At 70.0% G+C, this 110,075-nt stretch carries 111 protein-coding genes and 2 pseudogenes (2 of these 113 cut by a window edge); 52 read left to right on the forward strand and 61 right to left on the reverse strand.

Going from position 1 to position 110,075, the window contains the following annotated elements; all coding sequences use genetic code 11:
* The 5 genes from NKG98_RS05280 to NKG98_RS05300 all read left to right on the forward strand — a co-directional run.
* On the forward strand, nt 1-374 hold the 3' portion of the coding sequence (locus NKG98_RS05280) for an electron transfer flavoprotein subunit beta/FixA family protein (RefSeq protein ID WP_254768615.1). 418 nt of this gene lie to the left of the window's left edge; only the last 374 of its 792 coding nucleotides appear in the window; its start codon lies beyond the left edge, outside the window; its stop codon occupies nt 372-374.
* Entirely contained in the window at nt 371-1,387 is a 1,017-nt protein-coding gene (locus NKG98_RS05285) for an electron transfer flavoprotein subunit alpha/FixB family protein (RefSeq protein WP_254768616.1), read from the forward strand. The genes NKG98_RS05280 and NKG98_RS05285 overlap by 4 nt, the downstream gene beginning before the upstream one ends.
* Nucleotides 1,384-2,751, forward strand: a complete 1,368-nt coding sequence (locus tag NKG98_RS05290; protein ID WP_254768617.1) for an FAD-dependent oxidoreductase — start codon at nt 1,384-1,386, stop codon at nt 2,749-2,751. Before NKG98_RS05285 ends, NKG98_RS05290 begins: the two co-directional genes overlap by 4 nt.
* Before the next feature lie 2 nt (nt 2,752-2,753).
* Nucleotides 2,754-3,068, forward strand: coding sequence for a ferredoxin family protein (locus NKG98_RS05295; RefSeq protein ID WP_254768618.1), 315 nt, complete (start codon nt 2,754-2,756; stop codon nt 3,066-3,068).
* A gap of 122 nt (nt 3,069-3,190) precedes the next feature.
* Nucleotides 3,191-3,793, forward strand: coding sequence for a universal stress protein (locus tag NKG98_RS05300; protein ID WP_254768619.1), 603 nt, complete (start codon nt 3,191-3,193; stop codon nt 3,791-3,793).
* 78 nt (nt 3,794-3,871) lie between these two features.
* Here the strand turns inward: NKG98_RS05300 and NKG98_RS05305 are convergent, their stop codons facing one another.
* Nucleotides 3,872-6,976 carry a hypothetical protein gene (locus NKG98_RS05305; RefSeq protein ID WP_254768620.1) on the reverse strand — a complete coding sequence of 1,035 codons (3,105 nt, stop codon included), beginning with the start codon at nt 6,974-6,976 and terminating at the stop codon, nt 3,872-3,874.
* Nucleotides 6,977-7,209: 233 nt separating this feature from the next.
* Between NKG98_RS05305 and acnA the strand changes: the two genes are divergently transcribed.
* Genes acnA through NKG98_RS05320 form a run of 3 tightly spaced genes read left to right on the forward strand, consistent with a single transcriptional unit; the run spans nt 7,210 to nt 10,689 of the window.
* On the forward strand, nt 7,210-9,942 hold the full coding sequence (acnA, locus tag NKG98_RS05310) for an aconitate hydratase AcnA (protein WP_254768621.1): 2,733 nt from the start codon (nt 7,210-7,212) through the stop codon (nt 9,940-9,942).
* A gap of 49 nt (nt 9,943-9,991) precedes the next feature.
* The gene (locus NKG98_RS05315) at nt 9,992-10,441 is read left to right on the forward strand and encodes a DUF5796 family protein (protein ID WP_254768622.1); all 450 of its coding nucleotides are present in this window, start codon (nt 9,992-9,994) and stop codon (nt 10,439-10,441) included.
* Nucleotides 10,441-10,689, forward strand: coding sequence for a DUF7508 domain-containing protein (locus tag NKG98_RS05320; protein ID WP_254768623.1), 249 nt, complete (start codon nt 10,441-10,443; stop codon nt 10,687-10,689). Before NKG98_RS05315 ends, NKG98_RS05320 begins: the two co-directional genes overlap by 1 nt.
* Nucleotide 10,690: 1 nt before the next feature.
* Here NKG98_RS05320 and NKG98_RS19080 read toward each other — a convergent pair whose 3' ends face one another.
* The 3 genes and pseudogenes from NKG98_RS19080 to NKG98_RS05325 all read right to left on the reverse strand — a co-directional run bounded on the left by NKG98_RS19080 (nt 10,691) and on the right by NKG98_RS05325 (nt 11,982).
* Nucleotides 10,691-10,783, reverse strand: coding sequence for a DUF7128 family protein (locus tag NKG98_RS19080; RefSeq protein WP_425504389.1), 93 nt, complete (start codon nt 10,781-10,783; stop codon nt 10,691-10,693).
* Nucleotides 10,754-10,824: pseudogene (locus NKG98_RS19085) on the reverse strand (DUF7128 family protein); the annotation flags it as partial. The pseudogene NKG98_RS19085 and the gene NKG98_RS19080, both read right to left, overlap by 30 nt.
* A 45-nt stretch (nt 10,825-10,869) precedes the next feature.
* Entirely contained in the window at nt 10,870-11,982 is a 1,113-nt protein-coding gene (locus tag NKG98_RS05325) for a peptidase (protein ID WP_254768624.1), read from the reverse strand.
* Nucleotides 11,983-12,112: 130 nt separating this feature from the next.
* Here NKG98_RS05325 and NKG98_RS05330 point away from each other — a divergent pair, with 130 nt between their 5' ends.
* Both NKG98_RS05330 and NKG98_RS05335 read left to right on the forward strand, forming a co-directional pair.
* Nucleotides 12,113-14,290 carry a CDC48 family AAA ATPase gene (locus tag NKG98_RS05330; protein WP_254768625.1) on the forward strand — a complete coding sequence of 726 codons (2,178 nt, stop codon included), beginning with the start codon at nt 12,113-12,115 and terminating at the stop codon, nt 14,288-14,290.
* A 49-nt stretch (nt 14,291-14,339) separates the two neighbouring features.
* A complete protein-coding gene (locus NKG98_RS05335) occupies nt 14,340-14,951 on the forward strand; it encodes an SOUL family heme-binding protein (RefSeq protein ID WP_254768626.1) in 612 nt (203 codons plus the stop codon).
* 81 nt (nt 14,952-15,032) lie between these two features.
* Here NKG98_RS05335 and NKG98_RS05340 read toward each other — a convergent pair whose 3' ends face one another.
* From NKG98_RS05340 to NKG98_RS05355, 4 genes are all read right to left on the reverse strand, one after another.
* Nucleotides 15,033-16,043 carry a hypothetical protein gene (locus tag NKG98_RS05340; RefSeq protein WP_254768627.1) on the reverse strand — a complete coding sequence of 337 codons (1,011 nt, stop codon included), beginning with the start codon at nt 16,041-16,043 and terminating at the stop codon, nt 15,033-15,035.
* Nucleotides 16,044-16,093: 50 nt separating this feature from the next.
* Entirely contained in the window at nt 16,094-16,756 is a 663-nt protein-coding gene (locus NKG98_RS05345) for a protein sorting system archaetidylserine decarboxylase (protein WP_254768628.1), read from the reverse strand.
* A gap of 80 nt (nt 16,757-16,836) precedes the next feature.
* Nucleotides 16,837-19,662: a DEAD/DEAH box helicase gene (locus NKG98_RS05350; protein WP_254768629.1), complete on the reverse strand. Its 2,826-nt coding sequence runs from the start codon at nt 19,660-19,662 to the stop codon at nt 16,837-16,839.
* Between the two features lie 46 nt (nt 19,663-19,708).
* Entirely contained in the window at nt 19,709-20,014 is a 306-nt protein-coding gene (locus tag NKG98_RS05355; RefSeq protein WP_254768630.1) for a hypothetical protein, read from the reverse strand.
* 109 nt (nt 20,015-20,123) lie between these two features.
* On the opposite strand from NKG98_RS05355, the gene NKG98_RS05360 reads away from it, so the two are divergent.
* Nucleotides 20,124-20,393 carry a hypothetical protein gene (locus NKG98_RS05360; RefSeq protein ID WP_254768631.1) on the forward strand — a complete coding sequence of 90 codons (270 nt, stop codon included), beginning with the start codon at nt 20,124-20,126 and terminating at the stop codon, nt 20,391-20,393.
* Here NKG98_RS05360 and NKG98_RS05365 read toward each other — a convergent pair whose 3' ends face one another.
* From NKG98_RS05365 to NKG98_RS05375, 3 genes are read right to left on the reverse strand one after another with little or no spacing between them, the layout of a single operon-like run.
* The gene (locus tag NKG98_RS05365; RefSeq protein WP_254768632.1) at nt 20,394-21,167 is read right to left on the reverse strand and encodes a metallophosphoesterase; all 774 of its coding nucleotides are present in this window, start codon (nt 21,165-21,167) and stop codon (nt 20,394-20,396) included.
* Between the two features lie 4 nt (nt 21,168-21,171).
* Entirely contained in the window at nt 21,172-22,713 is a 1,542-nt protein-coding gene (locus NKG98_RS05370; RefSeq protein ID WP_254768633.1) for an RPA family protein, read from the reverse strand.
* On the reverse strand, nt 22,710-23,984 hold the full coding sequence (locus NKG98_RS05375; RefSeq protein ID WP_254768634.1) for a Single-stranded DNA binding protein: 1,275 nt from the start codon (nt 23,982-23,984) through the stop codon (nt 22,710-22,712). Before NKG98_RS05375 ends, NKG98_RS05370 begins: the two co-directional genes overlap by 4 nt.
* Nucleotides 23,985-24,085: 101 nt before the next feature.
* On the opposite strand from NKG98_RS05375, the gene NKG98_RS05380 reads away from it, so the two are divergent.
* Nucleotides 24,086-24,748, forward strand: coding sequence for a 2,5-diamino-6-(ribosylamino)-4(3H)-pyrimidinone 5'-phosphate reductase (locus NKG98_RS05380; RefSeq protein ID WP_254768635.1), 663 nt, complete (start codon nt 24,086-24,088; stop codon nt 24,746-24,748).
* Between the two features lie 32 nt (nt 24,749-24,780).
* Here NKG98_RS05380 and NKG98_RS05385 read toward each other — a convergent pair whose 3' ends face one another.
* Nucleotides 24,781-25,680 carry a DNA polymerase beta superfamily protein gene (locus tag NKG98_RS05385; protein WP_254768636.1) on the reverse strand — a complete coding sequence of 300 codons (900 nt, stop codon included), beginning with the start codon at nt 25,678-25,680 and terminating at the stop codon, nt 24,781-24,783.
* Nucleotides 25,681-25,781: 101 nt separating this feature from the next.
* On the opposite strand from NKG98_RS05385, the gene NKG98_RS05390 reads away from it, so the two are divergent.
* Nucleotides 25,782-26,414 (forward strand): HD domain-containing protein, encoded by a 633-nt coding sequence (locus tag NKG98_RS05390; RefSeq protein ID WP_254768637.1) that lies wholly within the window; start codon nt 25,782-25,784, stop codon nt 26,412-26,414.
* Between the two features lie 134 nt (nt 26,415-26,548).
* On the opposite strand, the gene NKG98_RS05395 is transcribed toward NKG98_RS05390, so the two are convergent.
* A complete protein-coding gene (locus tag NKG98_RS05395) occupies nt 26,549-26,839 on the reverse strand; it encodes a PadR family transcriptional regulator (RefSeq protein ID WP_254768638.1) in 291 nt (96 codons plus the stop codon).
* Between the two features lie 124 nt (nt 26,840-26,963).
* Between NKG98_RS05395 and NKG98_RS05400 the strand changes: the two genes are divergently transcribed.
* Genes NKG98_RS05400 through msrA form a run of 3 tightly spaced genes read left to right on the forward strand, consistent with a single transcriptional unit; the run spans nt 26,964 to nt 28,588 of the window.
* Nucleotides 26,964-27,623: a cyclase family protein gene (locus tag NKG98_RS05400; protein WP_254768639.1), complete on the forward strand. Its 660-nt coding sequence runs from the start codon at nt 26,964-26,966 to the stop codon at nt 27,621-27,623.
* Nucleotides 27,624-27,663: 40 nt separating this feature from the next.
* On the forward strand, nt 27,664-28,002 hold the full coding sequence (locus NKG98_RS05405; protein WP_254768640.1) for a hypothetical protein: 339 nt from the start codon (nt 27,664-27,666) through the stop codon (nt 28,000-28,002).
* Nucleotides 28,003-28,051: 49 nt separating this feature from the next.
* On the forward strand, nt 28,052-28,588 hold the full coding sequence (gene msrA, locus NKG98_RS05410) for a peptide-methionine (S)-S-oxide reductase MsrA (protein ID WP_254768641.1): 537 nt from the start codon (nt 28,052-28,054) through the stop codon (nt 28,586-28,588).
* Between the two features lies 1 nt (nt 28,589).
* On the opposite strand, the gene NKG98_RS05415 is transcribed toward msrA, so the two are convergent.
* Entirely contained in the window at nt 28,590-28,871 is a 282-nt protein-coding gene (locus NKG98_RS05415; protein ID WP_254768642.1) for a HalOD1 output domain-containing protein, read from the reverse strand.
* Between the two features lie 158 nt (nt 28,872-29,029).
* On the opposite strand from NKG98_RS05415, the gene NKG98_RS05420 reads away from it, so the two are divergent.
* Nucleotides 29,030-30,742, forward strand: a complete 1,713-nt coding sequence (locus NKG98_RS05420) for a formate--tetrahydrofolate ligase (RefSeq protein WP_254768643.1) — start codon at nt 29,030-29,032, stop codon at nt 30,740-30,742.
* A gap of 9 nt (nt 30,743-30,751) precedes the next feature.
* Here the strand turns inward: NKG98_RS05420 and NKG98_RS05425 are convergent, their stop codons facing one another.
* Nucleotides 30,752-31,378 (reverse strand): universal stress protein, encoded by a 627-nt coding sequence (locus NKG98_RS05425; RefSeq protein WP_254768644.1) that lies wholly within the window; start codon nt 31,376-31,378, stop codon nt 30,752-30,754.
* A 111-nt stretch (nt 31,379-31,489) separates the two neighbouring features.
* Between NKG98_RS05425 and NKG98_RS05430 the strand changes: the two genes are divergently transcribed.
* Genes NKG98_RS05430 through NKG98_RS05450 form a run of 5 tightly spaced genes read left to right on the forward strand, consistent with a single transcriptional unit; the run spans nt 31,490 to nt 36,526 of the window.
* Complete coding sequence (locus tag NKG98_RS05430) at nt 31,490-31,897, forward strand: universal stress protein (protein ID WP_254768645.1); 408 nt, start codon at nt 31,490-31,492, stop codon at nt 31,895-31,897.
* A 47-nt stretch (nt 31,898-31,944) separates the two neighbouring features.
* Nucleotides 31,945-32,667, forward strand: coding sequence for a cob(I)yrinic acid a,c-diamide adenosyltransferase (locus NKG98_RS05435; protein ID WP_254768646.1), 723 nt, complete (start codon nt 31,945-31,947; stop codon nt 32,665-32,667).
* 52 nt (nt 32,668-32,719) lie between these two features.
* On the forward strand, nt 32,720-33,499 hold the full coding sequence (locus tag NKG98_RS05440) for an ABC transporter ATP-binding protein (RefSeq protein ID WP_254768647.1): 780 nt from the start codon (nt 32,720-32,722) through the stop codon (nt 33,497-33,499).
* Entirely contained in the window at nt 33,496-34,926 is a 1,431-nt protein-coding gene (locus tag NKG98_RS05445; protein WP_254768648.1) for a hypothetical protein, read from the forward strand. The genes NKG98_RS05440 and NKG98_RS05445 overlap by 4 nt, the downstream gene beginning before the upstream one ends.
* Nucleotides 34,927-34,984: 58 nt before the next feature.
* A complete protein-coding gene (locus tag NKG98_RS05450) occupies nt 34,985-36,526 on the forward strand; it encodes a cobyric acid synthase (protein WP_254768649.1) in 1,542 nt (513 codons plus the stop codon).
* Between the two features lies 1 nt (nt 36,527).
* Here the strand turns inward: NKG98_RS05450 and NKG98_RS05455 are convergent, their stop codons facing one another.
* Entirely contained in the window at nt 36,528-38,075 is a 1,548-nt protein-coding gene (locus NKG98_RS05455) for a TrkH family potassium uptake protein (protein ID WP_254768650.1), read from the reverse strand.
* A 138-nt stretch (nt 38,076-38,213) separates the two neighbouring features.
* Here NKG98_RS05455 and NKG98_RS05460 point away from each other — a divergent pair, with 138 nt between their 5' ends.
* Entirely contained in the window at nt 38,214-38,438 is a 225-nt protein-coding gene (locus tag NKG98_RS05460) for a hypothetical protein (RefSeq protein WP_254768651.1), read from the forward strand.
* 9 nt (nt 38,439-38,447) lie between these two features.
* Here NKG98_RS05460 and NKG98_RS05465 read toward each other — a convergent pair whose 3' ends face one another.
* Nucleotides 38,448-38,846 (reverse strand): ribbon-helix-helix domain-containing protein, encoded by a 399-nt coding sequence (locus tag NKG98_RS05465; protein ID WP_254768652.1) that lies wholly within the window; start codon nt 38,844-38,846, stop codon nt 38,448-38,450.
* Between the two features lie 141 nt (nt 38,847-38,987).
* Here NKG98_RS05465 and NKG98_RS05470 point away from each other — a divergent pair, with 141 nt between their 5' ends.
* Nucleotides 38,988-39,239, forward strand: a complete 252-nt coding sequence (locus tag NKG98_RS05470) for an MTH865 family protein (RefSeq protein WP_254768653.1) — start codon at nt 38,988-38,990, stop codon at nt 39,237-39,239.
* 3 nt (nt 39,240-39,242) lie between these two features.
* Here the strand turns inward: NKG98_RS05470 and NKG98_RS05475 are convergent, their stop codons facing one another.
* Nucleotides 39,243-40,925 carry an acyl-CoA mutase large subunit family protein gene (locus NKG98_RS05475; RefSeq protein WP_254768654.1) on the reverse strand — a complete coding sequence of 561 codons (1,683 nt, stop codon included), beginning with the start codon at nt 40,923-40,925 and terminating at the stop codon, nt 39,243-39,245.
* A gap of 72 nt (nt 40,926-40,997) precedes the next feature.
* On the reverse strand, nt 40,998-41,315 hold the full coding sequence (locus NKG98_RS05480; RefSeq protein WP_254768655.1) for a DUF7967 family protein: 318 nt from the start codon (nt 41,313-41,315) through the stop codon (nt 40,998-41,000).
* Nucleotides 41,316-41,371: 56 nt separating this feature from the next.
* Between NKG98_RS05480 and NKG98_RS05485 the strand changes: the two genes are divergently transcribed.
* Entirely contained in the window at nt 41,372-41,638 is a 267-nt protein-coding gene (locus tag NKG98_RS05485; protein ID WP_254768656.1) for a DUF8142 family protein, read from the forward strand.
* Between the two features lie 15 nt (nt 41,639-41,653).
* On the opposite strand, the gene NKG98_RS05490 is transcribed toward NKG98_RS05485, so the two are convergent.
* Entirely contained in the window at nt 41,654-42,238 is a 585-nt protein-coding gene (locus NKG98_RS05490; RefSeq protein WP_254768657.1) for a GNAT family N-acetyltransferase, read from the reverse strand.
* Between the two features lie 119 nt (nt 42,239-42,357).
* Here NKG98_RS05490 and NKG98_RS05495 point away from each other — a divergent pair, with 119 nt between their 5' ends.
* Both NKG98_RS05495 and NKG98_RS05500 read left to right on the forward strand, forming a co-directional pair.
* Nucleotides 42,358-44,367: an AMP-binding protein gene (locus tag NKG98_RS05495; protein ID WP_254768658.1), complete on the forward strand. Its 2,010-nt coding sequence runs from the start codon at nt 42,358-42,360 to the stop codon at nt 44,365-44,367.
* 80 nt (nt 44,368-44,447) lie between these two features.
* A complete protein-coding gene (locus NKG98_RS05500) occupies nt 44,448-46,112 on the forward strand; it encodes an aldehyde ferredoxin oxidoreductase C-terminal domain-containing protein (protein ID WP_254768659.1) in 1,665 nt (554 codons plus the stop codon).
* A 36-nt stretch (nt 46,113-46,148) separates the two neighbouring features.
* Here NKG98_RS05500 and NKG98_RS05505 read toward each other — a convergent pair whose 3' ends face one another.
* Together NKG98_RS05505 and NKG98_RS05510 are read right to left on the reverse strand one after the other, a co-directional pair.
* The gene (locus NKG98_RS05505; RefSeq protein ID WP_254768660.1) at nt 46,149-47,078 is read right to left on the reverse strand and encodes a DUF7983 family protein; all 930 of its coding nucleotides are present in this window, start codon (nt 47,076-47,078) and stop codon (nt 46,149-46,151) included.
* Between the two features lie 87 nt (nt 47,079-47,165).
* Nucleotides 47,166-47,465, reverse strand: a complete 300-nt coding sequence (locus NKG98_RS05510) for a ubiquitin-like small modifier protein 1 (protein ID WP_254768661.1) — start codon at nt 47,463-47,465, stop codon at nt 47,166-47,168.
* A 216-nt stretch (nt 47,466-47,681) separates the two neighbouring features.
* On the opposite strand from NKG98_RS05510, the gene NKG98_RS05515 reads away from it, so the two are divergent.
* A complete protein-coding gene (locus tag NKG98_RS05515) occupies nt 47,682-47,993 on the forward strand; it encodes a cupin domain-containing protein (protein WP_254768662.1) in 312 nt (103 codons plus the stop codon).
* 6 nt (nt 47,994-47,999) lie between these two features.
* On the opposite strand, the gene NKG98_RS05520 is transcribed toward NKG98_RS05515, so the two are convergent.
* From NKG98_RS05520 to NKG98_RS05550, 7 genes are all read right to left on the reverse strand, one after another.
* Complete coding sequence (locus NKG98_RS05520) at nt 48,000-48,509, reverse strand: YciE/YciF ferroxidase family protein (protein ID WP_254768663.1); 510 nt, start codon at nt 48,507-48,509, stop codon at nt 48,000-48,002.
* A 67-nt stretch (nt 48,510-48,576) separates the two neighbouring features.
* Nucleotides 48,577-49,320: a hypothetical protein gene (locus NKG98_RS05525; RefSeq protein ID WP_254768664.1), complete on the reverse strand. Its 744-nt coding sequence runs from the start codon at nt 49,318-49,320 to the stop codon at nt 48,577-48,579.
* 46 nt (nt 49,321-49,366) lie between these two features.
* On the reverse strand, nt 49,367-49,957 hold the full coding sequence (locus NKG98_RS05530) for a DJ-1/PfpI family protein (RefSeq protein WP_256558472.1): 591 nt from the start codon (nt 49,955-49,957) through the stop codon (nt 49,367-49,369).
* A gap of 72 nt (nt 49,958-50,029) precedes the next feature.
* Nucleotides 50,030-51,199 carry a molecular chaperone DnaJ gene (dnaJ, locus tag NKG98_RS05535; protein ID WP_254768665.1) on the reverse strand — a complete coding sequence of 390 codons (1,170 nt, stop codon included), beginning with the start codon at nt 51,197-51,199 and terminating at the stop codon, nt 50,030-50,032.
* A 95-nt stretch (nt 51,200-51,294) separates the two neighbouring features.
* A complete protein-coding gene (gene dnaK, locus NKG98_RS05540) occupies nt 51,295-53,226 on the reverse strand; it encodes a molecular chaperone DnaK (protein ID WP_254768666.1) in 1,932 nt (643 codons plus the stop codon).
* Between the two features lie 185 nt (nt 53,227-53,411).
* The gene (locus NKG98_RS05545; protein ID WP_254768667.1) at nt 53,412-54,317 is read right to left on the reverse strand and encodes a nucleotide exchange factor GrpE; all 906 of its coding nucleotides are present in this window, start codon (nt 54,315-54,317) and stop codon (nt 53,412-53,414) included.
* A 99-nt stretch (nt 54,318-54,416) separates the two neighbouring features.
* Nucleotides 54,417-56,099, reverse strand: coding sequence for an aldehyde ferredoxin oxidoreductase family protein (locus tag NKG98_RS05550; protein ID WP_254768668.1), 1,683 nt, complete (start codon nt 56,097-56,099; stop codon nt 54,417-54,419).
* A gap of 70 nt (nt 56,100-56,169) precedes the next feature.
* Here NKG98_RS05550 and NKG98_RS05555 point away from each other — a divergent pair, with 70 nt between their 5' ends.
* The gene (locus NKG98_RS05555) at nt 56,170-57,606 is read left to right on the forward strand and encodes a DEAD/DEAH box helicase family protein (protein WP_254768669.1); all 1,437 of its coding nucleotides are present in this window, start codon (nt 56,170-56,172) and stop codon (nt 57,604-57,606) included.
* A 169-nt stretch (nt 57,607-57,775) separates the two neighbouring features.
* Nucleotides 57,776-59,323: a DUF790 family protein gene (locus NKG98_RS05560; protein ID WP_254768670.1), complete on the forward strand. Its 1,548-nt coding sequence runs from the start codon at nt 57,776-57,778 to the stop codon at nt 59,321-59,323.
* A gap of 12 nt (nt 59,324-59,335) precedes the next feature.
* On the opposite strand, the gene tuf is transcribed toward NKG98_RS05560, so the two are convergent.
* Nucleotides 59,336-60,601 carry a translation elongation factor EF-1 subunit alpha gene (gene tuf / locus NKG98_RS05565; RefSeq protein WP_254768671.1) on the reverse strand — a complete coding sequence of 422 codons (1,266 nt, stop codon included), beginning with the start codon at nt 60,599-60,601 and terminating at the stop codon, nt 59,336-59,338.
* Between the two features lie 179 nt (nt 60,602-60,780).
* Here tuf and NKG98_RS05570 point away from each other — a divergent pair, with 179 nt between their 5' ends.
* Together NKG98_RS05570 and NKG98_RS05575 are read left to right on the forward strand one after the other, a co-directional pair.
* On the forward strand, nt 60,781-62,028 hold the full coding sequence (locus tag NKG98_RS05570; RefSeq protein WP_254768672.1) for an ABC transporter substrate-binding protein: 1,248 nt from the start codon (nt 60,781-60,783) through the stop codon (nt 62,026-62,028).
* Nucleotides 62,021-62,323 (forward strand): hypothetical protein, encoded by a 303-nt coding sequence (locus NKG98_RS05575; RefSeq protein WP_254768673.1) that lies wholly within the window; start codon nt 62,021-62,023, stop codon nt 62,321-62,323. Before NKG98_RS05570 ends, NKG98_RS05575 begins: the two co-directional genes overlap by 8 nt.
* A 24-nt stretch (nt 62,324-62,347) precedes the next feature.
* Here NKG98_RS05575 and NKG98_RS05580 read toward each other — a convergent pair whose 3' ends face one another.
* From NKG98_RS05580 to NKG98_RS05620, 9 genes are all read right to left on the reverse strand, one after another.
* On the reverse strand, nt 62,348-63,298 hold the full coding sequence (locus tag NKG98_RS05580; protein WP_254768674.1) for a carbohydrate ABC transporter permease: 951 nt from the start codon (nt 63,296-63,298) through the stop codon (nt 62,348-62,350).
* A gap of 2 nt (nt 63,299-63,300) precedes the next feature.
* On the reverse strand, nt 63,301-64,260 hold the full coding sequence (locus NKG98_RS05585; RefSeq protein ID WP_254768675.1) for a carbohydrate ABC transporter permease: 960 nt from the start codon (nt 64,258-64,260) through the stop codon (nt 63,301-63,303).
* 8 nt (nt 64,261-64,268) lie between these two features.
* Nucleotides 64,269-65,393 carry an ABC transporter ATP-binding protein gene (locus NKG98_RS05590; protein ID WP_254769429.1) on the reverse strand — a complete coding sequence of 375 codons (1,125 nt, stop codon included), beginning with the start codon at nt 65,391-65,393 and terminating at the stop codon, nt 64,269-64,271.
* A 140-nt stretch (nt 65,394-65,533) separates the two neighbouring features.
* Nucleotides 65,534-66,139 (reverse strand): DUF7122 family protein, encoded by a 606-nt coding sequence (locus tag NKG98_RS05595; protein ID WP_254768676.1) that lies wholly within the window; start codon nt 66,137-66,139, stop codon nt 65,534-65,536.
* A complete protein-coding gene (locus tag NKG98_RS05600; RefSeq protein ID WP_254768677.1) occupies nt 66,136-67,047 on the reverse strand; it encodes an RsmB/NOP family class I SAM-dependent RNA methyltransferase in 912 nt (303 codons plus the stop codon). The genes NKG98_RS05595 and NKG98_RS05600 overlap by 4 nt, the downstream gene beginning before the upstream one ends.
* Nucleotides 67,048-67,094: 47 nt before the next feature.
* On the reverse strand, nt 67,095-68,159 hold the full coding sequence (locus NKG98_RS05605) for an ABC transporter ATP-binding protein (protein WP_254768678.1): 1,065 nt from the start codon (nt 68,157-68,159) through the stop codon (nt 67,095-67,097).
* Nucleotides 68,156-68,974, reverse strand: a complete 819-nt coding sequence (locus NKG98_RS05610; RefSeq protein ID WP_254768679.1) for an ABC transporter permease — start codon at nt 68,972-68,974, stop codon at nt 68,156-68,158. The genes NKG98_RS05605 and NKG98_RS05610 overlap by 4 nt, the downstream gene beginning before the upstream one ends.
* A 3-nt stretch (nt 68,975-68,977) precedes the next feature.
* Nucleotides 68,978-69,916, reverse strand: a complete 939-nt coding sequence (locus tag NKG98_RS05615) for an extracellular solute-binding protein (protein ID WP_254768680.1) — start codon at nt 69,914-69,916, stop codon at nt 68,978-68,980.
* 118 nt (nt 69,917-70,034) lie between these two features.
* Nucleotides 70,035-70,274, reverse strand: coding sequence for a CDGSH iron-sulfur domain-containing protein (locus NKG98_RS05620; protein ID WP_254768681.1), 240 nt, complete (start codon nt 70,272-70,274; stop codon nt 70,035-70,037).
* Between the two features lie 80 nt (nt 70,275-70,354).
* Here NKG98_RS05620 and NKG98_RS05625 point away from each other — a divergent pair, with 80 nt between their 5' ends.
* The 7 genes from NKG98_RS05625 (at nt 70,355) to NKG98_RS05655 (ending at nt 75,773) form a co-directional block, all read left to right on the forward strand.
* On the forward strand, nt 70,355-71,095 hold the full coding sequence (locus NKG98_RS05625; RefSeq protein ID WP_254768682.1) for a proteasome assembly chaperone family protein: 741 nt from the start codon (nt 70,355-70,357) through the stop codon (nt 71,093-71,095).
* 114 nt (nt 71,096-71,209) lie between these two features.
* A complete protein-coding gene (locus tag NKG98_RS05630; RefSeq protein ID WP_254768683.1) occupies nt 71,210-72,583 on the forward strand; it encodes a geranylgeranyl reductase family protein in 1,374 nt (457 codons plus the stop codon).
* 58 nt (nt 72,584-72,641) lie between these two features.
* The gene (locus NKG98_RS05635) at nt 72,642-73,211 is read left to right on the forward strand and encodes a DUF8173 domain-containing protein (protein ID WP_254768684.1); all 570 of its coding nucleotides are present in this window, start codon (nt 72,642-72,644) and stop codon (nt 73,209-73,211) included.
* Between the two features lie 65 nt (nt 73,212-73,276).
* A complete protein-coding gene (locus NKG98_RS05640) occupies nt 73,277-74,113 on the forward strand; it encodes an aldo/keto reductase (protein WP_254768685.1) in 837 nt (278 codons plus the stop codon).
* Between the two features lie 86 nt (nt 74,114-74,199).
* Nucleotides 74,200-74,970, forward strand: a complete 771-nt coding sequence (locus tag NKG98_RS05645) for a hypothetical protein (protein ID WP_254768686.1) — start codon at nt 74,200-74,202, stop codon at nt 74,968-74,970.
* 63 nt (nt 74,971-75,033) lie between these two features.
* The gene (locus tag NKG98_RS05650) at nt 75,034-75,231 is read left to right on the forward strand and encodes a DUF7333 family protein (protein ID WP_254768687.1); all 198 of its coding nucleotides are present in this window, start codon (nt 75,034-75,036) and stop codon (nt 75,229-75,231) included.
* A 98-nt stretch (nt 75,232-75,329) separates the two neighbouring features.
* The gene (locus NKG98_RS05655) at nt 75,330-75,773 is read left to right on the forward strand and encodes a pyridoxamine 5'-phosphate oxidase family protein (protein ID WP_254768688.1); all 444 of its coding nucleotides are present in this window, start codon (nt 75,330-75,332) and stop codon (nt 75,771-75,773) included.
* Here the strand turns inward: NKG98_RS05655 and NKG98_RS05660 are convergent, their stop codons facing one another.
* The gene (locus tag NKG98_RS05660) at nt 75,774-76,745 is read right to left on the reverse strand and encodes a phosphoadenosine phosphosulfate reductase family protein (RefSeq protein ID WP_254768689.1); all 972 of its coding nucleotides are present in this window, start codon (nt 76,743-76,745) and stop codon (nt 75,774-75,776) included.
* An 83-nt stretch (nt 76,746-76,828) separates the two neighbouring features.
* Nucleotides 76,829-77,059, reverse strand: coding sequence for a DUF7860 family protein (locus tag NKG98_RS05665; protein ID WP_254768690.1), 231 nt, complete (start codon nt 77,057-77,059; stop codon nt 76,829-76,831).
* A 130-nt stretch (nt 77,060-77,189) separates the two neighbouring features.
* On the opposite strand from NKG98_RS05665, the gene NKG98_RS05670 reads away from it, so the two are divergent.
* Both NKG98_RS05670 and NKG98_RS05675 read left to right on the forward strand, forming a co-directional pair.
* Complete coding sequence (locus tag NKG98_RS05670) at nt 77,190-77,510, forward strand: hypothetical protein (protein ID WP_254768691.1); 321 nt, start codon at nt 77,190-77,192, stop codon at nt 77,508-77,510.
* Between the two features lie 232 nt (nt 77,511-77,742).
* The gene (locus tag NKG98_RS05675) at nt 77,743-78,663 is read left to right on the forward strand and encodes a hypothetical protein (protein WP_254768692.1); all 921 of its coding nucleotides are present in this window, start codon (nt 77,743-77,745) and stop codon (nt 78,661-78,663) included.
* A gap of 586 nt (nt 78,664-79,249) precedes the next feature.
* On the opposite strand, the gene NKG98_RS05680 is transcribed toward NKG98_RS05675, so the two are convergent.
* The 7 genes and pseudogenes from NKG98_RS05680 to NKG98_RS19090 form a co-directional block, all read right to left on the reverse strand.
* Nucleotides 79,250-80,869, reverse strand: a complete 1,620-nt coding sequence (locus NKG98_RS05680) for an oleate hydratase (protein ID WP_425504406.1) — start codon at nt 80,867-80,869, stop codon at nt 79,250-79,252.
* A 170-nt stretch (nt 80,870-81,039) separates the two neighbouring features.
* Nucleotides 81,040-81,684, reverse strand: a complete 645-nt coding sequence (locus NKG98_RS05685; RefSeq protein ID WP_254768694.1) for a helix-turn-helix domain-containing protein — start codon at nt 81,682-81,684, stop codon at nt 81,040-81,042.
* 352 nt (nt 81,685-82,036) lie between these two features.
* On the reverse strand, nt 82,037-82,879 hold the full coding sequence (locus NKG98_RS05690) for a sporulation protein (RefSeq protein WP_254768695.1): 843 nt from the start codon (nt 82,877-82,879) through the stop codon (nt 82,037-82,039).
* Between the two features lie 410 nt (nt 82,880-83,289).
* Complete coding sequence (locus NKG98_RS05695; protein WP_254768696.1) at nt 83,290-84,279, reverse strand: hypothetical protein; 990 nt, start codon at nt 84,277-84,279, stop codon at nt 83,290-83,292.
* Nucleotides 84,280-84,582: 303 nt separating this feature from the next.
* Nucleotides 84,583-85,320, reverse strand: coding sequence for a DUF7345 domain-containing protein (locus tag NKG98_RS05700; protein ID WP_254768697.1), 738 nt, complete (start codon nt 85,318-85,320; stop codon nt 84,583-84,585).
* Nucleotides 85,321-85,371: 51 nt separating this feature from the next.
* Nucleotides 85,372-86,394, reverse strand: coding sequence for a coiled-coil domain-containing protein (locus NKG98_RS05705; RefSeq protein WP_254768698.1), 1,023 nt, complete (start codon nt 86,392-86,394; stop codon nt 85,372-85,374).
* 103 nt (nt 86,395-86,497) lie between these two features.
* Nucleotides 86,498-86,647 (reverse strand): annotated as a pseudogene (locus NKG98_RS19090) (DUF7343 domain-containing protein); the annotation flags it as partial.
* 323 nt (nt 86,648-86,970) lie between these two features.
* On the opposite strand from NKG98_RS19090, the gene NKG98_RS05710 reads away from it, so the two are divergent.
* Nucleotides 86,971-87,651, forward strand: coding sequence for a ribonuclease H-like domain-containing protein (locus NKG98_RS05710; protein ID WP_254768699.1), 681 nt, complete (start codon nt 86,971-86,973; stop codon nt 87,649-87,651).
* Between the two features lie 86 nt (nt 87,652-87,737).
* On the opposite strand, the gene NKG98_RS05715 is transcribed toward NKG98_RS05710, so the two are convergent.
* From NKG98_RS05715 to NKG98_RS05740, 6 genes are all read right to left on the reverse strand, one after another.
* A complete protein-coding gene (locus NKG98_RS05715; RefSeq protein WP_254768700.1) occupies nt 87,738-87,902 on the reverse strand; it encodes a hypothetical protein in 165 nt (54 codons plus the stop codon).
* Nucleotides 87,903-87,945: 43 nt separating this feature from the next.
* The gene (locus tag NKG98_RS05720) at nt 87,946-88,527 is read right to left on the reverse strand and encodes a DUF7110 family protein (RefSeq protein WP_254768701.1); all 582 of its coding nucleotides are present in this window, start codon (nt 88,525-88,527) and stop codon (nt 87,946-87,948) included.
* 115 nt (nt 88,528-88,642) lie between these two features.
* The gene (locus tag NKG98_RS05725; protein WP_254768702.1) at nt 88,643-88,990 is read right to left on the reverse strand and encodes a glutaredoxin family protein; all 348 of its coding nucleotides are present in this window, start codon (nt 88,988-88,990) and stop codon (nt 88,643-88,645) included.
* A 50-nt stretch (nt 88,991-89,040) separates the two neighbouring features.
* Nucleotides 89,041-90,297 (reverse strand): PQQ-dependent sugar dehydrogenase, encoded by a 1,257-nt coding sequence (locus NKG98_RS05730; RefSeq protein WP_254768703.1) that lies wholly within the window; start codon nt 90,295-90,297, stop codon nt 89,041-89,043.
* Nucleotides 90,298-90,375: 78 nt separating this feature from the next.
* Nucleotides 90,376-91,014, reverse strand: coding sequence for a transcriptional regulator GfcR (gfcR, locus tag NKG98_RS05735; RefSeq protein WP_254768704.1), 639 nt, complete (start codon nt 91,012-91,014; stop codon nt 90,376-90,378).
* The gene (locus NKG98_RS05740) at nt 91,011-92,078 is read right to left on the reverse strand and encodes a glucose 1-dehydrogenase (RefSeq protein WP_254768705.1); all 1,068 of its coding nucleotides are present in this window, start codon (nt 92,076-92,078) and stop codon (nt 91,011-91,013) included. Before NKG98_RS05740 ends, gfcR begins: the two co-directional genes overlap by 4 nt.
* A gap of 234 nt (nt 92,079-92,312) precedes the next feature.
* Between NKG98_RS05740 and NKG98_RS05745 the strand changes: the two genes are divergently transcribed.
* The 5 genes from NKG98_RS05745 to NKG98_RS05765 all read left to right on the forward strand — a co-directional run bounded on the left by NKG98_RS05745 (nt 92,313) and on the right by NKG98_RS05765 (nt 97,245).
* Nucleotides 92,313-93,563 carry an HAD family hydrolase gene (locus NKG98_RS05745; protein ID WP_254768706.1) on the forward strand — a complete coding sequence of 417 codons (1,251 nt, stop codon included), beginning with the start codon at nt 92,313-92,315 and terminating at the stop codon, nt 93,561-93,563.
* A gap of 264 nt (nt 93,564-93,827) precedes the next feature.
* The gene (locus tag NKG98_RS05750; protein ID WP_254768707.1) at nt 93,828-94,508 is read left to right on the forward strand and encodes a helix-turn-helix domain-containing protein; all 681 of its coding nucleotides are present in this window, start codon (nt 93,828-93,830) and stop codon (nt 94,506-94,508) included.
* 57 nt (nt 94,509-94,565) lie between these two features.
* On the forward strand, nt 94,566-95,477 hold the full coding sequence (locus NKG98_RS05755) for a dihydrodipicolinate synthase family protein (protein WP_254768708.1): 912 nt from the start codon (nt 94,566-94,568) through the stop codon (nt 95,475-95,477).
* 55 nt (nt 95,478-95,532) lie between these two features.
* The gene (locus NKG98_RS05760; protein ID WP_254768709.1) at nt 95,533-96,657 is read left to right on the forward strand and encodes an acyl-CoA dehydrogenase family protein; all 1,125 of its coding nucleotides are present in this window, start codon (nt 95,533-95,535) and stop codon (nt 96,655-96,657) included.
* Between the two features lie 48 nt (nt 96,658-96,705).
* Nucleotides 96,706-97,245, forward strand: coding sequence for an HAD family hydrolase (locus NKG98_RS05765; RefSeq protein ID WP_254768710.1), 540 nt, complete (start codon nt 96,706-96,708; stop codon nt 97,243-97,245).
* Here NKG98_RS05765 and NKG98_RS05770 read toward each other — a convergent pair.
* Nucleotides 97,239-97,475, reverse strand: coding sequence for a DUF5822 domain-containing protein (locus NKG98_RS05770; RefSeq protein WP_254768711.1), 237 nt, complete (start codon nt 97,473-97,475; stop codon nt 97,239-97,241). The genes NKG98_RS05765 and NKG98_RS05770 overlap by 7 nt on opposite strands.
* Nucleotides 97,476-97,563: 88 nt before the next feature.
* On the opposite strand from NKG98_RS05770, the gene panB reads away from it, so the two are divergent.
* Nucleotides 97,564-98,376: a 3-methyl-2-oxobutanoate hydroxymethyltransferase gene (gene panB / locus NKG98_RS05775; protein ID WP_254768712.1), complete on the forward strand. Its 813-nt coding sequence runs from the start codon at nt 97,564-97,566 to the stop codon at nt 98,374-98,376.
* A gap of 131 nt (nt 98,377-98,507) precedes the next feature.
* Nucleotides 98,508-100,691 carry a hypothetical protein gene (locus NKG98_RS05780; RefSeq protein ID WP_254768713.1) on the forward strand — a complete coding sequence of 728 codons (2,184 nt, stop codon included), beginning with the start codon at nt 98,508-98,510 and terminating at the stop codon, nt 100,689-100,691.
* On the opposite strand, the gene NKG98_RS05785 is transcribed toward NKG98_RS05780, so the two are convergent.
* Nucleotides 100,651-101,424: an alpha/beta fold hydrolase gene (locus NKG98_RS05785; protein ID WP_254768714.1), complete on the reverse strand. Its 774-nt coding sequence runs from the start codon at nt 101,422-101,424 to the stop codon at nt 100,651-100,653. The two genes, NKG98_RS05780 and NKG98_RS05785, sit on opposite strands and share 41 nt — an antisense overlap.
* Nucleotides 101,425-101,607: 183 nt before the next feature.
* Between NKG98_RS05785 and NKG98_RS05790 the strand changes: the two genes are divergently transcribed.
* The 3 genes from NKG98_RS05790 to NKG98_RS05800 all read left to right on the forward strand — a co-directional run bounded on the left by NKG98_RS05790 (nt 101,608) and on the right by NKG98_RS05800 (nt 105,165).
* Complete coding sequence (locus NKG98_RS05790) at nt 101,608-101,856, forward strand: DUF7127 family protein (RefSeq protein ID WP_254768715.1); 249 nt, start codon at nt 101,608-101,610, stop codon at nt 101,854-101,856.
* Nucleotides 101,853-104,114 (forward strand): CDC48 family AAA ATPase, encoded by a 2,262-nt coding sequence (locus NKG98_RS05795; RefSeq protein WP_254768716.1) that lies wholly within the window; start codon nt 101,853-101,855, stop codon nt 104,112-104,114. The genes NKG98_RS05790 and NKG98_RS05795 overlap by 4 nt, the downstream gene beginning before the upstream one ends.
* 361 nt (nt 104,115-104,475) lie before the next feature.
* Entirely contained in the window at nt 104,476-105,165 is a 690-nt protein-coding gene (locus tag NKG98_RS05800; protein ID WP_254768717.1) for a LiaF transmembrane domain-containing protein, read from the forward strand.
* Between the two features lie 100 nt (nt 105,166-105,265).
* Here the strand turns inward: NKG98_RS05800 and bcp are convergent, their stop codons facing one another.
* The 5 genes from bcp to NKG98_RS05825 form a co-directional block, all read right to left on the reverse strand.
* The gene (bcp, locus tag NKG98_RS05805) at nt 105,266-105,760 is read right to left on the reverse strand and encodes a thioredoxin-dependent thiol peroxidase (protein WP_254768718.1); all 495 of its coding nucleotides are present in this window, start codon (nt 105,758-105,760) and stop codon (nt 105,266-105,268) included.
* Nucleotides 105,761-105,812: 52 nt separating this feature from the next.
* Nucleotides 105,813-106,697, reverse strand: coding sequence for a hypothetical protein (locus NKG98_RS05810; RefSeq protein WP_254768719.1), 885 nt, complete (start codon nt 106,695-106,697; stop codon nt 105,813-105,815).
* Nucleotides 106,694-107,869 carry a DNA primase small subunit PriS gene (gene priS / locus NKG98_RS05815; RefSeq protein WP_254768720.1) on the reverse strand — a complete coding sequence of 392 codons (1,176 nt, stop codon included), beginning with the start codon at nt 107,867-107,869 and terminating at the stop codon, nt 106,694-106,696. Before priS ends, NKG98_RS05810 begins: the two co-directional genes overlap by 4 nt.
* Nucleotides 107,870-107,998: 129 nt before the next feature.
* Complete coding sequence (locus NKG98_RS05820; RefSeq protein ID WP_254768721.1) at nt 107,999-108,655, reverse strand: FmdE family protein; 657 nt, start codon at nt 108,653-108,655, stop codon at nt 107,999-108,001.
* A gap of 7 nt (nt 108,656-108,662) precedes the next feature.
* On the reverse strand, nt 108,663-110,075 hold the 3' portion of the coding sequence (locus tag NKG98_RS05825; RefSeq protein WP_254768722.1) for a heavy metal translocating P-type ATPase. It continues 495 nt past the right edge of the window; only the last 1,413 of its 1,908 coding nucleotides appear in the window; its start codon lies beyond the right edge, outside the window; it ends in the stop codon at nt 108,663-108,665.

A 110,075-nucleotide genomic window follows, 5' to 3' on the forward strand; every position in this document is an offset into this window, starting at 1 on the left:
GCTGGGCGCAACTCACCTACGTCGAGGAACTGGAGCCGCGACCCGAGGAGGGACGGCTGGTCGCCCGCCGCGACGTCGAGGGCGGCCACGAGGTCGTCGCGGCCGACCTCCCGGCGGTCGCGGCGATCGCCTACGGCGAGAACGAGCCGCGACCCGCCGGCCTCCACCGGAAGATCTACGCGGAAAACGAGTTCGAACCGGAGATGGCGACCGCCGAGGACCTCGGGCTGGACCCCGACGAGGTCGGCATCGACGCCTCGCCGACGCAGGTCGGCGGGATGGAGACGGTCGCGCCGGCCGACAGGGACGGCGAGATCGTCGACGACGCGGCCGCGTTGCTCGACGCGATGCGGTCCGAGGAGGTGGTACCGTGACGGAGATCGACGTCGACGAGTACGCGGACGTCTGGGTGTTCGTCGAGGAGCACGACGGCGAGGTCGCCCCCGTCTCGTGGGAACTGCTCGGGGAGGCCCGTCGGCTCGCCGACGAGTCCGGCGAGGACCTCGTCGCGCTGGTGATCGGCGAGGACGTCGACGACGCCGCCGAGGAGGCGGTCGCCCGCGGCGCCGACCGGGTGCTCGTCGCCGACGACCCCGTGTTCGAGCCCTACCGGGCCGACCCCTACGGGGCGCAGTTCCGCCACCTCGTCGAGGAGCGACAGCCGTCGATCGTCCTGATCGGCGGGACCACCACCGGTCGCGACTTCGCCGGCCGCGTCGCCGTCCCGGCACACGCCGGACTGACCGCCGACTGTACCGAACTCGACGTCGGCGAGGACGGCCTGCTCGAGGCCCGCCGGCCCGCGTTCGGCGGGAACGTCCTCGCGACGATCCTCTGTGAGGACCACCGCCCGCAGATGGCGACGATCCGCCCGGGCGTCTTCGAGGCGGCCGACCGCGACCCCGATCGCGACGGCGAGATCGAGTCCGTCGAGGTCGTCGTAACCGAAGACGAGACGATCTCGGAGGTCCTCGAACGCGAGGTCGGCGACACCGTCGACATCACCGACGCCGACCGCATCGTCGCCGTCGGTGGCGGCTGCGACGGCGACCTCGAACCGGTACTGGAACTCGCGGAGGCACTCGACGCCGAACTCGCGGCGAGTCGCGAGGCCGTCGACGAGGGCTGGGTCGAGAACTCGCGGCAGGTCGGCCAGACCGGCAAGACCGTCCGGCCCGACCTCTACGTCGCCGTCGGCATCTCGGGGGCGATCCAGCACATCGAGGGGATGCAAAAGAGTGGCACGGTCGTCGCGATCAACAACGACCCGAACGCGCCGATCTTCGAGCACGCGGATTACGGCGTCGTCGGCGACCTCTTCGAGGTCTGTCCCGAACTGGCCGACCTCGCCCGTGAGGCCGACGACCCCAAGGAGGTGATCCAATGAGCGACGACGAACCCACCGAGGAGGAGCGACGCACCGTCGACGATCCGAACTACGACGGCGCGTTCGACGCGATCGTCGTCGGCGCCGGTCTCGCCGGCAGCGCCGCCGCGCTCACGATGGCCCGCGAGGGGCTCGACGTCGTGATGATCGAGCGCGGGAGCTACCCCGGCGCGAAGAACGTCTTCGGCGGCGTGCTCTACACGCCGCGGCTGCGCGAACTGGTCGACCTCGACGAGGCGCCGCTCGAACGCTACGTCGCCGAGAAGCGCTTCAGCGTGCTGACCGAGGACGACGAAGTGGCGGTGTCGATCCGCCCGGACGCGTGGAACGACCCGCCGCACAACGACTCGTACACGGTGTTGCGCGGGGAGTTCGACCGCTGGCTCGCCGAGCAGGCGGTCGCGGCCGGCGCGACGCTCGTCACGGAGACGACCGTCACCGGCCTCGTCCGCGAGGGCGACCGGATCGTGGGCGTCGAGACCGACCGCCCCGACGGGACCCTGCGCGCGCCCTACGTCGTCCTCGCGGAGGGCGGCAACTCGCTGGTCAGCGAGCGGGCGGGGCTCAAGTCGAGCGAGTCCCGCGAGAACGTCGCCGTCGCCGTCAAGGAGGTCCTCGAATTCCCCGAGAACGACGACGCGATACAGGACCGGTTCCGCGCCGTCGACGACGCCGGCGCGGCCTACCACTACTTCGGCGACGGCGCGGTCGGCGACTCCTTCGGCGGCGGCTTCGTCTACACCAACGAGGACACGGTGAGCATCGGCGTCGCCTACCGCATCTCCGACGCGGTGACGGGCCAGCCCAAACCCGAGCGGACGCTCAACGAGTTCAAGGACCACCCCGCGGTGGCGCCGCTGGTGCGCGACGCCCGGACGGTCGAGTACACCGCGAAGACCATCCCCGAGGGCGGCATCGGCTCGGTGCCCGAACTCGTCCACGACGGGGCCGTCCTCGTCGGCGACGCCGCCGGCCTGGTGCTCAACAGCGGCATCCACCTCGAAGGGACGAACATGGCCGTCGAGAGCGGCTACCACGCCGGGGAGACGATCGCTCACGCGGCCGAGAAAAGGGCGACGAGCGCCGCCGCGTTGCGGGCGTACTCCGAGGCGCTGGCGGACTCGTACGTCGTCAAGAACCTGCGTCGGTACGACTGGCTGACCCGGACCGTCGAGGAGGACCGCGACCTCGTCTTCGAACGGCTGCCCCGGGCGCTGGTCGACGCCGGCGAGGACTACTTCGCAGTCGACAACGAGCCCAAGGAATCGCACGCACAGCGCGCGAAGCGGCGGCTGCTGTCGGCCGTCGGCGGCTGGACCGGGGCCGCGAAACTGGCGTTCCGGTACCGCAAGACCATCACCTGACCATGAGCGTCCAGCCATCCGTCCCGACCGTCGAGAACGACTCGCTCGAGGACCGCCTCTACACCGTCAAGTACGACGACCCCGGCGACTCCCACCTCGACGTGAAGGTGCCCAACATCTGCGAGGAGAAGTGTACGACCGACGACTGCATCCAGGTCTGCCCGGCGAACGTCTGGCGCGAGGGCGAGGACGGCGTCCCCTCGATCGCCTACGAGAACTGCCTCGAGTGTGGCAGTTGCCGCTGGGCCTGCCCCTACGACAACGTCAGCTGGGAGTACCCGACCCGCGGGGCGGGGGTCACCTACAAGCACGGCTGACACGCCCCGTCTCGTCGGCGCGGATCGTCCGGACGGCGGACGTGGTGACACGTTATCACGTGGCGGGAATCGCTACTGCGTACTTTTCTCCCGGCCTCGTACTCGGGACCGAGGTGTGACCCGTGTATCAGGACGTACTCGTTCCGACGGACGGCAGTGACGGCACCGCGCGGGCGATCGACCACGGCGTGAATCTCGCGCGGGCGTTCGACGCGACGATCCACGCGCTCTCGGTCGTCGAGGACGACGCGGACGCCTCGACGACCGGACGGGCGGCGACCCGGGCGGTCGAGCGGGTCGCCGACGAGGCGACCGCGGCCGGCGTCGACGTCGTCACGGCGACCAGACCGGGCACCCCCCACGAGGAGATTCTGGCGTACGCCGACGAGAACGACGTCGACCTGACCGTCATGGGGACCCACGGGCGGACCGGCGTCGACCGCCTCGTGATCGGCAGCGTCACCGAACGCGTCGTCAGGAACGCCGAGATCCCCGTCCTCACGATCCGGATGCGCGAGGAGCTTCGGGTCCGCGACGCCGAGGCGGCCGAGGAGATCGCGACCGGGGCGATCGAGGACGCCGGCTACGGGCCGGTCGAGTCGCTCTCGGAGCCGTACCGGACGAGCGCCTCGTGGATCGTCCCGGCCGAGACCGACGCCGGGGCGGTCCACGTCCACGTCGACGCCGTCGACGGCGACGCCCGCGTCGCGAGGCTCGACCGCTGAGCGCCCGGCCACGCCGAACACTCGACGGACTGGGGTGGGGCCGCACGCGGCGGACGCGGCCGGCGAGACGCCGGGCCGTCAGCCCCGGAGCCCGAACGCGGCGCTCGCGTTGTCGTCCGCGTCGTCCGATCCCGTCGCCGCCGCGGATTCGTCGGCCGTGGACTCCGCCGTCGCGTCGTCGCTTCCCGATCCCGTCCCACCGTCCGTCTCCGTCCCCTCGTCGGCCGACTCCGCGTCGGAGCCGTCGGTACCGCCGCCGTCCGCGGCGTCGTCTCCGTCTTCGCCGTCGACCGACTCGTCTTCCTGCGCCGTCGTCTCGTCTCTGGCGTCGGCCTCGTCTCCACCTTCGTCGGCCGGGTGCTCGTCCTCGGTCCCGTCGCCCCGCCCGAGCACCTCGACGGTCCGCTCGTCGGCGTCGTCCCCGGTCCGGACGGTCACGGGGAACCGGACCCGCGTCCGGACGGGGTAGGTCTCGTAGCCGAGCGCGACGGCCAGCGTCTCGCCGCCGCCGACGGTGACCGTCTCCGCATCCACCACCTCGCCGTCGACGACCAGTTCGACGTTCCGGGTCGTCGCCGCGGCCTCCGCATTTTCGAGGTCGGCCACGACTTCGAGAGACTCTCCGCCGACGACCGGGTCGTTCGCCTCGACGATCGAGACGGTCAGGTCGCCCCCGTCGAGGTAGTCGCCCGCGGGGGCGGTCGCGGCGCGGAGCGTCTCGTCGTGGCCGAACCGCGCGAGGTCGACGACCCACGCCAGTCGCTCGTCGGCGTGCTCGGGCGTCCACTCGACGGCGAACTCGTGGGTCCCCGGTTCGAGTTCGCCCGGCGGGTCGTCGTCGGTCCCCCCCTCGAACTCTCCCGGCGCGAACAGCGACGCGTCGTTGGGATTCTCGTAGGCGAAGGTCACCGCGAGCGATCCCGATCCGGTCGGGGCCACGTCGGTGACGGCGACCTCGGGCCGGTCCGGCCGGATCGCGTCCTCGCAGTCGTGGGGGTTGGGGTGGTTGTAGTCGCGGCCCACCCCGGCGTCCGGGGTGCGGATGCCGACGATAGCGGTCCCGAACCGGCCGTAGTCGCCGACGGTGACGGTCGCGCCGTGGGGCGCTTCCGAGACGCCGCGCTCGTTGCCGACCTCGAAGACGACCGTCCCACGCAGCGGCGCGGAGACGTGATCGCCGACCGTGAGCAGGTCCTCGCGGATGGTGTCGCCGAAGCCGCCGCTGTCGTAGAAGCCCGTACTCGCCGAGACGGTCTCGCCGTCCTCGAACGTCCCCGTGACCGCCGCGCGCTCGCAACTCTCGAACTCGACGTCCGGTTCGCGGTCGCCGTCGTCGGCGAACACCTCGACGGTCCGCTCGTCGGCGGCGTCCCCGGTCCGGACGGTCACGGGGAACTCGACGTCGCGCTCGACGGGGTACGTTTCGTACCCCAACTCGACCGTCTCGGTTCCGCCGGCCTCGACGTCGACCGTCTCGGCGTCGGCCACCTGATCGCCGGTCAGCAGGCTGACCTCGCGGGTGACGTCCTCCTCGCCCGCGTTCTCGAGGGCGGCGACGACCGCGAGGAACTCGCCGGCGAAGACCGGCGCGTTCGTCTCGCGGATCGACACGCTCACCGGCGGCACCTCGTCGGCGTAGACGCGGACGGTCCGCCGGTCGGCGTCGCCGTCGACCTCCGCGCGGAGGGGGAACTCGACGTCCGTCCGGACGGGGTAGGTCTCGTAGCCCAGTTCGACCGTCCGCGTCTCGCCGGGTTCGAGCGTGACCGTCTCGCCGTCGACCCGGTCGCCGGCGACGAGGTGGACCTCGCGCGTGACGGTCGCCTCGCCCTCGTGTTCGACGTCGACGACCGCGTCGAGGCGCTCGCCGGCGAGGACCGGATCGTTCGTCTCGCGGATCGTCACCGACGTCGCGCCGACGCCGTCGGCGAACACCTGTACCGTCCGGCTGTCGGCGTCCGCCTCGCCCGCGACGCGGACGGGGAACTCGACGTCCGTCCGGACGGGATAGGTCTCGTAGCCCAACTCGACGGTCTCCGTCCCGCCCGCGTCGACGGCGACCGTCTCGGCGTCGACCACCTCGTCGCCGACCTCGAGGCGGAGTTCCTCCGCGACGTCTGCGGCGCCCTCGTTGTCGAGCGCGGCGAGAACTTCGAGGCGGGCGCCCGCCTCGACCGGGTCGTTCGCTTCGAGGATCCGCACCCGCGTCCCCTCGCGGTCGAGGGCGACGGTCCACGGCGCGTCGCGTGCGACGCGGCCGTCAGCGGTGACGACCCACAGTTCGACGGGACAGCGGTGACACAGCGAGGCGGCGTCGAGCGTGGCGGTGTCCTGGTACCCCTCGACGTCCGACACCCCGAGGACGACGTCGGCGTGGCCCAGCCACCAGACGACGCGGTCGAGCGCCCCCTCGGTGTCGGTGACGTCGGCCGCCAGTTCGACCGGTTCGTCGCTCGCGACTGCGAGCGTCCCCGGGTTCGGGTGGACGGCCTCGATGGCGGGGTCGCCGGTGACCTCGACGGTCCAGCGCGCCGTGTAGGTTCCCTCGTCCCCGACGACGCTCGCGGCGACGGTGTAGACCCCCTCGGACTCGAACGCGTACCGCCAGTGGTCGGCCCCCACCGCCACGTAGTACGCCGCGTACCACGGTCCCGACGACCACCCCGCGTACTCGCCGTCGACGTACCAGTGGGTCCGCCCACCGTACTCGCCGAGCGCGTCGCCCGCGACCTCGAAGACGACCGGCGTCCCCGGTTCGACGGTCAGTTCGGGGTCGGGGCGGATCGCCTCGCCGTCGAGGTCGTCCGCCCCTCGAACGACCACCGTCCGTTCGTCGGCGAGGCCCCCCACCTCGACGCGGACGGGGAACTCGACGTCGCGGCGGACCGGGAACGTACGGTGGCCGAACTCGACCGCTCTCGTCTCGCCGGGGTCGAGCCTCACGATCCGCGTCCCGGCCGACGACTCGCCGCCGACCACGAACGCGAGTTCGGCCTCCAGCCTGTCAGACCCCGCGTTGGTTACCTCCGCGACCACCTCGAGGAGTTCGCCGGCGAGGACCGGGTCGTTCGCCTCGACGATTTCGACCCCGAGGTGGTCGACCGTGACGTTACCCCCGCTTCCCAGCGTCGCGAGTGCCCCCGCCCCACCACTCAGGCCCAGCAGGTACCGCCGTCGCCGCATGAGCGTCGCTACGACGGCCGCGCCAAATATGTTTCCCACAGATAATGTAAATATAAAGTCCCGAGATTGTGAGGGTCGCGACGGGCCGAAACGTCGACGTACGGGCGCCGCAGGCAGCATAGACGTGATTCAATCAGCCTATATAGCCACAGTCACAATCCTCGACGTACTATGATGTGCGATAGGGAGAACGCGATCGTCGAGACGAGCGCCGTCGCCCAGCGGGGGGAACGATGACGGGCGACGGCCCCTTCGACGCCGTTCGAACGCTCGAACACGACGGCACGAGCTACCGGATGGCCGACCTCACCGCCCTCGAGGAGGCGGGGCTGTGCGACCTCGAGAAACTGCCGGTGAGCATCCGCGTCCTGCTGGAGTCGGTCCTCAGGAACGCCGACGGCGAGGACATCACCGAGGAGGACGTCCGGAACGCGGCCTCCTGGGAGCCCGACGTACCGGACGTCGAGGTGCCGTTCCAGCCCTCGCGGGTCGTCCTCCAGGACCTCACGGGCGTGCCGGCGGTCGTCGACCTCGCGGCGCTGCGGTCGGCGGCCGACCGCGCGGGGAAAGACCCCTCGGTCGTCGAACCCGAGGTTCCCTGTGACCTCGTGATCGACCACAGCGTTCAGGTCGACTACTTCGGCAGCGAGGAGGCCTACGAGAAGAACGTCGAACTCGAGTACGAGCGCAACGAGGAGCGCTACCGCGCGATCAAGTGGGCCGAGGGGGCCTTCGAGGACTTCAACGTCGTCCCGCCGGGAACCGGAATCGTCCACCAGGTCAACCTTGAACACCTCGGACAGGTCGTCCACGCCCGCGAGGAGGACGGCGAGCAGTGGCTGCTGCCCGACACCCTCGTCGGCACGGACAGCCACACCCCGATGATCGGCGGCATCGGCGTCGTCGGCTGGGGCGTCGGCGGCATCGAGGCCGAGGCCGCGTTGCTCGGCCAGCCGATCACCATGACCCTCCCCGAAGTGGTGGGGGTCAAACTCACGGGCGAACTGCCCGAGGGCGCGACCGCGACCGACCTCGTGCTCCACATCACGGAGAAACTCCGGCAGGTCGGCGTCGTCGACAAGTTCGTCGAGTTCTTCGGCCCCGGCGTCTCGCAACTCTCCGTGGCCGACCGCGCGACCATCGCGAACATGGCGCCCGAACAGGGGTCGACGATCAGCATGTTCCCCGTCGACGAGAAGACCCTCGACTACCTCGAACTGACGGGCCGCGACGAGGACCACATCGACCTCGTCCGCGAGTACCTCGAGGCACAGGGCCTGTTCGGCGAGCACGACCCCGAGTTCACCGAGGTCGTCGAGTTCGACCTCGGCGACGTCGAACCCAGCCTCGCGGGCCACAAGAAGCCCCACTCGCGCATCCCGATGGGCGACCTCGACGAGCACTTCCCGACGCTGCTCGAGGAGGAGGGCGTACTCGACGGCGGCGCCGCGACCGGCGACGGCGGCCTCGTCACGGAGGAGACGCCCGCGCTCGACGAGAAGGTGCCCGTCACCCTCGATGACGGCACCGAGGTCGAGATCGGCCACGGCGACGTCCTCGTAAGCGCCATCACCTCCTGTACGAACACCTCGAACCCGTCGGTGATGGTCGCCGCAGGCCTGCTCGCGCGCAACGCCGCCGAGCAGGGTCTGGAGGTGCCCGAGTACGTCAAGACCAGCCTCGCACCCGGCAGCCGCGTCGTCACGGAGTACCTCGAGCAGGCGGACCTGCTCGACGACCTGGAGGAACTGGGCTACCACGTCGTCGGCTACGGCTGTACGACCTGCATCGGCAACGCCGGGCCGCTGCCGGAACCGATCGAGGAGGCCATCGACGAACACGACCTCTGGACGACGAGCGTCCTCTCGGGCAACCGCAACTTCGAGGCGCGCATCCACCCGAAGATCCGCGCGAACTACCTCGCCAGCCCGCCGCTCGTGGTGGCCTACGGCCTCGCGGGACGGATGGACGTCGACCTCGAAGCGGAACCGCTCGGGGTCAACGACGACGGCGAGGAGATCTACCTCGAGGACGTCTGGCCGGACGCCGAGGAGGTCCGCCGGACGATCCACGACAACGTCTCCCCCGAACTGTTCGAGGAGAAGTACGCGAGCGTCTACGAGGGCGACGAGCGCTGGGAAGCACTCGACGCGCCCACGGGCGACGTCTACGAGTGGGACCCCGAGTCGACGTACATCCGCGAGCCGCCGTTCTTCCAGGACTTCCCGCTGGAGGAACCCGGCGTGGAGGACGTCGAGGACGCGCGCTGTCTCATGACCCTCGGTGACACCGTCACGACCGACCACATCAGCCCCGCCGGGCCGTTCGGCGAGGACCTGCCCGCCGGCCAGTGGCTGAAAGAACGCGGCGTCGAACCGTACGAGTTCAACACGTACGGCTCCCGCCGCGGCAACCACGAGGTCATGATGCGCGGCACCTTCGCCAACGTCCGCATCGAAAACGAGATGCTCGACGGCAAGGAAGGTGGGTACACGATCCACCACCCGAGCGACGAGGAGACCACCGTCTTCGAGGCCTCCGAGCGCTACCGCGAGGAGGGCACGCCGCTGGTCGTCGTGGCCGGCGAGGAGTTCGGCACCGGATCGAGCCGCGACTGGGCCGCGAAGGGCACGGACCTGCTTGGCATCCGCGCGACCATCGCGAAGAGCTACGAGCGCATCTACCGCGACAACCTGATCGGGATGGGCGTCCTGCCGCTGCAGTTCGAAGAGGGCGAGGGCTGGGAGGAACTCGGCCTCGACGGCTCCGAGTACTTCGAGATCCGTGGCCTTGACGACGGCCTCGAACCCAACGCCGAACTCACCGTCGTCGCCGAGGACGAAGACGGCGAGACGACCGAGTTCGACGTCACCGCACAGGTCGGCACGCCCGCCGCCGTCCGCTACATCGAGAACGGCGGCGTCCTCCACTACGTGCTCCGTCGGTTGCTGACCGACGACGAGTAGTCCGACCCGGAACGGACCCCTTTTCCCGCCCGCGGTCGAACCGCCGGGCATGAGCGCGCGCAACAACGTCGCACCCAGCACGCTCGAGGTCGACCTCGTCGACGGCGGCGTCGTCGTCCGCTACCTCGACGGCCGGGAGGCGTTCTACCACGGCGTTCCCGACCCCGTCGAGGGGGCGGTGCGGACCCCGCCGGGCAAGGAGGTCCACGTGCTGGTCACCGACCCCGACGGCGTCGAGGGCGTGATGACCTACGTCAACGACCGCAACACCCACGACGACATCCTCGAGTCGACCGGCGTCGGTCGGGTGATGCTCGACGCGAACGACGAGGAGGAACTGTTCCCCGGCGTGACCGTCTCGACGGAGGGGTACTCGATCCGCGTCGAGGCGGACCTCTCGGTCGTCGACGGCCGGGTGTTCGTCTTCGCCGAGGACGAGATGAGCGAACACGCCTACGAACTGGTCGCGGGCGACGCCGGCGACGGCGACGAGGAGTGATGCCGCTGGGAAAACCGTGGCGCGACCTCGACAGGTCGACGGTCGCCCGCGCGCCCGACCGCCCCGGCGTCTACGAACTCGGCGACGCCGACGGGACGGTGCTGTCGGTCGACGCGGGCGTCCTCCGGGACGAACTCAAGACGGCGCTGGCCTACGGCGACGGCGACCGCGTCCGCTGGGAGGAGGCCCACACCCTCGCGCGGGCGGAAGAACTCGCGGCCGAACACCGCGAGCGCCTCGACTCGTGAGCTACTGGATGTAGGTGGGTTCCTCGGCGTCGCAGCGTTCCTCGTGGGCCTCGGCGTCGGCCCGCTCTCGAACAACAGCCCGCAGGCCTCGCACTCGTACCAGGTGGCCTCGTCCCGCCGGGTCGTGTTCACCATACCTGAAAATCGTCTTTCTCCTACCAAAGGCGTTTCTCCGGGGGATCACTCCGACCGCGCGGCCCGCCGACGGAGGCGCTCGATCCGCCGCGCGAGCGACGGCTCCGAGGAGAGCCAGTTCCAGGCCGAGTCGTCCCCGGCGTCGAAACCGGCGACCTCGCAGGCCCGCTCGAACGCGGTCGCCAGCGCCGCCGCCCCCACCCGGTCTGCGGCGCGGTCGTCGGCGCGGAGTCGGAGGCGGCGCGTGAGGGCGAACCCGGCGAGGACGACGGCAGCGGCCGCCCCGACGCCGACGAGCGTGGGGAGGCCGTCGTACAGCCCCGCCACGAGCGGGACGGCCGCGAGCAGGACCGCCGCGGCCGCCGCCGGCCGCTCGTACCTGGCGGCCTGTTCGCGGCGGGCGACCAGCAGGGCCGTTAGAGTCCCGTCGTCGAGGGCGTCGAGGGCGGCCGCCGAGACGAACAGGACGCGGGCGCGGGGCGCGCCGAGCAGGTTCAGGGCGACGTGCCGGTCCCCGCCCTCGACGACGCGGACGCCGCGGACGTCGACGTCGCAGGCGTCGCGGAGTCGCTCGACGCGCGCCGCCTCGGCGTCGGTCGGCGGGCGCGTTCCCCCGCCGGCGACCAGCACCGAGAGGAACGGGCCGCCGATCCAGAACGCCGGCGCCGCGAGGGCCAGCACCGCCCCGACGCCGAGCGGGCCGGTCCGGAGCAGCGGCCCCGCGGCGGAGACGACCGCGAAGGCGACGGCGAACAGCGCGGTCAGGTATCGGAGGTAGCGCCGCCGGGCGGCCGCCGGGTCGTCGACGCCGGGCAGGTCGGGACGCGCCGCGAGCACGCCCGCGACGGCGGCGGTCCCGACGACGCCGGCCGCGACCCCGCCGACGACGACGGCGACGAGGGCGGCGACCGCGGTCGAGAGGGGGCCGAACCCGAGGTCGACGGCCGACGCGAGCGAACTCCGGTCCGCGTCGACGACGGCCCACGCGACGACGCCGGGGAGGGCCGCCGCGCCCACCGCCAGCGCGATCAGCCCGCGGACGGCGGTCTCGTCGGCCACGCGACGGGTGATCCACCCGACTGCGACGCCGACGACGACGGCGACGAGGGCGGCGAGGCCGATACCGAACGCGAGGAGGACGGCGAGGGCGAGCGACATTCACGCGGCGATTTCTGTCAATCGAGTAAATAGGTTTCGCGACGCGGGCGGTCGCCGTCCCTCGATCGCTGCCGGCCGGGCGCCGGCGGCAGGAGCAATTCTCAAGGCCCCGGCGCGGGTACGGGGAGGCATGACCGAGTCGGACGGCGGCGTCACGCTGACGGTTCGCGCCGCGGAGAAGCGCGACGCCGGCCGCGGCGTCGCTCGCGTTCCGGAATCCGCGCGACGGCGGCTGGGCGTGCTGAGCGGCGACACCGTCACCGTCGAGGGCGAGCGGACGACGGTCGCGAAACTGTGGCCGGCGGACCCGACCGCCCCGGAGAACGTCGTCCAGATCGACGCCGACACCCGGGCGAACGCCGGCGTCACCGTCGGCGACGCGGTGACCGTCCGGACGACCGACGGCTCCACGCTCCGCGAGGCGACCGCGGTGACCCTCGCGCCGCCGCCGTCGCTGTCGAATGGGGAGCGGCGCCGCGCCGAACGCGAGGCCAAGCGGGCGCTGCGGAACAGGCCCGTCAGGGAGGGCGAACAGGTGCGGGTCGAGGGCGTCGCGACGGCGCCGTTCCGGGTCGCCGACACCGACCCCGACGGCGACGTCCGGATCACCGAGGCGACGAACGTGGCCGTCCTGCCGACCGACGGCGAGGGCGAGGACGCCCCCCGGCGGTCGCCGTCGTCGTCGCCGGCGTCGACGGCCACCGCGGACGCCGACTCGCGCTCCGGAGTCACCTACGAGGACATCGGCGGCCTCGACGAGGAACTCGAACTCGTCCGGGAGATGATCGAACTGCCGCTGTCGGAACCCGAACTGTTCCAGCGGCTGGGCGTCGAGCCACCCTCCGGCGTCCTGCTGTACGGCCCGCCCGGCACCGGCAAGACGCTGATCGCCCGCGCGGTCGCCAACGAGGTCGACGCCCACTTCGTCACCATCTCCGGCCCGGAGATCATGTCGAAGTACAAAGGCGAGAGCGAGGAGAAACTCCGCCGGACGTTCGAGGAGGCCCGCGAGGAGGCCCCCTCGATCGTCTTCTTCGACGAGATCGACTCCATCGCGGGCGCGCGCGACGACGACGCCGACGCCGAGAACCGCATCGTCGGCCAGTTGCTGACGCTGATGGACGGTCTCGACGCCCGCGGGGAGGTCATCGTCATCGGGGCGACCAACCGCGTCGACAGCGTCGACCCCGCCTTGCGCCGGGGCGGCCGGTTCGACCGCGAGATCCAGATCGGCGTCCCGGACGTCGACGGGCGCCGGGAGATCCTCGAAGTCCACACCCGCGGGATGCCGCTGGCCGACGACGTGAGCGTCGAGCGGGTCGCCGAGCGCACCCACGGCTTCGTCGGGGCCGACCTCGACGCGGTCGTCAGCGAGGCCGCGATGGCCGCGATCCGCCGCCGGCCGGCCGACCCCGACGACCGCGAGCGGTGGAACCGCGACCCCGAGGTCAGGAAGGCCGACTTCGACGCGGCGCTGGCGGCCGTCGAACCCTCCGCGATGCGCGAGTACGTCGCCGAGTCGCCGACCACCGACTTCTCCGACGTCGGCGGCCTCGGGGAGGCAAAGCGGATCCTCAGGGAGTCCGTCGAGTGGCCGCTGACCTACGATCGGCTGTTCGAGGCGACCAACACGAGTCCACCCTCCGGCGTCCTGCTGTACGGCCCGCCCGGCACCGGCAAGACGCTGCTCGCGCGGGCGCTGGCCGGCGAGACCGACGTCAACTTCGTCCACGTCGACGGCCCGGAGATCGTCGACCGCTACGTCGGCGAGAGCGAGAAGGCGATCCGGAAGGTGTTCGAGCGCGCCCGCCAGACCGCGCCGTCGATCGTCTTCTTCGACGAGATCGACGCCATCGCCGGCGCGCGCGGCGAGAGCCACGAGGTGACCGAGCGGGTCGTCTCGCAACTGCTGACGGAACTCGACGGGATGAGCGAGAACCCCAACCTCGTCGTCCTCGCGGCGACGAACCGCCGGGACGCCATCGACCCCGCCCTCCTGCGGCCGGGGCGGCTGGACACGCACGTCCTCGTCCCCGACCCGGACGTCGACGCCCGCGAGAAGATCCTCGAGGTCCACGCCCGCGACAAGCCGCTGGCCGACGACGTCGATCTGGCGGCGCTGGCGGCCGACCTCGAGGGGTACACTGGCGCGGACGTCGAGGCGCTCGTCCGCGACGCGTCGATGCGGGCGATCCGCGAGGTCGCCGACGAGTACGGCCCCGGGGCGGCCAACGAGCGCGCCGACGAGGTCGTGATCGAACGCCGCCACGTCGATGCCGCACGCGAGGCGATCGACGCCCGCGAGTGAGCCAGACGGCGGTGGACCGCTTTTTGTCCCTCGCCGTGGTGGGAGGCGTATGGCTCGCACGCTCAGGACGGCGGCCGCCGCGGCGATCACCTTCGCAGCCGCGTGGACCGCCTGGGGGCTGTACGCCAAGGCGTCGACCGAGCGCGTCGGCTACACCACGCTCCGCACGCTCGACGGCGTCGAGATCAGACGCTACCCGTCGACCGTGCTCGCGGAGACGACCGCCGACGGCGAGCGCGAGGCGTTCGGCCGCCTCTTCCGGTACATCCAGGGCGCCAACGAGGCGGACGCGGAACTCGCGATGACCGCGCCCGTCCGCACCCGGCCGCGGCGGATCGAGATGACCGCGCCCGTCCGCACGACGGAGACCGATGAGGGCGTGACGATGGGGTTCTACCTGCCCCAGGAGGTCGCGTCGACGTCGCCCCCGACGCCGACCGACCCCGAGGTGACCCTCGCGGTCGAGGAGCCCCGGACGCTCGCGGTCCGGCCCTTCGGCTGGTACGCGACGCCCGCCCGGATCGAGAACTACGAGTGGGACCTGCTCGACACCCTCGCCGAGCGCGGGCTCCAGCCCGCGGGCGATCCGTTCCTGCTGCGCTACGACGCCCCGTACACGCCGCCGTTCATGCGCCGCAACGAGATCGCGGTCGAACTTTAAAACCCGTAGGCGACGGCGTACCGACAGGAGAACGCGGTCGCGACGCCGACCCCGCCCGCGGACCGCCCCCGACGCCGGCGCTCAGCGGTACCAGTCGATCGCCGTCGCCCGGTGACGGTCGTTGTACGCCTCGAGGCCCTCGCCGAGGACGCGCCGGAGTCGGAGGTCGTCGTACAGCGTCGAGTGAGTGTAGTCGACGAACGTGACGGGCACGACGAGGTCGCCGTCCTCGCGGATCGCGCTCGCGACGATCGTGTAGACGTGCTTGTGCCGCGAGTCTTTGACGTACCCCGCGAACACCGGCGTCGTCTGCTCGCGGGCGGGCACCGCCTGAAGCGCCTCGACCGATCGTCGCGTCAGTTCGTAACAGAACAGGCCGGTGTTCTCGCCCTCGACGATCGATTCGAAGTCGGTCGGCGACTCGAAGTGCCGTCGGAGGTCCCAGGCCCCGAAGACGACGTTGTCCTCGACCGATCCGGCGACGTACCGCGGGACGTCGTAGCTGGTGTGCTCGCGAAAGCCCCCGACGAGGCCCTCGACGACCGCCTTCGGCTCCGTCGGATCGGCGCCCGTGAACGCCTCGACGGTGGCCGGATCGGCCGTCCGCCGCCCGCGGAGCGCCGAGACGGTGTACGGTCTGTCGTCGCCCGTCGCGACGAGGTCGAAGAAAGGCTCGTAGTCGTCGTAGACGAACTCGAACTCGCCGGCGTCCAGCGCCCCGAGGTCGGCGACGAGTGCTTCGAGCGGTCCGTCGTCGAACCCGAGGTCGTCGTCGACCGCGGCCGCCTCGGCCGGCGAGTCGGTCGCCGGGTCGACCGTCGCGACCCGCTCGTCGCCGTCGACGACCGCGACGGCGTCGCCGTCCAGTTCGATCCGGTAGCCGTCGACGGTCGCGACCGTCTCGCCGGACGGGCGGAGGTGTTCGGAGACGAGCGGGTCGAGGTCCTGAACATGCAGGTTCGTCCCCGTGAACCGGTCGTAGCCGAGGAAGACGTTGTAGGTCGCCACGCCGCCGCCGACGCTCGCGAGGCCGCCGCCGGCACCCGCGAGCAGCCGCCGACGCGTCAGACTACCGTCAGGAATCCGGTCCACGCGTGTTCACCGTCGTCGAATGGTCCGTCGGCGATGAAATTCCTTTCGCTCTACTCGGTGCGAAACCCGGCTCGCGACCCCGCCTCGACCAGCACCGACTCGCCGGCGGCCACCCGCTCGCCGACGTCGACCGCGAGATCCGACTCGTCGACCGTCGGCGGGAACAGCACGTCGACGCGGCTGCCGAAGGCGATGTGGCCGACGCGCTCGCCCCGCTCGACCCCGTCGCCGGCCTCGACGTAGGGGTGGATGCGGCGGGCGAACGCGCCCGCGATGAAGGTGACCGTCGCGCGGTCGTCGGCCGCCCCCTCGTCGGCCGCCGGCAGGTTCGGGTCCTCGACGTCGAGTCGGACGTGGAGTTTCTCGTTGCGGTCCGATTCCTTCGAGAACGCCGGCTTGTAACCGCCGGGGGCGTGTTCGACCTCGCGGACGGCGCCGGCGACCGGCGCGCGGACGACGTGGACGTTGTGGACGTTCATGAACACGCCGAGGCGGACCCGGTCGCCCTCCTCCCGGAGGACCGAGACCTTGCCGTCGGCGGGCGAGACGACGCCGGTCGGCGGCGGCGTCCGTTCGGGGTCGCGGAAGAACGCGAGCGTCGCGACGCCGAGCGCGAGCGCGACGGCGCTCGCTCCGACGCTGTAGAGGAGCGCGAACGGCGCGGCCGCCAGCGGAACGATCGCGTACCGCCACGCCCCCGGTGCGAAATTCATGCCCGGACCGACGGCGCGGAACCGTTTGGCCGTTACGGACGAGCGCGGCGTCCGTCCCGAACGCCCCGGCGACGGCGCGATCAGTCCCAGAACGCCTGCGTCCGCGCGTACTCGCGCTCGCGTTCGAGGATGTCGCGGTAGAAGTCGTCCTCGTCCTCGCGTAACTTGTTGATGATCCGGGCGGCGTTGTGGGGGCCGACGCCGCGGGCCGCCAGCGCGATCACGGCCTTCTTGCCGTGGCTCTGGACGAGGTTCGCGTTCCGGAACGCCCGCTCGGTCATCTCGCGTTGCTCGTCGTCTCTCTTCTCGGCGCGGACCGCCTGCACCACCTCGTCGGCCCACGGGTTGAGCGCCGCGATCCGGGTCGACCCGCAGTTCGGACACTCCGGCTGGTCGGGGACGCGTTTCACCTTCGTCCGCGACTGCCACTCCTTGCAGTGCGTACAGAGGAGGATCACCCGGTCGTCCCGAAGCCGCTCGCGGACGGTCCGGATGACGCTCGCGTCGGCGTTCTCCGGCGCCAGCAGTTCCTTGCCCGCCGAGCGGCCGCCCAGCCCCACCGGGGTCCGCCCGCGGGTCGTCTCGAGGGCGAGGTCGCCCGCCCGGAGGCCGGCGAGGACGGCGCTCGCGCGGTCGACGTCGAGGTCCTCGTGGAACACCTCGCGGATCGACTCCTCGTACATGGGCGTGTCCGAGAGGGCCGCGAGCAGCCGCTCGTTGGACATCCGGCCCGACCCCTGCCAGCGTTTCAGGGCGCCGAACTTCGCCGAGACCTGCGAGAGGCGGAACGCGAGCGCGTCCGACCGCTTCAGTCCGAGTTCGACGATGGTCTCGACGTGGTCGGGGTCGGTCCCCTCGAATACGTCGATGACGTCGCTCGTCGCGACCGAACTCGGCACTTCGAGTTCGATCCGGTAGGGGTCCGTTTCGAGGCCGACCGACGACCCCGCCCGCTGGCCGAGCAGCGCCGAGAGCACGCGGCCGAGCGTCTCGTTGGCCTTGTGGCCGAAGTGGGCGTTGACGACGACGGTCCGCCCGTCGCGTTCGAGCACGAGGCGGGCGTCCGTCGGCATCGGCGCGCCGGCCTCGACGTGGGCGTCGAGTTCCCGGCAGGCCTCCGTCAGGGTGTGAGCGTCGCCCGGATATCGGCCCGCGAGGTCGCGGCCGACCGCGGCGGCGTCGGCGCCCGCCTCCAGTTGGGCGGCGGCGACGTCCCGGATCTCGCCGACCTCCTGGGCGACATCGTAGGGGACGGGGATCTCCTGACCGATCCACGACGGGACCTCGCCGGTGGGGTCCTCGATGGGCGTGACCTTCACGCGGCCCTCGTCGTCGTCGATCTCGGCGATGCGCCACATCTCCCCGCGCTGGACGAAAATCTCGCCGGGCCGGGCGAAGTTGACGACGAACCGCTCGTCGAGCGTGCCGATCCGCGACCCCGAGGCGATGTCGTGGACCTCGTAGGTCGCCTCGTCCGGGATCATCGAGAGGTTCGAGTAGACGTACTGCCAGGTGCCGCCGCTCGTCTCGATCCTGTCCTCGCTCTCGTTCCACCAGACGATCCGGTTGCGGTGGAGTTCGGAGAGCACCTCCCGGAACGACTCCTCGTCGAGGTCGCGGAAGGGGTACGCCCGGGTGACCGTCTCGTGGACCTCGCGGACGAACGTCGAACCGCGGCTCTGGACGACCCCCGCGATCTGGTTGGCCACGACGTCGAGGCTCCCCTCGTGGATCCACGCGGGTTCGACCTCGCCTTCGCGGGCGCGGCGGGCGATGGCGAGGGCCTCGAAGGTGTCGTCGGGCCGCGTCGTGACGATCGTCCCCCGCGAGACCTCGCCGCGGCGGTGGCCCGCCCGGCCGACCCGCTGGAGCAGCCGCGAGACCTGCCGCGGGCTCTGGTACTGGATCACGTGGTCGACGCGGCCGACGTCGATCCCGAGTTCCATCGACGACGTACACAGCAGCGCGTCGAGGTCGCCCGCCTTGAACCGGTCCTCGACGTCGATGCGTGCCTCCTTCGAGAGCGAGCCGTGGTGGACGCCGATCGGCAGGTCCAGTTCCGTGAACCGCGAGCCGAGCGCCTCGGCCGTCTGGCGGGTGTTGACGAAGATCAGCGTCGACTCGTTCTCGGCGACGAGGTCGCGGATGAAGCGCACGTGACTCGCCGTCTCGGCGTCGGTCAGCAGCTTCCCGGACAGCTCCTCGTCTTCGGGGGTGACCTCGGGCTCGCGGACCTCGACCGCCAACTGGCTCCCGACGTCGATCTCGCGTACCTCGCAGGGTCGGCCGCCCGTCAGGAACTGCCCCACCTCCTCGGGGTCGCCGACGGTCGCCGAGAGGCCGATCCGCTGGAACGGCCCCGCGAGGTCGCGCAGGCGTTCGAGGCCGATCGACAGCTGAGCGCCGCGCTTGGAGGCGGCGAGTTCGTGGACCTCGTCGACGACGACGTGGGAGACGTCCGCGAGCGCCTCGCGCAGGCGCTCGCCGGTCAGCATCGCCTGTACGGTCTCCGGCGTCGTGATCAGTACGTCCGGCGGGTCCTCGGCCTGCTTGCCCCGCCGGTACTGCGTGGTGTCCCCGTGGCGGACGTCCACTTCGAGGTCGAGGTACTCGCCCCACCACTCCAGTCGCTCGCGCATGTCGCGGTTGAGCGCCCGCAGCGGCGTGACGTACAGCGCGCCGAACCCCGCCGGCGGGTCGGCGACGAGGTCGTCGAAGACGGGCAGCATCGCCGTCTCGGTCTTGCCGCTCCCGGTAGGGGCGATCACGAGCGTGTCCTCGCCGGCCGACAGCGGCGGGATGGCGAGTCGCTGCGGCGCCGTCGGCGTCGAGAAGCCGCGTTCGGAGAGCGCGTCACGGACCGTCGACCCGAGTCGGGCGAAGGCGGCGGCGTCCCCGTCGGTCATCGGGCGCGAGTAGGGGCGAACGGCGGATAAGCGCCTCGCTCTCGGCTCACGCGAGCCCCCAGGACTCGTCGTCGACCCGTTCGGCCAGCAACACCTCGCGGTCGCCCAGCAGGCGAACCGAAAAGCCCGCGCCGTCGCGCTCGAACTGCACGTCGGTCGTCGTCACGTCGGCGGTCACCTCGCGTTCGATCGGCGCCGGGTCCTCGCGGTCGGCGGCCGGTTCGAGGCCGTAGGCCTCGTAGGTGATCCGCGTCGACGTCTCGACGAGGTCGTCGTCGCCGTAGACGGTCACGTCGAGGCCCGTCGCGGCGTCGTCCTCGCGCAGTTCGAGGCGGTAGGTCTCGATCGGCATACCCGCGGGTTCGACCGACGGGCCGATGGGGGTCGGGCTTGCACTCGCGCACCCGGCCCGGCACCGTGACTGCTATCCCCCCGAAACGAGAACGACCGACCAACACGCCATGACCGAGTACGAGGCCGAGTGGATGGACTCCGCGGACGTGCCGATCCTCGAGGAGATGCGCAAGGACGACGTCTACGAACCCGAACAGATCGACGACGCGAAGATCTGTCGTGCCCCCCACGCCAGCCACCGCTGTCGAGAACTGAGCAGGCGCGGCCTGCTCGACAGGCCGATGCCCGGCATCTACGAACTGACCGACCTCGGCCGGCGCTTCCTCGACGGCGACCTCGACTCTGAGGAGCGGGCAGCGCTCGAAATCGACGACTGATCAGACCGTCCGGAACGGCCCCAGCCGCGTCCCGTCGAGCAGGTACGCCTCGCCGTCGGCGAGGCCGTCGGGCAGGAACGGCGCGAGGAACGACTGTCCCTCGACGTTCACCCACGTCCCCCCGACGAGGTCGTTGAACGCCGGGACGACGACCAGCCGCGGCGGCTCGCCGCCGTCGAGCCACGACAGCCCGTCGTAGGCGGGCCGGTCCGCGAACGCGACGGGGTCGAGTCGCCCGCGGAGCCAGGCGGGTTCGACCCGCGTGCCGCCGACCTCGTCTTCGAGGCGGACGAACGGGTGCTCGTGGCCGACGCAGACGACCTCGGCGTCGAGGACCGACGGCGACGGCCACGTGTGGCCGTGGCAGACGCCGACGTCGCCGAGCCGGCCCCCGTCGCCGGGCAACACCTCGATCCCGTCGAGCCACGTCTCGATCCGGCCGTCGTGGTTGCCCTTCGCGAGCGTCACCGACAGCCCCGGAGGGAGCGACTCGAACAGCACCTCCAGTTCGCCGCGCTCGGCGCCGCCGGGGTCGCCGATCGAGTGCATCAGGTCGCCGAGGACGACGAGCCGGTCCACCCGGGTTCGCTCGACCAGTTCTCCCAGTCGCTCGCGTCTGTCCTCGGCCCGGCTCGGTACGTCGACGCCGCGCTCGTAGCGGAGCCCCGCCTCGTAGCCGGCGTGGTAGTCGGCGACAACCAGCGCGCGCTCGTCGCCGGTCGCGGCGACGGCCGCGGGCGCGTCCGGAACCGGCTCGACGAGGGCGCGGGTCACGGCGTCAGATCGCCTTCAGCGTCTCGTCGTCCGGCTCGAAGCACCGGCCGCCCATCAGCGCCTCCTGGATGGCCGCCTCGACCTCGTCCTCGGCGACGCCGAGGTCCGCGGCGACCGTCTCGAGGACCGTCTCGCGGTCGGCACCGTCGCCGTCGTCGAGGTCGGTCATCGTCTCGACGACGTAGTCCTGGAGGTCGACGTCCGCGGCCGGTTCGCCGGCGCCCTCGGTCTCGGCCCCTTCGTCGACGTCTTCGCCTTCCGCCGCGGCCTCGTCGGCGTCGGCTCCCGCCGCCGTCCCTTCGGGCTCGGCTCCCTCGCCGTCCGGCGTCTCGCGTTCGTCGTCGGTTCCGGGCTCCTCCGCGTCGGCTTCCTCGGCGTCTGCGGCCGTCTCCTCCGGTTCGGGAACGTCGATGTCGGCCTCCCCGGGTTCGTCGACCTCGCTTCCCGTCGTGAACTCGGCGCCGAACTCCTCCTCGATCCGCTCGCGCTCCTCGTCGCCCATCTCGTACATCCCCTCGGCGGCCTCCTCGTCCCCGCTCAGGCCGTCGGACTCGAAGTCGCCCAGTTCGTCGAGGTCGTCGTCGGCCGCGGCGACGTCGGTCGACTCGTCGAACTCGGCGGTCGCCGGTTCGGCCTCGGTCCCGTCGCCGTCGGCGGCGTCCGGTTCGCCAGCGGACGCTTCGGCCGCGCTCGCCCCTGTCTCGCCATCGGCCTCGGCGTCCGCGCTCGCGTCCGCGGACTCGCTCGCGGGTTCCTCGCCGCCGACGTCGGCCGCCGTCGCCTCGACCTCGGCCCCGGTGGCGGCCGACGCGACCGCGGCGTCCGCGAGGGCGGCAAAGCCCGCCGCGTCGGGGCTCGCGTCGCCGGGCTGGCGGTCGAAGCGCTCGACCTGATCGCGCTCGCCGGCGACGACCTCGGCGGCCTCGACCGCGAGGTCGCGCAGTCCGTCGAGGTAGGCGGGGGTCGTCCCGTAGTGCTGCTGGGCGAGGGGAATCCCCCTCGCGAGGCTCCGGTCGACGCCGGCCTCAAGCAGCGCGTCGGTCAGCGCCTCGCCGGAGGCGTCGAGTTCGGCGGCGGCCGCGTAGGCGCCGACGCGCTCGACGGTCCGCTCGGCCGCGCCGACGACCCAGCGGTCGCGGGTGTCGCCGTCGACGGTCGCGACGCTCTCGGGACGGATCGAGGTGTAGACGACGTCCGAGTCCTCCGGCTGGAAGGTCCGGGCCTTGCCCGTCACCGCGACGAACGCGGGCGGGTCGAGCCGTTCGAGGGTCGCGAGTTCGTCCGGCTGGTACTGGCCGGCGTAGACGACGAACGCGCCCGTCGGGTCGACGACGCGGGCGCGCAGCATCTCGTCGTTGACCCGCGTCACCTCGGTGAGCGTCCCGACGGCGAACAGCCGGTTGACCCGGGCGCCCGTCGGCGTGATCACGTAGTTCGGCGCGCGCTCCTCGTCGCTCTCGGCGTGCGAGAGCGAGGCGTCGTCGTACTCGGCGGCGAACAGCCGGTAGGCGACCTCGCGGCCGGGTCGCTCGCCGTTGGAACTCATGCCCGCACCTCCGAGAGGAAGGCGGCGGCACGGTCGGCCGGGTCGTCGTCGCTCTCCTCGAAGGAGACGGCGTCGAGGTTCGCGCCGTACTCGTCGACCGAGAGGTGACCACGGACGCGGTACTCGCGGCCGACGATCGTCTCGCGGATGGTGTCGGCGACCGCCTCCTGGTCCATCGCGTCGCGGGCCTCCTCGCGGGCGTCGTCGACGTCGCCGCCGTAGACCGCCTCGGTGAGGTCGTCGTCGAGGACGACGGTGACGGTGCCGGTGCCGTCGTCGAGGATCGCCTTCACGCGCAGGTCGTCGACGCCGTCGACGCTGCCGTGGGTGCGACACTGCCCTTTCTGGATGACGCGGTTGCACTCCGGGCAGCGCTGGATGAGCCCGGAGCCGTCGCGGACGGCCAGCAGGTTCCCGACCAGACAGACGTCGTAGACGCCGCCGGTCGCGACCGCCGCGCCGACCTCCATCGTCGGCGCCTCGTCGCCGACGTCGACGTCGCGATCGAGCGGCGTCACCGTCGAGAACTCCGAGACGTTCACCTCGGGGACGCCGCGGAACTCGCGGACGTAAGCGTTCTCGATCCGGACGGACGCCCCTTCCTCGATCGCCGGGTCGGGGTTCCAGTTGGTAAACGGGAGCCGACCGCTCTCGTCGCCGAAGACGCCGCTCAGGATCTCCGTCTCGCCGTCGCGACCGTCGATCGTCCGGCGCTCGCACTCGAGGACGCGCACCTCGATTGTCACCGCGCGGTCGCCCGTCCGCAGGTCGGCGAGGTCCGCCTCGCCGCCGACCTCGTAGGGGACGTCGATCGGTTCGTCCTCGAACGACAGCGAGGTGCTCTCGCCGAGGTTGAGTTCGGGTTCGCCGTCCCACTCGCGGACGCCGGCGTTGCCCGCGGTGATCACGTCGCCGGGCGAGAGGCCGAAGTCCTCCCACGCGGTGTAGTCGATGCGGCCCGTCTCGTCGGCGAGCCGTCCCTCGACGATGACGTGGTCGTCGCCCTGGTAGCGGATCGACCGTTTGCCCGCCGTCAGGACGACGCCCGAGACGGTGACGTTCCCGTCGTCGGTGGTGATATCGTCGATGGCCTTCGCTGACGGGGCGCCCCCGCCGCCGCTGGAGCCGTCGCCGTACTTCCGGCGGAGGCTCCCCTTGGCCTCGTCGATCGGGACGCTGTACTCGAGCAGGTTCTGCAGGTCGGATTTGACCTCCTCTTTGTCGACGCCGAGGTCGGAGGCGAGTTCCTCGGCATGGGCTTCGAGATCCATCAATCGCCTTTCGAGTGGCGGCATCAAAAGCGTTCCCGCAGTGCGGCGGAAGTGATCCGGCGGTGACCGGCTATTTACCCCGCCCGCTCGAACGGACGCGCATGCACGTCGTCGTCAACGTCGCGATGAGCGCCGACGGGAAGCTCTCGACGCGCCGGCGCGAGCAGGTGCGGATCAGCGGCGACGAGGACTTCGCTCGCGTCGACCGCCTGCGGGCCGACAGCGACGCCGTCGTCGTCGGCGTCGGCACCGTCCTCGCGGACGACCCGCACCTCACCGTCAAGGACCCGGCCTTGCGCGAGCGCCGCCGCGAGGCCGGCCGATCCGAGAACCCCGCCCGTGTCGTGGTCGACTCCCGCGCGCGGACCCCGCCCGACGCGCGGGTCCTCGACGACGAGGCGACGACGTACCTCTGTACGAGCGAGGCCGCACCGGTCGACGCCCGGGCCGCGCTCGCCGACCGGGCGCGGCTGGTCACCGCCGGCGACGACCGGGTCGACCTCCTGCGAGCGTTCGCCGCGCTGCAGGCGGAGGGGCTGGAGCGGGTCATGGTCGAGGGCGGCGGCGAACTCATCTTCTCGCTGTTCGACGCCGGCCTCGTCGACGAACTCTCGGCGTTTGTCGGGCCGACGGTGATCGGCGGGCGAGACGCGCCGACGCCCGCCGACGGCGAGGGGTTCGTCGAGGCGTTCCCGGAACTCGCCCTCGAAGATGTCGAGCGACTGGACGACGGCGTCTTGCTCTCGTGGCGCGTGGCCGACTGACCGCCGCGACGACGAACCCCGGCGGGGAGGCGTCACCGGCCGATCGACGTCGCGTCGAACGCGGCCCGGACGAAGTCGTTCACCCGCTCGCGGTCGACGCCGCCGGTCGCGTGGTCCTCGGGGTCGATTTCGGGGAGCGCGACCTCCGACGGCTCGAAGACCCGACCGACCGTCTCGTCGCCCTCGCCGGCGCGCTTTCGCTCGACGAGGTCCCGGGCGCGCTCGACGAACGAGTCGTCGAACCGGTCGCCCTCGTGTTCGAGGAACGCCGGGAAGTCGAGCGTCGGGAACCGGTGGATGTCCCGGACGTACCGCGCGTAGAGGACCGCACGCGCGACGTACAGGTTGCGCCGGACGGTGCGGTCGGTCCGGCCGCGCTCGTACGACGAGGGGTCGACCTCGCGCAGGTGCGCGTCGGTCGGCGGGTCGTCGGGCCGCCGGGCGATCACGCGCCCGTCGCCTTCCTCCTCGATCAGGTACGCGAGGTCGCCCCCCTCGAGCAGCCGACCGTGCAGGTACTTGCGGTACTGGCGGTTCGCGAGCGAGCGGTAGTGGTAGTAGAGCGCGCTCGGCTCGAACTGGTAGCCGACGTCGCGTTCGAGCGCCGACAGCGGCTCGAACTCGCGGTAGCGACGCGGGCTGTGGAGGAACTCGAACGCCGCCGGGTTGGAGTCGACGAGCAGTTCGGCGAACCGGCTGACGTTCCAGCCGTGGAGTTCGACCGGTTCGCGCTCGCCGGCGACCGACTCGACGTACTCGCCGACGGTCGCGTACGCCGTCGGCTCCTGGACGAAGACGACGGCCACGTCGTAGTCGCTGTTCTCGTCGGCGAGGTTCCAGGCGCGGCTCCCGACGTCGCGAGCGGCCAGAATCGTCAGGTCGCGGCGCTCGGCAGCGCGTTCGAGCGCCGACTCGACTTCCGGTACCGTCACGGACGGGAGTTACATTCGAACCCCGATAACTTCATCCCTGCTGGAGGACCGATCGCATCCGATTCCTGACATTCAAGGCGACCGGACCCTTCGGAACGAGTATGATCGACGAGGTCCGTTCGGTCGCCCGCTCGTACTTCGACGGCCGCGTCTCGCCCGCCCACGACTGGCACCACGTCGAGCGCGTCGAGGCGCTGGCGCGTCGACTGGCCGCCGACCGCGACGACGTCGACGAGCGCGTGCTGGTGCTGGCCGTCCTCCTGCACGACGTCGGCCGACCGGGCGAGGAGGCCGGGACCGTCGACGACCACGCCGAGTGGGGCGCCCGCGAGGCCCGGTCGATCCTCGCCGAGTTCGACCTCGATCCGGGGACGGTCGACGCCGTCGCCCACTGCGTCCGCGCGCACCGCTACTCGAACGACGTCGACCCGGAGACCGTCGAGGCGCGGGTGCTCTGCGACGCGGACAACCTCGACGCCCTCGGCGCGGTCGGCCTCGCCCGGTGTTTCTCCTACGGGGGCGAGCACGGGATTCCGTTCTACGATCCCGACCTCCCGGTCTCGGCGGACGAGTCGCCCGCGGGACACACGAGCGTCAACCACCTGCGAAAGAAGATCCTCTCGCTGCCCGACCGGATGTACACCGAGGAGGGACGACGGCTGGCCGAGCGACGGCGGGCGGTCGTCGAAGAGTTCCTCGACCGCTTCGAGGCGGAGATCGCCGGCGAGCGGTGAGCGCGGGCGGCGAGAGGCGGACGACGGACGGCGGACGGAGAGCGACGAGCGGCGGACGGCAAGCGGGGCCAGCGGGCGGCGGACGGCAAGCGGGGCCAGCGGGCGGCGGTCCGGCGGGTGCGGACGGCGGGTGGTCAGTCGTCGGCCAGCAGGTCGGCGACGTACCGGTTCTCCCACTCGCGGCGGTCCTCGATCTCGCGACGGCCCCGGCGGGTGAGGGTGTAGAAGTTCGTCCGGCGGTCCAGTTCGCCCTTCTCGACGAGCCCCTTGTCGACGAGCGTGTCGAGGTTCGGGTAGAGCCGTCCGTGGTGGATCTCGGACTCGTAGTAGTCCTCGAGTTCCTCCTTGATCGCCAGTCCGTGGGGTTCGTCGAGTCCCGCCGTCACGAGCAGGAGATCACGCTGGAAACCGGTCAGATCGAACATGGCTCACGCTACGACCATCAGGGCATTAAATGTAAGGAATATCTTACGAGTCGGAAAGCGGGCCGTAGGCGCTCGTTACCGCGCGATCCGACACGTTATTCCGGCCGCCGATCGTGGGTCGGCCATGCCCACGCGCGACCTCTCGTGGCCGATCGAGTCCGGAATGCCCGTCTACCCCGGTACCCCGCCCGTCGACGTCGAGCGGCGGACGACGGTCGAGGCCGACGGCTACGCCACGACCGGCATCTCGGTCGACTCCCACGCGGGGACCCACGTCGACGCGCCGGCGCACATGCTCGCCGACGGGCCGACCCTCGACGAGTTCCCGCTGGAGACGTTCCGCTTCGACGCCGTCGTCGCGGACCCCCGGCCGCTCGACCCCGGAGAACCGATCGACCGGGCGACGCTCCGCGCGGCCGTCCCGGAGGGGGCGGCCGACTCGGCCGACCTCCTCGTCTGTCACACCGGCTGGGAGGCCCGCTGGGGAACCGACGGCTACCTCGACCACCCGTACCTCACCGCCGACGCCGCCGAGTGGCTCGTCGACCGCGGCTGTCACCTCGGGGTCGACGCGCCGAACGTCGACCCGACGCCGGGCGCGGATGCCGGCGACGAACCCGACGGCTACCCCGTCCACCGCGTCCTCTTCGGCGACGGGCGACTGATCGTCGAGAACCTGCGGAACCTCGGGGCCGTCCCCGACCGGTTTGCCCTCCACGCCTACCCGCTCGCGATACCCGACGCGGACGCCTCGCCGGTCCGGGCGGTCGCCGTCGTCGACTGACGCGGAACGCTTATCCGCCGACCGACGAACTCGAAGACGTATGGCGACGCCCTCGCTCCCCGCGTTGCTGGTCGCCCTCGCGGCCGTCGCCGGCGCCGCGTTGCTGGTCCACCACGACGCCCGGCGCGTCGGCGTCTCGCGGCCGCGGCTGTGGGCGGCGGTCGTCGCGCTCGCCCTCGGCGCGGGCCTGCTGCTGTACCTGTTCGTGCCGACGGTGCCCGTCCCGGGCCTGCTCGTGATCGTCCTCGCGGGCGCCGTCTTCTACCTCTTCGAGCGCGACGACGCGAACCGCGGCGACGAGCCCGCAGATCCCCGCGTCCTCCCGGAGTCGGCCGACGGCGACCGGTCGGAGGCGACGGACGAGTCGGGCGAGTCGTGAGGCGGCCGCCCCCGTCAGGCCTTTGCCCGACCGAGACCTACCGGGGGCTATGGAACGAGCCACGTTCGGCGGCGGCTGTTTCTGGTGTATCGAGGCCGCGATGAAGGAACTCGACGGGGTGGAGTCGGTCACCTCCGGCTACGCCGGCGGCCACGTCGAGGACCCAACCTACGAGCAGGTGTGTACGGGCGAGACCGGCCACGCCGAAGTGGTGCAGGTCGCGTACGACCCCGACGAGATCGGCTACGACGACCTGCTGGAGGTCTTCTTCACGATCCACGACCCGACCCAGTTGAACCGGCAGGGCCCCGACGTGGGCACGCAGTATCGCTCGGCGATCTACGCCCACGACGACCGCCAACTCGAACTCGCCGAGGCGTTCGTCGAGGAACTCGAGGCGGCCGACGTCTACGACGACGAGGTCGTCACCGAGACCGAACCCCTCGAAACGTTCTACGAGGCCGAGACGTACCACCAGAACTACTTCGAGAAGAACCCCACCGACGCCTACTGCCGGATGCACGCGGCGCCGAAGATAGACGAGGTGCGCGAGAAGTTCGCCGAGCGCGTGGCGGCGGACGACTGACTCACTCCTCGTCGACCCGCCGCGAGACGGTGACGGGCCCGGTAGCCGGCACGTCGACCACGAACCCCTCGTACTCGAACGTGACCCGCCCCGCGGCGTCCTCCCGGCCCCTGAACAACTCGTCCAGCGCCGAGAGGTCGATCGTCTCGTAGATCGGCGGACACTCCAGCGGATCGACGCCCATCGCGTCCGCGACGACCTCGATTACTCGCAGGCTGGGTTCGGACGCCGCCGTGAGTCGGCGGCCGGCGTCCGGCTTCGGCTTCCGTCGGCTCTCCTTCATCAGTGTACTCTAGTACGTCGTACGGTGCCACGTAGCAAGAACCGTCCTCCTAACAGTGCGCTCCGTCGAGCGGCCGACCGACCGGCGGCGACCGTGGCCTTCCCAGCGGTCGGGAATCGGCTGGCCGTTTGTCGTCACCGCGCGGACAACTCGAACGTATGTCCCGAGTGCCATCCTCGTCGCTCCCGTCAGTCCCGTCCGACCTCGAAATCGCCCGGTCGACGGAGCCAGCGCCGATCGAGGACGTCGCGGCGGGCCTCGGCCTCGCGGCGGACGACCTCGACCGCCACGGCGATCACGTGGCGAAGCTTACCGACGACGCGCTCTCGCGCTCGCTCGACGCCGAGGCCGACGGCACGCTCGTCCTCGTGACGGCGATGACGGCGACGCCGGCCGGCGCCGGCAAGACGGTCACGACCGTCGGCCTCGGACAGGCGCTCGACCGCCTCGGCGAGCGCGCCGCGGTCGCCGTCCGCGAACCGTCGCTCGGCCCCGTCTTCGGCATCAAGGGCGGGGCCGCCGGCGGGGGCTACTCGCAGGTGCTCCCGATGGAGGACATCAACCTCCACTTCACGGGCGACATCCACGCGATCACGGCGGCGCACAACCTGATCGCGGCGGCCCTCGACGCCCACGTCCACCACGGCAACGACCGCGGAATCGACGTCCGCGAGGTCGTCTGGCCACGGGTGCTCGACGTGAGCGACCGCGCGCTCCGGGAGACCGTCGTCGGCCTCGGCGGGTCGGCCCACGGGGTCCCCCGTGAGGACGGCTTCCGCATCACCGCCGCCTCGGAACTGATGGCCGTCCTCGGACTCGCGAGCGACCTCGCGGACCTGAAACGGCGGATCGCCCGCGTGATCGTCGCCTACGACCACGAGGGGGAGCCAGTCACCGTCGACGACCTCGGCGTCGCCGGCGCGGCCACGGCGCTGCTGACCGACGCGTTCCGGCCCAACCTCGTCGGCACCGTCGAGGGGACGCCCGCGTTCGTCCACGGCGGCCCGTTCGCGAACATCGCCCACGGGACCAACACGCTCGTCGCCGACCGCGTCGGCCTCGCGCTGTCGGACTACCTCGTCACCGAGGCGGGGTTCGCGGCCGACCTCGGCTTCGAGAAGTTCGCCGACGTCGTCTCCCGCGAGGGGGTCGTCCCCGACGTCGCCGTCGTCGTGGCGACCGTCCGGGCGCTCAAGTACCACGGGCTGGGCGAGTGGCCCGCCGACGAGGAACGCCTCGACGAGGAGAACGTCGAGGCGGTACGCGCCGGCTTCGAGAACCTCGAACACCACGCGAACGTCGTCTCGTCGTTCGGCCTGCCGTTCGTCGTCGCGCTCAACCGGTTCGAGGGCGACACCGACGCCGAACTCGCGGCCGTCGTCGAGGAGTGCGAGGCCCGCGAGATTCCGGTCGCCGTCTCCGAGGCGTACCACCACGGCGGCGAGGGGGCGCTCGACCTCGCGGAGACCGTCCGCGACCTCGCCGCGGCGGGGTCGTCGTTCGCGCCGCTGTACGACCTCGACGAGTCGCTCGAATCGAAGCTCGAAACCGTCGCGACGGAGGTCTACGGCGCCGACGGCGTCGAGTTCACCGACGGCGCGCGGGCCGACGTCGACCGGCTGGCGGCCGACGGCCTCGACCGGTTGCCCGTCTGCGTCTCGAAGACCCAACACTCCGTCAGCGACGATCCGGCGACGAAGGGCGCGCCGACCGACTGGACGCTCACCGTCCGGGAACTCTACCCGGCCGCCGGCGCCGGCTTCGTCGTCGCCCTGACGGGGGACGTGCTCACGATGCCCGGCCTGCCGGCGGAACCGGCCGCGCTCGACATCGACGTCGACGAGGACGGCTCGATCCAGGGGCTGTTCTGAGCGGTCCCCTCAGCCGTCGAGGTGGGCGATCCGCGCGCCGCCGGTCCGGGCGTCGACGTGGACCTGCGTCTTGCCGTCGGCGGTCTCGGCGGTGACGATCCAGGAGTTGCTGGCCCGGTGTGGCTCCTCGAGCAGCGAGGCGTCGTCGTAGCCGTCCTCCGCGAGCGCTTCGAGCGCCCGCTCGCCGGCGTCCTCGGGGTCCGAGATGCGAGGCTGGTCGCTCGCGCGGACCGTGAGGACGGGGATCTCGGCGTTCCTGACGACGCGCTCGGTGACGCTGCCGACGAGGACGCGGTCGAGGCCCGTTCGCCCGTGGGTCCCCATGACGATCACGTCGACGTCGTTCTCGTCGGCGTAGGCCAGGATCTCCTCGTCGGGGACTCCCCGCCGGACCTCGGTTCGAACGTCGAGGTCCTTGCGGGCGGCGTCGTCGGCGACGCGGGAGACGGCGCGTTCGGCGTCCGCCTCGGCGCTTGCGCTCTCCTCCTCGCCTTCGAGCGTGCCGTAGGGCCCCTCGGGGACGATCGACAGCGCGTGGACGGTCGCGTCGAACTGCCGGGCGACGACGAGGGCGTGGCCGATCGCCTGACGCGTCCCCTCGCTTCCGTCGGTCGGGACGAGAACGTCGTTGTACATCGTTGGGTCGTCCTAGGGAGGCGGCCGGGATAAAGCTCCTCGCATCGCCCGATTCTCCCGCTGGGGGAAGCGCCCGTCCGTATAAGTGTCCCGGACAGTGAATCGGTAAGTATGTACGAGGTACTCGTCCCGATCGACGGAAACGAGTCGCGAGCGCTCTCGCAGGCGGAGACCGTCGCCGGCTTCCCCGGCGCCGACGCGTCGATCCGCGCGATCCTGCTGCACGTCTTCGAGGAGAACCCCTCGGGGGCGTCGGTCCACCAGATCGGCGCCGTCAGGCGGGCCAAGTCGGTCCTCGAGGAGCGTGGCGTGGAGGTCGAACTCGCGGAGACGAGCGGCAACCCGCCCGAGAACATCGTTCGTACGGCCGACGAGCGCGACGTGGACCTGCTCTGTCTCGCCGGCAGGAAGCGCACGCCGACCGGGAAGGCGCTGTTCGGGAGCGTCACCCAGGACGTCCTGCTGTCGTCGGACCGGCCGGTGGTCGTCTGCGAGGCCGACGAGTCGGCCGCGGAGTGAGCGACGGCGCGTCGGGAGCTTCATCCGTCGGGCGCGTCCCGCGTCGCATGGGAGACGACCCGACCGACCCCGTCGTCTCGAACACGCCCGGCGAGGGGCACACCCCCGAGGCCGAACCGATCGACCCCGCCGCCCCCGAGGAGTTCGGACTGGTGCAGGTCTGGTGGGGCGACGGGAAGGGGAAGACGACGGCGACGCTGGGGATGGGGATGCGCGCGGTCGGCCACGGCTACCGCGTCCACCTCCTCCAGTTCATGAAAGGCGGCGCGTCGAGCGTCGCGCCCGTCCGCGGGGAGTACAACGCGATCGCCGCCCTCCCCGGGTTCAGCTACGAGAACCGCGGCCACTACGGCTGGCACGGGATGGCCGACGGCAGCGACGAGGCCGACCACGAGGCCGAGGCGCGAGCGGGACTAGAACGCGCCCGCGACCTCCTCGACGCCGCCGCGGCGGACCTGACGGAACCGATCGTCCGCGAGGGCGACGGGACCGAGGTCCCCGGAACCGACGCCGAGACGCCCCCGCCCGAGGCGGGCGTCCACATGCTGATCCTCGACGAAGTCCTCTACGCCGCCGACCGCGGCCTGCTAGCCGAGGCCGACGTGCTCGACCTGATCGAGCGAAAGCCCGAGTACCTCGAACTGGTGCTGTCGGGGAGCCACGAGCGGCCCGACTACCTCCGCGACGCGGCCGACCTCGTCACCCGCGTCGCCAAGGAGCGCCACCCGATCGACGACGGCCAGCGCGCCCGCCGGGGCACCGAGTTCTAATCGTCGGCGCCAGCACAGTTATTATCGGCTACCGAGAAAGGCCGGATAGCTGATGTCGGTCATACGTGCGGACGGAGTCGAGAAGTCGTACGGTTCGGTCGACGCGTTGACGGGACTGTCCGTCGACGTGTCCCGCGGCGAACTGTTCGGCTTCCTCGGCCCGAACGGCGCCGGAAAGACGACCACGATAGGCATCCTGACCGGACAGGTCGCCCCCGACGCGGGCCGCGTCGAGGTGCTCGGGACGGACCCGACGGCCGACCCCATCGAGACCCGCCGGCGGGTCGGCATCCTCCCCGAGCAGGAGTCGCCGCCGAGTTTCCTCACCCCGCGGGAGTACTTCGAGTTCGTCGGGAACGTCCGTGACCTCGACCCGGAACTCGTCGCCGAGCGGGTCGACGTCTGGGCCGACCGGCTTGGCTTTCGTGCGAAACTCGACACGCTGCACACGGACCTCTCGCGGGGCCAACAGCAGAAGGTGATGATCACGCAGGCGTTCCTCCACGAGCCCGAGGTGGTGTTCATCGACGAGCCGCTGGCGAACCTCGACCCGCTCGTCCAGGAGCAGGTCAAGCGCTTCCTCGTCTCGTACGCCGCCGCGGACAACGCCGTCTTCGTCTCGACGCACAACATCGACGTCGCCGAGGACATCTGCACCCGCGTCGGCATCGTCGCCGACGGCGCCGTCGTCGCCGAGCGCGCGGTCGGTGACGGTACGGAGGGCCTGCTCGACGTCTTCCTCGAACGCGTCGACGACGCCGACGCCCGCGACCTCCCGTCGGGCGGGGTGGCGGCGGCCGACGGCGGGACGAGCGCCGAACCGAAACCATGAGCGCCCGGACCGACTGGCGGACGTTCCGCCTGCTCTTCCTCGAGGAGTGGCGCCTCCACACCGAACTGTTCGGCGGCTGGCGGTTCGTGCTCTTCCCGGTCCTGCTGGCCGCGCTGGCCGTCGCCGGCGCCGTCGGGCTCACGGCCACCGGGACCGACCCCGACGGCGTCGTGACCGGCCTGCACGTCTTCGCGCTCGCGTTCGGCCTCTACAGCGGCACCGCCGCGTTCGCCGGCTCGGACATGCTCGAAAACGTCTTCGGCCGGCTGTCGCTGCTGCTCTCGACGCCGACGACGCTGCCGCTGTCCCGGCGACGGCTGCTCGGCCTCTTCGTCGCGAAGGACGCGCTGTTCTACGCCGTCGTCTTCGTGCTGCCGATGGCGCTGGCGGTCGTCCCGCTGGAAGGGCTCTCGCCGGCGACGCCCGCGACCGTCCTCGCGACGTGGGCCAGCCTCTCGCTGGCATTCGCCGTCGGGACGGTCGTCACCGTCGCCGCCGTCGCCGTCCGGACCCGCGGCGTCTCCGGGTGGGTGATCGCCCTCGCGGCCGTCGTCGCCGCGGCCGGCGCGTGGAGTACGGGCGCCCTCGCGCCCGTCTGGGGCGCGCTCGGTGCCAACGGCGGCCTCGGCTTCGACGCCGTCGTCCTCGCCGTCGGGACCGCGTTCGTCGGCGCGCTCGCGGTCGCCGTCTACGACCCCGCCTACGCCCGGCCGTCGCGGACGGCAAGCGACCGGTTCGCCCGCCTCGAACGGGCGCTGCCGGTCGACGACGGCGGCCTCGTCGCGAAGACGCTGCTCGACCTCGCGCGGTCCTCCGGCGGCGTCGCGAAGCCGTTCGTCTCCGCGGGAATCCTGCTCGCGCTGGTGGCGTTCCTCGTCGGCGTCGTCGACGCCATCACGGGCGTCGAGCCCGCGCCCGGGATCTTCTTCGGCGGCGTCCTCGGGTTGAGCGCGTTCACGACGTACAACTGGCTGACCCAGTTCGACTCCGTCGAGGGCTACCTCGCCTACCCCGTCTCCGTCGAGGCGGTCTTCGGGGCGAAGCGGACCGCCTTCCTCCTCGTCGGGACGCCCGCGATGGCGCTGCCGTACCTCGGCGCCGTCGTCTGGTTCGACGCGACGCTCCTCGACGCCGCCGTCGGCGCGGTCCTGCTCGGGGGCTACGCGCTCTACTACTACGGGCTGACAGTCTACGTCGCCGGCTTCGACCCCAACGAGTTCCTCTTCGACGCCGTCCGCTTCTCGCTTTTCACCCTCGGCGTCGGGGTCGCGCTCGTGCCCACGCTCGTCGCCGGCTTCGTCGTCGTCCCGCCGTCGCCGGCGCTCGCGGCGGCGCTGGCGGCCGCGGGCGTCGTCCTCGCGCTGGTCGGCCTCGCGCTCTCCGGCCGGGCGGGCCCGCGCTGGGCCGTGCGGTACCGGGCAGGGTAGCGACGCGAACCGACACGCCGAAGCCCTCCGGGGCGGATCGTCCGCTCGAACGAACGCCATGACCCGGACCCTCCTCGTCGCGGGGACGGCCAGCCACGTCGGCAAGTCGACCGTCGCGGCCGGCCTCTGTCGGCACCTCGCCGACCGCGGCGTCGCCGTCGCGCCGTTCAAGGCCCAGAACATGAGCAACAACGCCCGCGTGGTCGTCCGGCCGGCGGGCGCGCGCGACGACGGGGGCGAGTACGGCGAAATCGGCGTCTCGCAGTTCGTCCAGAGCCGGGCCGCCCGCGTCACCCCGACGACCGACGTCAACCCCGTCCTGCTCAAACCCCGCGGCGACGGCGAGAGCCAACTGGTCGTGGGGGGCCGGGCGGTCGAGCACGTCCCCGCCGGCGCCTACTACGCGGAGCACTGGGACCGGGCCCGGGACGCCGCCGAGGCCTCCTACCGGCGGCTCGCGAGCGAGCACGACGTCGTGATCGCCGAAGGGGCGGGCTCGATCGCCGAGATCAACCTCCACGACCGGGACCTCGCGAACGTCGAGACGGCCCGCTTCGCCGACGCGGCCGTGCTCCTGCTGGTCGACATCGAGCGCGGCGGCGCGTTCGCCAGCCTCTATGGCACCCTCGAACTGCTGCCCGAGGACCTCCGCGAGCGCGTCGTCGGCGCGGCGATCACGAAGTTCCGCGGCGACGCGAGCCTCCTCGACCCCGGCATCGAGGAGATCGAATCGCGAACGGGCGTCCCCGTCCTCGGCGTCCTTCCGTACGACGACCCCGGCCTCCCCGAGGAGGACAGCGTCGGCCTCCCCGGGACCGGCGAGCGCGGCGTCTACGGCGCCGACGACGGCGTCCCCGCGGAGCGGGCGGTCACCGTCGCCGTCCCGCGGCTCCCCCGCATCTCGAACGCGACCGACCTCGAAGCGCTCGCGGCGGTGCCGGGCGTCCGGGTTGCGTACGTGCCCGTCGAGGACGCCGGCGACCGCGACCCGCTGGCCGACGCCGACGCCGTCGTCCTCCCGGGGACGAAGAACGCGGTCGACGACCTGCTCGCCCTGCGGGCGGCGGGGTTCGACGACGCGCTCCGGCGGTTCGACGGGCCGATCGTCGGCGTCTGCGGGGGCTACCAGTTGCTCGGCGAGCGCATCCTGAACGCCTCGCTGGAGGGGACCGGCGACGCGGACGCGGTCGACGGGATCGGCCTCTTGCCGGTCGAGACGACGTTCTCCGGGGAGAAACGCCTCGACCGCGCGACCGTTCCGATCGACGGCGACGCCTCGCCGCTGCTGGAAGGCACCGCGGGGACGGCCTCGGGCTACGAGATCCACGCCGGCCGGACCCGGGCGCTCGAACCGGTCGCCCGGCCGCTCGGGGCGTCGAGCGCGGCCCGCGGGCGGGTCCTCGGCACCTACCTCCACGGGCTGTTCGACGAGCGGGCCGTCCGCGAGGCGTTCGTCGACGCGGCGTACCGTCACGCGAGCCGGGAACGACCCGACGATCCCGCGGCGCCGTCGGACCCCGCGTCGCCGTACGACCGGGCGGCGGCGCTCGTCTGCGAACACCTCGACCTCGGGGCGCTCGGCGAGCCGTTCGACCCGTGAGTCAGCGCCGCCAGTACGACGGCGTCAGGATCACGAGCACCGAGAGGATCTCGAGGCGGCCGATCCACATCAGGAACACCAGCAGCAGCTTCGAGGCGGTCGAGAACGGCTCGTAGTTGCCCATCGGGCCGACGACCCCGAACCCCGGGCCGACGTTCCCGATGGTCGCGGCCGAGGCGCTCAGCGCCTCCATGGCGTCCAGATCGAGGCCGGGCGTCCTGATCGCGTCGAGGAAGAGCAGCATCGTCCCGAGGGCGAAGATGGCGAGAAAGAGGAGCGTGAAGACGAACAGGCCGCTGAGGGTCTCCTCGTCGATTATCTCGCCGGACGTGCGAAGCGGGCGAACCGCCTCGGGATGGACGGAGGTAAACAGTTCGCGCCGGGCCGCCTTCCCGATCGCGTACCACCGGACGATCTTTATCGATCCGGCGGCGGAACCCGCGGAGCCGCCGAGGAACATCGCGAACAGGAGCGCGACCTTCGCCGGGGCGCTCCACGCGTCGAAGTCCATGCTCGCGTAGCCCGTCGTCGTCACGATCGCCGCGGCCTGGAAGAACGCCTGCCGCAGCGCGTGCTCGACGTCGCCGGCGATGGGGGCGACCTCCTCGGGAAGGTACGCCAGCCCCTCGCCGACGTAGAGCAGGGCCGCCAGCAAGACGCCGAGGGCGGCGAGCGCGAGCAGGTACGTCCGGAACTCGCCGTTCCGGGTGAGCCGGCGGGGCCGCCCCCGCGAGACGTGCCACAGCAGCGCGAAGTTGGTGCCGGCGACGATCATAAACGGGATCATCACCCACTGGATCGCCGGCGAGAACGCCTCGATGCTCCGACCCTCGGGGGAGAAGCCGCCCGTCGGCAGCGTCGTGAACGCGTGGGCGACGGCGTTGTAGAGGTCCATGTTCTCCGCGAGCCCCGCGAGGTTGAGCCCGTAGTAGACGGCGACCGCGGCGACGGTGAGCGCGATGTAGACCGTCCAGAGCAGGCGGGCTGTCTCGCGGATGTGCGGGGTGAGCTTCTCGACGTCGATCCCCGGCGCCTCCTCGCGGATCAACTGCGCGCCGCCGACCGACAGTTGCGGGAGGATGGCGACCATCATCACGATGATCCCGAGTCCCCCGAGCCACTGGGTAAGCTGGCGCCACATGAGGATCGACCGCGAGTGCGTGGCAAAGGAGATGTCGTCGAGGACGGTCGCGCCGGTGGTCGTGAAGCCGGACATCGACTCGAACAGCGCGTTGGCCGGGGTGGCGACGGTACCCTGCCCGGCGACGAGGTAGGGTACGGTTCCGAGCAGCGGCACGAACAGCCACGCCAGCGAGACGACGAGGAGCCCCTCGCGGTGGCCGACTTCGGGGTCGGGGTCGAGGCGTTCGAGCGCCGTCCCGCCGGCGATGGCGACGGCGACGGCGACGACGAACGGGAGGACGCTCTCGCCGTAGACGACCGCGACGCCCAGCGGGAGCGACAGCGGCAGCGCGATGTACTTGCAGACGGTACCGACGAGGCTCAGACTCGCGCGATAGTCGACGTAGATGCGGTAGTTACGCGTCATGTAGCGTCCCGGGAGACCGCCGGCAGTCGGTCGGTTCGGATCGACCGTTCGTCTCGATTCCGATTTCCCGACCGGCGACAAAAAAGGGCCGATTCGCCGCGGGCAAGGGGCTTTACCTCGCGGCGACGTAGCGTTCGGATGGCTACCGTGCGCCTCCCCAGCCTCCGTCGGCCCCGGACGTTCTACGACGTCTTCGGGGTCGCGATGATCGCGATCGTCACGATGGCGGTCGTCCTCGCGATCTGGCACGGGACGCTCGTCCGCCGCGAGATGGTCGTCCTGCTCGCGCTGGTCGCCCTCTGGGCGGCCTGGGCGGTCGGACAGATCCTCGACCGGGCGGCGAACGACCGCCGCCTCCAGTGAGCCACCCCGTCAGACCGACCCGTCGTCCGTCTTGCGGTAGGTGCCGAGCAGTTCCTCCAGAATGAGACACTCGCGGTCCGAGGGGTCGTAGCGGGCGTCGATGAACCGCTCGGCCTCCTCGTACTCCCCCCGCAGGCCGCGTTTCCGGACGGCGATCACGGCGTCGAGAAACGGCGTCCCCCCGTCCGTACCGACCGCGTCGGCGCAAGCCTGCTCGTCGATGGCGAGTTCGGACTTGATCTCCTCGAAGTTGAACGTCCGGGGGTCGTGTTCCGGATCGATGAGCGTCAGGACGTACTCCGCGGAGAAGCGATAGAACTCCGACTTGCTCTCGAACATACCGTCTTCGACGAGCGCGTCGATCTGCTCGACGACCTCGTCCGGATATCTGACGGTATCCTTGGCCATACCTTCGACAGGAGTCGCCGGACTCATTACTGTTGTGGCACCTCTCACGCCGGCAAAATCGCCCGCCCGGGCCGATTCCGGACGCCCGCCGTCCCAACTACCTCAAAATTTATTATTTATCACTCCGAACTCCGGCATGCAATGGCAGACGAAGCCGAACTCCGCGAACAGATGACCGAGGCGTTCGAAGGCGCGGACTACCCCATCTCGAGCCCGATGGACCTCGTTCCGGCGCTGCCGAACGGTCCGGGGACGACGTTCGAGTCCGGGGACTTCTCGATGACGGCGATGGAACTGAACACGAAGCTCTCGGGGGGTGACTTCCCCTACGACGACGTCGACTCCTTCGTCGACGACGTCATCGAGCAGCTGAAAGACCAGGACCACATCTGAGGCTCAGACCGCGCTCCCGGGGTGGTACTCCCCGAACTCCTCGCGCAGCACGTCGCAGATCTCGCCCACCGTCGCGTACGCCTTGACCGCGTCGACGATGCGGGGCATGAGGTTCTCGTCCGTCCGGGCCGCCTCACGGAGCGCTTCGAGCGTCGCGTCGACGGCCTCGTCGTCGCGCTCCGCGCGGACCGACTCGAGGCGGTCGATCTGCCGGCGCTCGTCCTCCTCGGTGACCTCCTCGACGTCCATCGTGGGCTCCTCGTCGACCTCGAACTCGTTGACGCCGACGATGATCCGCTCGCCCGACTCGATCTCCTTCTGGCGCTCGAAGGCGGTCTCCTGGATCTGCCGCTGGACCCACTGGGACTCGACGGCGTCGAGCATCCCGCCGCGCTCTTCGACCTCCGCTAAGATGTCGTAGGCCTCGGCCTCGACCTCGTCGGTCAGGCTCTCGACGTAGTAACTGCCCGCCAGCGGGTCGATCGTGTCGGCGGCGCCGGACTCGTGGGCGAGGATCTGCTGGGTCCGCAGGGCCGTCCGGACCGACTCCTCGGTCGGCAGCGAGAGCGCCTCGTCCTTGCCGTTCGTGTGCAGGCTCTGGGTGCCCCCGAGCACCGCGGCGAGCGCCTGATAGGCGACCCGGACGACGTTGTTCTCGATCTGCTGGGCGGTGAGCATCGAGCCCGCGGTCTGGGTGTGGAACTTGAGCTGTTTGGACTTCGGGTTCCGGGCGTCGAAGCGGTCGTCCATGATGTCGTGCCACATCCGCCGGGCGGCGCGGAACTTCGCGACCTCCTCGAAGATGTTGTTGTGGCCGTTGAAGAAGAAGGAAAGCTGGGGGGCGAACTCGTCGACGTCGAGTCCCGCGTCGATGGCCGCCTCGACGTACTCGATGCCGTTCCCGAGGGTGAACGCGAGTTCCTGTGCGGCGGTCGACCCGGCCTCGCGGATGTGGTAGCCGGAGATGGAGATGGTGTTGAACTTCGGCGTCTCCGAGGCGCAAAAGTCGAAGATGTCCGTGATGATCCGCATCGACGGCTCCGGCGGGTAGATGTAGGTGTTGCGCGCGACGTACTCCTTGAGGAGGTCGTTCTGGATCGTCCCGCGAAGTTCCTCGCGGTCGACGCCCTGCCGGTCGCCGACGGCGATGTACATCGCCAGCAGCACCGACGCGGGCGCGTTGATCGTCATGCTCGTCGAGACCTCGTCGAGCGGGATGCCGTCGAAGACGGTCTCCATGTCCCGCAGGGTGTCGATCGCCACCCCGGCCTTGCCGACCTCGCCGGCGGCCATGTCGGCGTCGGAGTCGTAGCCCATCTGGGTCGGCAGGTCGAACGCCATCGACAGCCCCGTCTGTCCCTGATCGAGCAGGTAGTGGAACCGCTCGTTCGTGTCCTCGGGCGTCGAGAAGCCCGCGTACTGGCGCATCGTCCACAGCCGGCCCCGGTAGCCGGTCGAGTACACCCCGCGGGTGTACGGCGGCCGGCCGGGGAAGCCGAGGTCCTCCCGGTAGTCGAGGTCGGCCACGTCGTCGGGGGTGTAGAGCCGGTCGACCTCCTGGCCGCCGGTGTCCGTCGTGAACGTCTCCTCGCGCTCGCCGAACCGGTCGAGGACGGGGTCGACCTCCTCCTCGTGCCACTCCTCGCGCCCGGAGCGGATCGCCTCGAGGTCGTCGGAATCGAACATTATCGTTACGGACGGTTGCCCGTGGCTTGAAAGTTCACCAAACGCGTCGGGCGCCGCCCCGGGTTTACCCGGTCAGACCGCGTCGTCGGGGCCGTGTCGGCTCGCCATCCGCGTCGCCTCCGCCGCGTACCGCTCGCGCGTCTCCGGGTCGTCCACGTCGCCGAGGGCCTCGTCGGGGACGAGCAGGCTCGCCTTCGTCTCCCGTGCGGGCCCGGTGAAACTCGGCAGCGCGCGCTCGCGGCGGTGGTACCGCGTCCCGTCCTCGGTCGCGTAGACGAGGATGATGAGGTTCAGTTCGTCGTCGGAGTACGTTCGCTCGACGAGCCAGACGCGGGTGCGCTCGTCCGCGTCGGCCGAACCGTCAGTCGCGTCCGACCGTTCGTCGTTCACGACCGTCACGTGGAGCGCCACGGACGTTTTTCTTTCGGGACGTCGACGACCCGGACGTGCGAACGGGCGCGCGGACCGACGACGCGACGATCGACCGCCGGCGAGCGGCGCTGTACGTCGCGCCGTTTCTCGCCGTCGGCCTGTTCAACCTGATCGTCCTGCTCGGCTGGGGGCTCGAACCGCTGTGGGCGTTCGCGATCCTCCCGCCGATGCTGTTCGTCGCCGCCGTCGGCTGGGTCGCGTTCAGGCACGGCTTCCACCGGCGGGACTCGGCGGGTGCGGACGCGGACGTCACGGCGGGGAGGAGCGGGGACGACGGGTGAGCGTCGGTCCGGTTCTCACCGCCCGGTGTCGTACTTGTAGGTCGCCTTCTCGGGGTCGATGCCGAAGTCCTCCGGGGACTCGCCCTCGTCGGCGCCCTCGTCGCGCTCGGCGGCCCCCTTGAACGCCTCGCGCAGGCGCTCGGGCATCCGGAAGCGGTCGACCTCGATCCGCAGGGGGACCGCGCCGGGGTCGACGCCCTCGCGCTTGGCCTCGAGGCGCTCCCGTAACACCGTCGGCAGGTCGCCGTCCTCGATGCGCCGGAAGCCGAACTGGGCGAGGTAGCCCCCCTCGCTCGTCAGCGCGTAGACCTCGTCGAACCCCTCGTCGCCGGCGTACTCGACCAGACGCTCGACGACGTGGGCGCCGACGCCCTGTCCGCGCCACCCTTCGAGGACGCCGATGCTGGTCAACTCGCAGACGTCGTCGCCGTCGGCGACCTTGTGGATGCGGATGCGTCCGAAGCCGGCTTTCGCCCCCGACTCCTCGTCGATGGCGACGACGTAGTCGCGCGAGCGGAACGCCGTGTCGTCGAGTCCCATCGCCTCGATGTGATCGAGAAGCCAGACCTCCTCCCGATTTTTTGCGTCCCGCACGTACATACACGCCGCTAGTCCGTCGGTCTGTAAAGAGTTTGTGTGCAATCACCGCCCGCGGCCGTACGGACGGCGACCCTAGAAATTACTTTGACGATCGGGCAAGAATTGCCCGACGAACGCCCATGGAAGGGACGATAGACCTCGACGAAGTGGTCCACGAACCGTCGCGGGAGTTCGTCGAATCGACGAACGTCCACGCCTTCATGCAGGCGTACGGCATCGACGACTACGACGAACTGATCGAGCGAACCACGGGCGACGTCGAAGGCGTCGCCGAGAGCGGTCTCGACTGGTTCTGGGACGAAGTCGTCGACTACCTCGGGATCGAGTTCTACGAGGCGTACGACGCGGTCCGCGAGGACGGCGAGGGCCCGCAGTTCACCGACTGGTACCCCGGCGGCGAACTCAACGTCGCCCACAACACCCTCGACCGCCACGCCGCCCGCGAGACCGAGACGCGCAACCGCGTCGCCGTCATCTGGGAGGGCGAGGACGGCGAGGTCCGGGAGGTGACCTACCACGAACTCCGCCGGCAGGCGAATCAGGTGGCGAACGCGCTCGAAGCGCGCGGGATCGAGACCGGCGATACCGTCGGCCTCTACATGCCGATGGTGCCCGAGGTGGTGTCGATCCTCTACGGCTGTTTCAAGGTCGGCGCGATCGCGGTGCCGATCTTCTCGGGCTTTGGCGTCGACGCCACCGCCACGCGCATCGAGGACGCCGAGTGCTCGGTGCTCTTTACGGGCGACGGCTTCTACCGCCGCGGCGAGCACGTCTCCCTCAAGGGCGCCGCCGACGAGGCGATCGAACAGGCCGGTCACGTCGAACACGCCATCGTCGTCGATCGGCTGGGCGCCAGCGACGACGCTTCTGACGTCGAGATTCCGTGGGACGACGACCGCGACGAGTGGTGGGTCGAGGCCGTCGAGACGCGCGACGACGACTACGAGACGAAGTCGCTGCCCTCCGATCAGGAGTCGATGCTGCTGTACTCCTCCGGGACGACGGGCAAGCCGAAGGGGATCGTCCACACCCACGCCGGCGTACAGACCCAGTGTGCGAAGGAACTGTACTTCGGCTTCGACCTGAAGCCCGCCGACCGGTTCTTCTGGGTGAGCGACATCGGCTGGATGATGGGGCCGTGGACGCTGATCGGCGTCCACACCTTCGGCGGCACCGTCTTCATGTACGAGGGCGCGCCCGACTACCCCCGACCGGACCGGTTCTGGGAGATGATCGACCGCCACGGGATCACCCAGTTCGGCATCTCGCCGACCGCGATCCGCGCGCTGCGCAAACACGGCGACGAGTGGGTGGAGGGCCACGACCTCTCCTCGCTGCGCCTGCTGGGATCGACCGGCGAGCCGTGGGACCCCGAAAGCTGGCGGTGGTTCTACGAGAAGGTCGGCGGCGGTCAGGCGCCCATTGTCAACATCTCCGGGGGCACCGAAATCTGCGGCTGTTTCCTGATGCCGATGCCGATCCAGTCGCTCAAACCCTGTACGCTCGGCGGGCCCGGCCTCGGAATGGACGTCGACATCGTCGACTCGGCCGGGAACTCGATCGCCGACAGCCACGAGCGGGGCTTCCTCGTCGCGCGTGACTCCTGTCCCAGCATGACGAAGTCGCTGTGGAGCGGCGACGAGCGCTACCTCGATGAGTACTGGTCGACGTGGGAGGACCTCTGGGACCACGGCGACTGGGCCCAGAAGGACGACGACGGCTTCTGGTTCCTCCACGGCCGCGCCGACGACGCGCTGAACGTCGCCGGCCGGAAGGTCGGCCCCGCGGAGGTCGAGGGGGCGCTGATCGACCACCCGGCGGTCAACCAGGCGGCCGCCGTCGGCGCCCCCGACGACACCACCGGTACGGCCGTCGTCGCCTACGTCATCCGCGAGGAGGGCGCCGAGGAGAGCGAGGACCTCCGGGAGGAACTGCGCGAGCAGGTCGGCGAGGAGCTAGGCAAGCCGTTCCGCCCGCGCGAGGTGCTGTTCGTCGACGAGTTCCCCAAGACCCAGTCGGGCAAGATCATCCGCCGGGCCATCGAGGCCACCTACACCGGCGAGGACCTCGGCGACATGAGCAGCATCGAGAACCCCGAGGCGCTCGAAGAGATCGAGGCGGCGCGGTAGCGACGCACGTTTTTTGCACCGAATCGGTTCGCGGTTCCGACTCGCGTACAGCTAAGTCGTCGCCCTCACAAATGGTCGGTATGCTCCACGCGACCGGCCCACTGCTCACCGTCGACGTCGGTGAGCGAACGGCGACGAGAACCGAGATAGAGGAGGTCCTCGAGACGTACGTCGGCGGCCGCGCGGCCGCGACGGCGCTGGCCCACGAGCGCATCCCGTTCGACGCCGACCCGTTCGGTCCCGAGAACCGCGCGTACCTCTCGACCGGCCCGCTCCAGCTCTCGCGGATGTCCTTCACCGGGCGGATGAACATGACGGCGCTCTCGCCGCTGACCGACGGCCTCGCGTCCACGAACGCGGGGGGCTACCTCTCGCGTAACTTCGCGGGGACGGGGATCAGCGTCCTCGAACTCGCCGGCGAGAGCGACGAGTTAGTGATCGTCCACGTCACTGACGACGGCGTGGAGTTCGAGGCCGTCCCGGAACTGGCGGGCGCGACGGTTCCCGAAGTCTCGGCGCACGTCGCGGAGACGCGAGACCTCGGCCCCGAACACTGCATCGCCATCGGGCCGGCAGGCGAGAACCTCGTCAGGTTCGCGAGCGTGATGACCTTCGACTCGCGGGCGTTCGGCCGGGGCGGCCTCGGCGCGGTGCTCGGGTCGAAGAACGTGAAGGCGGTCACGTTCGAGGGCGACGCCGCCCCGGACGTCGACGTCCCCGACGTGCAGACGGACGTCCACCGCGAGGCCGCCCAGTCCGACGACCGGATGAAGCGCCAGGGAACCACCGGCGGGACGGAGTTCATCAACGACAACTTCTCGCTTCCCACCAGATACTTCGAGGGCTACGAGTTCGAGCACGCCGCCGACATCGGCGGGCGCGCCGTCGAGGAGAAGAAGTACGAGCGGGGGGCGTGCTCGACCTGTGCCTACGCCTGCAAGCTTCCGACGCGGGACGAGGCACGCGGCGTGGAGACCGAGGGCCCGGAGTTCGAGACCGTCTACTCGTTCGGCTCCCTCCAGGGCGTCGGCGACATCGTGGACGTGATGCAGGCGAACGAACTCTGTGACACGCTCGGGATGGACACGATCTCGGCGGGCGTGACAGTCGCGGCCTACCTCGCGAGCGAGGACGCCTTCGGCGACGCCGAACTGGCCCGCGAGGTCACCGAACGGATCGCCTACCGCGAGGGGATCGGCGACTCCCTCGCCGAGGGCGTCCACCGCTGTCACGAGGAACTGGGCGTCGACGACTACACCGTCAAGGGGATGGAGTTCGCCGCCCACGACGGCCGCGTCCTCCACGGGCAGGGCCTCTCCTACGCGGTCGCGAACCGCGGCGCCGACCACATGTACGCCGGCATGCTGAGCCTCGAGTACGCCGGCGAGTTGAACCCCGAGGGGACGCTGGGGAAGGCGGAGACCCTCGTCGAACGGGAGAACTACGCGGCGTTTCGCGACTCGGGGATCGTCTGCGCGTTCGGCGGCGACTACGTCACCGACGAGCGCCTCGCGCGGCTGTTCGACGCCGACTACGAGGACCTGCTGGCGGTCGGCGCGCGGACCGTCGAACTCGAACGCCACTTCAACAATCGCCGCGGCTTCGACCGCACCGACGACGGCACGCCCTACGAGCTACCGGACCTCGAGGACGCGATTCAGGAGTACTACGACGCCCGCGGCTGGAACGAGGACGGCACCGTCCCCGACGCGGCGGTGGAGTCGGTCGCGCCGCCCGCCGAGTGACCGTCCGGCCGTCTCCGCGCGCCCGCGACCGGGCCGTCAGCCCACCGACAGCGCCTCCTCGAGTCGGTCCTCCAGGTCGTCGAGTTCCTCGCGGAGCGACTCGCCCGCTTCGTCCTCGAGGTCGGCGATCCGGTCGGCGAACCCCTGCAGGCGCGAGAACTTCTCGCTCTCGTCGACGCCCGTCTTCTGGACGTACACCTGCTCGTCGACGTCGTACACCTCGTCTTCCTCCAGATCCGTCGCGGCGAGGACCACGTCCAGTTTCTCCGGGTCGACCCCGAGCACCCACTCGCGGGGAATCCCGCGCTCGTCGAGGGCGTCGAGGACGGCCCCCTCGTCCTTCGGCCGCCGCCGTTCCCGGGTCGTCCGGCGCACCGTCCCGTACCGCCCGTGGAGGCGCTGGCCCGGTCCGAGTCGGTCGAGCAGCGGTTCCCGGGCGGAGCGGCGGAGCCGATCTGCCCCGCGCTGGACGTCCGAGAGCAGGACGTAGAGGTCGGTCAGCGCGTCCGTGTCGAGCCGATCGAGGTCCCCGGCGTCGAGGCGTTCGAGCAGGGCCGCGAGCAAGAGCGCGTCGTCGTGGACGCGCTCGGGCGGCGTCCGCGCCTCCTCGGGCGGGACGAGAAACGGGCTCTCGCCCGCGGTCGACTCCGCCGGCGCGCGTTCGATCGTCTCGCCGTCGCTGTCGTACGCGGCCGCGAGCGTCACCGCGCCGGCGTACGGCTCGACGCCGGGTGGGAGCCCCTCGACGGGCACCGGCCCGTCCGCGAGCCGGTCGGCGAACACCTCGAACTGCTCGCGCCAGAGCGTCCGCTCTTCCTCGCTGTCGAGGAAGCGAACGACGATCCGGTCGTCGAACGTCGCCTCGATCCGAAACCGCCGCTCGGAGACCGGGGTCACGAGCACGCTCCCCCGTTCGATCGACTCGCAGGCCTCCCGCAGGTCGTGCCAGAACGTATCGCCGGGCATGGCCGGCCGTTCGACGCGCCGGCGAAAGTAGTGACCCCCGGAGACTGACGGGCCGGTCACAGAAATGCAAGGAGGAAGCCCACGACTTTAGTCGTGAGAGGAATCCGACCCGCCGTAGACCGACGGCACCAGCCGGAAGACGTCGCCCGGCTCGACCGCGGTATCGAGGCCGTCGAGGTGTCTCACGTCCGTCCGGTTTTTCGTGACGACGGTCTTCTCCGCGAGGTCGTCGCCCGCGTCGTCGACGAGGCGTCCATCGAGTTCCGGGTACGCCGACTCGAGTTCGGCGAGCAGGTCGCCGACGCGCTGGGCGTCGGTCTCCCGGTGGACCGTCTTCTCGCCGACGTCCTCCCGAAACGGTCCGAAAAAGACACACTCGATCTGCACGCCCGGTGGTTGGGCGCGTTCGCTCTTGTAACCGACGGTTCCACCGGAGGGCCGCGGTACGCAGGTCGGCCTCTCGGTCGCGCCCGCGGCCCACGACGAGTGGTGGCCGCGGGTCCACGACTGGCCCGCGGCGCGGGACCGACGGCCGGAGCCGAGAATAACGATTCGAACGTGTTCGGGGCAGGAGGGAGATGCGTCCGGCCCGGACTTCGCCCTATGCCCGAGGTCACCGCGCTCGACGGTCTGGAGGAGGCCACCCACGCCGAAGTGTTCGCGGAGCGCCGGCCGCGGACGGTGCGCCTCCGCCTCGACGCCGGCGACCGCGTCCCGCCCCACACCCACCCCGGCACGAACGTCGTGTTACACCTGCTCTCGGGACGCCTCGAACTGACGCTCGACGACGAGACGTACGACCTGACGCCGGGAGAGGTGGCCCGGTTCAGCGGCGAGCGTGAGATCTCGCCACACGCGGTCGAGGACAGCACCGCGCTCGTCGTCTTCGCGCCGGCGGCGGACGAGGACGCGTAGTCGCGCTCAGGAGGGGGTGATCCGGTCCCACAGCGACTTCAGGTCCGAGGCGGTCGCCATCGCGTCGAGTTCGCGGTAGGCCGACTGCTCCTCGTCGAGGTTCTGCTGGAGCGGGTCCGTCACGTCGCCGCCGTAGTCGAGCTTTCGCGCCAGCATCAACAGCCCCTCGTACGCGGTCATCTCGATGCGCTCGGTCGTCATCCCCGCGACGAGGTAACTGGAGTTGAGCAGGTCGTCGTCGGTGATCTCCCCTTCCATCCGCTGGCGCTCCGTCTCGAGCGCGTCGAAGATCGGTTTCTCCGTCGGCGCCGGCGTGACGTCGACGGCGTCGAACACCTGCTCGAGGCGACGCACCTGCTCGCGCGTCTCCTCGCGGTGGTCCGCGAATCCCCGGCTGATCCGGTCGTTCGTCGCGTTGATCGCCATCTCGTCGAGCGTCTCGACGAGTTGCGTCTCGACGTAGTACACCTGTCGGAGCTTGTGAACGAACAGTTCGTGGAGGTCGTTTATAGGCATCTCACCTAGGCCCGGGGACGACCAGCCGCATAGTCGTGGACCACGATGTTGCAGGCCAGACGGCGAGTCAGCCGATGTCGACGGTCTCGGGGTCGACGTGGCGCGATTCGGGCTCGTCGGGAGAGACGACGAGCGCGGGCGCCGGAGCGTCCTCCTCTTCCGCCGGGTCACCGAGGACGACGACGCCGTCGGCTAGCAGCGGCGCGATCACGCCCGCCGCGACCGTTCCGGGGGTCGACAGCGGCGCCCGGACGGCGACCCGGTCGCCCGGTTCGAGTCCGGCGTCGTCGACGACGTCGCGGGCCGCCTCGACGACCGCGCCGTGGGAGTAGGTTCGCGCGCCGTCCGCGAGCAGCGGCGTGTCGGGGTCGATCGAGAGCGGCGGGAACGCCGGATTCTCGCTCCAGAGGCCGGCGTCGAAGTGGTGGACGGCGGGTGCCTCGGGCTTCCCGCCGTAGCCGACCCGCTGGGCGCCCCGGGGGAGGTCGTAGTCGTCGAGCGCGTCGACGGGGCCGACGAGCGCGCGGAAGTCCTCGCTCCCGGCGAGGTCCCGCGGCGGGTCGAACCGGGTCGTCCCCTCCAGCAGCGCGGTCCCGAAGAAGGCGAGCAGGGCCAGCGGCCCCTCGCCGACGACGCCGACGGTCACGCCCCGGCGCACCCCGGCGTGTCGCAGGAAGTTCCCCGACTTCCAGGCGGTCGTACAGAGCCAGTGGTAGTCGTACGCGCGCCCGGTCGCGTCGACGAGCGCGGGTCGCTCGTCGCGTCGGTCCCGTGTCAGGAGGTCGCCCACCGTCTCCGCGTCCGCGTCCATACGCGCGGCTTTCGGCCGCGATCAAAAAAGCGCGCCGGTCGGGCCGTCAGTCGTCGGCCGCCGCGGGCGCCTCGTGTTCGACGTCGGTGCCGAGGACGTCGAGGAACTCCGCGAGCCACTCGGGGTGGTCCGGCCACGCCTGCCCCGTCACGAGGGCGCCGTCGCGGACGACGCCGTCCTCCCAGTCGCCGCCGGCGGCGAGCACCTCGGCTTTCAGCGCCGGGTAGGCGGTGCAGGTCCGCCCCTCCAGCACGTCCGCGGCCGAGAGGATCTGCGCGCCGTGACACAGCGACGCGACGGGCTTGTCCGCGGCGAAGAAGTGCCGGACGATTTCGAGCACCTCGTCGTAGGTCCGGAGGTACTCGGGCGCGCGGCCGCCGGGGATCACCAGCGCGTCGTAGTCGGCCGGGTCCACGGCGTCGAAGTCGTGCGTGAGTTCGAAGCCGTGCCCCGGCTTCTCGGTGTAGGTCTGGTCGCCCTCGAAGTCGTGGACCGCAGTCGGGCAGATCTCGCCCGCCTCCTTCTCCGGGCAGACGGCGTGGACGTCGTGGCCGACCATCTGTAGCGCCTGAAACGGTACCATGACCTCGTAGTCCTCCACGAAATCGCCGGCGAGTAGCAGTATCGTTGCCGTCACGGGAAACACCCGGGTCGACGGTTCGACGCGCGCCGACAAGAATGTGCCCCGTGGTACCGCGGCCCGCGGCGGTCAGAAGCTCCGCTTGATCCGCTCGAAGAACCCCTCCTTGACGTCGATCTCCTCGCCGCCGGCCTCGGCGAACGCCTCCAGGGCCTCGCGCTGTTCCTCGTTGAGGCTCTCGGGGGTGACGACCTGCACCTGGACGTAGAGGTCGCCGTCCCCGCGGCGTTCGAGGCGGGGCATGCCCTCGCCCTCGATGCGGAACACCTCGCCGCTCTGGGTTCCCCGCGGGATCTCGAGGTCGACGCTCCCGTCGAGGGTCGGCACCTCGACCGTGTCGCCGAAGGTCGCCTGCGGGAACGAGATCGGCAGGCGGTACCGGAGGTCGTCGCCGTCGCGCTCGAACGCCTCGTGGTCGCGGACCGCGACGTCGATCAGCAGGTCGCCGCGGGGGCCGCCGTTCGGACTCGGCGCGCCCTCGTTCCCCATCCGGAGGGTCTGGCCGTCCCGGATGCCGGCGGGGACCTCGACGACGAGCGTCGCCTCGGTGCGGACGTACCCCTCGCCGCGACACTCCTCGCAGGTCTCGGAGTACAGCGTCCCCTCGCCCTCGCAGCGCCGGCAGGTGGTCGTCTGCTGGACGCGCCCGAGCGGCGTCTGCTGGACCTGCGTCACCTGTCCGCGACCCTGACACTCCGGACAGGTCTGTGCCTCGGCGCTCGGCGGGTGACCCGCGCCGCCACAGACGTCACACTCCTCGGGCCGTTCGACCGTGAACTGCTTCTCGACGCCCTCGTAGGCCTCTTCGAGGTCGATCTCGAGGGCGGTCCGGAGGTCCCGACCCTTCCGGGGCCGGTCGCGGCGGCGACCCCCGCCCCCGCCGAAGACCTGCTCGAAGAGGTCGCCGAGGCCGCCACCGCCCATCCCGCCGCCGCCCATGCCGCCGAACGGGCCGCCACCCATGCCGCCGGGGCCCGCGCCGCCGCCGGCGCCGGCGTCGAAGCCGTGCTTCTCGGCCTGTTCGTAGCGGTCGTGGCCCATCCGGTCGTAGGCCTGGCGTTTGTCCTCGTCGGTCAGGACCTTCTTTGCCTTCTGGATCTTCTTGAACTTCTCCTCGGCGTCGGGGTCGTCGCTGACGTCCGGGTGGTACTCGGCGGCCTTCTTCCGGTACGCCCGCTTGATCTCGTCCTCGGAGGCGTCGGGACTGACCCCGAGCACGTCGTAGAAGTCCTCGCTCATTCGTTGCTCCCCGGTAATCCGTTGAAACACTTGAAACGACCGTTCGGGCCGCGCGCGTCGGCCGCGTCAGTCCGCCGATCGAGAGACGCCCGGCGTCACTCGTCCTCGTCGTCGAAGTCGACGTCCTCGAAGTCGGCGTCGACGAACTCCTCGCCGTCGTCGCCGCCGCCGGCACCCGCGCCGGGGCCGGGGTTCGGACCGGCGCCCATGCCGCCGGGGCCCGCGCCGCCCGCGGCCGCGCCGCCAGCGCCGCCGGCGCCGCCGGGGCCCGCGCCCGCCGCGCCGGCCTCCTGGTAGATCTGCTTGCCGATCTCCTGGAGTTCCTTGCTCAGGTCCTCGGTCGCGGCCTCGATGTCCTCGGCGTCGGCGTCGGAGTCGTCGATCGTCTCTTCCAGGTCCTCGACGGCGGCCTCGATGCTCTCGCGGAGGTCGGCGTCGATCTCGTCGTTCTCCTCGAGGAGCGTCTCGGCGCGCTGGATCGTCGCCTCGGCCGTGTTACGGGCCTCGATGCGCTCGCGGCGCTTCTTGTCCTCCTCGGCGTGCTCCTCGGCCTCGTTTTGCATCCGCTCGATCTCCTCGTCCGAGAGGCCGGCGCCGCCTTCGATGGTGATCTCCTCGCTCGTTCCGGTGCCCTTGTCCTCGGCGGTGACGTTGACGATGCCGTTCTCGTCGATGCTAAACGTGACCTCGATCTGGGGCGTGCCGGCGGGCGCCGGCGGGATGCCCGTCAGGTGGAACTCGCCCAGCAGTTCGTTCTTCTCGGCGAGTTCGCGCTCGCCCTGGAAGACGCGCACCTGCACCGTTGTCTGGTTGTCCGCCGCGGTGGTGAAGATCTTCGACTCCTCGGTCGGGATCGTCGTGTTCTTCTCGATGAGCCGTTCGAAGAGGCCGCCTTTGACCTCGATGCCCAGCGAGAGCGGCGTGACGTCAAGCAGGACGATGTCGTCGACCTCGCCGCCGAGGACGCCGCCCTGGATCGCCGCGCCGAGCGCGACGGCCTCGTCGGGGTTGACGTTCTTCTGGGGCTCTTTGCCCGTCAGCTCCTCGACCTTCTCGGCGACCTGGGGCATCCGGGTCGAGCCACCGACGAGCAGCACCTCGTCGATGTCGTCTTTGGAGTAGCCGGCGTCTTCGAGGGCCTGCTCGGTCGGCTCGACGGTGCGGTCGATCAGGTCGGCGGTGAGCGACTCGAACTTCGCGCGGGTGAGCGACTTTTCGAGGTGGATCGGCCCGTCGTCGGTCGCGGTGATAAAGGGCAGGTTGATCTCGGTCTCCTTGCGCGAGGAGAGTTCGATCTTGGCCTCCTCGGCGGCGTCTTTCAGCCGCTGGAGCGCCTGCCGGTCCTCGCGGAGGTCGATACCGTGTTCGCCCTCGAAGTCGTCGGCCAGCCAGTCGATGATCGCCTCGTCCCAGTCGTCGCCGCCGAGGTCGTTGTCGCCGTTGGTGGCGACGACCTCGTAGACCCCGCCGCCGAGGTCGAGGATGGAGACGTCGAAGGTGCCGCCGCCGAGGTCGTAGACGAGGACGGTCTGGTCGGAGTCGTCGTCCAGCCCGTAGGCCATCGACGCGGCCGTCGGCTCGTTGATGATGCGTTCGACCTCGAAGCCGGCGATCTCGCCGGCGTCCTTGGTCGCCTGGCGCTGTCGGTCGGAGAAGTACGCGGGCACCGTAATGACGGCCTTCTCGACCTCGTCGCCGAGGTAGTCCTCGGCGTCGCGTTTGATCTTCTGGAGGATCATCGCCGAGATCTCCTCCGGCGTGAACTCCTCGCCGTCGACCTCGACGGTGTGGTCGTCCTCCCCCATGTGGCGCTTGATCGAGGCGATCGTCCGCTCGGGGTTCTGGATCGCCTGGTTCTTCGCCGGCTTGCCGACGAGGCGCTCGTCGTCGTCGGTGAAGGCGACGACCGACGGCGTCGTCCGGTCGCCTTCGGAGTTGACGATGATCTCCGGATCGCCGCCTTCCATCACGGCGAAGGCGCTGTTCGTCGTACCGAGGTCGATTCCGAGGATCTTGTTACTCGCCATCTGAAAGGGTATAGTGCGCACTTTGTTTTAAAGGTTACTACACGGTTCGAGCTGACGAATAAAATTCAGATCGCCGACGGCTGGACCGGCCGCGATCCCGACACCGTCGGTCGATCCTTCCCGTCGGCGACGCGGACGGACGCGTCGCTACCGAGTGCGGCGAGTCGCGGAGAATCGGTCGGCGGTTACTCCTCGTCGACGACCTCGCCGTCGGGATCGAGCGCTCCCCCGTCGGCGTCTACGGGTTCGTCCGCGTCCGTGTCGCCCTCGTCCGCGGCCCCGTCGTTCGCGTCGTCTTCGCCCGCTTTGGCCACCTCGTCCCCGTCGAGTTCGCCGTTGCTGACGGTCACCTGAGCGTTCTGGATGACCTTCCCGTCCATCTCGTAGCCCGGCGTGTAGACGTCGGCGATCGTCCCCTCGGGCTGGCCGCTGTCGACCTGCACCATCACCTCGTGGCGCTGGGGGTCGACATCGCTGCCGGGGTCGGGGTCGATCTCCTCGACGTCCTCGTCGGCGAGGACGCGGTCGAACTCCTTGAGGGTCATCTCGACGCCCTCGCGAAGGCTCTCGACGTCGTCGCTCTCCTCGGCGAGCGCGCGCTTCAGGTTGTCGCGGACGCCCACCAGCCGCTCGACGAGGTCCTCGGTGGCGCGGGACTTGATCTGTTCCTGGCGCTTTTTCGCGCGCTTCTTGTAGTTCTGGAAGTCGGCCTGCTTGCGCTTGAGGTGGCTCTCGAGTTCGTCGATCCGCTCCTCGCGGTCGTCGAGGTCCGCCCGCAACTCCTCGATCGTCTCCGCCTGGGCGTCGACGCGCTCGCGCAGGTCCGCCAGTTCCTCGCGCTGGTCGGAGACCGTCCCGTTGAGGTCGCGGGCCGTCTCGACGACGACGTTGACCTCGCGGGCGAGGTCGTCGTCGAGTTCCGCGATCTCGTCGAGCAACTGCCCGACGTCTTTGGTCTGGGCCTCCTCGGGCGCGGAGTCCCCTTCCGACTCCTCGACGCCGGCTTCGGCCTCCGTCTCGGCCCCGTCGTCGCCGGCGGATCCCTCCGCGGCCGCGCCGGGAACGGAGTTCGTGCCCTCGTCTTCGCTCATGTCCCTGTCAAGGAACAGCGGTAATAAAAGGATTGAGGTACGGGCCCGCGGCCCGGTACGGATCGCCGCAGTCGGCCGATTCGCGCGCCGTTCGACGGCTCAGTCGGCGCCGGGCGCCGCGGCCGCCGCCGCCTCGTCGGGCACCGTCCCCCGGTCGGTCCAGCCGCGGACGTCGTAGTACTCCTCGAGGGCCGCCTCGAAGCCGTCGAGGTCGTCGGCGTACGGCAGCGTGTCGTCCGACCGGTCGAAGCCACGGCGGTTGTTGAAGTGCCGCTCGAGCGTCACCACCCGCTCGCCCACGTCGAGCAGCGACTCGTAGTCCGCGCCGAACAGCGCCTCGTATCGCTCGGGCGTCATCGTCCCCCGGGAGAACCGACAGACGATCCCGCAGTCTTCGAGCGCCCGCGCGTTCTCCTGTTCGGCGATCGCCGCCGGCTTCCCATCGAATCCCGCCTGCGGGAACGACGCCTCGCGGTCGACGAGGGGGTACTCCCACGCGTAGAACGTCGAGTACATGTGGTCGGCCCCGCGGTTCGCGACCGCGTAAGCCAGCCCCTGGCCGTGGAGGGTGCGGCCCTCGTGGCCCGCAAACGAGAGGCGCTTGACCGTCCAGTCCTCGACGCCGAGGTCGTCGGCCGCCCGGCCGATCCCCTCGGCGAGGGAGTCGCCGACGCCCTCGCGGCGGGCGATCTTCTCGACCGTCTCGTGGACCAACTCGGCGTCGCCGAAGGCGTCCTCGCTCGCGAGGTAGGCCGCGACCGTGTTTCCACAGGAGATCGTGTCCATCCCAAGCGTGTCACAGAGTTCGTTCGCCTGCATCACGTCGACGACGTCGTCGACCGCGCAGTTCGAGCCGAACGCCATCACGGTCTCGAACTCCGGGCCCTCCGTCTCCACGCCGCGTGCCTCGTCCCGCGTCGGGAGTTTACAGGCGAACGCGCAGGCCGAGCAGGTCCCTCGCTCGTACTTCTTCTCCTCGACGGCGTCGCCGTTGATTCCCTCGACGCCCTCGAACCGCCGCTCGGAGAAGTACCGCGTCGGCAACCCGTCCACTTCGTTCGCGAGGTCCGTCACCGACGTCGTCCCCTGTCGCTTCATGACGTGCTCGGAGGTCGCCGCCTCGCGGTGGACCTCGGTCGCGACGTCCGGCAGGTCGACGTCCGGGGCGGCGTCGCCCTCGAACGTGACCGCCTTCACGTTCTTCGAACCCATCACGGCTCCGAGGCCGCCCCGGCCGAACGCGCGGCTCTCGGAGGTCATGATCGAGGCGAACCGGACGCGGTTCTCGCCCGCGGGACCGATCGCGACGACGTGCTCGGGGCCGAGGCCGCGGCCCTCGACGTGGTCGGTGACTTCGGGAACCGTCGCGCCCGCCAGTTCCGGGACGGCCTCGAACTCCACGCCCGCCCCGGTGACGTGGACGATCACCACCTCGTCGCTCGTCCCGACGAGTTCGACCGCGCCGTACCCCGTCGCGGCGAGGTTGCGCGAGACGAACCCGCCGGCGTTCGACGAGAGCAGGCCGCCGGTCAGCGGCGAGACGCCGGTGCAGTTCGTCCGCCCGGTGTAGCTCATCTTCGAACGCTGCAGGGGCCCCGTGGTGAACACGAGGCGGTTCTCGGGGCCGAACGGGTCGGCGTCGAACGGGATGCGCTCGTGGGCCAGCGCCGTCGCCACGCCGCGGCCGCCGATAAACGACTCGTGGATCGCGTCGATCGGCGTGCGCTCGGTCGTCCGGTCGGAGCAGTCGACGGTGAGCAGCGGGCCGGTCGCGTGGAGCATCGGTGACGATTCCGTGGACGCGCGCGCTAATAAATCCGCGAGCCGCGCCCGTCGGCCGAGCGCCGGAGCTATGTCGCTCCCGGCCCGACCTCCCGGCGTGACACCGATCCGCCTCCGGCACGACGAGGGAACGATCCGCGTCGAGGGGTCCGACGAGGCGCTGGCGTCGGTCCGCGAGGCGGCGCCCGAGGTCGAACTCGAACCCGACCCCCGCAGCGGGACGTTCCGCGCCCCCGCCTTCCGGTACGCCGACCTCCGGGCGGCGCTCGCCGAGCGCGGGGTTCCCGTCGACGACCGCGTCCTCTCGCTGCCCGACGTCGGCGCCCTCGCGTCGGCGTACGAGCTTCGGGCCTACCAGCGCGAGGCCACGGACGACTGGCTCGCGACCGACCGCTGGCGCGACCTCGGCGACGCGCCGGCGCCCGGGCAGGCTCCCGGCGGCGTCCTCGAACTCCCCACCGGCAGCGGCAAGACCGTGATCGGGCTGAAGGCGATCGAGCGCCTCGCGGTCCCGACGCTCGTCGTCGTCCCGACGATCGACCTGCTCGACCAGTGGGGCCGCGAACTCGAACGCGAGTTCGGGGGGCCGATCGGACGCTTCGGCGGCGGCGAGCAGCGCCGCGAGCCGATCACCGTCTCGACGTACGACTCGGCGTACCTCAAGGCCGATTCCGTCGGCGACCGCTTCGGCCTCGTCGTCTTCGACGAGGCCCACCACCTCGGCGGCGAGGGCTACCGCGAGATCGCGCGCCTGCTCGCCGCGCCCGCGCGGATGGGACTCACGGCCACGTTCGAGCGGCCCGACGGCGCCCACGAGGTCGTCGAGGAGGTCGTCGGCCCGCTGGCCTGTCGGGTCGACGTGGACGAACTCGCCGGCGACCACCTCGCCGACTACGACGTGAAGCGACTCGAAGTGACGCTCACCCCGGAGGAACGCGAGGCGTACGACCGCAACCAGGAGGTCTTTACCGACTACCTCGCACGGTCGAACATCCAGCTTCGCAGCGGCTCCGACTACCAAGAACTCGTCAAACGGTCCGGGTCGGATCCGCGAGCGCGCGAGGCATTGCTCGCCAAACAGCGCGCCCGCGAGATCGTCTACGGCAGCGAGGCGAAACTCGACGCGCTCGAAACCATCCTCGAAGAGCACCGCGAGGACCGGATCATCGTCTTCACGGCGTACAACGACCTCGCCTACGACGTCAGCGAGCGGTTCCTGATCCCGACGATCACCCACCAGACGGGCGCCGCCGAGCGCCGCGAGGTACTCGGGCGGTTCCGCGAGGGGGCCTACTCGCGCGTGGTGACCTCGAACGTCCTCGACGAGGGCGTCGACGTCCCCGACGCGAACGTGGCGGTAGTCCTCTCCGGAAGCGGGAGCGAACGCGAGTTCACCCAGCGACTCGGTCGGATCCTCCGACCGAAAGGCGACGGGCGGCGCGCGCTGCTGTACGAGGTCGTGAGCGGCGACACCGCCGAGGAACGCGTCGCCAGCCGGCGGCGCTGAAACGACGATCGATCCCGGCCGGACGGAACCGGGCGAACGTCCCGAGTCGGTCTGGCGACGGTCGCCGACACGTTCGTCGTGCCCCTCCTGCCGCTCCCGGAGCCGGTGCCGTTCGTCTGAGCGCGCCGTCCGGGTGACTTTTAGCGGTTTCGCCCCCACGTCCCGATAGATGCTGACGAAGGACCTGCTTCGCGTCTCGCGAGCGGGCGGCGGCTACCGCCCGCGGTTCGCCGGGCGCGAACACCGCCCGCTGGCCGCCCGCGTCGTCGGGACCTTTCAGGGGCACGTCGGCGAGCCCCGCGGGGCCCTCGACGACGCCCTCGCCGACCTCGAAGCCGACGCAGAGCACTTCAAACTCGTCCGCGGCTTCGCCGCCCTCCTCGAACGCGACGCGACCTTCGAGACTCGCTCGCCGGTCGACCCCGAGCGGGCGCGCCGGGCGGCCTTCGAGGCGGCCGAGGCGGTCGGCGTCGTCGGCGCGGACGAGCGGACCGCGGCGCTCGCTCGGGCGGCCGACCGCCTCGGGGACGGGGTCGACGCCGACGACGTCGAGCGGTCGCTGTACGCCGACCTCGAGGAGCGACGGGTCCTCGCCGCCGCCGACCCGCGGTGGGACCCCGACGACCTCGTGGCCCAGTACAACCTCTCGCTCGCGCAGACGGCGCTGTTCGACGCGACGGAGGTGCGCGTTCGCTCGTCGGACCCGAAGGCGCTCGTCTCGGCGGTCAAGCGACTGCGGCTGATGTACGAGATCCGCAAGACGGCCGACGGCCGCGAGGTCGTCGTGACGGGGCCGACGCGGCTCTTCCGCGCGACCCGCCGGTACGGCACCCGGTTCGCTCGCCTCCTGCGGACGGTCGCGAAAGCCGACACGTGGCGCCTCGAGGCGACCGTCGACGACCGCGGGACCGAGCGGACGCTCGTCCTCACCCACGAGGACTCCGTCCGGGTCCCCGACGCCGACCCGGTCGCCGAGGTCGAGTACGACAGCGGCGTCGAGGCCGACTTCGCGGCTCGCTTCTCGGGGCTCGGCCTCGACTGGGACCTCGTCCGCGAGCCCGAACCGCTGGCGACGGGCACGCGCGTGATGATCCCCGACTTCGCGTTCGACTATCGTCCCGCGGGCGGTCCCCGCGGGGATACCGCCGAAGGAGGGGACGCGGACTTCCGCGTCTACTTCGAGATCATGGGGTTTTGGACCCCCGAGTACGTCGCGAAGAAGCTCTCGCAACTCGAAGGCCTGGAGGACGTCGACATGCTCGTCGCCGTCGACGAGAGCCTCGGCGTCGGCGAGGAGATCACCGCACACGACCACCGCGCGATCCCCTACTCGGGGTCGGTGCGGGTGAAAGACGTCGTCGACGTCCTCCGGGAGTACGAGGACGAACTGGTCGCCGAGAGCGCGGCCGCGCTCCCGGACGAACTGGTCCCCGACGAGGACGTCGTCGCGCTCGCGGACCTCGCGGCCCGCCGCGGGGTCGGCGAGGACGCCCTCGCCGCGGTCGCGTTCCCCGACCACGAACTCGTGGGGCGGACGCTGATCCGCCCCGGAACGCTCGCGTCGATCGGCGACGACCTCGACGCCGGGATGACGCTCGCGGACGCGGAGGCGGTGCTCGACGATCACGGAGTGAGCGACGCCAGCGCCGCGCTCTCGCGGCTCGGCTACCGCGTCGAGTGGGAGGGACTCGGCGGCGGCACCCTGCGCGAACGGTGACCGCGGCCGCCGTCAGCGTTCGTTGACGTCGAGGACCCGGCCCGCGGCCACCGTCTGGCCCATGTCGCGGATGGCGAAGCTCCCGAGTTCGGGGATCTCGCTCGACGGTTCGATCGACAGCGGCTTCTGGGGACGGACCGTCACGACGGCCGCGTCGCCGGCCTGAACGAAGTCCGGTTCCTCCTCTTTCACCTCGCCGCTCGCGGGGTCGATCTTCTGGTCGAGCGACTCGATCGTACAGGCGACCTGCGCCGTGTGGGCGTGGAAGACCGGCGTGTAGCCCGCGGTGATCACGCTGGGGTGTTGCATGACGACGATCTGGGCCTGGAACGTCTCGGCGACGGTCGGCGGAGCGTCGGCGGGGCCACAGACGTCACCGCGGCGGATGTCGTTCTTGCCGATGCCGCGGACGTTGAACCCGACGTTGTCGCCCGGTTCCGCCTGCGGGATCTCCTCGTGGTGCATCTCGATCGTCTTGACCTCGCCGCCGACGTCGCTGGGCTGGAAGGAGACGTCGTCGCCGGTCTCCATGACGCCGGTCTCGACGCGGCCGACGGGGACGGTGCCGATGCCGGAGATGGTGTAGACGTCCTGAATCGGCAGGCGCAGCGGCGCGTCCGTCGGCGGTTCGGGTTGGGGCAGGTCGTTCAGCGACTCGAGGACCGTCGGACCGTCGTACCACTGCGTGTTGTCGGACGGTGCGGCCACGTTGTCGCCCTCGAAGGCCGACATCGGGACGAACGAGGCGTCCTCGGTCGCAAAGCGGACCTGTTCGAGCAGCGTCTTCACCTCCTCGACGACCTCCCGGTAGCGGGTCTCCTCGTAGTCGACGAGGTCCATCTTGTTGACCGCGACGATCAGTTCGCCGATGCCGAGCGTGCGCGCGAGGAAGACGTGTTCGCGCGTCTGGGGCTGGACGCCGTCGTCGGCGGCGACGACGAGCACCGCGTTGTCGGCCTGTGACGCCCCGGTGATCATGTTCTTCACGAAGTCGCGGTGGCCCGGCGTGTCCACGACCGTGAAGTAGTACTCGTCGGTGTCGAACTCCTGATGGGCGATGTCGATCGTCAGGCCGCGCTCGCGCTCCTCGGCGAGGTTGTCCATCACGTAGGCGAACTCGAAGCCGCCCTTGCCCTTCTCCTCGGCTTCCTGGCGGTGCTGTTCGATGACGTGCTCGGGGATGTTGCCCGTCTCGAACAGCAACCGCCCGACCAGCGTGGACTTCCCGTGGTCGACGTGCCCGATGATGGCGAGGTTCTGGTGCGGTTTGGCGCTCATCGAAACCACCGGCTAATGGTACGTCATGACACGACAAAGACGTTGAGGTGTGACGGCTCCCTTACACGGCCCGGGGACCGCCCGCTCGGTCGGTCACGCCGTCGTTACACTTTCCCGGAGTGCCGTTTCACTACATTTGAAATAATCATTAAGAACCTGCCGGGGGTACAAATATTCGTATGGCAACCGCTGGTTGGCGCGTCGACAGGCGTACCGTTCTGAGGGCGACCGGGGCGGCGGGACTCGCCGGTCTCGCGGGGCTCGCCGCCGGACAGGAGGCCGAGATCACCGTAACCGGCGTCTGGACCGGCGGCGAGGAGGAGGACTTCCTCTCCGTCGTCGACCACGTCCAGGAGGAAACCGGCGTCGGGATCACGTACGAACCGCGCGACACCGAGGCGATCCTGACGGGGACGCTGACGGACTTCGAGGCGGGGGTCGCGACCGCGGACATCGTCGTGTTCCCCTCGGAGGCGCGCGTCCGCTCGGACGCGGAACGCGGCCACCTCGAACCGCTCGACGGGGCGTGGGAGCAAGCGGAGTTCGCGATCGAGCCGGATCAGGTCTCGGTCGACGGACAGCCCTACGCCGCCCCGTTCAAGATGGACCTCAAGCCCGGGTTCTGGTACCGGCAGTCGTTCTTCGACGAGCACGGCCTCGAAGAGCCCGGCGATTACGACGAGTTCCTCGACCTCCTCGGGGAGATCGACGGAATCGACGGCGTCGAGGCCCCGATCGCGTCGGGCAACGGTCAGGGCTGGCCGCTCAGCGACCTGACCGAGGCGTACATCCTCCGTCAGGAGGACGGGGCGGACCTCCAGCGAGCGCTGATCGACGGCGAGGCCGAGTTCACCGACGACCGCGTCCGCCGGGCCTTCGCGGAGATCCAGGAACTCCACGGGGCCGGGTACTTCAGCGAACTCCGGGACTTCGGGGTCCAGTTCGAGTTCCTCTGGGAGAACCAGATCCCGCTGTACTTCCAGGGCTCGTTCACGCCGGCGTTCGAGGCGATCCAGGACCCCGAGGACCTCGGCTTCTTCGGGCTCCCGGGCACCGAGGCCATGGTCGCGAGCGTAAACTGGTTTACCGTCCCGACGTACTCGGAGAACGTCGACGCCGCGGTCGCGGCCGCCGAGGCGTTCGCCTCGGCCGACGCCCAGCAGGTCTGGGCCGAACGCGGCGGGTTCATCGCCTCGAACCTGGACGTCCCCGAGGAGGCCTACCAGCTCGAGGTCATGGCCGACCTCGGGCAAGCCGCCGGAGAGGTGGATCTGGTCCCCGACCTCGACGACGCGGTCGGGGACCCCTTCCAGTCGGAGTTCTGGTCGGCGCTGACCGGCTTCTGGGCGGAGCCGAGCCAGGACATCGACCCGATCCTCGAGTCGCTCGACGCGACGTTACAGGAGACCGTGGCCGAAGATGAGTGACGCGGCGGGCGTCGAGGAGGGCGAGGGGACCCTCGCCGAGTCCCTCGTGATCGTCGGCCAGGAGCTTCGCCGCCGGAACGGCAGCGCCGTCGCGATGGACGTCCTGTACCTGTTCACGACGGCGTTCCTCGCGACGCTCGCGATCCGGGGGTTCTGGCCGGCCGTCATCGCGGCCCTCCCGCTCGCGACCTTCCTCTACTTCGCGTGGCACTCCTCGCGGCCGTTTTTCGTGACGAACCTCGTCGTGATCGCGGCCACGGCGGCCGCCACGGAGGCGGGGCTCATGCCGCTGTGAGCGTCGGCGGGAACTCGCGGGCGGTCAGTCCGTGACCGCCGCGACCATCCCGCGCTTGTAGTACCGTTCGAGCATCACGAACAGGATCACGGGCGCGGCCGTGGTCATCACCGACCCGGCCGCCACGAGCCCCCACTCGATCTGGATGCGCCCTTTCATCAGCGGGAGGACCTGCGGGGCGAGGTAGAGGTCCGGCGAGCGCATGAACACGAGCGGGAAGAAGAAGGCGTTCCAGACCCAGGTAAACTGGATGACCGCCACGGAGACGAGCGCCGGCGCCGACAGCGGGAGGATGATCGTCCGGAAGATCTGGTAGCGCGAGGCGCCGTCGATGCGTGCGGCCTCCTCTAGTTCCTCCGGGATCCCGAGGAGGTAGTTTCGCAGGAACAACACCACCCAGCCCAGCCCCCAGCCGATGTGGACCAGGATCAGGCCCATGTACGCGTCGAACAGCCCGACGTTACGGAGCGTGTTGTAGTTGCCCATCGCGACCAGTTCGGGCGGCGCGGCCATCACTAACAGTATGAGGAAGAACAGCGCCGTCTTCAGCGGGAACGAAAAGCGAGCGAACGGGTACGCCGCCATCGCGCCCAGCAACATCACCACCAGCACGGAGGGGACGGTGACGATCAGCGTGTTGAGCAGCGCCCGGCTCATCGGCGCCGTCTGGTAGGACCACGCCCGACGGTAGTTGTCGAGGGTGAGCGTCACGTTCTCGAGGTGCCACCAGCCGTCGATGATCTCCCCGAGGGGACGTACCGACGCCATGAACAGCCCGAGGAAGGGGACGATCCAGATGATCGCCACCGTGATCGCCAGGACGTACTTGAGGAATCGAGGTAACGTGGGGACGGACTCGGAGAGGCGCGTCCGCCAGTCGGACTCCCTCGCCGGTGCGGTCTCCGGAATCGCGTCCGGGGGGAGGGAGCGCTCGGCGTCCGGTTCGGTCGGTGCGAGGGGGTCGTCGTCGGTCATCGTTACTCCATGCGTGCGATGTAGAGGGCGAGGGGGGCGACGATCACCAGCTGAACGAGCGCCACCACCATCGCCTTCCCGTAGTCGATCGGCGGTTCGAACGCGGCCCGGTAGACCTCGATGCCGAGTACCGAGTACGCGTGGTTCGGTCCGCCCGCGGAGCCGCCGGCGGCGTAGACGATGTCGAACACGCGCAGGACCCAGATGATCCCCATGATGACGACGACGGCGGTCACGGGCTTGACCAGCGGCCAGACGATGTCCCAGAACCGGCGCCACCGGCCGGCGCCGTCGACCTTCGCCGACTCGATCAGCGAGGGGTCGATCGCCGCCAGCGCCGAACTGTACAGCAGCATGCTGAAGCCGGTCTGGACCCAGATGCCGCCCGCGATCAGGGCGTAGATCGCCACCTGTGGCGACTGCGTCCAGTTGCGGACGAGGTACTCGCCTCCGAGCACCCGGAGCATCTCGTTGAAGATGCCGGCCTGGGGGTCGTAGACGAACATGAGGACGAGGCCGATGACGATCGTCGGGACGGTAAAGCCCAGAAAGACCATCGAGCGGAGGATCCGCCGGCCTCTCAGGTCCGCGAACAGCAACGCCAAGGCGAGTCCCAGCAGGGTGCTCGCGGGGACGTGGAGGACCACCCACAGCAGGTTGTGCGTGAGCGCCCCCATCGGGTATCGCAACTGCTGCACGTTCGGCCAGTTGATCACGAGCGGGTCCCTGAACGTCCGAATCCAGTTGTCCAGCCCGGTGAAGGTCTGTATCGAGAAGACGTCCCAGGAGAAGAAGCTCCCGACGGCCGAGTAGACGATCGGCCCGACCGAGAAGATGCCGAACAGGGTCATCCCCGGCACGAGGAACACCGCCAGCGCCACTGCCTTCTCCCGGTCGACGTCGGCGAACAGGCCCGCCTCGCGGTCCGTCTCGAACCGGTCGATGTGGTCGCGTAAGCTCATGGCTCCACTCAGGCGATCAGGTGCCCGTCCTCGTCGTACAGGTAGGCGTCGTCGTCGTCGAACGTCAGGTAGACGCGGTCGTCCCGCTTGACGTCCGCGTCGCCGACCTTCGCGTTGACGAGCTGGTCGTTCACGACGACGTTGACGATGGTGTACTCGCCGAGGGGTTCGACGGTGTCGACGCTCCCCTCGATGGCGTTCCCGCCGGGCGGCGGCTCGGTCGCCACCGAGAGGTCCTCCGGGCGGACGCCCAGCGAGATCGACGCCCCGACGTCGGCCTCGACGGTCTCGACCGCGGCCTCCTCGCGGCCGGTCGTCCGCACGGCGGCCCCCTCGCGGCCGGCCCCGGCGACGCCCGCGAGGTCGACGGTCCCCGCCTCGCCGAGGTCGATCGCGCCGTCGCGGCGGGTCCCGCGTAGCAGGTTCATCGGCGGCGAGCCGACGAACCGGGCGACCCACTCCGTCCGCGGGCGCTCGTACAGTTCCGCCGGCGGCGCGAGTTGCCGGATCGTCCCCCGGTTCATCACCGCGACCCGGTCGGCCATGCTCATCGCCTCCTCCTGGTTGTGGGTGACGTAGATCGTCGTGATGCCGAGTTCGTCCTGCAGCCGTTTCAGCTCGCCTCGCATCTCCTGGCGGAGCTTCGCGTCGAGGTTCGAGAGCGGTTCGTCCATCAGGAACACCACCGGGTCGCGGACGATCGCGCGCGCGAGCGCCACCCGCTGGCGCTGACCGCCGCTCAGTTCGGCCGGCGGCTTGTCGACCTGATCCTCGATGTGCAACAGTTCGATGGCCTCCGCGATCTTCCGGTCGCGCTCGTCGGGCGGCATCCCGCGGACCTTCAGCGGGTAAGCGATGTTCTCGCGGACGCTCATGTGCGGGTAGAGCGCGTAGTTCTGGAACACCATCGCCACGTTCCGGGTGCTCGGCGACAGCCCGTCGACCCGCTCGTCGTCGAAGTAGATCTCGCCCTCCGAGGGCGTCTCGAGGCCCGCGATCAGCCGCAGCGCCGTCGTCTTCCCACAGCCCGACGGCCCCAGCAGGGAGAGGAACTCCCCGTCCTCGACCTCGAGGTCGATACGGTAGTTCGCGACGGTCTCGCCCCCGTCGAAGTACTTGCTGACGCCCCGCATCGAAATCTGGGCCATTTACACTAGATATGGCCGTTTTACACCATTAATCTCACCACTTCGAGAGTTATTTTGATAACTGAAGGCAGAATATATATTCGAGGCTGACGGTCGTCGATCCGGGACAAGACGGCCGTCGCCGCCTACAGGTCCCGCTGGCGCCCCTTCGGCACCATCGATCGGAGTTCGCCGTGGAGATAGAGGCCGACGCCGAGCGGTTCGCGCTGGCCTCGCTCGACGGCGTCTTCTCGCGGGCTTTGCTCGCTCGAACGGTCCGCGGAGCGACGCTCCGCGCTAGCACCGTCTCGCCCCGGTCGGCCCTCCGGCCCGACCCCGATTTCGTGGGCCGCGATCAGGTAGCCCCAGTCGCCGTCCCAGTCGAGTTCCTGGTCCTCGCCGGCGGCGAACCGGCGGGCCTCCTCGCGCGAGAGGTCGATCACGTTCCGCGTCGCCGCCCGGCCGAACCGCTGGACGGCGTCGGTCGTCGGCTTCCAGTGTTCCTGACGGGTGCGCAGGCAGGTCATCCCCAGCGCCTCCAGTTCGACCGGCGAGGGCGCCTCGCCCGCGTAGACCCAGATCTTGCCGGCGCCTTTCTCCCAGAAGGTGTAGCCGTCGAACGTCTCCGGCGTGATCCCGAACCGCTCCTCGAAGTAGCCGACGACCTCGGCGCGGGTCGCCCGTCCCTCGACGGTCCGCTCGTCGGGGGTCGCGGGCAGGCGGTCGAACCGCTGGCCGACGTTCTCGGTCACGGGGCAGTCACCTCCAGTTTCGCGACGAAGAAGCCGCCGGTGTCGTTCTGGTGGGGGTAGATCCGGATCGCCTTCTCGACGCTCGGGTCGTACGCCTCGCCGTCCCACTCGGTGACCCCCGGCGAGTGTTCGAGGTCGACGTCGACGTCGACGACGCGGCAGTCCTCCTCCGCGAGGACGTGATCCACGACGGCCTCGTTCTCCTCGGGGGCGAACGTGCACGTGGAGTAGACGACGGTGCCGCCCTCGCGGGTCGCCTGAATCGCCCGTCGGAGGATCCCCTTCTGGATGCCCGCGACCGAGTGGACGTGGCCCTCGCTCCAGTCGTCGAGCGCGTCGGGGTTCTTCCGGATCGTCCCCTCGCACGAGCAGGGCGCGTCGACGAGCGCGCGGTCGAACTCGTCGAACCCGAACGGCTTCAGCGAGTAGTTGCGGGCGTCCCGGTTCGTCACGGCGAGCGAGGTGGCCCCGAGGCGCTCGGCGTTGAACCGCAGCGCCGAGAGGCGACCGAGGTTGTTGTCGTTCGCGACGACGGTGCCGCGGTCGTCCATCAGCGCCGCGATCTGGGTCGCCTTCCCGCCGGGGGCGGCACAGGCGTCCCAGACGCGCTCGCCCGGTCGCGGGTCGAGGACGACCGGCGGCACCGCCGACACCTCCTCCTGGGTGTGCGTGAAGCCGTGGAACGAGGCCCACGTCGCCCCCGGCGAGTCGGTGTCGAGGCGCAGCACCCGCGGGTTCCACCCGACCCGCTCGTAGGCGACGCCCTCCTCCTCGAGGACGGCCGTCGCGCGCTCGACCGACGCCTCGATCGTGTTCACGCGGACGGCGATCCCCAGCGGCCGGCGGCAGGCCTCGAGGAACGCCTCGAAGTCGTCGACGATCGGCCGATACCGTTCGAGTGGCTCCATCGACCGCCGGTTCGGCGGGCCCGCGCTTGTGGGTTTCGAAGCGGGCGTCAGCGCGCCGGGAAGACCGTCACGTCCGCCGGCGCCACCGCGAGCGCCACCGCGTCGCCGACCGCCGGCGGGGCGGCCTCGCGCTCGGCGAGGACCTCCTCGCCGCCCGGCAGGCGGACGCGGACGTCGTAGCGCCGGCCGGCGTCGACGACGCGGACGACCTCGCCACGCGGCGGGTCGGACCCCGCGGCCGCGCCCGTCGGTTCGAGGGTGACGTCCGACGGGCGCACGTGACAGGTCACCGCCTCGCCGGGCGCCGCGGGCACCTCGGCGACCGCGAGCGTCCCCGTCTCCCCCTCCGGCCCGAGCGCGACGCGCGGCGGATCGTCGCCCGCGACGACCCCCGACAGCCGCGAGGAGCGGCCGAAGAAGGACGCGACGAACGGGGAGGGCGGCCGCTCGTAGAGGTCCCGCGGCGTCCCCGTCGCGGCGACCCGCCCCTCGGCCATCACGACGATCCGGTCGGCGAGCGCCATCGCCTCGTCCTGATCGTGGGTGACGAACAGCGTCGTCACGCCGGTCTCGCGCTGGATGCGCGCGATCTCCTCCCGGAGCCGTTCGCGCAGCGGCCGGTCGAGCGCCGACAGCGGTTCGTCGAGCAACAGGACGTCCGGCCGGTAGGCGAGCGCGCGGGCGAGTTCGACCCGTCGCACCTGACCGCCGCTCAGTTCGGCCGGGGCCGCCCCGGCCCGGCCGGCGAGGCCGACCAGATCGAGGTACTCGGCGACGGTGGCCTCCCGCTCGTCGGCGGGGACGTCCCGCGCCCGGAGGCCGTAGCCGACGTTCTCGGCCACCGTGAGGTGCGGGTACAGCGTCGGCCGCTGGAAGACGACGCCGACGTCTCGCTCCTCCGGCGGGGTCGCCGTCACGTCCGTCCCGCGCAGGGAGATCCGGCCGGCCGTCGGGCGGAGGTGGCCCGCGACCGCCTGAACGACGGTCGTCTTGCCACACCCCGACGGCCCCAGCAGCGCGACGAGTTCGCCCTCCGCGAGGCCGAACGAGACGTCCGCGACCGCGGGGTCGGAGCCGTAGCGGTGGGTGAGTTCGTCCACCGAGAGGATCATCGGTCGATCACCGTCGGGACGCGCCCGATCCGCAGGACGGCCGCGACGACCGCGAGCGTGATCGCAAGCAGCGCGAGCGCGAGCGGGACGACCTCGTCGATGCCGCCGGCGACGAACGAGACCCAGATGCTCGTGGGCATCGTCCGCGGGTTGTACGCGACCATCATCGTCGCGCCGAACTCGCCGATGGCCCGGGCGAACGTGAGGACGATCCCGGCGACGATCGGCCCGCGCGCCAGCGGCAGCGAGACGTTCCAGAACGTCGACAGCGGGCCGTAGCCGAGCGAACGGGAGGCCTGTTCGAGGCGGGCGTCGATCGCGCCGAACCCCGCGCGGGCGGTGACGACGACGAACGGCGCGGCGACGAACGTCTGCGCGAGGATCACCCCGAGGAGGCTGTCGGTGAGCGGGACGCCCACGGCCGCCGCGAGCGCGCCGAGCGGGGTGAACCGGCCGGCGGCCGTCAGCAGCATCGCGCCGCCGACGACCGGCGGGACGATAAGCGGCAGGAGGACGACCGCCTCGACGAGCCGTTTCCCGGGGAACGACCGGCGCGCGAGGACGTACGCGAGGGGGACGCCGAAGACGGTGGCGATCGCCGTCGAGGCGGGCGCGGTCAGCAGCGAGTTGCGGATCGCGACCCGTGCGGCGGGCGAGGTCACGCCGTCGAGGACGGTCGCCGTCCCCGTCCGCGAGAGGAAGGTGACGAACGGGACGGCGAAGTAGACCACGAGCAACGCGCCGAGGGCGGCGGGGACGAGCAACTCGGGGGCGAACCGGCGACCGACGACGGCGACTCGGGTTCTGGTGCTCATGGATTACGTCGGGAGGTCGGACAGCGCCGCCGGCGCGTCGCCGTGGAGCCGCGGCAGGTCGTCGCTGACGGTCAACCCCGCCCCTTCGAGGAGGTCGGGGCGCTCGGCGAGAAACGAGACGAGCGTCCGGGCCGCGTCGGGGGCGTCCGCGCTCCCGAGGACCGTCGTGTTGTAGACCACCGGCCGCCCCTCGATCGGGTCCTCCCCCTCGGGGGCGTACGAGGCGGTCGCGTACCAGTCGGCGCGGGCGGGGTCGGCGAAGTTGTACGCGTCGGGAAACGTCTGGAAGGCGACGCCGTGGTCGACGGCCATGTTCCGGTAGACGATCGCGGCGGCCCGCGACCCGCTCTCGACGCCGGCGAGCATCTGGGGCTCGTCCGGTTCCTCGACGACGCGTTCGAGCGCCGCCTCCCGGAAGCCGGGGCGGTCGTGTACGCGCTCGGCGAGGTCGAACGCCTGGACGGCCCGGTAGCCGAGCGGATCGAGGTCGGGGTCGCCGACCACGACGTCGCCCGGGTCGCTCGCGAGCAGCAGGTCGTACCACGGCTCGCCGGCGTCCAGCGCCGCGCCGAACGACGTGTCGGGGTCGTAGGCGATGCCGACGCTGTTGGCGGCGAACTCGAGGTCCCACGTCGCGAACTCGTCGTAGAGACGGTCCCGCAGGAGCGTCGCGTCGGCGCTGACGACCACGTCCGGCGCCTTCGTCCCCTCGACGACCATTCGCACGATGGCGTTGGTGCCGTAGTACTCGCCCCGGAGGTCGACGCCGGTCTCGTCGGCGAACGCCGGCCCGACGTGCTTCTCGAACGCGGTCGCGAGGCTCCCCGCCGAGAGCACGGCGACCGACTCGCGTCCCCCGGCGAGACAGCCAGCGACCGATCCGACCAGCGTCGCGCCCGTCGCCGCCAGCAGCGACCGCCGCGTGGTGCCTCTCGACGTCATTCGCCCGAGCGTAGGCGACGGACGGGTATAAAACCGAGAACAGTTTCCCGTGTCGTTAGAACTAACCGGTTTCGGTTACGTCGTGGGCAGGACCGCCGCCCGTCGAACCGTCCGGCGGTTACGACTCGTCCGCGTCGGCGTAGACGATCCGCTCGACCGCGCGGCGTTCGCCGTCCTCGTCGTAGACGTAACGCGTGTCGGCGTCCTCGTCGGCCGTCCGCCGGTGGGAGCCGTCGCAGAACGGGAACGACTCCGAGAGGCCGCATCGACAGACCGCGACGTCGCCTTTCTCCTCGTGGAGGTCCTCCTCGGTGAGCTTTCGCGGGCCGCGGGCGTCGAGTTCGACGAGCCGACTCATAGGCGACGGTGGCCCCGCGGGACGGAAGTAGGTTCCGGACGCCCGCCGACTTTATCAGGTGGCGCCGAGTCGTCTCGGATATGGCCCGCATTCGCGTCCAAGGTGCGGACGTCGGCTTCGACGACCCGACGCTCGTCGAGGGGTTCCCCGGCGTCGGCCTCGTCGGCAAGATCGCGACCGACCACCTGATCGACGAACTCGAGATGCGCTACTACGCGAGCGTCGACTGCGACGGTCTGCCGAGGGTCGGCGTCTACCGCGGGGAGGACCCGACGGTCCGCCCGCCGGTCAGGCTCTACGCGAGCGAGGAACACGACCTGCTGGCGCTGCGCAGCGACGCGCCGGTCCCCGCGGGGTCGGTCGGCGAACTCGCCGCGTGCCTGACCGACTGGCTCCGCGACCGGGGGGCGACGCCGATCTACCTCAGCGGCCTGCCGGCCGACCGCGAGGACACCCCCGACCTCTACGGGATCGCCACCGGCGACGCCGACGGACTGCTCGACCGCCGGCACGTCGACGTGCCGCCCGAGGACGGCGTCGTCAGCGGCCCGACCGGCGCGCTGCTCGAACGGGCGGCGCAGATCGACCACGGCGCCGTCGGCCTCGTCGTCGAGTGCAACCCGCGGTTCCCCGACCCGGAGGCGGCGAGCGTGTTGCTCGACGACGGGATCGCCCCGATCGCCGGCGTCGAGGTGGACGTCTCCGACCTGCTCGACCGCGCGGCCGAGATCCGCGAGCGCCGCGAGGCGCTGGCCCGGCAGATGCGCGAGCTAGGCCGGGACGAGAGTTCGCAGGCCCAGCCGCTGCGGATGTACCAGTGACCGCGGGGCCGGAGTCCGGACGCGACGGCGGCTGACGGCGGCTTCGTCGTCGAAGCGGCCTCGAACCGGTTCCCACGTGTTTTTTATCCCCGAGTTCGTTCGGGGTGAACAGAGATGACGACGGAATCCCACGACGTAGTCGTCGTCGGCGGCGGGACGGCGGGGTGTTTCGCCGCGGCGACGGCCGCCCGGGAGGGCCTCGACGTCGCGCTCCTCGAACGAAAGGACGAGGAGGAGGCGGGCCACATCGCCTGCGGCGACGGCATCAAGGGCACGAGCGCCTTCCCCGACGTGATCGACCGCGACCGGCTCAAGGCGGAGTCGTTCACGAACGAGGGGATCACGCGGGCTATCTTCGAGAACCCGCAGACCGGCGAGTCGATCGAGATTCCCTTCGGGGGGGAGTCCGGGGCCGTCGTCGACCGCTGGGCGTACGGACAGGTACTCCTCGACGAGACCGAGCGCGCGGGCGCGGATATCCGCTACGGGACGGTCGTGCAGGACGTCGTCCAGTCGAACGGCCGGATCGAGGGCGTCCGGGCCACCCGCGACGGCGACCCGGTCACCCACGAGGCCAACGTGGTGATCGACGGCGCGGGCGCGCTCTCGCTGCTCCAGGACGCGGCGGACCTCTCGGGGTCACATTTCGACACCAACGTCGACTACTCGCAGTTTTGCTCGGCCTACCGCGAGGTCCTCGAGGTGCCCGACCCCGTCGAGTGGGACGACGCGCTCGTGTTCAAACCCACCGAGGAACTGGGCTACCTCTGGTACTTCCCCCGCTCGGCGACGGAGATCAACGCCGGCCTCGGCTTCCAGATGAACCGGCCGCCGATGAAACTCGTCGACGCCCTCAAACGCGACCTCCGCGAGCGCGAGGAGTTCCGGAACGCGACGGTGACGGACAAACTCGGCGCGGCGCTCCCGACGCGTCGGCCGTACGACTCGGCGGTCCACCCCGGCTACCTCGCCGTCGGCGACGCCGCCGGCCACGTCAACCCCTGCACCGGCGGCGGCATCCCCGGGGCCGCCAAGGCCGGCCACTGGGCCGCGCGGGTCGCCGCCGAGGCGATCAGCGACGGCGACGTGAGCGAGGCCGCGCTGTGGGAGTACAACCGCCGCGTCCAGACCGACTTCGGCAAGCGCTTCGCCGCGATGGACCTCTACAACGTCTTCGGCGGCGCCCACGAGGTCGACGAACTCGTCTCGCTCGTCACCGCCCTCCCCGGCCAGCAACTCGTCGACGCCGTCGGCCGGACGGGCACCGCCTCGATGGGCCTCGGCCTGAAACTCAAGACGGTCCTCAAGACGTTCGGCCACTGGGGACTGCTCCGGGAACTGTACGCGGTGCAGAAGGCGGCCGGCGAACTCAAGGGAATCTACGACACCTACCCCGACGACCCCGCCCACTTCGACGCCTGGCGGGCCGAGCGCGACGCCCTCGTGGACCGCGTCTACGAGGTCACCGGCGCGGACCCCAAGTACTGACGGTCACGCGGACCTGAAAGGGAAAGAGACTTACAGCCCCGGTGATAGTCGACGGTCGATGCCCTCCGATCGTTCCCCGCCGCTCGCGCGCGTCGGCGTCGCCCTCGCGTTCGGCGCCGTCGCGCTCGCCGGCACCGCGGCCGCACAGTCCCGGAACCCCGCTCCCGAACTCGGCTTCGGCACCCGGTTCGCCGCCTCCTTCGTGGTCAACCTCCTGTTCGGCGGGTTGCTCGTCGCCCTCGGACCGCGGTACGCGAGGGAGACGGTCGGCGACCTCCGCGCGGACCCCGGCGGGGCGTTCGTCTGGGGACTCCTCCTCGGGATCGGCGTCCCCATCCTCCTGTTCGTCCTCGCGATCACGATCATCGGGCTGATCGTCGCCATCCCCGCCGGCATCGTGCTCGCGGTCGTCGGGTTCGTCGGCGCCGCGGTCACCGTCGTCTGGATCGGCGACCTGCTGCTCTCGGGCCGCGAGGCGGGCGTCGGCGGGGCGGCCGTCGTCGTCGGCGCGCTGGCCCTCGCCGTCCCCTACGCGATCCCGGTCCTCGGCGACCTCGTCGCCACCGTCGTCGGGTTCTTCGGCCTCGGCGCCGTCGGCCGGGGGCTCTACGAGTCGTGGCAGGGCTGACGGGGTCGCCGAACCGCTGGCCGGAAACCCAATCCCTTTCTCCGTCCGTCGACGATCCCCCGAGTATGGTAGATGCCGAAGGACTCGTAGCAGATGCCTGTCCGACCGCGAACGGGATGCCGGTTCTCGGTCTGGGAACGTGGCAGAACACCGACCCCGAACAGTGCGCCGAGAGCGTCCGGACGGCCCTCGAGACGGGCTACCGGCACATCGACACCGCGCAGGCGTACGACAACGAGGCGTACGTCGGCGAGGGACTCGCCGCCGCCGACGTCGACCGCGAGGAGATCTTCCTCGCGACGAAGGTGTGGACCTCCAACCTCGGGTACGACGACGTCCTCGAGACGGCCCGCGAGAGCCTCGATCGGCTGGGCGTCGACTACGTCGACCTGCTGTACGTCCACTGGCCGGCGAACGCTTACGACCCCGAGGAGACCCTCTCGGCGTTCGACGAACTGTACGACGAGGGGCTGATCCGCAACGTCGGCGTCAGCAACTTCGAACCCGAGAACCTCGAGGTGGCCGTCGACGTCCTCGACGCGCCGATCTTCGCCAATCAGGTCGAGATGCACCCGCTGCTTCCCCAGGAGCGGGTCCGCGAGGCGTGTGCGGCCCACGACATCGAGGTCGTCGCCTACTCGCCGCTGGCCCGCGGGGCCGTCTTCGACCAGCCCGAGATCTCCGAGATCGCCGCGGACCGCGGCGTCAGCGAGGCGCAGGTCAGCCTCGCCTGGCTCCGCGAGAAGGGCGTCACCGCGATCCCGAAGGCGACCGGCGAGGACCACATCGCCGACAACTGGCGCTCGCTCGCGCTCGACCTCGACGACGAGGAGGTCGCCGCGATCGACGCCATCGACGAGACCAGCCGCGAGGTCGACCCCGACTTCGGCCCCTGGAACTGAGGCGACGCCGCCGGCCGCCGCGGGAACCTCCCTTTCGAAGAGAAAAAGCAGGAAAGTTTACGGTCCACCGCAAGCGTTAGTCGCGTATGTCTACCCGTACGCGTAGGACCGGCGGCGGTGGGGTCGTCGGTGCGATCAAGCTCGACCTCCAGCGGCTGCACGGGGCGTGGATGGAACTGGTCTTCCCCCGCCAGCGCGGCCGCGGCCACTCGGTCATGGGGAAGTGGAAACCGGAGACGCCGATCCAGATGGTCGGCTACTACTCGTGGAGCATCCTCGGGCTGATCGGGTTGCTCCTCTTCTACCCGCTCACCGTCGTCGGACTGGGGACCCGGTACTACGCGAAGAAACTCGACTCGACGCGGACCCGACTCGGCATCGTCGGCGTCACCGGCCTCGCGGTGCTCGTCTGGGGCGCGCTGACGGTCGCGTGGTGGGCGATGTCGATCATGGAGCAGTTCGACATCCCCCTCGACGCGGTGCTCGCCGTCGCGGCGGCCAGCGCCGTCGCGGTCGTCTCGACCGCGCTCGCCGCGACCTGTACGAAACACGGCGGCCGCTGGCTGACCGTGATGCTGGCCTACCCGTTCGCGATGACCGCCATCTTCCTGCCGCCGGTCGTCGCGGCGCTGGTCACCCCCGCGCTCGAACCGTACGTGCTCGAACCGAGCTACGACCTCGCCGCGTGGGCGCTCGACAACGTGCTGGTCGTCGGCGGCGTCAACGAGTACCTCCGGGCGAACTACCAGCTCGAAGGCGCCGCCTACGCGGCGATGTGGCTCGGCATCTCGTTCCCGCTGGGCTGGTTCCTCGGGTTCGTCGTCGCCCTCGCGAACCTCGTCCGGCCGGCGGAGTGACCTCGCGTGAACGGCCTGCCGGTTTCCGATACCATTAGACGGGTCGACTCCTAACGCCCGGGCATGGAACTCGACCTGCGGACGACGCTCGCCGCGTTCGTCGCGATCGTCGCCATCGGAACGGGCGCGCTGCTGGCGATGCCGATCGGGATGACGACCGACACCGTTCTGATGATGGTGACCCCCTCGATGGCCATCTTCGGGCTGATCATGCTCGCCATCGGCGTCGCGCACGGACAGTACCGGGCGACACACCAGTAGGCACCGTCCACGCCACGGGCGGCCGATCCCCTCCGCGATTCTGACCGTCACGTCGCCCGGAACGAGCCGTTTTGTCGTCGAGTGTCATACGGTGTCGTATGACCGGACTCCGCTGGGTACAAATGAGCGACGACGAACTGGACGAGTTCCTCGACAGGGGCGGGACGGGGGTGCTCTCGTTCGCGAACCCGGACGACGATCCCCCGGTGTCGCTGCCGGTCTCCTACGGCTACGACGCCACCGCCCGACAGTTCTACTTCCGGCTCTCGATCCACGAGGGGAGCCGAAAGCGCGACGTCTTCGAGCAACCGGTCTCCTTCGTCGTCCACGAGGAGACCGACGACGGGTGGCGAAGCGTCGTCGCCGACGGCCGCCTCGAGGAGGTGACCGACGCCCCCTACGAATCGACGGCCGTCCAGGGGATGTGGACGGTTCGGATTCCGTCGGTGGAGATCTTCGACCGCCCCCGCGAGGACGTGACCTTCCGCGAGTTCCGCCTGCGGCCCGACTCGCTGACCGGGCGAAAGGAGTTTCGCGACTGACTACATGTAACCGAGGTCGCGCAGGCGCTCCATCAGGTCCTCCTTGTCCTGGGCGCGGCCGGCGCGCTCGGTCGTCCCTTCGAGGTCCTGCAGCCACGCCGGGTCGTCCTCGGTCTTCTCGGTGCTGATCTCGCTACCCAGCGAGCGAAAGCCCTCCCAGTACTTCGGCGAGACGGGGGTGTCCTCGGGCCCGAGGTCGTCGGGGAGGTCGTCTTTCCCCGCGGGGACGTAGCCGTCGTCCGGGAACGCCGCGACCGTGTCGGGGACGACGAAGTTCCAGAAGGCCTCCCAGACGGCGGCCTCGTCGAACTGGAGGATGGGCTGAACGCGGTCGTGGGGCGGGTAGATGTCGGGGTCGTGGCGCGGCGAGAAGAACGTCTCGTCCGCGCGGGCCTCCTGTTCGTCCCAGCGGACCCCGGAGATGACGCCGTCGACGTCGTACTCCTCAAGGGCGTCGTTGAGCGCGACCGTCTTCAGCAGGTGGTTGCCCGCGTAGGTGTCGAGCAGGAACGGGAACGTGTCCTCCTCGTACTCGAGGATGTTCTCGACGTGGTGGCGGTTGTGTTCGGAGAGTTCGGAGACGGGGATGTCGTCGCCGGGTTCGAGGTCGTGTTCCTCGACGTAGGCGCCGATGTCCTCGTTGCGCGCGTAGATGACCTCGAGGTCCCACTCGTCGGCCCAGCGCTCGACGAAGTCGTGGATCGCGTCGAAGTGCTGGTAGTGGTCGATGAAGATGGCCGGAGGCACCTCGAGGTCGAAGCGGTCGGCGACCTCTTTGACGAAGTAGAGCACGAGCGTCGAGTCTTTCCCCCCGGTCCACATCACGGCGGGGTTCTCGTACTCCTCGAGGCCCTGTCGGGTGACCTCGATGGCCTTCTCGATCTTGTCCTCGATCCGCGGGTAGTCCTCGGGGTCCTCGCCGGCACCGGCCTCGTAGTCGACGTCGACGTACTCTGGGAAGTTCTCGCTCATCGCGTGTAATTAGATATAATTAGGTGGCATAAACCCCTTGGGCCTGCGGAAACCTCTGTCGGTATCCCGGCCCCTCGCGGTCGCTACTCGGTCAGCGGGAGGACGATGCCGAAGATAAACGGCGAGAGGAGACAGACCAGCACCCCGAAGATTTCGAGGTTCAACAGCAGCGTCTTCTCCCACGCGGGGACCTGCAGGCCCGCCGTGAAGATCGCGAGTTCCCCGAGCGCGCCGACCGCGAAGAGGATCAACCCGGCAAGAAAACTCCGTTTCGTGAGTCGTGGATAATCGACGTTTCCGTACCGTCCTGCCATGGCTCGCGGAACGGTGACGAAAACGAAAAAAGTTCCCCTTCCGACGAGCGCCGGACGGGCCGTCCCCTCTTGATGCCTGTCGTAGTTCACGCGAGCGGTGATGCCGCCCGCGTCACAACCGGCTTCCAGCATGCCCGAGCGGCCGCCCGCGCCCCCGACGCCGACCGCCACGCCCGCCCCCGGAATCGACGCGCCCGCCGACGGGGACGACCGCGTCGTGGCGACCACGGCGCAACTCGCCGCCGTCCTCGACCGGTCGCTCGACCTCCGCGTCGACGAGGCGACGCTGGCGGACCTCCTCCTCGAACTCGACCGCCGCGGCTACGTCGAGTGGGCGTCGGTCACCCACACCGGGGAGTACGTCTGGGACCTCACCGACTCGCCCGACCGGATCGCCGACGCCGTCGCGGACGTCGCCGTCGAACGCCTCCGGGCGTGGCTCGACGGGTGAGGGCCCTCGGAAGCCGGCGGTACAAGAGCGGCCCACTGCGGCCGGCCGACGGTGCGCAAGGTGACCTTCGACGATTCCCGGGTGCCGGCCGACCGGTAGGCCGTTCGCGGTATTGATATCGGATGGTTATAAATGTTGCAGGCGTCGATCCGTCGCGCGTTCCCCGTACGTTTCGGCGGCGCCGGCGAGACGTCCACAAGACCTATGCCGAACGTCACGCTCGCATCCGATTATGCCGCCCTCCCGCCGCCACGTCGTCGCCCTGAGCGCGACGCTTCTCTCCACGGGGTGTCTCGGAGCGAAGTCGATAGGTCCCGGATCCGACACGGAGCCGGACGAGGACCGCTGTCACAGCGGCGTCGTCGTCCGGACGGCCGGTTTCGACCCCGCTGACGACCTGCCGTACCAGTTGGACCGGACCGGACGCTCCATCGTGGCCGCCGCCGCCACCGCCGAGTACGCCGAGCACACCACGTACGGGGAGGCCCCGCTCGAAGCCGACGCGTTCGTCGCCCACGACGGCGCGTTCTACCGCACCGATTACGCGGTCGCGACCGTCGAACGGGTCCCCGCCTTCTCGATGGACGTCCGCTCGGACCCGGACCAGGAGCCGCCCGCGGACGCCGCGGTCGTCGCGTTCGACGACCTCCCCGCGGTCGACCGCACGGCGCTCGGGGCCGCACTGAACCCCGAAGGCGAGGACGAGGAGTTGGGCCGGCAGTTCGCCGTCCGGGAGTTCCCCGCACCGTACCCCGACGGCGGCGCCGCGTCGCGACTCGTCGGCGCGACGACGTGGGTTCGGTGGCGCGACCGCCCGGTCCGGGTCGAGGTCGCGGGCGAGTCCGACGCGACCCGGGAGCGTCGAACCCTCCGCTACACCGTCGAGCGGGTGGCCGAGACCGACGCCGAGTTCCGCCAGTTCGTCGCGGACCGTTACCTCGTCCGCCTCGACGACCTGCCCGCGGACCAGCGGGCCATCGTCGAGGCCGCCGACGACGGCTACGAGGAGTGCCGGCCGCAGTCGGAGGCCCTCGCCGCGCTCCGGTCCCGGCTTGCCGAGGCGGACAGCCTGCCGACTCCCGGCCGCGACTCGTGGTACGTCGCGTTCGACGACCGGCGGTTCGAACTCGGGATTACGGAGTGGGAGTCGTGACCGTCGACGTCACGGCGTCGCTCTCCGTTGCCGACCGAGACGGGGACGACCTTCCGGTCAGCGGATCCGGAGGAACCGTCCGCGAGTTGATCGGACCGGTAACCGTCAGTGGGGGACCCGGCGGCGGATCCGCAGAATCGGTCGCCGGCGGCTCGACCCGGGTCCCGTATCCCGCTGCGGAACACGACCTGAGAGTGCGCTTTGGGTCTGGCTCGACGTGAACGCGGACAGTCAGTAACTAGGCAACGAGTCGTTGCGCTGGCGGCTTCGAGCGACCGTCGCGCCGGACCAGCGTGACCTCGTGAGTACCGTGTTAGACGACGAGGGGTTCGAGGTCGACCACTCCGACAGGGGCCCCACCGGGTTCGACTGTGAGCTCTGCGGAATCGGTCAGGGACCCGGCCTCGCACCTCACGGAGTATCCGGAGATAGCCGACGGCTGACGCCGATCGTCGGCGAGCGTACGCGTCGTAGACAACGGATGGCTGCTGGACGATGGATGACTGCTGGACGATGGATTCCGGTGGTCGTGGAGCCGCTGGCGCCACGACCGGGGAATCCATGCGACTCTTCTCTGGCACTCCCGCTACTGGAACGACGCCTGCAACGCCTGGGCGAGGACGTCAGGCTGGCGGTAGTGTTTGCTCACTGGCGGCACGTCTTCGTCGAGGTCGAGGAGGTCGTAGACGGCAGTCATCGCCGTCCGCACCGAGTACTCGACGGTGAACACGACGTCCCGTGGGAGGTCGGCGTACTGCCCGAGGAACGCGAGGTTGTTCGAGCCGTCGGGAACGACGGGGGGACGGTCGCCGGGCTCGCGGGGCTGGAAGTGGGCCGTGATGAACGGCATCATACAGGGGACACAGTCGACGCCCTCCAGAATCTCCGGGAGCCGGTCGGTACACTGGAGGTGATAGCACAGCTCTTCGAGGATCTCCCGGCCCGTACACTCGGACATCTTCTTGTCGACGTAGTCACCCTCCCGGTCGGGGAACAGCGCGTACCCCCAGAAGATCTTCACGTCGTCGGGCTGGTTCGCGAAGTGGGGCTGGGCCGCGACGACGGTGGACATGAGCCAGTTCGAATCGACGTAGGTCACCAGCCCGTTGCCCGGTTCCTCGTCGGTGAACTCGACGATGTGATCGAACAGGTCGGTGTTCTCCAGCGTGACGGTAAACGACTCCCACTTGGTCTCCTGGACGTTGCCCGCGAAGACCTCGGGATCGCCGAACTGCGGGTTGTCCTCCGCGATGGACCGCCAGAGCTCCCAGGAGGCACCCGTCTCGTTCGTTTCGGGCGCTTCGTCCCACGATCCGAGGTCCGAGCCGTCGGTCATCGAACCGTTCGTGACGAAGACGAGATCCGTCGGGTCGACCGCGACGCTCTCGGTGCCGTCGTCGGTCTCGTAGTGGATCCGCTCGACGGTCCGACCGTCCCGCGAGGTGGTGACGTCCATGTCCGTCACGCGACACCCGTGCTGGAAGTCGACGTCCCTGTCCTCGAGCCACCGGCGAAGCGGGAGGATCATCGAGTCGTACTGGTTGTACTTCGTCCGGTCGATGTCCTCTAGGGTGTGCAACCCGGGGAACACGTGGAGGAACCGGTACATGTACCGCCGGACCTCGGCGACGCTGTGCCAGGGCTGGAAGGCGAAGATCGTCGCCCACAGATACCAGAAGTTCGTCTCGAAGAAGTCGTCGTCGAACCACTCCTCGATCCGGGTATCGCCGAGCCGTTCCTCGGGCGTCGCCAGCAGGCGAACCAACGAGAGCCGATGCTGCGTGTCCAACTCGAACTGCGAGGCGTCGACGCGCTGCCCGTTCTCCATCAGCCGCGTCTCCGCGTAGGACTCGTGGATCTCGTTGAACTCGTTCATCTCCTCTTTGACCGAAATGCTGGGATCCTCCAGCGACGGGATCGTCCGGAAGAGGTCCCAGGTACACTCGTACGTGGGGAAATTGAACATCCGCCCGCCCCGGATGACGTACCCCTCCTCGGGGTCGCCCGCGCCGTCCATCGCCCCGCCGACGACGTCGAGTTTCTCGTAGAGATGAACGTTCTCGCCGGGCATGTTGCCGTCGCGGATCAGGAACGCGGCGGCCGCCAGTCCGGCGATGCCGCCGCCGACGACGTGCGCCTCACGGGTGGCGACGTGCGGTGGTCGATCAGTGGACATACGTCTCCTCCGGTTCGTGTGCTGCGTGATACTCGTGGGTCGGTTCGCGGCCTGCACTCGTTTCGGAAACTGGTAACGTCTTCATGCGACTCCCTCCGGGGTTCGGTGCCGACTGAACGGATTCGGCCGGCGTCCCCGCAGTCGAAGGTAGCGGAGCCGCGGCGATAGCGCTTTACAGGATATATCCTGCAACTCAAAGGCTACTTCGAGCTGGCTATCGTGCGCCCGACGAGTTGGCGCTGGCCGCGTCGGAGTCGCTCGGACAGCGCGGACGTCGTGGTGTCGAGTTCCTCGGCGAGGTCGGACAGGTCGGCCCCGCGGGGGACGTCGAAGTATCCCATCTCGTGGGCGGCGAGTAGCGCCTCCTGCTGGGCGGCCGTGAGGCCGTAATCGGCCGTGGAATCGATTTTACTCTCGAAGACTCGCCGCGGACGGAACTCGATCCCCGTCTCCCCACACGCCTCGCGGAACGTTTCGAGGTCGTCCCGGTCGGCAAACTGCGCGCTGACCTTCCAGCCACGACCGGTTACGACCGCGCCCATGGGATGGGTCTGCAGATCGACGAGTCGCGTGTAGATGTCGGTGTGTGACGCATCGAGTTCGACGCGATATCTCGATTCGACGACCGCCGATTCGAGCGCGACGTACTTCAGGACCGACTCGGCGCCGTCCATGGCTGCTTCGAGGCGATCCGGGTCGACGCCCGTCGTCGAGAACACGGCCGACGGAGCGTCTTTCGTCCCCGAGATGACGTCGTCGATCGTCAGGATCGTCTCGAGAGTCGCGGCGACGCCGGTGAGGGGCAACGTCCTCGAGAGCAGTTCGAACTCGCAGACGACACTCATACGGTAGCTACGTGCCAGCGAGTCTTAACGACGGCGGGACTTCCGACCGGGTGCAGGAGGACCCTGCCGTGCGATCGGCCACAGCCCTGTCGACGGGACGATTGCCGCGGTAGCCGGGTGAGACCGTACCGAAATCCGCGTGCCGGTTGAATACTTATATCGTCGTGCTGTAGATACCGGATAACGACCCAGCGCGCCCCTGACGAGGGCAGAGCTATTCTCGAATTGTCCCCCGAAGAGCGCGAGCAACGCGACGTTCGCGGACAGCATCTTCGACGGTGAGGCCGACGACGACCGCGAAATCTCCCGATACGATCGGCGTCGAGAGGGTGACTGCGAGGGCCGCGTCCGCTCAGAGCTGTCGGTCGATGAGGTCGGTGAGCAGTCTCTCGATGTGCTCGGAGTCGGTAGTGTCGATGGTGATGTGGTGGTGACTCTCGTCGGAGCCGAAGATCGACAGGCCGCTTTTATCCACCTCGACGACGACTTCGAGTCGGTCGCCGTGCCGGGCCGGAAACAGCTCGATTTCGTCGAGTTCGCCGCTGTACGGTCCGCCGTGTGGCTTGTATTCGAACTCCTGGACGAACTCTTTCGGTCCGAACGAGGGTGCTTCGACGTTGTCGACGGAACTGCGACGGAATCCGAGATCCTCGACGACCCCCAGTAGCGCCTCCAGATACGGGCCTGGCAGCACTTCCAGGTGGTCTTTGTCCTTCGGATCCACCGACAGGTCGATATCGAGACCGGTGTACACCCAGACCCGCGTTTTGCCGATGGTCGGTGGCGTCGACTCGGGGACGTGGATCGAACCGGCATCGATCGTCCGCTCCTCGCCGGCGGTGATGGTGAACCCGTCTGTCAGCTCCGTTTCCGTGATCTTCCCCGTCGAGTAGCTACTCCCATCGTCGGTCTCGACCTCGTAGCGGGTCATGATCGCGAGGTCGATCCCGTCGACCTCCTGGTCGTCGGAGCCACCCTCGATCTCGATGCGGGCCGGAACGCTGTCGCCGGGACGGACCGTCTCCGTTTCGAGTATCGTGTCGACCTCGGCCGAACCGATGCCGAGGCGGTTGAAGAATCCCATTGCGGACGGAGTATCGTGCCCAGACACATATAGAACTGCGGGACCGTCACCCACAGAGGAAGACCGAACCGCCGCTGCCCTTCGAAACTCGGCTGACCGACCCACAATCACGGGGGACGAAGGCGGAGACAGACGGGACTCGGTACTTCTGGCCGAGTCCTCGCAGCGCTGCCCGAGTTATCGTCGTGTTGCTGAACTCACCCTCTGTGTTCGGCACTGGATCTCTATCCTCGTTTGGGACCCCAACAGAGTCAAGAATTCCTGTACCGGTAACCCGCTACCAGCCCGGGTCGCAGCGACACGGGCAGTACATCGCTGTGGGCTAGCTTCCGTTCACAGGGCCGAGCCGGGCCGGGTAGAGCGAGACGCCCAGTGTCGTGGCTGTCAAAGAGCGGTAGCTTACCGATCGATTCAGAGTAGTCTGGCACCGCGAACGACCCAGTATCGGTTGTTGTAATGGCCGACGTGACGCTCTCGTCGCCGCTCGTGAGTCGGCAGGGGATCGACGGAGCGGCTGGTGATTACGTCGTCTCTTCGGATAGAAACCGGAGCGTGTAGCTGAAGTAACGATCGTCGTACAGTAAATACCGCTGCTGAAGGCCGGATTCGATACGGCCGTCTCTCTCGATATTTCCGTCCAAGTATGCCCACTGGTCGAGTTTCTTGAGAACGCCACTGTATGCTTCTGAGTAGGGATGTTGCTCGCTGTAAGACTCCCACATCGCCTCCTGCAGGATCCCACGTTCATTTTCGGAGAGTTCGGCGCGGGAGATGCGTGAGTCCAAAACGGCTGCACGCAGAATCGTCTCCATCTGAGAATCGGACTCCGCGACTCTGTCGATGTCGGCCCGGTACACCGCTTCGTGGAAGAGTTCTCGTGTGATCCGTACTTCGTAAACTGTGTCTCGGTGCTCGACGTAGGAGGCGCCGGATTCGTCGAGGAGGTCGCTTGTTTCGATTGCGTCGGGGCTTCTGTAGACATAGCCGTCCCGTTCGACGAGGCCCCACGGGACACCGCCGCTGTTGTCGCGCGCACGGGCGGCGAACCGCGCGATCTGGACTGCCCGTTTGTCAACTTGTGTGAGAGACGAGTGAGAAACCACCTCGGCGCCCTCCGGTTCGTCCTCTACGTTGTACAATCGGAGAAGTGGGTGTTCGACGGTTTTCTCGTCGACGATTTGCGAATCTAGCCGGTAGTACGTTCCGTTCCGCTGGGCATAGGTTGGTTCCTCTTCGCCACGGGTGCGGAATGGGGTGTGATGCCGGGTTGTGTACGTCGTGCCGTCGAGTGTTGCGTCGAACGCTTCCTCGTCCCACGGTGGTCGCGTCTCCGTCAGATCGGCAACGTACCGATCGCGAAGCGACCCCTCCTGTTCAGACAGCGAAAGCACGAGGTGATCTGACGATCCATCGGCAGACCGATATCGTTGCGAACATCCGCTGAGTGCAGCAACCGTTGCAAGGCCACCGAAGGTCAGTACGTCGCGGCGGGTTGGTTCTCTGGAGGGCATGAATCCACCATCTATCAAACCGCCAAAACATTTTCGGTTCACCGGCGTCCTGTCACGTCCGGCCGCCGGTGTTCGATCCAGTCGTCGATCGGATGCACACGCGGAGCGTGTCCATCCGGGTCTCGATGCTGATTTCTGTAACTGTCGAAGTACGGTATCGCTTTCCTCTCGGCCGGGATACGGCCACCTGTCTCTTGGGTTTCTGTCCTCGCGCGGGGCGAGCGCGCTGTGACGGGCCGGCCCGCCGCCGCTATCCGGTGGCGCTTTCGAATCGGCGAAAACGGAACCGCTGATGTGCCGGTCCTAGCTCGCGCTACGGCGGGCGAGCAGGGCGGCGCCGGCACTCACGGCGACGAGGCCGGCGACCGGGCCGAACCCGGGGAGGGCGTCGCCGCCGCTCGTGCTGGCGGTGCTCGGTTCGAACGTCGCCGAGAACCCCTCGAGGCTGGTGCCGGCCGCCCACGTCGCGCCGTCTGCGGTCGTGTCGGCCGGTTCCGGCGTCGCGTCGGTGAGTTCGTAGCCGTCCGGTTCGACGAGCGTGAACGGTCGTTCGGGTGTGAACCCGCTCGCGAACGGCTCGCTCACGTGCAGGGTGTCGCCGTCAACCGCTGCGAGGCCGTGCCAGCGAACCTGGAGTGTGATGACGCCGACGCTCCCGCCGTCGGCCGTCGAGAGCGAAATCGAGGGGTCCGAGACGCTCATCTCCCGGCCGGTCGCTTCCGACGCGTTGGCGGCGACCGAGCGCAACCGCTCTGCGAACGTCTCGGCCGCGTTTTGTTGGACAGTGCTGTTGTTTCGAAGCGACTCGAACGCCGCGTTCTCGTCGGTCAGGTCGTACGTCATCGTCACCGTGACGTCCGCACTCCCGTCCTCGTGGAGGGCGACGACGAACGCCGGTTCCGTGGTGTCGGTAGTTAGCTGCGCCTGTGTACCGGTCTGGGCCGCCGCGGGCGTCGCGACGGCGGCGAGCAGTACTAGCGCGACGATACCCCACGTGCGTGCCGTCCGGCGGGCGGTACGTGTATCTACTGTCGATATCATCGGGTGGGTTCGAATAAAACCGCGGTGAGTACGCGTAATCTCGGATTCGAATCAGCTGTCGGTGTCTGTGGCTCCGGAACCGGTCCGATCCGCGCCGTACTCGCCGTCGAGAGCGGCGAGCGCCGCTTCGGCGTGTTCGAGTGCCGCGCTGGAGTGGTGAAGTGCGTTGCGAACATTCTCGCGCGCGTTCTCGCCGTTCTCGCGCGCGGTTCGTGCCTGTTCGAGCGCTTCTTCGGCCTCGGTGAGGTTGGCTTTGGCGCGTTCGAGTGCGGCCATGGCCTCGGCGTCGTCCTCGCTCACCTGCTTCTCTGCCTGCGCGATCTGTGCGCTCGCGTTCTGGATCTGCCGGTCGGCCGTCTCAAATCCAGTTTCGGTGTCGCCGAAGTCCACACCAGCCTGGCCGTTACGATCGGTCCCGTTCCCACCCATGGACGCTGGGTCAGGACGGTACGCCTCGCCGTCGGCGTCACCGGCCATCCGCTCGCCGACACGGTCGCCGGCGATGCTCTGAGCGATCGTGGCGACTTCCTCGCCACCAAGTTCGCTCGCCTCGGTTTTCAGCCGCTGAATCGCGGTGACGTTGATGCCTTTCTCCTCGAGGAGATCGGCTGGCAGTTCGCCCACAGCGGCCTCGTTCTGCTCGGCGAGTCGCTGGGCAGTCTTCTTCTCGGCGGCGACTTTCGCCATCTCGGCCCTGTACTGGCCCTCGCTGATCTCACCGCTTTCGCGGGCCTGTTCGGCCTCCTGTAGGCGCTGGTCGAGGTCGGCGATGCGCTGCTCGATCTCGGCGAGTTGCTCGGCCGCGACGTCGGCTTTCGCTTCGTCCGTCTCGGCCTTCGCCATCTCGATGCCGTTGGCGCGCTCAGCGAGTTCGCCTTCGAACTCGGCCTCTTGGACGCCGACGACGCCCGAAAGCTTCTCTCCGGGTCTGACTTCGTCTGCTGTACTGTCCGCGCTGTCCTGAGCCGCGGTCGCGAACGGCACCGCACCGGCGAACGCGACGACGACGATCAGGGCGACGAGTGTGCTCGTAGTTCGTTGCATCGCAGTCGGAGAACTGTCTCGGGAGGTCATATAACAGAACAGTTTTCAGTCCGGTTCAACGACTTTTAACCACGTTTAACCCGGTTTAACCGCCGTCGCGGTCCGTGGTTCGAGCCGAACTGCGCCGGCCCCGTCACGGTCCGATCTCCTCGCTCTCATCCTCGCGGACGAAGCCGTTCTCGCGCGGGAGTTGGAACGACTCGATCTCGCCTGACTCCCGAAGGTCGCCGACGACCGACCTCGTCTTCGTGTCGGTCCATCCGAACGTCTCGGCGACTCCCTGTTGTTTGACGCCCGTCGTGTTCCTCCGGACCCCGGAGGATCTGTTTCCCGTTGCTCAACAGTTTCCGCCAGCGGACTCCCGTCCTCCGCGTCGTCTTCGGAACTCCTTTCGCTGAAATAGTCCACCTCTCGTAAAACCGAAGACTAGCGCCTCTCGCACTGCCCTCGTACGACTTCGCTGCGTCTACCGATCGAATACTGACCCCGTGTATCCGGACGGATACCCCCTCGACCCGCTGTCTCGATATGACCCGACAGCGGCGCCCCGTTCGCTTTCACCCCGGTAGTGGCAGTTTAAATATATCGACTCTCACTATTTTTGATATGCGGTATCAGCGTGACGACGGCGGCCACGAACGCATCGCAACGATCGACATCGAGACGACCCACTTCGATCCGACGCACGGCGAAACGGTCGCGATCGGCCTCGGCGTCCACGACCGCGACACGCCAGCGAGCGAGGCCAGCTACGAGCTGCACCATCAGGATACCGACACCGACGAAGCCACGCTGATCGAGCGGGCGCTCACGCGACTCGACGACCTCGGTGCCGACCTGCTCGTCACGTACAAGGGATCCGAGTTCGACATGGCGTTTCTGAACGAGCGGCTGACGCTCCTCGGCGCGGACGAGCTCTCGCCAGCGATCGATACGCCGGACACCCACCTCGACCTGTTCACCGACCGGAAAGAGAAGGCGAATCGGACGAACGAGAAGTGGCCGAAGCTGGAAGAGTGCCTCGAGAGTTACGGGCTTCCGACGCCGACGACCGTCTGGAACGGGCAACCAGTTACAAACACCGTGTTCGGCGAGGAACTCGGCCCGGCGTACCTCGAGGCGGTCGCGGAGGGCGCAGCGGACCGGGTGACCGCCCTGAAAGACCCGATCGAGCACTACCTCATGACGGATTTAGAGGCGAACCTCGCGCTCTACTACGCGGACGTCGGCGTCGCGTTCGACCCCGCACACCTCGCGTCCCGCCGCGAGTTTCACTCGGGCGGCTGATAGCTACCCCGTTCGTGTGCGACGACGGGCGTCGCGCCGTCGCAAGCCGCGAACGACCGCTACCGAGCCAGTCGACTGCGAAACCGCTACGACGGGTGCTGGTGGCTGATCTTCTCGGCGACCATCCCGGGGACGGGCGTCAGGCAGTCTTTGCACTTCCACGTCGGCGAGACCGTCCCGGACTCTTTGAGGAGGTCCTGGCGGTACCGGAGGACGGCCCCGCACGTACAGCGGTACTCGGTGGTTCTCATGCGGCTGGAAACGGCTGTGACGGCGCCGACCGGTCGACGCCCGTCAGTCGGAGATGAACTTGTTGTCGCGCCAGTTGACTCCCGACGAACTGGTCTTGCGCTCGCGGGGACCCTCTACCACTTCGACGTCGGCCGGCCGGGGTTCGCCGTCGACGATGCGCGTCGCCTCGAGTTCGCCGTCGCGCTCGGAGATCGCCGTCAGGGTGCCCTTCTCGGCGACCTCGGCGATGTTACAGAGGACGCGGAACATCTCGTACTGCAGCAGCGAGTTCTGCAGGACGGTCTCGCGGTCGCCCTTGAACGCGGCGAACTCGACGAGTTCGGACTCGATCTCCTCTTCGTCCTCCTCGTCCCAGCGGAAGGAGTTGCGTCGCTCGTCCGGGTCCTCCTCGTAGACCCGGTTCTCGGTCACGCTCGCCTTGAGCTGGGCCGTCGGGGTGTACTTGCTGACGCTCTCGTCGGCCGCGACGGCTTTCAGAATGAGAGTGTTGTTTCGGCGGGTCAGTTCGACGTCGGTGACACCCTCCGGAAACGTCGCCGTCTCGAGGAAGTCGCGAAGATCTTCGAGCGGGAGTTCGAGCGTCGAGTGCAACCGATAAACGTGTCTGGATTCCTCTGTTGACATGGTGTGGAGTGGGAGGCGACGATTTCTCACCTACACGTACGTGGGCGTAGCTTATATGACCTGCTGTTAAATACGTTGTAAACGTATACGTATTATTCGACTCGCGGGCGATCGGTCACTCCTCGGCCCCGAGGGTCGCGGCGAGTTCGCCTCGCTCTTCGAGTTCGGCGAGGACGTCCGACCCGCCGACGAACTCGCCGTCGACGAACGTCTGGGGGATGGTCTCCCAGCCGCTGTGTTCCTCGAGGGCCGCACGGTACTCCGCCAGCGATTCGAGGACGTCGACCGTCTCGAACTCCTCGCGGTGGGTCGCGATCAACTCCAGCGCGCGCTGGGAGTAGCCACACTGTGGCATCAACTCGTTGCCTTTCATGAAGAGGACGACCTCGTTGTTCTCGATCGCGTCGGCGACGTGTTCGTCGACCTCCTCCTGGTCGAACCCTCGATTTGGCGGGAAGTCCATGCTCCCGAGTTAGACCGTCCGTCGCATCAGTGTTACGCGTCGGCCCGCGCTCACGCCCGGTCGAGGCGGACGATGCGGTCGTCGCGGTCCTGCGGGAAGTCACCGCCCACGCGGGCGCGGCCGTCGCGGTTCGACGTCAGGAGGTAGAGCGCGCCGTCGGGGCCGACCGCGACGTGCCGGAGGCGGCCGAACTCGCCGACGTAGTAGGGCACCGAGACGGCCGTGTAGCGGTCGTCGAGCCAGTCGGCGTCGTGGACGGTCGCGACCTCCGCGTCCGGGAGGTCGTCGGCCGCCGCGGCGTCGTCGAGGAGCGCGACGGCGAACAGCGTCTCGGAGGCCAGCCCCGCGACGAGGAGGCGGCCGTTCCACTCGGGGATCGGGCCGTCGTAGCGGGCGATGCCGGACGGCGCCCACGTCGTCTCCGGCCCGGTGTTGACCAGCGGCGGGACGAACGCCTCGTGGGCGTCGTAGCCGTCGTACTCGGGGTCGTCCGGCCCGCCGCGGGCGACGTCCCAGCCGTAGTTCCCGCCGGAGCGCAGGAGGGACACCTCGTCACGGGCGTCCGGGCCGTGCTCGGCCACGAACGCGGTGCCGTCCGGCGCGAACGCGAGGCCCTGCGGATTGCGGTGGCCGACCGTGAACAGCCGGGGGTCGCCGTCCGGGAACGGCGGGCCGGGGGCCGCGGGGTCGCCATCGGGGGTTAGCCGCAGGACCGACCCCGAAAGCGAGTCCGGGTCCCGCGCCGCGTCGGGGTCCTCGGCGTCGCCGGTCAGCACCCAGAGGTCGCCGTCGGGACCGACCCGGAGCCGGCCGCCGTTGTGAGTCCGCGCCGCCGGAATCCCCTCGACGATCGGGTCGATCTCCTCGCGGTCGCGGTCGTAGCGCACCACCCGGTTGCGGCGCTCGCCGTCCTCGGCGGTGTAGTAGACGTAGAGTGCCGGCGGCTCCGGGTAGTCGGGGTGGGCCGCGACGCCCAGCGTCCCGCCCTCGCCCGGGGCCGTCCGCTCCGGCAGGTCAGCGCCCGCGAGCGCGACCTCGCCGTCGCCGGCCGCGAGGCCCGCGCCGTCGACCAGCGACTCGCGGTCGAACCGGCGGACGCCGCCGTCGCGTTCGGTGACGAAGGCGTCGTCGCCGGCGACCGCGAGGTCCCACGGAATCTCGAGGTCGGAGACGACCGTCGTCGGGGCGACCCCGTCGGGCGGGTCGGCGGCCTCGTCGGGTCGAGCGTCGAGGAGACAGCCGGCGACCCCGGCGGTCAGGGCGGCGGCCGTCGCGCGGAGGAGTCGGCGGCGGTCGAGAGGGGGCACGGGTCGGGGTGTCGGATGGGGTCGGGCGCGGACGGGCGGTCGGGGTGGTCCGGCCTCGCGGCCGCGCCGCTCGATTCCTCACTCCTCCTCGCTGACGGTGATGACCTGCAGCAGCGAGTAGACGGGGACGCCCTCGAGTTCTTCGAGGCCCTGCTTGTCCGCCAGCACGACGCACGCGAGGGGGTCGCCGCCCTGATCGCGGATCGCCGCGATCGTCTCGCGCATCGTCGTCCCGCTGGTGATGGTGTCGTCGACGATGTAACACTCGCGGCCGCGGATGCCGGCGAAGTTCCGCGAGAACGTGCCGCCGAGGTCCTCGATGTCGCCTTCCTCCCACTGGTGCTTGCGGGGGGCGTACGTCCCGAGGTCGGTCCCGAGTTCGCGGGCGATGAGCGTCGCCAGCGGCGAACCGGCCTTCTCGATTCCGATGGTGAGGTCGACGTCCTCGCCGTGTTTCGCCAGCAGGTCGGCCATCGCGGTGGCGACGGCGCTCATCCGCTTCGAGTCCCGGCCGATCGCCGACCAGTCGACGTGGATGTCGGAGGGGCCGCCGCTCGTCGTCGTGCGGTCCGGCTGTCTGGTCGCGGTGCCGCTGCGCTCGACGAGCCAGCTTGCGGTCTCCCGGGAGACGTTCAACTCGTCGGCGATCTCGCCCTTCGAGAGGCCGCGCTCGGCCAGTTCGGCCGCGCTCTCGATCAGGTCGTCGACGTTTTTCATGTGCGGTCGAATTCGACCGCCGTTTTTATAGTCGTATCGTCGTCGACGAACGCCGCCTCGAAATTCTCGATGTCGTAGACGCCGGTGATCAGGTCGTCGAGGAACGGCGCCGGAAGCTGGGAGAGCGTATCGACCGCGCTCGCGAAGTGCCCGCGGTGGGAGTTGACGCTGCCGATCAGCGCCTTGTTGTGCAGGACGAACTCCTCGTGGAGCGTGCCGCCGTCGATCTCGAACTCCCACGGGCCGGGGACGCCCAGCAAGGCGCCGACGCCGTTGGGCGCGAGCGCTTCGATGGTCTCGAAGGCGTGTTTCGCGTAGCCGGTCGCCTCGTAGACGAAGTCCATCGGCTCGTAGGCGTCGGCAACCTCGGAGACGGGCGTCTCGCGGGAGTCGACGTACGTCGCGCCGAGGGACTCGATGACGTCGATGGTCGGGTCGGGGCGGTCGCGCCGGCCGAGACAGTAGGTGCGGTCGTAGCCGTGGACCGCCTCGAGCATCGCGAGGGTCAGCAGGCCGAGCGAGCCGTTGCCGAGCACCAGCGCCGACTCGGGGTGCCACTCGAACGCCGACCGGGCGGCGTAGGCGTGTTCGAACGCCTTCTCGGAGATGCTGATCGGCTCGACGAGAAAACCCAGCGGCGCCAGGTCCTCGGGGATCGACACGAGGTACTCCGCGGGGCTGGTGAAGTACTCGGCCATGAAGCCGTGGTCGCCGACGATGCCGCGCTCGACGTACTCGCCCTCGGGCGCCATATCGGGTTCGCCGCGCTCGAAGTACTCGTTGGTCCCGTTCGGCGGCCGTCTGACGGTGGGGACGACGACCTCGCCGGCCTCGAGGTCGGTCCCGTTGGGGTCCTCGACGACGCCGACGGCCTCGTGGCCCAACACGAGGTGGTCCTCGCCATCGGGGACGTCCCCGTGGCCGCCCGCGATGACCTCGTGGTCGGTGCCGTCGACGCCGACGCGGAGCGTCCGCACGAGGGCCTCCCCCGTATCCGGTTCCGGGACGGGCTTCTCGACGATTTCGGGGCCACCAGCCCCCGGTGTCACTGCGATCGCTCTCATGGCTCCACCTTCGCCCCCGATTCCTAAAAATTTATTCTCACGCGAGTAAACACACTCGCCGTTCGTCCGGCGACCCTCGACCGGCCGGAGGCCCGGACCGCCCACGTCCCGTACCGCCGCGCCGGGGAGCCCCGTCGAGGTGGACGTGGAACGCTGGCGCTTCGAGGAGTGATCGCGCCCGGCCTACCTGCGCCATCGGAAACGGTTATCCCGCGGGTCGCCCGTATTCCCGCCATGGAGCGATACGATCTCGTCTACCGGCTCTACGACGAGTTCGACACGAAGACCCTGCGGGAGTACCAGGAGTTCGTCGACGTCTTCCCCGCCATCGACTCGCGGGTCGCACTGGAGCACTGGCAGACGGCCAGCGAGGAACTCGAGGAGCGAAAGGAGGAGATCCGCGACGCCTTCGCGGCCGGCGAGACGTTCGCCGAAGTGGCCGCGCGGGCGACCCGCGATCAGGCGTTCGCGGCGCTTGACCTCGAGGCGAAGTACGGCCGGCCGGTGAACGTGCTCGTCCTCGACGTCGACGAGACGCTGCGGTCGGCCGGCGGCACCGACAACGAGATTCCCCGGGACACGCTGCACGTGCTCACCGAGTTCCACGAGGCGGGGGTGCCGATCGTCATCTGTACCGGCCAGACCCTGGAGAACGTCAAAGGGTTCGCCATTCAGGGGCTGGGCAGCGAGATCGTCCACTCCGGTGAGCTGTCGATCGTCTACGAGGCCGGGACGGGCGTGTTCACGCCGGGTCACGGCGCCGACACGAAGCAGTTGCTCTACGAGGACCTCGACGCGGAGATCCGCGACGTCTTCGACGACGTCCGCGCGCGCGTGCTCCCGGAGGCCCCCGAGGACCTCCGGCGGGGCTGTCACCTCCAGGGCAACGAGTTCAACGTGACGATGAAGCCCAACTACGAGACGGGCTCCGCACGCGCCCGCGAGATCATCGACGACGCGCTCGTCTACCTGCTCGACCTGCTCGCGGACGCCGTCGCGGCGGCCGTCGACGCCGACGGCGACGGCGACGACGCCGTCGCGTGGACCCGCGCGTTCTACGCCGAGGGCGACCCCGAGATCCGGGCGGTGCTCGAACGCGAGGGCACCTACCCCGACGTCGACGTGGACGGGATTCCCGAGGAACTGCGATCGCTCCTCGAACGGATCGACGTCGCCTACTACGAGGCCGACGCGGCAGAGATCGGCAGTCTGGAACTGAACAAGGTCGTCGGCGTCGAACGCGCGCTCGACGTACTCGGCGTCGAGGACCCGTTCGCGCTCGTGATGGGCGACTCGAAGAGCGACCTGCGGGTGATGCGGTGGGTCGCGGAGAACGACGCGGGGATCGCCGCCGCGCCGGAGCACGCCTCGCGGGAGACGCTGGACCACGTCATCCGGTCGGACGAACTCGTCTTCGACCGGGGCAAGAGCGTCGACGTCCTGCGGACGGTCTACGCGCTCAACCGGTTCGCGAGGCTCGGCTGAACCGCCCGGATAAACGACCGGAACACACAAGCCCCGCGGTGAACCGACTCGGCGCCGAATCCCCGTGAGCACGATCCGAGCGAAACGCGGTTCACCGGGGTCGCAGACCTCTCACGATTTTCACCGGCGCGATCCCTGCGCACCGTCATCGAGTCGGACCGGCAGCCACCTCACCATGACGCCACACAGCACGCACCCGATCGACGCCGGACGGATCGTCCGCGAGCGAACCGACGACGCTCCCGAACCGGGAGGTAAACGCCGATGACGACCGTCGCCGAGATCGCGGTCCCCGCCGAGGAGTTCGCGCTGGCGGAGACGTTCGAGGCGATTCCCGACCTCGAGGTACAGGTCAAAAGCGTCGTCGCCGAAGGCCCCTTGCAGACGATGCCGCTCGTCTGGATAGCCGGCTGCGACGTCGAGCGCCTCGAAGGCCGCCTCGAGGACGACCCCACGGTCGAGGAGTTCACCCGGTTGCTCGAGAACCCCGGCGAGGGGGAGTGGCTCTACCGGCTCCAGTACGGGCCGGCCGTCACCGACCGCTGCGGGGTCGTCTTCGACCACGACGGGACGGTCCTCGACGCACAGGGGTCCGCGAGGCGGTGGACGCTCCGACTGCTGTTCCCGGACCGCAAACTCCTGTCGAGCGCCGTCGACGAACTCGAGGGCCGCGGAATGCACATCGACGTCAAGCGGATGGTCGAGGCGGGACGCGAGGCCGACGACCTCGAGGCGACCGCCGCGCTGACCGACGCCCAGGAGGAGGCGATCACCGAGGCCTACCGCCGGGGCTACTACGACGTCCCGCGGCGGATCTCGCTCGAAGAACTGGCGGCGGAACTCGACATCTCCCACCAGGCGCTCTCCGAGCGGTTGCGGCGGGCGAACAAGGTGCTCGCCGGCGAACAGCTCGACGAGCCCCCGTCCCGCGTGGTCGACGGCTGAGCGCCGCGGCTGCCGGGATCGCGGCATTTTATACCCGCGCCGGTCGGAGCCACGGACATGGCCCACCACGACCCCGGCACGGACGATCCGCTGTCGATCCACGGCGTCGTCCCGCCGACCGTCACCGCGTTCCACGAGGACGAGTCCGTCGACTACGAGACGACCGCGGCCCACGCTCGCTTCGTCGTCGACCGGGGTGCCCACGGCGTCTTCCCGCTGGGCACCAACGGCGAGTTCCCGCTCTTGACGCCCGACGAGCGCGAGGGCGTCGTCGAGGCCGTCGTCGAGGAGGTCGGCGGCGAGGTGCCAGTCATCGCCGGCGTCGGCGCGGCCAGCACGCGCGAGACCGTCGCCCACGCCGAACACGCCGAGCGCGTCGGCGCCGACGGCGTCGTCGTCGTCACCCCCTACTACTACCCGCTCGACCACGACGCCTACCTCGACCACTACGAGCGCGTCGCGGCCGCGGTCGACCTCCCGGTCTACGTCTACCACATCCCGAGCAAGACGGGCAACTCGATCCCCCTGTCGACGCTCGACGACCTCGCCGCGATCGACAACCTCGTCGGTCTCAAGGATTCGAGCAAGGACGTCCCGTGGCTCGCGCAGGCGGTCGACGCCCACCCCGAACTCACCTTCCTCGCCGGGTCGGACTCGCTTGTGTTTACCGGCCTCGAAATCGGCTGTTCCGGCGCTGTCAGCGCCGTCGCGAACGTCGTCCCCGAACTCGTCGTCGACTGCTACGAGGCCTACGACGCGGGCGAGGAGGAACGCGCCCGCGACCTCCAGCACACGATCTACGGCGTCCGCGACGCGCTGAAGACCGGCGGCGCGTACATGTCCGGCGTGAAGACCGCGCTGCGCCTGCGCGAGTTCGACGCCGGGCCGCTGCGTCGCCCGCTGCGGCTGAAAGACGAGGAGAGCGCCGCGGAGATGCGCGAGCGGTTCGAGGACCTCGACGTGCTCTGAGGTCCGTCAGGAACGTTTAGGGAGGTTTTTTGCCGCCCGCGTCGCAGGCCGTGGTATGGCACTCACGGACGAGCAGGCGGCGATTCGCGACGTGGTGCGGGAGTTCGCCGTCGAGGAGATCCGCCCGACGGCCGCCGAGGCCGACCGGACCCAGGAGTTCCCCGAGGACGTCTGGGACGGCCTCGCGGAACTCGACCTGACGGGCCTGACGGTTCCCGAGGAGTACGGCGGCTACGACGCCGACCCCGTCACCTACAGCGTCGTCAACGAGGAGGTCGCCTACGGCGCGCTCGCGGTGGCGACCGCGCTGTCGGTCCACTGCCTCGCTACCTCCTGTATCGCCGAGTTCGGCGACGAGGACCAACGGGAGCGCTGGCTGCCGGAGATGACCGCGGGCCGGCCCGTCGGCGCGTTCGCGCTCTCGGAACCGCACGCGGGCTCGAACCCCGCCGAGATGTCGACCGAGGCCCGCCGCGAGGGCGACGAGTACGTGATCGACGGCGAGAAGCAGTGGATCACGAACGGCAAGCGCGCGGGCGTCTACGTGCTGTTCGCGAAGACCGACCAAGAGGACCCCGCGACGATCACGCAGTTCGTCGTCCCGGGGGACGCAGACGGCCTCTCCGTCGGCGAGAAGGAGGACAAACTCGGCTTGCGCGCGAGCGACACGACGAGCCTGACGTTCGACGGCGTCCGCATCCCGGCCGAGAACCGCCTCACCGAGGAAGGCCGGGGGCTCTCCGCGGCGTTTCACATCCTCACCGGCGGCCGGATCGCCATCGCCTCGCAGGCCGTCGGCCTCGCCCAGGCGGCCCTCGACGAGGCGATCGACTACAGTCGGGAGCGCGAGCAGTTCGGCGACCCGATCGCCGAGATCCAGTCGGTCCGACACACGATCGCCGAGATGGCGACCCGGACGCAGGCCGCCCGCCAGCTCACCCGGTACGCCGCCCGGGAGCGCGCCGACGGCGACGGCGCGCTCGCCGCGAGCATGGCGAAGTACTTCGCGAGCGAGGCGGCGATGCACGTCACGAACGAGGCCGTCCAGGTCCACGGCGGCTACGGCTACGTCACCGAGGGCGAGGTCGAACGCCTCTACCGCGACGCCAAGATCACCGAGATCTACGAGGGGACGACCGAGATCCAGAAGACGGTCGTCGCGCGTCACCTGCTCGACTGACCGCCCGCGATCGAAGTCGCTATCCGCCCCGCGCCCCTCTCGTCGTCCGTGACCGAGTACGACGCCGTCGTATACGACCTCGACGGGACGCTCGTCGACCTCGACGTCGACTGGGCCGCGACCGCCCGCGACGTCCGCGAGGTGTACCGCGCCGCGGGCGTCGAACCGCCGGGCGACGGCCTCTGGGACCTGCTCGCGGCCGCACCCGAGGCGGGACTGGGCGAGGAGGTCGAGGCGACGATCGCCGCACGCGAGCGCGAGGGGGCGCGGACCTCGCCCCGACTGCCCCGCGCGGACGAACTGCTCGCCCTGTCGGTCCCGGCGGGGGTCTGTTCGCTCAACTGCGAGGCGGCCTGCCGGATCGCCCTCGACCGACACGACCTGCTGTCGACCGTCGACGTCGTCGTCGGCCGCGACACCGTCACCACGCGCAAACCCCACCCGGAGCCGCTGATCGAGGCGGTCACCAGACTCGGGGCGCGGCCGGAGCGGGCGCTGTTCGTCGGGGACTCGGCGCGCGACGAGGAGACGGCACAGCGAGCGGGGACCGACTTCGAGTACGTCGACGGCGAGCCGTCGGGCTACTGATCCTGCGCGTACTTCGCGTACGCGAACACGCAGACGGCGACGACGAGCCAGACGGCGGCGCCGACGCGGACCGCGAACTCGACGCGGGCACCCCACGTCGGGAGGGTAACGGCCGTCGACGCGAGCGCGATCGCGGGCGCGCCGACGAGGATGGTGGCGACGAACGTCACCTGCATCACCCACCCGTAGTCGACGCCGTCCGGATTCGTCGTCTCGACGGGTTCGGGCACGTTCGAGGGTTCCGATGCGGCAGTAATAAACGCCGCGGGTGGCGCGCGAGAACGACGACGTTTACTTGTCAGGAACGGAAGTGAGGGTATGCCCACCGTCCGGGACCTGCGAGCGAAGGCGGGCGAGGAACCGATCACGATGTTGACGGCCTACGACGCGCCGACGGCGGCGATCGTCGACGAGGTCGGCGTGGACGTCGTGCTGGTCGGCGACAGCGTCGGTAACACGACCCTCGGCTACGAGACGACGCTGCCGGTCACCGTCGAGGACACCGCCAGACACGTCGGCGCCGTCGCGCGTGCGACCGAGGAGGCGCTGGTCGTCGCCGACATGCCGTTCCTCTCGTTCGGCGTCGACGAGCGCGAGAGTCTGGAGAACGCCGGCCGGATGCTCAAAGAGGAGGGCGCGGACGCGGTCAAACTCGAGAGCGGCCCGCACACGGTCGAGTTGACCGAGAAGATGGTCAACCTCGGGATTCCGGTGATGGCCCACCTCGGGCTCACCCCCCAGCACGTCAACCAGTACGGCGGCTACCCCCGGCAGGGGACCGACCCGGAGGCCGCCGAGCGGATCGTCGACCTCGCCGAAGCCCACGAGGAGGCGGGCGCGTTCTCGCTCGTCCTCGAACACGTGCCCTCGAACCTCGCGCGCGAGGTGACCGAGACCATCGACGTCCCGACGATCGGGATCGGCGCGGGCCCCGACTGCGACGGCCAGGTGCTCGTCTTCCACGACGCCGTCGGCCTGAGCGAGTGGAGCCCCTCGTTCTCGAAGCAGTTCGGCGACGTCCGCGGCGAGATGCTCTCCGCGGTCGAGTCCTACGTCGAGGCCGTCGAGGAGGGCTCGTTCCCCGCGGCGGAGCACAGCCACGAGGAGGCGGACCTCGACGAACTCTACTGAGGCGACCGGGCGGCCGGGCGTGTCCGCCCCGGTCCCGACCGGAACGCGGCGAGACGTGAAGGCGCGTCGCTTGCAGGCCGCAGGTTCCCGTCGGCGGTCGTCGATGGATTCGAGCGAGGTCCCCCATCGACATGGAGGTGACACGCCGGAGCGCCGTGGCGGTAGCCGCCTGCTGGCTCGTCCTCGCGTCCGGAGCCGTCGCCGTCGACGTCCCCGTCCTCGGGCCGCTCGTCGCCGGGAGCTACCTGCTCGTCGTCCCCGGCTTCGTCGCCACGGCGGCCCTCGGGCCGGCGGGCGAACGGATCGACGCGACGGCGCTCGGTGCGCTGTCGGTCGTCCTCTCGCTGGCGTGGCTGGCGGCGGCGACGGTCGCGCTGACGCTACTCGACGTCCCGCTCGTCGCGCTGCCGGCGCTCTCGGCGCTCTGGATCGCGCTCGCGTACCCGCGGCTGCGGCCGCTCCGGGTCGCGGTCGGCCTCCCCCGGCGCGAGGCCGCCGCGGTCGCGGCCGTCGTCGGCGGGGTGCTCGCGTACGTCGGCACCCCGCACCTCCTGAGCGCGCGCGTGACGCTCTCTTCTCACGGCGCGCTCCACAGCGCGCTCGTCTACAGCGTCCTCCGGGGCAACGTCCCGCCGACGCACCCCGGGCTGGCGTACGAACCGTACGCCGCCTACTACTGGCCCTACCACGCCCTGCTCGCGGGGCTCGTCGAGACGGCGGGCGTCGCGCCGGTCGTCGCCAGCCTCGGGGTCGACCTGCTGGCGGCCGCCGGGGTCGTCCTCCTGCTCGTCCGGTTCTGCCGGGACCGGGCCGGGCTCACGCGGACGGAGGGGGTACTCGCGGCGCTCGTCCCGGTCTGGGGGCTGGCGACCGTCGAACCGCCGCTCCGGTACCTGCTCGGGTACGAGCCGACCGGCCTCCTCGCGTGGAGCGACCGGATCGATCCCTTCCTCGGGAAGTTCGTCCACGTCAGCGGCTTCCCGCTGGGCCTGTTCCTCTTCGCGGCGATGCTCCTCTTTCTCTTCCGGGGAACGTACGGCGACGGGCCGTCGCGTCGCCCGTGGGTCGGGTTCGTCGTCGCGGGCGTGCTCCTCTTTCACGTCCACGCGACGACGGCGCTGTTCGCGTTCCCCGCGTTAGGCGCCGTCACGGTCGCGTCGACGGCGGCGGACCTCCGGTCCGCGTGGGACGCCGGCGCCCCGTCCGCCGTCGACGTCCGGTCGATCCCGTGGCCCGGCACGCGCTCGCTCGCGGCGCTCGACGTCCGCTGGCGGCCGCTCGTCGCCTGGGCGCTCGTCGCCCTCGGGTGTCTCCCCTTCTTCGCGCTCCTGCGGTCGGCCGGGGCCGCGGAGGGGTCGGTTCGCCTCCTCGTCGACTCGCGGGCGACCGTCGCGCTCCCCGCGCTCGGGTCCGTCGCGCTCGACGGGCCGCACGTCCGGTACCTCTCGAACGCACGGAACGTCGTCCTGCCGTTCGCCGTCGTCGGCCCGTTCGCGGCGCTTGGCTACCTGCGGCTGCGAGCGCGGCGAGCGGACGAGGCGCGGGCGCTCGCGCTGGTCGCCGCCGCGCTCGCCGTCCTCGCGACGGTCCTCACGCTGGCCGACGGCAACCAGTACAAGGGCGCCTACCTCCTCGTCCTCCCCGCGGCGCCGCTGGCCGCCGTCGGCCTCCGCCGGGTCTACGCCCGTGCGGGGTCGCTCCGGCCGGTCCTCGTCGTCGTCTTCGTCCTCGTCCTGCTGTTTACCCCGCTGGCCGTCCTCCACGTCGAGTACGTCCGGTCGCCGTGGGCGGCCGACGGGAACTACGCGTTCGCGGGGACCGACGTGCGCCTCTCGGAGGGGGCGCCGGTCGACGGGGCGGCCTTCGAGTGGATCGAGGGCGAGACCCCCGAGGACAGCGCGCTGCTCGTCTCGGAGGGGGTGTACGACGAACTCGAGTACCAGCCCGGCGGCGCGCGCACGGTGTTGATCGTCCCGGCGCTCGCCGAGCGCGACCTCTACTACGCGAGGAACGAACTCCCGGACCACCTGCACCCGGCGCCGGAGTCCCCCCGGGCGGTCGAGGTCGAGCGGGCGCTCTCGTGCGACGGCGTCGACGACGCCGCGTTCGCCGAGCGCGAGGGGCCGCTGTACGCCGTCGTCGACGAAGACGACGGCGAGGGCTGTGACCTCCGCCGCGCGTTCGCCGAGTCGCCGCGGTGGGCGCCGGTCGAGGACGGCTCGGAGGTGGGCGTCTTCGAGTACGAGCCGCCGGACGGGGCGCGGACGCCGGCGGCTAGTCCAGCGAGTCCAGAAACGACGTCAGGGCGTCGTTGAACGCCGCCGGACGTTCGAGCATCGCGAGGTGGGCGGCGTCCTCGATCTCGACGAGGTCGGCGTCGGGCAGTTCCTCGGCGAGGTACTCGTGGAACCACGGCGGGGTAAGCTGGTCGTACTCGCCGTAGACGACGAGCGCGGGGACGTCGATCTCGCCGAGGCGGTCGCGGACGTCGAAGCGGTGGCTGGTCAGGAAGTCCCGGTGGGTCACCGCGGAGCCGCAGTCGAGCATCAACTGCCGCGAGGCCTCGCGTATCTGCGGGTCCGGGTCGTGGAAGAGCCGGTCGTCGCCGTGGAGGAAGTCGACGGCCCGCTCGAAGTCGTGTTCGAGCCACTCGAGGAGGTCCTGAAGGACCCCCAGCCGCGCGCCCGTCCCCGTGAGGACGATCCCCGACGGCGCCACGTCGCGTTCGAGCAGCGCGTGCATGACGACCGCACCGCCCAGCGAGTTGCCGACGAGGACGTCGGCGTCGGTCGCCCCGGCGACGGCGAGGACGTCGTCGGCGTACGCCGAGAGCGCCGTGTAGCCGGGGCTGGCGTCGACGTCCTCGGAGTCGCCGTGGCCGCTGAGGTCGACCGTGACGACGGGGAACTCGTCGGCGATCCGGTGCTGGGACTTCCAGACGTTGCGGGTCCCGCCGCTGCCGTGGACACAGAGGGCGGTCGGACCCGTCCCCCCGCGGTCGGCGCGCTCGTAGGCGGTCTCCCGACCGAGATGAACGACCGTTTCCATACCGGAGAAACGAGAGATGGCGGTATAAAGGCTGAGCAACGACCGGCGGGCGAGGTCGGGCGGCCCCCTCGCGGATCGTAGCGTGAACTGCGAACAATTGCTAATTCCTGCACCCCGACGCCGTCCTGCGGTCAATGCACGAAAGATATATATATCTGAGTTGCTTACCTTGGGTTAGTCACCATGAACATCGAACAATTCGCCCGCGGCGACGACCGGGTCGTCCGTCAGTACGACTACGACGACGAGTCCGTCCTCGCCGTCGACTTCGGCCCCGTCGGACCGGAGACGTCGGTCGACGTCGTCGACGGAACCGTCATCGTCGTCGTCAGAGACGACCAGTACGAGTTCGACCTGCCCGAGCGCGCGACCGACGCGCAAGCGTTTATCAGAAACGGGGTTCTCACTGTCGAACTGGAGGTAGACGCATGAAACTCACCGTCAAACCCCTCAAACAGAAGGACGCGGGGCGCGGGCTCGCGGCGATCGACCGCGCGTCGATGCGCGAACTCGACCTCGAGAACGGCGACTACATCGTCATCAAGGGGAGCGGCGACGGCCAGGCAGTCGCGCGCGTCTGGCCGGGGTACCCCGAGGACGAGGGCAAGGGGATCGTCCGGATCGACGGCCGCCTGCGCCAGGAGGCCGGCGTCGGGATCGACGACCGCGTCAGCGTCGAGAAAGCGGACGTCAAGCCCGCGACGTCGGTCACGGTGGCGCTCCCGCAGAACCTCCGCATCCGCGGCGACATCGGCCCGCTCGTACGCGACAAACTGAGCGGTCACGCCGTCACCGAGGGCCAGACGGTACCGTTCTCGCTGTCGTTCGGGCCGATGGCGAGTTCCGGCCAGTCGGTGCCGCTGAAGATCGCGAGCACCACACCCGCCGGGACGGTCATCATCACCGACTCGACCGACATCCACATCTCGGAGACGCCCGCCGAGCAGATCAGCGCCGGGGCCGCAAGCGCCCCCGAGGGCGTCCCGGACGTCACCTACGAGGACATCGGCGGCTTAGACGACGAACTCGATCAGGTCCGCGAGATGATCGAGTTGCCGATGCGCCACCCCGAACTGTTCCAGCAACTCGGCATCGAGCCGCCGAAGGGCGTCCTCCTGCACGGCCCGCCGGGGACCGGCAAGACGCTGATGGCGAAAGCCGTCGCCAACGAGATCGACGCCCACTTCGAGACGATCTCCGGCCCGGAGATCATGTCGAAGTACTACGGCGAGAGCGAGGAGCAACTCCGCGAGGTCTTCGAGGAGGCCGAGGAGAACGCCCCCGCGATCGTCTTCATCGACGAACTCGACTCCATCGCGCCCAAGCGCGAGGAGGCCGGCGGCGACGTCGAACGGCGCGTCGTCGCGCAACTGCTCAGCCTGATGGACGGCCTCGAAGAGCGCGGCCGGGTCACCGTCGTCGCGGCGACGAACCGCGTCGACGCGATCGACCCCGCCCTCCGTCGGCCGGGCCGGTTCGACCGCGAGATCGAGATCGGCGTCCCCGACAAGGAGGGTCGCCGGGAGATCCTGCAGGTCCACACCCGCGGGATGCCCCTCTCGGACAGCGTCGACTTAGAGCAGTACGCCGAGAACACCCACGGCTTCGTCGGCGCCGACCTCGAGAGCCTGACGAAGGAGGCCGCGATGAACGCCCTGCGGCGCATCCGGCCCGACCTCGACCTCGAAGCCGAGGAGATCGACGCCGAGGTGCTCGAGACCCTTCAGGTGACCGAGCGCGACTTCAAGGAGGCGCTCAAGGGCATCACGCCCTCGGCGCTCCGCGAGGTCTTCGTCGAGGTGCCCGACGTCACGTGGAACGACGTCGGCGGCCTCGAGGACACCAAAGAGCGCCTGCGCGAGACGATCCAGTGGCCACTCGACTACCCCGAGGTGTTCGAGGCCATGGACATGGAGGCCGCCAAGGGCGTCCTGATGTTCGGCCCGCCGGGCACCGGGAAGACCCTGCTCGCGAAGGCGGTCGCCAACGAGGCCCAGTCGAACTTCATCTCGATCAAGGGCCCCGAACTGCTGAACAAGTTCGTCGGCGAGTCCGAGAAGGGCGTCCGCGAGGTGTTCGAGAAGGCGCGCTCGAACGCCCCGACGGTGATCTTCTTCGACGAGATCGACTCGATCGCCGGCGAGCGCGGTCGCACCGTCAGCGACTCCGGCGTCGGCGAGCGCGTCGTCTCGCAACTGCTGACCGAACTCGACGGCCTCGAGGAACTGGAGGACGTGGTCGTGGTCGCCACGACCAACCGCCCGGACCTCATCGACCGCGCCCTGCTCCGGCCGGGCCGGCTGGACCGCCACGTCCACGTGCCGGTCCCCGACGAGGAGGCCCGCCGGAAGATCTTCGAGGTCCACACCCGCGACAAGCCACTCGCCGACGCGGTCGACCTCGACGAACTCGCCGCCGAGACGGAAGGCTACGTCGGCGCCGACATCGAGGCCGTCTGCCGCGAGGCGTCGATGGCCGCGACCCGCGAGTTCATCGGCTCGGTCGACCCCGGGGAGATGAACGAGGCGGTCACCAACGTCCGCATCTCGACGGAACACTTCGAGCAGGCCCTCGACGAGGTCGGCCCGAGCGTGACCCCCGAAACCCGCGAGCGCTACGAGGAGATCGAAGAGGAGTTCGAGACGGCCGAACCCGAGCCCGAAGAACAGATCGGCCGCACGTTCCAGTAGGCCCCCTCGGTCGCCGTCGCGGCCGGCCTCGGCGGCTTCGGCGTCGGCCGCGCCGGGCGCTGGCTGGTCGGTCGGGCGCGGCGCGGGACCGTCGACCGACCCCGCCTGCGGCAACCGGCAGGTCGCGTCACGGGGTTCTCCGCTTCGAACGCTCGACGCCGTCGCCGAATGAACGTACCAGACCTGCCGAGTGACTCGGCACGCGATGAACCCGGACGTCGTCCGTCTCCTCGCTTCCGCGACAGGCGCGTAGAGCGCTCGTGCTGTAACGGTGTACCTGTCACGCGCAAGATAGGACGCTGATTCTCCAGTAATGGGAACAGTCTGACCAGTATACGTCCGTACCCGTCGATATACTCACATGGCTACGACGACGTCACGCCGCCTCCCGACCGGCCAGTTCGTCCTCGGTGCGATCGTGGTACTCGTGGGCGTACTGCTCTTGCTGAACTCGACCGGCGTATTCCCGACGCGGGATCTGTTGCTGTACGCCCCGCTGCTGTTCGTCGCCGTCGGCGTCTGGGCGCTCGTCCAGAGTCGCTTTCGGAACGTCGTCGGGCCGGCCGTACTGATCGGCATCGCCGGAGCGGCGCAACTGATCGCCCTCGGCTACGCCACGGTCGCGCAGGTCGTCGTCTACTGGCCGGTACTCGTCATCGCGTTCGGACTCTCGATCGTGCTGGGCCAGTATCGATCGCGGGTACGCCACACCGACGACGCCTTCACGTCCGCGTTCGCCGCGTTCGGCGGCGTCGAAAAGCGAAACAGTTCGGCGGCCTTTACCGGGGCGGAGTTGACCGCCGCGTTCGGGGGCACCGAACTCGACCTCCGCGGCGCCACAATCGCGGACCCCCCGGCCCGGATCAACGCGGTCGCCATGTTCGGTGGCGTCGAGATCATCGTTCCCCGCGAGTGGAACGTCCGGCTGGACGTCTTGCCCGTGCTGGCCGGCGCCGCCGACGACCGCCCCCGCCGCGACGGCGAACACGAGGACGTCGACCTCGTCGTGACCGGCTTCGCCGCCTTCGGGGAAGTCTCCGTGACCGACTGAGTGACACCCGACCGGTCGTCACGCCGGCAGCGACACCGACCGAACTCCCGTCGCAGATCGGACCCTCCGGTCGCGGACCTGCCCCCGATACGGAACCCGGTCACTGACTACTGCTCACGGTACGGGAGTCCGCCGATCCGGCCGTCAGGTCCGCGAGCACTTCCTCGGCGTGGCCCTCGGGCGTGACGTCCTCGTAGGCGGCCTCGATCCGGCCGTCGGGGCCGATCACGTACGTGTTGCGGAAGACGCCGTCGAACGTGTTGTCGAACAGCCGCTTCTCGCCGTAGGACTCGTACAGCGTCGCCACCTCGCCGTACTCGTCGGACAGCAGGTGGAAGTCGAGGTCGTACTCGTCGGCGAACGCCGCGAGGTCCTCGACCGGATCGTCGCTGATGCCGACGACGACGGCGTCGCGCTCGTCGAACGCCGGCCGCGCGTCGCGGAACTCGCAGGCCTCGGTCGTACACCCGGTCGTGTTCGCCCGCGGGTAGAAGTAGACGACCACGCGCTGCCCCTCGAACGACGAGAGGCGAACCGTCTCGCCGCGCTGGTTCGGCAGTTCGAACTCCGGTGCCTCCTCGCCAACGTCGAGCATGCGCCACCCTTCGAGCGATCGAACGTATGCCTGTCGATCGCACCCGCCCGGCTCACTCCAGCGGTTCGGCCGCCTCGCGCTCGAGAAGCGGCTCCGCGTTCGGTTCGGGCAGGGTGACGACGTCGTCGGCCGCCAGCGTGTACTCGCGGTCGTCGACGCCGAGGATCGAGCCCACGTCGCGGGTGATCCGGACGGTGACGCGCTCGACGTCGGATTCGGCGGCGTCGCCGTCCTCGTGCTCTCCCTCGCCGTCCACGTCGTCGCGTCCGCCGTCCGCCGCCCCCTCGCCCGGCGCCGGTTCGGCCGACGCTCCCGGATCGCCGCCGGGCGGGCCGTCCCCGCCCATGACGTCCGCGGCGGAGACGCCGCTCGGGGGCGCGTCGGGTTCGGACCGCCCGCCGGGGCGGTCCGCGTCCGCCGGGGGCTCCTCGGGCGGGACCGGCGGCGCGTCCCGGTCGGGCGACGGCGCGTCGGGCGCTCCCGCGTCGGCGGCGCCGGCGCCGGGGTCGTCGCCTGCCCCGGCGTCCGTCGACGCGTCGACGTCGGCCACCTCCCCGTCGAGGACGTCGAGGACGCGGCCCTTGTTCGACCGGATGCGGTCGACGAGGTCCTCGAAGAGGTCGGCCTCCTCGGCGGTCAACCCCTCGTCGTCGGCCGGCATCCCGGCGGCGGCGAGGCTGGCCTGCTTGACGAGTTTGCCCATCCGGCGCTCGTAGATGGCCTCGACGACGTCCTTGGCGGTCTCTATCTCGTCGGTGAGTCGACCGACTTCGGGCGCGGAGAAGGGGTCGTCGGCGGCCTCGGCGACGCGGTCGCGTTCGGCTTCGAGTTCGGCGACGTACTCGCCGACCTCCCGGTAGAACGAGGGGCGCAGGTGCTGCAGACTGTCCTTCTGGCGCTCCTTGCTCTGGACCGTCCGCAACTCGTCTAGGTTCATTCTTTCTCCTTTTCCGCCCGGCCGCGCGCCATGAGAAAGGTCGCGACGTACTCGGGAAGCGACTGGTCACCGTCGGAAACCGTAAAAGTGTCGCCCCCGAGTTCGACCTCGCCGCCGCGGGTGACCGAGACGGCGATTTCGTGTCCTCTGAAGGTGTCGGGGACGGCGTCGACCAGCGGGTCGAACTCGTCGATCGCGTCGCGCTCGATCCGACGCGTTTCGAGGGCGCTGCCGCCGTGGAGACTGCCCGGCAGCCGGATCAGCCGGTTCGTGTCCGTCGTCACCGGTTCGTCGATCGGCGCGTTCTCGCGCTCGACCGTCCGCGCGGCGAAGCGCTCGGCGAGCTGGGCGACTGCCGTGTGGACGGTGACGTTGCCCGACTCCAGCCCCTCGCGGTTGTTCCGCGCGGCGTTGAGCGTCGCCGTCGCCTTCCCCTCGCCGATGCCGTCGAACGCCTGGAGGCGGTCGAGGGCCGCCTCCTCGGGCAGTTCGAGCAGTTCGTCGACGAACGCCATGAACCGCTCGTGGGTGCGGGCGCCCCAGCCGCCGTCGATCCGCAGGCGCTTTCGCTCCGTCGGGGTCTTCCGGCCGAGGCCGGCGACCGTCTTGCGCTCGATCAGTTCGTCGAAGTCCAGCCCGATGCCGCGGACGTAGTCGACGATCTCGCGGCGCTGCTCGCGCTCCAGTTCGAGGACGGACTCGTCGCGGACGTGGACGTGGTAGCCCCGGCCGCCGGAGAAGACGACTTCGAGGTCCTCGAAGCCGAAGTCGTCCTCGAGGAACTCCAGCAGGCGCAGGAGGGCGTCCTTGCACTTGGCGAGCATCTCGGCGTAGGAGTCTTCCCCCAGCGTGACGCTCGGCAGGTGGTCGGCGTCGAGGTCGAAGACGAGATCGGAGCAGCGCCAGTCCTTCTCGCCCATCGAGTTCGCGCCGGGGTCGCGGTAGCGACCGGCGGAGAAGTAGACGTGTCGCGGGCGCTCCCTGACGAGGAACTCGCCGAGGTCGCCGATTTCGAGCAGCGAACGGTGGCGCACCATCGTCTGCCCCGGCCCGTCGGTCCACGGGATGTATCCCCACTCGCGCTCGTTGGCCGCGGGCGGCGGCGTGATCTCGGTGCGGCGGTAGTGGTCGCGGAACCGCCCCCGGAGGTAGGCCCTCGTTCGCTCTTCCATACGACTCGCGTAGTCGTCGGTACGAGCGTATAGTCTTGTTGGAGTGACTGTGAGTGGTGTCCGACTGTCAAGGTGTGCGGTGGGTCATCGTCGCCCACCGATCGCGCGAACAGAACACATCGCGCCGACTCAGTCGTCGCTCGCGTCCTCGCGCTCGACGGCGACGTAGCCGTCGCCACGGAGGATCCGCTCGACGCGGCCGTGCCACGCCCGGGCGAAGGCGGCGCGCTCCTCGTCGGTCGCCTCGCCGGCGACCAGTTTCGGCAGGTGCTCGACGCCCGGCCCCGCGGACGGAATCGCCGCGGTGTCGTAGGTGACGCGGACGGTCTCGCCCGTGTCCGTCCGCGTGAACCGGTACGCGAGGGCGTCGTCGCCGAACGCGCCGAAGGTCAGCAGGTTCCGGCGGCCGCCGTGGCCGCCGGCCAGTCCGCCGAAGCCGTCCTCGCCGGCCGCTCCGGTCACGTAGGAGATCAGACGGCTCGTCACCCCGTAGGAGGGGTCGTCGCGGGGGCCGCCCGCCTCGACGGCGACCTCGCCGCGGACGGGGAGTTCGTCGCCCGGGTAGAGCGCTTCGAGCCCCCGCTGGACGATGCGGTAGGCGCCGGCGGCCGTCGGACAGGAGTGGCCGGCCGCCTTCACCACGTCCGCGTAGGTGAACACGAGCGGTTCCTCCGGGTCGACGACCGCCAGCGCCTCGGCGGCGGGGTCGCGCAGGCGGATCGGGTCGGCGTTCTCGTACTCGACGTTCCAGTTCGTTCGGTCGGTGTCGTGTGTCGGTTTGCTCATCGTTGTCTCAGTACCGCAGCAGTCGCATTCCGTTCAGGATGACCAGCAGCACGCTCCCGATGTGGACGAGCATCCCGCTTGCCATGTGGACGCGGCCGGCGAAGACGCCGGCCAGCAGCAAGACCACCGTTCCGACCGCGATGGCGACGTTCTCCGTAACGTTCCAGCGGGTCGCCTTGCTGAGTTTGACGGCGTAGGGGATCCGTTCCAGGTCGTCGGCCATCAGCGCCATGTCCGCCGTCTCGATGGCGGTGTCGGTCCCGGCGGCGCCCATCGCGACGCCGACGTCGGCGGTCGCAAGCGAGGGCGCGTCGTTGATGCCGTCGCCGACCATCGCCACGACGTGGCCCTCGTCCTGGAACGACCGGATGGCGTCCTGTTTCTCCTCGGGGAGCAGTGCCGCCCGGTAGTCGTCGATGCCGACCGCGTCGGCGACGGCGCGGGCGGTCCGTTCGTTGTCGCCGGTGAGCATCACCGTCCGGACGCCCGCGTCTCTCAGTTCCCGTACGACGTCGGCCGCCGCGGGACGCAGTTCGTCCCGGAGCGAGACGACGCCGACGATTTCACCGTCGAGGACGACGTGGACGGCCGTCTCGCCGGCCTCCTCGCGCTCGCGGACGTACTCGGCGACCCGCGTCGGGACGTCCAGGCCCTCCTCGTCGAGGAGCGCGCGGTTGCCGACGACGATCCGGCGGCCGTCGTAGTTCGCGACGACGCCCTTGCCGGCGACGACCGAGAAGTCGTCCGGGTCGGGAAGCGTCGGACTGTCGGCTTCGAGGACGGCGCCGCCGTCGGTCGCGGCGGGACCGCCGTCGACGCTCCCGTCCCCGCGGGCGGCTTCGAGGATGGCGTCCGCGAGGTGGTGTTCGCTCTTCCTCTCGGCGATGGCGGCGTACCGGAGTACCTCGTCGTCGTCGCGGCCGAACCCCTCGACGTCCGCGACGGCCGTCTCGCCTTTCGTCAGCGTCCCGGTCTTGTCGAACGCGACGAGGTCGATCTTGCCGGCGGTCTCGAGGTGCTCGCCGCCTTTCATCAGGACGCCCGAGCGCGCCGCATTGCCGATGGCGCTGACGATGCTCACCGGCGGCCCGATCACCAGCGCGCCGGGACAGCCGATGACCAGCAGCGTCAGCGCCATGACCGCGTTCCCGGTGATGGCGTACGCGCCGGCCGCGAGCACGACGATCGCGGGCGTGTAGTACTTCGCGAAGCGCTCGATGATCGTCTCCGTCGGCGCCTTCGCCTCCTGCGCTTCTTCGACCCGGCGGATGATCCGCTCCAGCGTGGTGTCGGAGCCGGTGCCGGTCGCGACGACCTCGAGGGCACCCTCTTGGTTGACGGTGCCGGCGTAGACCTCGTCGCCGGCGGCCTTGTGGACGGGCGCGCTCTCGCCCGTGACGGGCGACTGGTCGATCGCGCT

Origin of the sequence: Salinilacihabitans rarus, assembly GCF_024296665.1 — an archaeon.
In the GTDB taxonomy this organism is placed as follows: Archaea; Halobacteriota; Halobacteria; order Halobacteriales; family Natrialbaceae; genus Salinilacihabitans; species Salinilacihabitans rarus.

Bases quoted from the DNA above. Each gene is read 5' to 3' on its own strand.
- NKG98_RS05290 (WP_254768617.1), top strand. From the start codon at position 1,384: ATGAGCGACGACGAACCCACCGAGGAGGAGCGACGCACCGTCGACGAT.
- NKG98_RS05295 (WP_254768618.1), top strand. From the start codon at position 2,754: ATGAGCGTCCAGCCATCCGTCCCGACCGTCGAGAACGACTCGCTCGAG.
- NKG98_RS05305 (WP_254768620.1), bottom strand. From the start codon at position 6,976: ATGCGGCGACGGCGGTACCTGCTGGGCCTGAGTGGTGGGGCGGGGGCA.
- acnA (WP_254768621.1), top strand. From the start codon at position 7,210: ATGACGGGCGACGGCCCCTTCGACGCCGTTCGAACGCTCGAACACGAC.
- NKG98_RS05315 (WP_254768622.1), top strand. From the start codon at position 9,992: ATGAGCGCGCGCAACAACGTCGCACCCAGCACGCTCGAGGTCGACCTC.
- NKG98_RS05320 (WP_254768623.1), top strand. From the start codon at position 10,441: ATGCCGCTGGGAAAACCGTGGCGCGACCTCGACAGGTCGACGGTCGCC.
- NKG98_RS05325 (WP_254768624.1), bottom strand. From the start codon at position 11,982: ATGTCGCTCGCCCTCGCCGTCCTCCTCGCGTTCGGTATCGGCCTCGCC.
- NKG98_RS05330 (WP_254768625.1), top strand. From the start codon at position 12,113: ATGACCGAGTCGGACGGCGGCGTCACGCTGACGGTTCGCGCCGCGGAG.
- NKG98_RS05335 (WP_254768626.1), top strand. From the start codon at position 14,340: ATGGCTCGCACGCTCAGGACGGCGGCCGCCGCGGCGATCACCTTCGCA.
- NKG98_RS05345 (WP_254768628.1), bottom strand. From the start codon at position 16,756: ATGAATTTCGCACCGGGGGCGTGGCGGTACGCGATCGTTCCGCTGGCG.
- NKG98_RS05350 (WP_254768629.1), bottom strand. From the start codon at position 19,662: ATGACCGACGGGGACGCCGCCGCCTTCGCCCGACTCGGGTCGACGGTC.
- NKG98_RS05355 (WP_254768630.1), bottom strand. From the start codon at position 20,014: ATGCCGATCGAGACCTACCGCCTCGAACTGCGCGAGGACGACGCCGCG.
- NKG98_RS05360 (WP_254768631.1), top strand. From the start codon at position 20,124: ATGACCGAGTACGAGGCCGAGTGGATGGACTCCGCGGACGTGCCGATC.
- NKG98_RS05370 (WP_254768633.1), bottom strand. From the start codon at position 22,713: ATGAGTTCCAACGGCGAGCGACCCGGCCGCGAGGTCGCCTACCGGCTG.
- NKG98_RS05375 (WP_254768634.1), bottom strand. From the start codon at position 23,984: ATGGATCTCGAAGCCCATGCCGAGGAACTCGCCTCCGACCTCGGCGTC.
- NKG98_RS05380 (WP_254768635.1), top strand. From the start codon at position 24,086: ATGCACGTCGTCGTCAACGTCGCGATGAGCGCCGACGGGAAGCTCTCG.
- NKG98_RS05390 (WP_254768637.1), top strand. From the start codon at position 25,782: ATGATCGACGAGGTCCGTTCGGTCGCCCGCTCGTACTTCGACGGCCGC.
- NKG98_RS05395 (WP_254768638.1), bottom strand. From the start codon at position 26,839: ATGTTCGATCTGACCGGTTTCCAGCGTGATCTCCTGCTCGTGACGGCG.
- NKG98_RS05400 (WP_254768639.1), top strand. From the start codon at position 26,964: ATGCCCACGCGCGACCTCTCGTGGCCGATCGAGTCCGGAATGCCCGTC.
- NKG98_RS05405 (WP_254768640.1), top strand. From the start codon at position 27,664: ATGGCGACGCCCTCGCTCCCCGCGTTGCTGGTCGCCCTCGCGGCCGTC.
- msrA (WP_254768641.1), top strand. From the start codon at position 28,052: ATGGAACGAGCCACGTTCGGCGGCGGCTGTTTCTGGTGTATCGAGGCC.
- NKG98_RS05415 (WP_254768642.1), bottom strand. From the start codon at position 28,871: ATGAAGGAGAGCCGACGGAAGCCGAAGCCGGACGCCGGCCGCCGACTC.
- NKG98_RS05420 (WP_254768643.1), top strand. From the start codon at position 29,030: ATGTCCCGAGTGCCATCCTCGTCGCTCCCGTCAGTCCCGTCCGACCTC.
- NKG98_RS05425 (WP_254768644.1), bottom strand. From the start codon at position 31,378: ATGTACAACGACGTTCTCGTCCCGACCGACGGAAGCGAGGGGACGCGT.
- NKG98_RS05430 (WP_254768645.1), top strand. From the start codon at position 31,490: ATGTACGAGGTACTCGTCCCGATCGACGGAAACGAGTCGCGAGCGCTC.
- NKG98_RS05435 (WP_254768646.1), top strand. From the start codon at position 31,945: ATGGGAGACGACCCGACCGACCCCGTCGTCTCGAACACGCCCGGCGAG.
- NKG98_RS05440 (WP_254768647.1), top strand. From the start codon at position 32,720: ATGTCGGTCATACGTGCGGACGGAGTCGAGAAGTCGTACGGTTCGGTC.
- NKG98_RS05445 (WP_254768648.1), top strand. From the start codon at position 33,496: ATGAGCGCCCGGACCGACTGGCGGACGTTCCGCCTGCTCTTCCTCGAG.
- NKG98_RS05450 (WP_254768649.1), top strand. From the start codon at position 34,985: ATGACCCGGACCCTCCTCGTCGCGGGGACGGCCAGCCACGTCGGCAAG.
- NKG98_RS05455 (WP_254768650.1), bottom strand. From the start codon at position 38,075: ATGACGCGTAACTACCGCATCTACGTCGACTATCGCGCGAGTCTGAGC.
- NKG98_RS05460 (WP_254768651.1), top strand. From the start codon at position 38,214: ATGGCTACCGTGCGCCTCCCCAGCCTCCGTCGGCCCCGGACGTTCTAC.
- NKG98_RS05465 (WP_254768652.1), bottom strand. From the start codon at position 38,846: ATGGCCAAGGATACCGTCAGATATCCGGACGAGGTCGTCGAGCAGATC.
- NKG98_RS05470 (WP_254768653.1), top strand. From the start codon at position 38,988: ATGGCAGACGAAGCCGAACTCCGCGAACAGATGACCGAGGCGTTCGAA.
- NKG98_RS05475 (WP_254768654.1), bottom strand. From the start codon at position 40,925: ATGTTCGATTCCGACGACCTCGAGGCGATCCGCTCCGGGCGCGAGGAG.
- NKG98_RS05490 (WP_254768657.1), bottom strand. From the start codon at position 42,238: ATGTACGTGCGGGACGCAAAAAATCGGGAGGAGGTCTGGCTTCTCGAT.
- NKG98_RS05495 (WP_254768658.1), top strand. From the start codon at position 42,358: ATGGAAGGGACGATAGACCTCGACGAAGTGGTCCACGAACCGTCGCGG.
- NKG98_RS05500 (WP_254768659.1), top strand. From the start codon at position 44,448: ATGCTCCACGCGACCGGCCCACTGCTCACCGTCGACGTCGGTGAGCGA.
- NKG98_RS05505 (WP_254768660.1), bottom strand. From the start codon at position 47,078: ATGCCCGGCGATACGTTCTGGCACGACCTGCGGGAGGCCTGCGAGTCG.
- NKG98_RS05515 (WP_254768662.1), top strand. From the start codon at position 47,682: ATGCCCGAGGTCACCGCGCTCGACGGTCTGGAGGAGGCCACCCACGCC.
- NKG98_RS05520 (WP_254768663.1), bottom strand. From the start codon at position 48,509: ATGCCTATAAACGACCTCCACGAACTGTTCGTTCACAAGCTCCGACAG.
- NKG98_RS05525 (WP_254768664.1), bottom strand. From the start codon at position 49,320: ATGGACGCGGACGCGGAGACGGTGGGCGACCTCCTGACACGGGACCGA.
- dnaJ (WP_254768665.1), bottom strand. From the start codon at position 51,199: ATGAGCGAGGACTTCTACGACGTGCTCGGGGTCAGTCCCGACGCCTCC.
- dnaK (WP_254768666.1), bottom strand. From the start codon at position 53,226: ATGGCGAGTAACAAGATCCTCGGAATCGACCTCGGTACGACGAACAGC.
- NKG98_RS05545 (WP_254768667.1), bottom strand. From the start codon at position 54,317: ATGAGCGAAGACGAGGGCACGAACTCCGTTCCCGGCGCGGCCGCGGAG.
- NKG98_RS05550 (WP_254768668.1), bottom strand. From the start codon at position 56,099: ATGCTCCACGCGACCGGCCCGCTGCTCACCGTCGACTGCTCCGACCGG.
- NKG98_RS05555 (WP_254768669.1), top strand. From the start codon at position 56,170: ATGTCGCTCCCGGCCCGACCTCCCGGCGTGACACCGATCCGCCTCCGG.
- NKG98_RS05560 (WP_254768670.1), top strand. From the start codon at position 57,776: ATGCTGACGAAGGACCTGCTTCGCGTCTCGCGAGCGGGCGGCGGCTAC.
- tuf (WP_254768671.1), bottom strand. From the start codon at position 60,601: ATGAGCGCCAAACCGCACCAGAACCTCGCCATCATCGGGCACGTCGAC.
- NKG98_RS05570 (WP_254768672.1), top strand. From the start codon at position 60,781: ATGGCAACCGCTGGTTGGCGCGTCGACAGGCGTACCGTTCTGAGGGCG.
- NKG98_RS05575 (WP_254768673.1), top strand. From the start codon at position 62,021: ATGAGTGACGCGGCGGGCGTCGAGGAGGGCGAGGGGACCCTCGCCGAG.
- NKG98_RS05580 (WP_254768674.1), bottom strand. From the start codon at position 63,298: ATGACCGACGACGACCCCCTCGCACCGACCGAACCGGACGCCGAGCGC.
- NKG98_RS05585 (WP_254768675.1), bottom strand. From the start codon at position 64,260: ATGAGCTTACGCGACCACATCGACCGGTTCGAGACGGACCGCGAGGCG.
- NKG98_RS05590 (WP_254769429.1), bottom strand. From the start codon at position 65,393: ATGCGGGGCGTCAGCAAGTACTTCGACGGGGGCGAGACCGTCGCGAAC.
- NKG98_RS05600 (WP_254768677.1), bottom strand. From the start codon at position 67,047: ATGGAGCCACTCGAACGGTATCGGCCGATCGTCGACGACTTCGAGGCG.
- NKG98_RS05605 (WP_254768678.1), bottom strand. From the start codon at position 68,159: ATGATCCTCTCGGTGGACGAACTCACCCACCGCTACGGCTCCGACCCC.
- NKG98_RS05610 (WP_254768679.1), bottom strand. From the start codon at position 68,974: ATGAGCACCAGAACCCGAGTCGCCGTCGTCGGTCGCCGGTTCGCCCCC.
- NKG98_RS05615 (WP_254768680.1), bottom strand. From the start codon at position 69,916: ATGACGTCGAGAGGCACCACGCGGCGGTCGCTGCTGGCGGCGACGGGC.
- NKG98_RS05620 (WP_254768681.1), bottom strand. From the start codon at position 70,274: ATGAGTCGGCTCGTCGAACTCGACGCCCGCGGCCCGCGAAAGCTCACC.
- NKG98_RS05625 (WP_254768682.1), top strand. From the start codon at position 70,355: ATGGCCCGCATTCGCGTCCAAGGTGCGGACGTCGGCTTCGACGACCCG.
- NKG98_RS05630 (WP_254768683.1), top strand. From the start codon at position 71,210: ATGACGACGGAATCCCACGACGTAGTCGTCGTCGGCGGCGGGACGGCG.
- NKG98_RS05635 (WP_254768684.1), top strand. From the start codon at position 72,642: ATGCCCTCCGATCGTTCCCCGCCGCTCGCGCGCGTCGGCGTCGCCCTC.
- NKG98_RS05640 (WP_254768685.1), top strand. From the start codon at position 73,277: ATGGTAGATGCCGAAGGACTCGTAGCAGATGCCTGTCCGACCGCGAAC.
- NKG98_RS05645 (WP_254768686.1), top strand. From the start codon at position 74,200: ATGTCTACCCGTACGCGTAGGACCGGCGGCGGTGGGGTCGTCGGTGCG.
- NKG98_RS05650 (WP_254768687.1), top strand. From the start codon at position 75,034: ATGGAACTCGACCTGCGGACGACGCTCGCCGCGTTCGTCGCGATCGTC.
- NKG98_RS05655 (WP_254768688.1), top strand. From the start codon at position 75,330: ATGACCGGACTCCGCTGGGTACAAATGAGCGACGACGAACTGGACGAG.
- NKG98_RS05660 (WP_254768689.1), bottom strand. From the start codon at position 76,745: ATGAGCGAGAACTTCCCAGAGTACGTCGACGTCGACTACGAGGCCGGT.
- NKG98_RS05665 (WP_254768690.1), bottom strand. From the start codon at position 77,059: ATGGCAGGACGGTACGGAAACGTCGATTATCCACGACTCACGAAACGG.
- NKG98_RS05670 (WP_254768691.1), top strand. From the start codon at position 77,190: ATGCCCGAGCGGCCGCCCGCGCCCCCGACGCCGACCGCCACGCCCGCC.
- NKG98_RS05675 (WP_254768692.1), top strand. From the start codon at position 77,743: ATGCCGCCCTCCCGCCGCCACGTCGTCGCCCTGAGCGCGACGCTTCTC.
- NKG98_RS05685 (WP_254768694.1), bottom strand. From the start codon at position 81,684: ATGAGTGTCGTCTGCGAGTTCGAACTGCTCTCGAGGACGTTGCCCCTC.
- NKG98_RS05695 (WP_254768696.1), bottom strand. From the start codon at position 84,279: ATGCCCTCCAGAGAACCAACCCGCCGCGACGTACTGACCTTCGGTGGC.
- NKG98_RS05700 (WP_254768697.1), bottom strand. From the start codon at position 85,320: ATGATATCGACAGTAGATACACGTACCGCCCGCCGGACGGCACGCACG.
- NKG98_RS05705 (WP_254768698.1), bottom strand. From the start codon at position 86,394: ATGACCTCCCGAGACAGTTCTCCGACTGCGATGCAACGAACTACGAGC.
- NKG98_RS05710 (WP_254768699.1), top strand. From the start codon at position 86,971: ATGCGGTATCAGCGTGACGACGGCGGCCACGAACGCATCGCAACGATC.
- NKG98_RS05715 (WP_254768700.1), bottom strand. From the start codon at position 87,902: ATGAGAACCACCGAGTACCGCTGTACGTGCGGGGCCGTCCTCCGGTAC.
- NKG98_RS05720 (WP_254768701.1), bottom strand. From the start codon at position 88,527: ATGTCAACAGAGGAATCCAGACACGTTTATCGGTTGCACTCGACGCTC.
- NKG98_RS05725 (WP_254768702.1), bottom strand. From the start codon at position 88,990: ATGGACTTCCCGCCAAATCGAGGGTTCGACCAGGAGGAGGTCGACGAA.
- gfcR (WP_254768704.1), bottom strand. From the start codon at position 91,014: ATGAAAAACGTCGACGACCTGATCGAGAGCGCGGCCGAACTGGCCGAG.
- NKG98_RS05740 (WP_254768705.1), bottom strand. From the start codon at position 92,078: ATGAGAGCGATCGCAGTGACACCGGGGGCTGGTGGCCCCGAAATCGTC.
- NKG98_RS05745 (WP_254768706.1), top strand. From the start codon at position 92,313: ATGGAGCGATACGATCTCGTCTACCGGCTCTACGACGAGTTCGACACG.
- NKG98_RS05750 (WP_254768707.1), top strand. From the start codon at position 93,828: ATGACGACCGTCGCCGAGATCGCGGTCCCCGCCGAGGAGTTCGCGCTG.
- NKG98_RS05755 (WP_254768708.1), top strand. From the start codon at position 94,566: ATGGCCCACCACGACCCCGGCACGGACGATCCGCTGTCGATCCACGGC.
- NKG98_RS05760 (WP_254768709.1), top strand. From the start codon at position 95,533: ATGGCACTCACGGACGAGCAGGCGGCGATTCGCGACGTGGTGCGGGAG.
- panB (WP_254768712.1), top strand. From the start codon at position 97,564: ATGCCCACCGTCCGGGACCTGCGAGCGAAGGCGGGCGAGGAACCGATC.
- NKG98_RS05780 (WP_254768713.1), top strand. From the start codon at position 98,508: ATGGAGGTGACACGCCGGAGCGCCGTGGCGGTAGCCGCCTGCTGGCTC.
- NKG98_RS05785 (WP_254768714.1), bottom strand. From the start codon at position 101,424: ATGGAAACGGTCGTTCATCTCGGTCGGGAGACCGCCTACGAGCGCGCC.
- NKG98_RS05790 (WP_254768715.1), top strand. From the start codon at position 101,608: ATGAACATCGAACAATTCGCCCGCGGCGACGACCGGGTCGTCCGTCAG.
- NKG98_RS05795 (WP_254768716.1), top strand. From the start codon at position 101,853: ATGAAACTCACCGTCAAACCCCTCAAACAGAAGGACGCGGGGCGCGGG.
- NKG98_RS05800 (WP_254768717.1), top strand. From the start codon at position 104,476: ATGGCTACGACGACGTCACGCCGCCTCCCGACCGGCCAGTTCGTCCTC.
- bcp (WP_254768718.1), bottom strand. From the start codon at position 105,760: ATGCTCGACGTTGGCGAGGAGGCACCGGAGTTCGAACTGCCGAACCAG.
- NKG98_RS05810 (WP_254768719.1), bottom strand. From the start codon at position 106,697: ATGAACCTAGACGAGTTGCGGACGGTCCAGAGCAAGGAGCGCCAGAAG.
- priS (WP_254768720.1), bottom strand. From the start codon at position 107,869: ATGGAAGAGCGAACGAGGGCCTACCTCCGGGGGCGGTTCCGCGACCAC.
- NKG98_RS05820 (WP_254768721.1), bottom strand. From the start codon at position 108,655: ATGAGCAAACCGACACACGACACCGACCGAACGAACTGGAACGTCGAG.